Here is a 115343-nt window from a genome sequence, read left to right on the forward strand (position 1 = left end):
GTTCGGTTTTGCTTCTCCCGTGGCTACTTTGGAAACGGTTTTGTTTGCAGATAGTCCAAATGAAATAGGTAATCCTGTTTCTCTTATAATTTTCGCCCTGAGCTCTGTAGAAAATTTGTAGCAGCCAAAAAATTTATCCATTCCAGTGAGGTCTGCATAAAACTCATCTACACTTGCCTTCTCAACGATTGGGAGTGTTTCCATAAGTATCTCTGTGACTTCCTGGGACATCTTTGCATAGGTACTTCCGTTGCCACGTATATAAATCGCATGTGGGCATAGTTGTCTAGCAGTTTTCATATTCATAGCGCTATGCACACCAAACTTGCGTGCCTCATAGCTTGCTGCCGTTACCACACCACGATTTCCAGTCCCTCCCACAATAACAGGTTTATTGTTGAGAGAACTATCTAGCCTACGCTCGCAAGAGACAAAAAAGGCGTCGAGATCGAAATGAATTATCGCTTTATTCAAATTTAGATTTTTTCCAAAATTATGGAAATATTCCAAATTTTAGGATAGCTTTGCACCCTCACTTATCAACAATGTATCTCAATTGCCATTCATATTATTCGCTACGCTATGGAACTTTTTCGGAGGTTACCTTGCTTGATCTTGCGCAAGAAAATGGCTTACAACAACTTGCACTTACAGATATCAATAGCACGAGTGCATGCCTAAATTTTATTAAAGATGCCCAAGAAAGACAGATGCATGCTGTGGTGGGTGTAGATATCAGAAATGGTATTGATCAGCAGTACGTGATATTGGCTAGAAACAATGAAGGTTATCAGGAGATTAATGAATTTTTGACGGAGCATCTTCATCAAAAGAAGCATTTTTCTGAGACCGCTCCAGCATTTAAAAACTGCTATACCATTTATCCTTTTGAAAAAGCGATGGGATTGAAGTTTGACCGCTTTCGCGAAAGCGAATATATAGGCATTGCCATAAGAGACCTCAATAAACTACCATTTTCACCACTTGCAGGATTACGTGATAAAATGGTGATTCTAAAGACAGTTTCTTTTAGAAATAAAGCAGATTATAATGCGCACAGACTCTTGCGAACTATTGATTTAAATACGCTTCTAAGTAAACTTCCTGTTCAAGAACAAGGAGACCCTGAAGACAAGATGATAGCTCCAGAAGTATTGCGAATCAAGTATCAAGACTATCCAGAATTACTATTCAATACGGATAAGCTTTTGAAATCTTGCAAAGTCAATTTCTATTTTGATGATCATCGTGTAAATCAAAATCAAATCATTTACGGAGAGAGCAAAGAGGATGATGCGCGGATGCTAGAGGAGCTTTGCTATTCCAAGATTAAGATGCGCTATAAGAATCCTTCTCTTGAGGTTTATGAACGTGTAGAGAAAGAACTTACAGCCATAAAGCAAATGGACTTTGTTTCCTATTTTCTTATTAATCATGATATACTTGAATATGCTAGATCACAAAACTATCCACACATAGGTCGTGGTAGTGGCGCAAATAGTGTGGTTGCCTATATCATTGGGATTACTAACGTTGACCCTATAGAACTGGATTTATATTTTGAACGTTTTATCAATGTCTTTAGAAGCAGTCCGCCAGATTTTGATATTGATTTTTCGTCCTTTGAACGTGATGATGTAACTGCTTATATCTTCCGTAGATTTAAAAATACTGCGTTGATGGGAACTTATGTTACTTTCCAATATCGAGCTGTCATTCGCGAACTAGGAAAAGTATTTGGTGTCCCTAAATTTGAAATAGATAATCATCTTAAAGGCTATAAAAGAAAGCAAAGCCAAAGCAGCGATTACATTGACCTCATTGATAAATATGCGCATTATATTCATGGGTTTCCTAACTACTTAAGTGTACACTCAGGTGGTATTATCATTACTCAAAAACCAATAGCTTATTACACCAGTACGTTTATGCCGCCTAAAGGTTTTCAGACGGTGCAATTTGATATGAATATCGCTGAGGAGGTTGGCATTTTTAAATTTGACATTCTCGCACAGCGAGGTTTATCTAAGATTAAAGATTGTATTGAGATTATTAAATATAATCAACCCGATGTGACGTTACCAGACATGGAAGATGTTGAACAATTTAAAAATGATCCTGAGATAAATAGACTGCTCAATACCGGTGATTGTATGGGTGTGTTTTATGTAGAATCACCAGCGATGCGCACACTAATGACGAAGCTGCAAACTAACGATTATCTAAATCTCGTAGCTGCAAGTAGTATCATACGCCCTGGAGTTTCAAATGGTGGAATGAAGAATGAATTCATCCTTAGACATCGCATTCCCGAAAAGCGAAAAGAAGCACATCCAGTGATGCTTGAAGTCCTCCATGATACCTATGGGGTAATGGTGTACCAAGAAGATGTTCTCAAAGTGGCCCATAAATTTGCAGGATTATCCCTCGCTGAGTCCGATATTTTGAGACGTGGCATGCGTGGTAAAGTCAAGAGTAAAGGGCAGTTTGAGCAGATTGAAAAAAAGTTTAAAAGCAACTGTCTTGAACGAGGTTATACGAAGCAGCTCACACTAGAAGTTTGGGATCAAATAAAAGCATTTGCGGGTTACGCTTTCGCGAAAGGTCACTCTGCATCTTACGCAGTAGAAAGTTATCAATCCCTATACCTGAAGAAATACTTCCCTCTAGAGTTTATGACGGCAGTGCTAAACAATGGTGGAGGATTTTATAATATTGAAACCTATGTACATGAGATAAAAGTACAAGGAGGAACTGTCGCTGCACCTTGTATTAATAATAGTGAGCACGGAAATAGGATTATAGGTAAGACAGTATATCTAGGAATGGGAATGCTCAAGACGCTCTCTATGCGAGCTGTTCAAACCATCTTGAATAATCGCAACTTCAATGGTCCCTACAAAAGCTTTGATGATTTCTTGGAACGAGTGAATATCGGCTTAGAACAACTTATCATTTTGATTCGCATAGACGCCTTTCGATTTACAGGTGTGGATAAGCATGTGCTACTATGGGAAGCACATTTAAAACTAGAAAATAAATTGCCACAGCATAGTGATCCTGTTTTATTTAGTCCAAAAAAAGTGAACTATGACATTCCAGAAATAACGTCTGAAGCAGTCGTTGATGCTTATGATCAGATAGAGTTATTATCGTTTCCACTCTGTACTTATTTTGAATTATTAAATGCTCCTTTGCCTACAGATTTCAAAGCAGCGGAACTTCATAATCATATAAATAAGCAAGTCGCTATATGTGGAAAGCTAGTCACTGCGAAAGGAACTCCAACAAAGGATAAACGCTTGATGCACTTCGGTACCTTTCTCGATATTGACGGAACTTTTTTTGATACCGTTCATTTCCCCATTATTTCAGAGAAGTATAATATTCAATCTAATGGTGTTTATTATATAAAAGGAAAAGTAGTTGACGACTTAGGCTGTGTTGCCATAATCGTAGATTTCATTGAGCGACTTCATATCATCCCAGATCCTCGTTTTACCGATGTAGGCAGGAATGTGAAGTTGATGTAGATTCAATTCTATAACTACAATAAACTTTAACGTTAGTAATATTTGGCTTAAAATCAGCCGCATCCCTCTAATTATCTATAATGCTAGATTTCTATAATTCTAATTTTCTATAATTATAGTGGTTATGGGAAAATCCGTATTTTCCTATTATTTATTAATAGTATATTTAGATTAAACAAACAAGACCGCAAATTGAAGCAAACCAGCAATCCCGATAGCTATCGGAAGCTACACTAGCTTTATGTAGTAGCCTGTTAGCATACATTTAAAATAAACGATGGGGATTTTCAACAAACTTTTCAGCAAAAATAATTTTGATAATGTCAGAATTGAGAAATTAAAACCAATAGATGAGAAGTATGAAATACAAACTGATACTGTTTGGTTTGAACCAAATAACATTGAACAATGTATAAGAGCCACAAAAAAACTAAACATTGAGCATATACATTTACAAACTTACACTCTTGATTTTTTAAGTGATATCAGGCTAAAAAATGTTAAAGGGATTTACATTCAATTTAAAATAGAAGACTTAACCCCATTAAAAAAACATAAACAATTAACTCATTTAAGAATAAGTGAAGAAAACAAAGAGACTTTCGATTTCTCAAACTTTCCAAATCTTATTTTTCTAAACGGAATTGGACCAAAAAATTATAAGAACTTCAATCAACTTACAAAACTTAAATATGCATATTTACGCAACTATAAAAAAAAGAATTTTGTAGAATTTACAAATTTCTATGATTTAAGAACAATTGAAATTTATTCTGCCTCTGTTGAAAATCTAAATGGCCTATCCTCTCTTCATAAATTAAGAGAACTAAAATTAGAAAAATGTCCAAAATTAAAATCTCTAAATGGAATAGACAAAACAAATTCAGATTTAGAAATAGTACAGATAATGAACTGTAAAAACCTAACAGATTTATCAAAATTAGGTAGCATACAAAATCTAAATCATTTAGTTATAACAAGAGTTTTTGAAATAGAGTCATTTAAATTTCTATCTACATTACCAAACATTGAAAAATTATATGTAAAACCCTCAAGTGTCGGAGTTAAAAATGACGATTACTATCCCTTTGTTAATAAACTAAAAAGTATGGGGAAATTAGACCAATTAAAAAACTGGAAAAAACGAAATGATTATTTGGACAAAAAAATTAAAATTGGAAAAAATCAAAAAGATAAATTATCCGAATTACAATTAATCCTCAAAAATCTATCTATAAAAAATTGGCACGAAAACTATAAAGATGGACTTGAACAGTATACAACAGAAAATTGCCAAAAAGCTGAAGATATAATATCAACACTAATAGGAAAACTAGAAAGTAACGGAAGTCTAACTAAAGCTGAAAAAACTGAACTTATTAAATTAAGTGTATTACAATTTAATGAAATTAATGATAGTTTAGATGGTTGCTTTATTGAAACTGGAGAAAGAGAAGAACTTTGCGAAATCTTTGACAACATTGCGGATGCAATTGGAATTGATACGCAGGAATATGAAGATGGAATTGCGAGTGAATGGAGAGATTGGTAAAAACGTATGCTAACAAAGAACTGAGTTAAAAAACAAGCCAACTTCAGCTACGCTTAGCACAAACTTTAAAGCTAATCTTAATCTATAATTTTCTTTATAAAATCTTCCATACTTTATACTGGTAAAGGTTTGTTTTTAAGAGCTTGTTTACCTCTGTTAAAAGTGCTAGTTTTTCTCTTCATTTATACTTCTTACGCTTTCGCGAAAGCGTACTTCTTCAAATCAACTTTGAAACCCCTACGCGCGGCGCACAACTCTAAAATTCATTGTATATTTAGATCAAACAAACAAGACCGGAAACTAAAGGAAACCAACAATCCGGATAGCTATCGGGAGCCGCACTCGCTTTATGCAGTGGCCTGTTGCCAGTTATTTAAGAAATGACCGAAATTTTTAAGAAATACTTAGTAATAGAATGGTGGATTCCAATATTATTTTTTGGAGTATCTATATTTCTCTTCTTGAGTGATATGATTTTATCGAATACGGATTTTGGATTTTACATTCTGATGTTGTCGGGATTAATACTATTTATTTCCACTATTTGGCAATTGTTTAAAGGGAAAAAATTAGTAGCCCTTTTACAATTCTCTATTTTGATAATACCGATATTATTTTTCGGCTTTATGCTTGTTGTATTTGCTGGAATGATGAACAAACCTGATAGCAAATTGACTTTAGAAAGTATTGAACCACTCATTAAGGAAAAAACTGATTTGACCATTCCAAAAGACTTTGAGATTTTGGAAAATATAATCGAACATACAGAAGGAGCTTTTGATTCTGATTACTCAATCGGTCTTAAAATTAGATACCAAGAATCTGAAGAAAAAAATATCACGGAACAAATACACAACGGAATAAAATTTAAATCTGAAAATGGAATTTGGAAACGCTATAAAAGTGGATTTGATTACGAGCATAACGAAAACGAATTGAATAGAGCCGAACCGTTTTATTTCAAAGTAGATACTTTATCGAATACAATTGAGCTGAATTTAATGCACTTGTGAGTAAAAACTACTGGCAATCGAGTAGACGGCTCCGCTAGCAACTAGCAGAGTGCGCCTCTCACACCACCATACATACGGGTCTCGTATATGGGGTTAGTAACTTATCTGTTAGATTGCTCTTTTCAATAGTCAACATTATTTCTAAATTTATCGGTTTCACGGATAGACCTAAAGCGAACCTTCTTAAAACAGATATTGTAAGGAATGTGAAGTTGATGGAATTGGAATAATATGAATTACACCTATTTTGAGAGTTCAAAAATGCTTCTCTCTACAAGTGACTTGTGGAAGACATTAATGAAATCGCTGTCGTCTTTAAAATGCGACTTCGTTAATAATTTATGTTCGATGTAAATTGAACAAGTTTCCTCTTGAAATGGCCAAGGGGTAACTTTAATACTTTTATCCTTGAGATATAGAAAGACTTTTCCAATATCTAAAGAATCATTTATCTCAAATTTACGATCTAAATCAGGAAGTTCTTCAGTACAAATCATTAACGATAATCGATCACAAAAGCGTACAACTCCATACATCCTCTCAAAAGTGGTGTCGTCTATTTTATGTAGAGACTTGGCATTTTTAATAGTCTCTTTACATAAAGTTATAATACTCTTTTTATTAATGTCTCCTTTATGAAGAAACATAAGGTGTTCAGCTACTAGTGCCCCAACAATGATAGAACGATTTGAAGCCTTGCGAACCATGCTCTCGATTTTACTGTAAAGTTCTTTTTTTGAAGAAGTAGCTTCTCGAAAATCAATAGGTAGATTCAAATTATTAATTCTTTCCCCTGAATTGAAATCAGTTTCCAAAGTTTCATGATTAGAAATCGCTAAGAGTGTCTCTAGCCAATATTCTGTTCGGAAATTTTCTTTTAGAGCTTGAGCAATTTGAGTAGCTAAAAATGCATGATTTGTTTGAGTTATTATTCTCCATCCTTCGTTTGTATTCTTAACTATCATAGTCTCAATTTTAGTCACTAAAAATACTAGATGATAGATCTAAAATTCATAAAATTAATATCCTTTAACCCTGTCTGTTAAATAGATGCAAATAATCCTTGTGCAAAATCATATATGCTAATACAGTTGTACTTTTAAGATCATCAAATAGAAAATTAATATTATATCAGACGTATGATTGATTTTATCAAGACTAATAAAATGTCACTACTTGGGGGTGTGATTACTTTTTGCTTTTTGGCAGTTGCAATATTTATATTAGGAGATATAAGCGGTTACGAGGCTAAGAAACTTATTGAATCATCACTATCAGGAATTAATATGCTGTGTAATACTATTATACTCGCATCTGCTACCATTTTAGCACTATTACTAACCTTATTGGGTATTAGTACTAGCTCAAAATCTAAACTAAAAGCAGCGCACTACAAGCAGGTTCTTAGTATTGCAAAATTCGATACCATTGTATTTATAAGCTCATTAGTTCTTTTCCAACTATTTAATATCCCTATCACAGAATCTCAAAATTTACCAACTCATTGGTTTAAGTATGTCTATTGGATAACACTCATTTGTTCTTCTTTCATGAGTGGTATGATGGTCACTGTAATTTTATTGCTTTATACAACTGTCACTAACATCATCACCATAGTAGGACTTGGAAAAGATCATTACTTAATTTCTGAGGATGATATTGAAGAAGAGGAAAATGAATAATGTTTTTGAGCGTTTATAAGATTTGGTAATTTGATCGATTTCCTTTGTATCCTTTTGTTTAGAAGTAATTTGACTACTTGAATATCAGGGGCATAAACGTAGATTTCATTGAGCTCCTTTATATTACTACAGATCCTCTTATAGTGATGTGGGAAGAAATGTGAAGTTGATATGAGTAAAATTAAACCAATAAAAAAGCTGAGCAATAAATTATTGCTCAGCCTTAAAATTATAAATAGATAGTGTAATTTATTTATCTCTTAATAAGAACCTTCGTCCCTTGTACTACACCATTTACAGTTGGCTTTAAGAAGTAAAAACCTCTATGTAAGCTCCCTAGTTGTAGCGTAGTGATTGATTGCCCTTCAGAAATTGTTGCATTTTGAGAAAATACACGAACTCCAAAAATATTGTATAATTCGAAAAACACTTCGGTATCTATAGAACTAGTGATTTTCACATTGGCATCTTTAATTACCGGATTAGGAAATACTTTAATCTTAGAAATAACAATTGAAGAGTTATCACAAGACCCTAAAGTTGCACCTTTTCGTAAAAACACCCTTGCAGCATAACGGCTTACACAAAGTGAACGCCCTTTGTAACAGAGCTGAACGCGTTGTATATATGGGTTATTACCGCAAGTAACATCTTCGACAGTAACAGTAATTTCCTTTGCAGTCTCACATCCATTATCATCCATTACAGTAACCGAAACAGTACTCGTTGCTTCAGGACAAAAAGTGATACTATCTGTAGTCTCGCCTGTACTCCATAAAATGGATGTGTCACCATCAGCCACAATTTCAGAAACTGATAAAGTAGTGCAGTCTGACCCGTAACCTTTGTATATAGTCACATCGTCAGATACTGAAAAGGTTATCTGAGCAGGGCTAGATATATTGATGTTCTCAACAAGAAGTTCATCGTCATTACTGTCGGTAATAATAACTGAGTAAGTACCTTCAGTTAAATTCTCTGCAAAATTTTCTGTTTGACCATCACTCCAAACATAGTTATAAGGAGCAACACCTCCAGTTATAGAAACGGTTGCAACGCCATCATTTGCACCAAAACAGGTGATGTCAAATGCTTCAATAGCCGCAACTTCTAAAGGCTCTATAGTATCAAATATAAATCTAGCAGAAACAGGAAAGTGATCTGACGCTGTAAATGCATAATCTTCATCATAAAATTGATATCCTACAGATGCACTGCTCTCAATATAATTATCAAAAAGTTCATTTGTAATTGCAATGTGGTCAATCATATTTTCTCTAGATACAAAAGATCTAAATCCAGCATCACTTAATACACTAGTTACCACATTGTAGTTCTCTGGATCCTGTACATAAGCGATAAAAGATGATTCTGTTGTAGGTACTTCATCTGCAACTGTCTCATCTACATCATCATTGTAATCTCCCAAAAGAATAACTTTTCTATCTGAAAATTGTACATCTAAAGAATCCTTAAGTACTTCTACATCATAACGACGCATATCATACCTATTTTGAGATTGAGTACTACCATTTGCACGAGCATGTAGTGCTATTAAATCTATTTGTTCTGTGGTACCATTGATAGTAACATCTGCAGTCATTAAGAACGGTAAACGTCCACTTGCATAGAAACGATCTGTAGTACTAGGGTAATCTACTAAAGCACTATCATCACCTCCATTATATAATGGGTGTATAGTAGCTAATAGTGCTTGTGTTTTTACAGGATTCACCGTAGCAGTTTTGTAAATAAAACCAAGCTTTTGAAAAGGTGGTGTTCCCGTAGGATTAGAAACAGCATCAGAAAGAATATAATCGTAGCCTTCTAGTCCATCCACAAGCTCTGCAAAAAGAACATCATCTGCTATTTCTTCTACAGCAATAACATCTGCATCTAATCTTCTTAATACTGTACGTACGCTATCTCTCTGTATTTCGTCAGACATAGGTCTTCCTGCTGGCGGAGCATTATTTTCATCTCCAAACCACTCAATATTCCACGCGACTACATCAAAGCTATCATCTCTTGAAACATCAGAAGTTTCATCTGGACTTTCAAAAGGAGTAGCGCAAGGTATATCACTTGCTAGTCTAGGTAATAATTGGAAATTATCACCAAAGCGACCTACGACCCCTACAATATCACAACTACTAGGTTGTGTTAATGTAATTAGTGAAGATGCATTCCCATCTATACGCAACTGACCAGTTCCACTGCTATCTGTAAGTTCAAAATTAGAATTTCCAAAAAGTAAATCTCCTTCATTAGGAAAGCTTGCATCAATAACACGCACCAACTGACCTTCATAATCAGATAATTGTGATAAAGTGATAGTAATAGGCTCTATAACACTTGTGGATGGAGCGTTTATCTCTACAATATTAACAGGGCTTATCTGAGCAAGGTCATTAAACGAACTTCTCGTACCTGTAACTGTGATAGAATCACCGATAGCAAATACATTTTCACCATGAACAAGATTATCAAATATAGCAATCCCACCAGTTTCATCTTGAATAAATGCCGGACCATTAAACTGATCACTTACTGTTAAGATTCCAGTAGTTGTTACGGTATCTCCTTCCGCGGTTGCTCTCACCTGTGCGATTGTAAGTATTTCACCTGCTGTAACAACAGCGTCATTTGCCCCTCCTGGCGTAGGAGTTTGAGCAATATAGTTTGCTGTATTTCTAGCACCTCCTTGTCCATTTGGAATTCTCTGTAATGACTCTGAGTCTTTACTTCCATTTGAATTTTCATTTAGTTGTTCTTGTCCAGAATTTAATAACACAATTAGTTCTTGATCTGTATCATCATCTGTTCCATAAACAATTGCATCAACGAGTCCATCAAGGGTTACTACTAATCCATTTGGAAAATCTACAGCGGTTCCCTGATATAAACCTATAGCGTCTGCTCCATTTTGAAATGAATTGCCCGGAATTACTAAATCTACATTTAGAACATCTGCATTTCCTAATACAAAGTATCCTTCTTCATTTGTAGTAAACCCTTCTAAGTCAAATGTATTATAAACAGCATCTCCATTTCCATTATAAGCGACAACAACAAATCCAGATAGAGAAGTGTTACCCTGTCCACCATCAAAGATTTCAAGAAACTCTTGAGAATCTGATCCCGCAGTGTCTGCATCAAGTTCATTAATGACTAAAGTAATTGGTTCAGTAGCATTACTATTTGTGGCTCCAGGAGTAGGTAATGCATTCACGTACGTTGCAGTTTCGCGTAGACCACCTGATCCATTTGTAAATCGTTGTAGAGAGAATGTATCCTTATTACTTAACTCATCTTCATTAAGTTGTTGCTGACCTTCTTTTAGAAGTATGAGCAAACCATCATCATCGGCATCATTAGTATCGTAAACAACGGCATCTTGCAGGTTGTCAAGATCTACTAGACTTCCACTTGCAAAATCATTGGTAGCATCTTTATAAAGAGCAATAGCGTCTGCTCCGTTTTGAATCCCATTACTAGCAAAAACAATGCTCGCAGAAGCTATTGATTCATTTCCTAATACAAAAAAACCATTGGCATCTGTAGTGAATCCATCTAATGAATAAGATGCATAACTAGTATCACTAGAACCGTTGTAAAATACTAACGTATATCCATCAAGAAGCGTATTACCCGTTCCTCCGTCATATAATTCAACAAACTCCATGGTGTCTGTACCAGTATTGTCTGCATCAATTTCATTGATAAGTAATACTGCATCGTTTGTTGGTTCTGAAGTAACTATACTATTTTCAGAATTTGGAGAATTAATAGCTTCACCAGCAGATGCTATTGCACTAGGAAAACTTGGAAGTCCAGCGCCATTAAAATTATTTCTAATCCAGTCTGTTGTGCTACCCGTATTAGTTCCGCTAGGAATTCTTGATGCACCACCTACTGTGAAAGTACCTCCATCAAAATCATTAGCTAGTACCACATTTGCATATGAAAAATCTCCATCTCCTCCATCGCTTATAGCCACACCATCAATAATTTCATCCCAAGAAATAACATCGATTAATCCATCTACATCCAAATCAATGCTATCCCCTACACTACCTGTAAAGTTTGTAACAAGTAATATCGTTTGAGAACCATTTTGAAAAACATTGATTTGAAAAGGTGTGGTAAAAAGTCCATCTGCAGTTGTTGTTCCTAATGGGAATACAGAAGTAATATTACCAGCTGCATCTACATCACCTTCAATGATTAAAATTGAATACGTAGATAAGTCTTCATTAGCACCTGCAAGCACCTCTATAAACTCGTCTGTATCAGATCCCGTATGATTAAATACAAATTCATTGATCACAGGCGTGATTATCAAAGTCCCAAAAACTTGATTGATATTTACCGCTCCAAAGGTATTTCCTTGTGTAATCTCCCAAGTGAAATCTTCCGCTTCTGTACCATTACCAGATAGAGAAAGTGAACTTTCGGTTGAAGTATCTGCTCCTTCTACTACACCTACATCAATACTAGTAAGTCCATCTGCAGGGCCGCCTACAGCAGTAAGCTCTCCTTCATAAGATAAAAACTGAATAACGTCACCAGCTGCATCTACAAGAGCAATACCGTCTGGAGCACCATTCTGAATTCCTGTAATTAAAAAATTTACAGTTCCAAAGCCATTTTGTTGATTGGCTATTACACCTGAAAGATCTATAGTTCTATAAGGTTCGTTATTTGAGCCATTGTATAACACTAATGACCATCCTGCTAAATCCGTTCCCTCGGGACCAGCTAATTCAATTCCTTCATTAACATCGCCCCCAGCGTTGTCATAGTGGAATTCATTAATAAAGACACTTTGAGCATTTACATTGACACTACAAAGTGCCAGCATAAAACACAAAAGTGCGTTGAGTAATTTTGTTTTCATAGAGTGAGTTTTAAGTTATGATTTCAACAAATTTACAACCATACTCAACACCCCATGTTTCTATATTGTTAAGGCTTAAAGGAAAGAGGCATTACTATGTTTATATTTTTATATAAATAGTAATAGGGTGAGCATTGTGATTTTATTTTAAGCAAAAAAGCATCAATACTGGAGATATAATAAGTGATTTAAAACCCCAATAATCTCCTTTACAATTATGAAATTTAAACTTTAACATTAAAATCATGTTGCTCATTAATCAACGGAAACCCCTCTATTTATCTATAATTCTAGATTTATAGAATTCTAAATTTCTATAATTATAGCTTTTATGGGAAAACCCGTAATTTGCTACAATGTATAAATAGTATATTGAAGTACGTAAAATCTTAATCAGCTATATAACTGACCTAATAAATTATAAAATCTCTCAAATTATGAGTAAACCAATTACACCTAAAGATAATTCAGCTAATCACAATAATGCTAATAAAGGAACAAATGGACAAAATAAACAACATTCACAAGTTCATGGAAATAGAGGTAAACAACTAAACCCAAATCAAAAATCAAAGAAATAGTTTGATGAAAGAGAGAATTAATAGAATTCTTCACGCTCTTAATGAAAACCTTTTTGAACGTGAAGAAATTGTAAAACTCACATTGCTTACTACAATTGCTGGCGAAAGCATCTTTTTATTAGGACAACCAGGCGTTGCCAAAAGTTTGATTGCAAGACGAATAAAAGAAGTATTCAAAGATGGAAATTCATTTGAGTATTTAATGAACAGATTTAGTACACCTGATGAAATTTTTGGCCCAATTGCAATATCTAAACTCAAAAAAGAAGATAAATACGAGAGAATTACTGAGAAATATCTGCCAACGGCAGATATTGTATTTCTTGATGAAATATGGAAAGCGGGACCTTCAATACAAAACTCATTGTTAACAGTTATAAATGAAAAGGTTTACCGAAATGGACAACAAGAAATTCAAATACCTCTTAAAGGTTTAATTTCGGCTTCAAACGAATTACCCGCAACAGGAGAAGGTTTAGAAGCACTTTGGGATAGATTCATTATTCGGTACCTAGTAGAAAACATATCTGACCCAAATAAATTTAACATATTCTTATCGACCGAAAATATTGGCTTTGATGCAACTATTGATGAAATAGATAAAATAACAACTGCTGAATTTGATGAATGGAAAACGAGTATTGGTAAGGTTAAAATATCTGACGAAGCCCTTAATGTAATTAACGTAATTAGAAATTACATTATAAAATATAATGAAAAAGAAGATACTAAGAAAGCTATATATGTATCAGATAGACGCTGGAAAAAAATAATAAAAGTTCTGAAGACAAGTGCTTTTCTCAATGATAGAGAGAGTATAGATTTAATGGATTGCTTTCTGATTGCTCACACCATTTGGGATGAAGTAGAACAAATAGATATTGTGAAAGGCTTTGTTACAGACGCTATAAAACTCCACGGTTACTCTTTAAAATACAGTCTTTCAATGTTTTCTAACGAAATTGAAGACCTAAACTTGGATATTGAAAATCAAATAAGTGCAAAGAGGGAGATAATATACTATGAACCAAAAGTAAAAAACATTGATAATAAAGAATATTTTGAAGTAATAGATTTTAGTCCTTATTCATATTTATTGAAAACTGACTATGTGAAACTTTCTAAATCACAATACCAAACATATCAGTTGTTGTCAAGAAACTTATATGACAGAAGAAAATATGAAATAAAACTAATCAATCCCACAACCATAAGAATAAGAAGTCTTGATAGTTGGGACAGTAACTACTCAAAAGGTATAGATTATGAATTAACCAAAAATCGTAAATCTAAAACAGAAATTGTAACACAAAAACCTCATAACGCAATAATTACAGCATGGGACAAAAAAGTCTCAATTATTTCAAAGGAAATAGATAAAATAATTAAGACCATTGAAGCTTTTAAAAATAAAGATTTGGCTTCACTGAGAAATAATATTTTCATTAATCAAAAGTTAGCGGCGTTAGCAGAATATAATCTAAACCAAACTATAGACAGCTTTGCATTAGAAAAAATAAAAGTTGAAAATCTTAAAAAGGAATATGATGCACTCTAATAACGAAATATTTACTCGTTTTATAAAATTTGGAACCATTTCAACAGAGAAAGAGCGCACAAAAATTACTGAAATTATTCAAGATTGGATTTATGTTCCTGTGGAGATGTCAAATATTAGCAAGATATATTTGGAAGTTATTAATTCATTTATAACAGATGATAAAATCTCATCTATTTTAAAAAGTCAACCGCACTTAAAAAATGAATTTATTAAAGAATTGTTTCAGCTTTTAGAAAGAATTGAAACTAATATTGTCAGTGAGCATAGTTTTAAAAAAGAAGAGAAGCTCCTCGAACAATTTGACAAGCTTCCAATTGGTCAATTCGATGATGAATTAAATTTAATTAAGGATAGTAGCATTCTCGGTAAGTCTCAAATTAACAATTACAAAAGTGCTCTAAATTTTGTGATCAATGAGAAGAAGAATACAAAGGTTAAAGAATTTTATAAACTCCATGGAAATATAGCTAAACAATGGGATTCATTGATAAAAAAACAATACAACACTGCAATTGGTCAACAACTCTTAAAAGCGAACACAGCCCCTGCTGAACATCAACTTAAAAAAAACTTCGATAGTCTAAAAATTGAAGATTTCAAAACTGAATGGGCAAATTGGAATACTTATAAAGATTTTTTAAAAAAGAAATACAAAAAGCGAGATTTTGACATAAACAAATATCAAAGAGAGTTTGAAAGTATAATAGAGAAAGAGGTGCAATTAGATCCAGAAGTCTTGAAATCTGTAAAAAGTACCTTGACTAATCAATGGAAAGATAAACTATCATTTGAGAAACTTCAGCAAAAAATTAGAATTATCGATGACGCAAGAATCGAATGCTTAAAAGAATTATATATTAAAATTGATTCCTTAAAAGAACTTTTAATAGTACTAACACCATTTATCTATGAAACAACGGATTTAGGTAGACTTTGGAACATGTCTACTGGAAACTGGCAAAGAGTAGATTTTAATTTACTTGAAGAATATGCTCAGAAACTAAAGGAAAACAAGGATTTACAAGAAATTGCTAAGTTATTAGGGAAATTTCGAAAAGCAGAGGCTCAATTAGAGGAAGAAGAGTTTGAAGAGATTGAAGTTATTTCAAGACTGAAAATAAATAATTTTGGAAAATCTGAACTTATAGGAATAACCGAAAGCGACGATCTCAATAATCTGTTACCAGTTGAACTAGCTCTTTTTAGTGACATAGAAACTGAAAGTATTTTTTACAAAAGATTTGCAGAAAAAAGATTACAAACCTTTAGGTATGTTACTGAAGAAAGAGATTACAATCAAAAATCTGTAAATAAAAAACGAGCTAAAGAAATTGAAAAAGATAAAGGACCATTTATTATAGCGGTTGACACCAGTGGCTCAATGAATGGCACACCTGAATTTCTAGCGAAAATAATGGCCTTCGCAATAACGAAGATTGCTGTTAGGGAAAAACGAAAAGCTTTTCTTATTTCATTTTCAACAAATGTCGAAACATTTGAGCTTACAAATATTAAAGATTCCTTAGTCAAGCTCATTGACTTTTTACAGATGTCTTTTCACGGTGGAACTGATGCATCTGAGGCAGTCCTAGAAGCAATAAACCAAATGAAAACTGCAGATTATGAGAAATCAGATTTACTTATAATTACAGATGGAATTTTCGGAAACCTTGATGATGACGCATTAGACTCAATTGAAAGTTTAAAAAAGAATGGTAATAAATTTAACTCGCTAGTAATTGGCAATAGCTATAATAAAAAAGCATTAGGTTTTTGTGATAACGTGTGGCAATACGACCCACGACACGATGAACTAAAAGATTTAATCGTAACAATAAAAACTATAAATGCATAATGGCAATCACTAAAGGAGCCCAAATAAGGTATTCTATTCTAGACAGGTGCTTTAGCAATCCAGCAATAAATTACACCAAAATAAAGCTTTTGGATACAATCAATTCCAAACTTATAGAATTAGGCTACGATGGTATTGCTTTAAGGCAAATGCAGTATGACATTGCATTTATGGAATCTAGTGAAGGCTTTGGTATTGAGTTAGCTCAAGGCCTTAATGATGGAAGAAAAAGAATATTTCGCTATGCAGACCCAAAGTTTTCTCTAGCTGATCATCCTCTCAACCAGTCAGATCAAGAGCAGCTTAAAACAACACTATCTATACTTTCTAGATATAGATATCGAGAAGAATTCGAATGGTTAGATGAACTTCTTCCTCGTATAGAAGCAGCTTTTGAATTTGCACATAATGATTACAGCTCACTTATAAGTTATCAATCCAATAGAGACTATGTAGGACAGTCTTGGGTAGGGAAAATTTACAATTATCTTATTCAAAAGAAAGTACTTGAAATCACCTATAGGTCATTTAATCAAGAGCAGTCGGAAAATCGTATCATACACCCCTACCACTTAAAGCAATTTAATAATCGATGGTTTCTATTTGGACATCAAATTTCTGAGAATGGATATTCCGGGTTGACCACTTTAGCCTTGGATCGTATTCTTGACATTCTACCAAATGACAACAAATTTATTGAGACACATATCGAGTGGGGAGATTATTTTGATGAAATGATAGGAGTATCTAAAAGTGATGAAAAACCTGTATTGATCACCTTACGCTTTCGCGAAAGCAGAATAAAATATATTGATACAAAGCCTATACACGGTGCTACCCAAAAGAATGTTACTACAGACCCGTCTGGGCTTACCCGAACTATTGAAGTAATTCCAAATCGGGAATTGTATCAAAAACTACTGTCATTTGGCGAAGATGTCACAGTGGTTTCTCCAGAATCTGTTAAACAGAAGATGATAGAAAAAATCCAACAGATGAAAGAAAATTATTAGTATGCAAAACCACTGCATACTTCAATTCGAAGTTTGTATTGTATTTAAAAAGTAGCTCTATGAAAGATCAAACGACGATAAACTGCCCCGATTGTGGAAATTCTATTGATGTAAATGATATTTTAAAACATCAGTTAGAGGAAGGAATAAAAAAAGAGTATCAAGAGAAATTAAATCAGAACCAAATTGAATTAAAAAAACAGAAAGAAAAGCTCGATGCGGATCAACAAGAATTTCTGGCGAAAAAAGAAAAAGAGAATGAACTTTTCCTTGATCGGCTAGCTGATGAGAAAAAGAAAGTTGCCATAGAAATAGAAGAAAAACTTACTAAAAGGTTGAACTCTGAAAATGAGAATAGACTCAAGTCTATGGAAAAAGAACTTGCTCAAAAATCTGAACAAGTCAAAGAACTTCATCGAAAAGAAGCGGAGATATCCAAACTCAAACGAGAAAAAGATGAGGCTGTAGAAGCGGCTAAAGTAGAGCAACAAAAGGAACTTGACAACTTACTGAGGGAAGAGCGACAAAAAATCTCCAAAAAAGTCGAAGATGAAAATGAGCTCAAATTTAAAGAGCTCCATAAACAACTAGAGGACCAAAAGAAGCTTACTGAAGAAATGAAACGCAAGCAAGAACAAGGCTCTATGCAACTTCAGGGGGAGGTTCAAGAACTTGCTATTGAAGACTGGCTTGAATCCAATTTCCCTCTAGACACTATTGATGAAATAAAAAAGGGAGCTAATGGTGCAGATTGTCTTCAGATCGTAAACACACGCGAGCAGACTGGTTGTGGGACAATCTATTACGAAAGTAAAAGAGCGAAAAATTTCTCTCGTACCTGGGTGGAAAAATTTAAAGATGATCTAAGACAGAAGAATGCAAATATTGGTGTCATAGTTACTCAAGTTCTACCAAATGGTATGGATCGTATGGGGATGATAGATAAGAACATTTGGGTGTGTACATATCCCGAATTTAAGGGATTAAGTGCTGCATTAAGGCAGACAATAATTAACGTAAGCAATGCGGTAATTACACAAGCGAACAAAGGCGATAAAATGTCTATGCTTTATGATTATCTCACAAGTCCTGAGTTTAGAATGCAGATAGAAGCTATTAAAGATGCATTTGTAGATATGCAAACAGATCTCAATAAGGAAAAAGTCTCTACTCAAACACGTTGGAAAAGAAGACAGAAGCAAATAGATAAGGTAATTCTGAATACCACAGGAATGTATGGAAGCATTAGAGGGATTGCCGGGAATGCGGTACCTCTTATAGCAGATTTAGAAGAAGACCTAGACGTCCAAGAAGATGAAGGTAATTAAAATCGATCATATGGTACTACCTACAAATAATCTTCAATGTATTACTATATTTGATAAAGTACTTCTTTTAGCTCAAGAATTCTCCCATTTAGCAAAATTTTACATTACAAAAAATACAAAAAGTGAATAAACCAGAGTCAAAATATAATGCCAATTTTACTGCAGGTGGATTATTGCATAATGAGTTTAATGCCTTAAAGGATATAATACTTTTAGACGATTTTGATAACGCAATTTCTAAAGAAATAGAAGAAAATAATTTGATGAGCATTGATACCCGAGCTTCCAGAAAAAGAATATCTCAAGAGGTTGTTAGGAGAAGAGAGGTTGCTCCGAAAAATTTTTGGACTTTTTTCTATCAATTAAATGAGCGTGAGCAAAAGCTAGGGCTTTTTTATATTGCTTTAAAAACGTATCAAATTTTATTTGATATTCATCTTGATGTAGCAGTGAAAAAGTTTAAAACTACTAGGACTTTAACTACTTATGATGTTACAATGCGATTAGATGAAATTGCATCTAAAGATGATTATGTAGGAAGTTGGTCTCAATCTACACTAGAAAAAATAAATACGAGATATCGAAGAGCATTACAAGAGACAGAACTTTATGAAAATGAACAACTAATGCGAAGTCCAATTGAAAACAATGAATTTTGGGAGTATTTCAATACTAGTGGTGAAAACTGGTTTTTAACAGCTTGTTTTATAGGTTTATAAGTATGACAATACCAGAATTATATACAAAACTCAGTGATAAAGATTTTCAGGATCACGAAACAGGAACTTTATTCTTTCCTGCATACATGTATATGTATGATGCCACTAAGGAGTATGAAATAGAAAACGAGATTTTAGATATAAAAAATAGATTGCATCGTCCTAATAGTTATTTAGATGTAATGGTGTTAGATATATTTGAAGAATTTATAGATTGGTTAAAGGAAACAAAATTTGGTAAAGTAAGTAAATATGATTTTTACTTAACTCACGAGTTGCAAAAACAAGAAGCTGTTAGAAAATCATTGGATAAAGATGCTTATGATGATCGATTTCTGAAGTTTCTTGATGATAAAATCCAAAACCATTTAGCTAATTCAAAACCTTATGAAGTATCATATGTCTTGTGCAAAGGATTTGGGAATGCTTATCCTTATATACGTGCTAGTCGTTTTATGAGCAATTTTGAAAAATACGTTCGAGGATTTAAAATTATTCTATTTTATCCTGGAAAAGCAAAAGAATACTACAGTCTATTTGGATTACTAAGAGATGAAAATTTATACCGAGCAATTAAACTGATCAACTAGAAAGATGAAATTAAAAGAAATATACGAAAGAGATATCTTTCGAGAGATTAACCCTGCTGTAACGGTAAGTGATAAAAAGGAAAAAACGGTTGACGCCGAAATCAAAGAGTATGTCTTCACAGATGAACTTATTGAGAAGCTATTTCAAATCCTGAATACAGTATTAAATAAGAAGTTAGGTAAAACGGGTATTTGGATTAATGGATATTATGGATCTGGTAAATCTCACTATATCAAATATGTTCATTACTTGTTAGACCCTCAAACCTCAGACCTTGCTTTTGAATACTTAGAAAAAGCGGTGAAGTCTTATGATGCTACAAGGGCGGGGAGTAATGATGATATTACTCAAAATAACATAAGGTTATTAAAAAACCGTGTGGACGGTTCCTCTTGTGACAATATTCTTTTTAATGTAGAAGATGAAACTGATGATAACGATCAAGAACGACTGACACGTATTTTCCTTAATATGTTTAATAAGTTTAGAGGCTTCAATGCAAATGACATTCCTCTAGCGCTGTTATTAGAAAAGCCGTTGGCTCAGCAAGGAAAACTAGAAGAATTTAAAAAAGAGATAGAAAAAGAGACTGGATTTAATTGGGATATAGATGCAGCAGATGTAGCATCATTTCAATTACAAGATGTTTTAGACATTGCTAAAAAACTGTACCCTTCTTTTGATATTGTTTCTTTACACGCAAAGCTTTCAAATCCAGAAAGCTATAAAATAGGTATCAACGCTACGTTAATCCCTGAACTAAAAGGTTTCCTCAAGGATAAAGATAAAAATTACCGACTTCTCTTTTTGGTAGACGAAGTTTCACAATACATCGGGACTAATAAAGAAGTTTTGTTAAACTTTCAGAATATTATTGAGCGAGTAAGTGATGATCTTAATAATCAAGTCTGGATCGCTTGTACAGCACAGCAAACACTTGATGATGTAGGTTCTGGGGTAGATGGGATGAGTGATTTGCAAGATGAATTTGGTAAAATTCTAGGTCGTTTTGACACACGTATATCTCTACAAAGTAATGACGCTTCTTACATCACACAGCGCAGGGTTCTTGATAAGAACAGTGCAGGTATGGAATATCTTGGTAAACTGTACCAAGAGAATAAAGACTACATCGAGAATCAGTTTAAGATTAATCACGACTTATTTAAAGGGTACCGTGATGAAGAAGAGTTTGTGATAGGATATCCATTCATTCCTTATCAGTTCAAACTTATTGCGCACGTTTTTGAAGCGTTTCAACAACTAAAGTTTGTAATTAAGGAGGTTAAAGATAATGAGCGTTCTGTATTAGGAATTACACATTTCACAGCTAAAAAACACGCCGAAGATGAAGTTGGTGGTTTTTTACCATTTGATGCCTTTTTTAACAAACAGTTCCGTACTAACTTAACAAATAGAGGTGCTAAGGCTATAGAGAATGCATTCCAGTTATCTTATGTGAAAGAAAGCGAATTTGCACAACGTGTTGTTAAGGTGCTTTTTATGATTTCCAATCTTTTAGAAAATCAACGACAAACATTTCCTTCTAATCTTGAGAATTTAGGTGTTCTCTTGATGAATACAATGGATGCGAATAAAATGCAAATTCAAAAAGACACTTTAAATGTGTTAGAAAAATTGCAAGCAGAAAGTATTATACGACAAGAAAAAGGAAGTTATTTCTTTTTTAATGAGGATGAAATGGATGTCCAAAACCTTATTAAAGGTCAGGTCGTAGGTATGGATGATCGTCTCAAATATTTTGATGAGATCTTTAGACCTATAATTCAGATCAATCAAAAATTTGCTTTCGGACAGAATGACTTTAAGATGGGATATGCCATCGAAGGAAAGGAATTTTTACGCAATGGAGATTTTGATTTAACAGTGCTATTAAATGATACCACACCGCTTCAGCAAAAAGCATTAGATATTGATAAAAAGCAGCTCGTGATTTGTCTTAACGAGTGGTATACCGATGATAAAACCTTTAAGACAGAATTTGATTGGTATTGTAAAACAAACAAATACTTTATCAATCAAGGAGGATCTTCTACAGGTGAACGATCCCAAACTAACAGTAATTTCCAGTCTAGAAATAATCTCCTACGAGATAAGCTGTCAAATAAGCTACGAGATAAAACTATTGAAGCAAGATACTTATCACTCAACCAAGTGATCGAGTCAGATCAAGTCAATGGTGCTACACCTAAAGATCGTATGAAAAATATGATCGAAAAGCATCTTGATGGTATTTACAAAAATCACAAGCTCAGTCAGGAGTATGCTAGAAATCAAGCCGATTTAAAACGTTCTGCAGCAGATAATCAGATACCTGTAGATTTACTAACTCCTGCAGAGCAGCTTGTAAATGATTTTATCTCAGCAAATAATAATCAAATTACAGTACACGATCTCATTGCTAAGTTTGAAAAAGAACCATTTGGTTGGAGATTTGAAGCAGTGTTAGATGTACTAGTGCAACTGGTTAAAAAGAAAAAGCGTGAGTTTGTCTACAAAGGACAACCACGTTATCCTGTTATTGATTTTATCAATAAAGCAGTTTCTACAGCAGAGCGTATGTCTTGTGAGGTAGTAAGCGGTGAAGAGATTGATCAATCCATTTTAGATAGTGTAATCAAGTCATACAAGGAGATCTTTAATGAAACATTGCCGGCTACTACAGATAAAAATGTATTGTATGAAAACCTTCTTGATGCATTTGAGAAGAAACTAAAATGGCATAACGACCTAGAAGATATTTATTATGGTAAATACCCATTTGGTAACTGTTTTAAGACTGGTGCGCAACAAGTGACAACTTGGTCTCAAACGAGAAATATTAAAAAGTTGTTCTCAGATATTATAGAGGAACAGCCACAGGCCAAAATACTTTTTGACCAGACCAAGGGAATGGAAGATTTCCTGCGCAGAGCATTTAAAGAGTATCAAGAAATTGCAGCATTCGCTAGAGAAGAAAACGATAACGTTAAAATGCTTGCAGAAGATGATCTTGAGAAAGTAAAAAAGATTAATACATTTCTAAAGGAAGAAGATCCTAGAAATGATTTCCGTCATATACGTAAAGCTTACGATGAAGTTAAAAAGGCGCTTAATGTTAAACTCAAAGAATTAAAATCTGATACAATAGCCTTGTATGAGCAAGTTTTTGATGAATTAGATAAAGAAGCTAAGAAAAAAGAGGTAGAGCCAACTGAATATGCAGACCGAGGAGCTATACTTAAGAGATTAAAAAGTATTGATTCGCTATCTGCTTTAAAAAACAAGTTTCTTGAGGTACAAAACTTCAAGTCTCAAGAGCTCAAGAAGATAATTGCTGCTGTTCCGTCTACAGGTGGAGTGGTAAGGGAAGCTAAGACGTATTATATGAATGGCAAAGCGAGTACTATTGATACCGAAGAAGAGCTAGACGATTACCTCAAGCAAGTTCGTAAAGAGATGCTTGCCCTGTTAAACGATAATAAAACCATCATTCTTAAATAAATGAATACAAAGACATTTGCACAGCAGGCACGTACATTATTAATGGATGGTGTATCTAGAAAACTGATCTATTGGGGTTTTAGTCCTAAGGGAGAAATACTAGAACAACCAGACGCTGTTTCTGGTGGTTATACCTTTAGAGGTGATGCTTTTGATGATGATAACGTTCCAGAACTCTGGCAGTCGCTTAAAAAAGCGGTACAGAAAAAAGGAATTGAAGTTGTTGTAGAAGAGGCAGCCTATACGTGGTTTAATCGATTAATGGCGATACGTATTCTTGCCAAAAATGGGTACGATTTACCACAACTGGATTTTGCAGATGGTCTTAACAATACACCTATACTCTTACAAAAAGCGAGACAAGGACAATATGATTTTCTCAATGCAGCAGAGAAAACAAGACTACAACGTATTATAGGCGATTATAATAAAGAAAATGATGCTTTTGCATTATTGCTGGTAGGCTATTGCCACTCACACAATACACTTAATAAAGTCTTTGGAAAACTAGACGATTACACAGAGCTACTCTTGCCAGATAATATGTTGCAAGATCAAGGTTTTTTAAGTTTATTAAACACCACAGATGCTATAAGCGATGATGAGTATAAAGAAGTAGAACTCATAGGCTGGCTCTACCAGTTTTACATCTCAGAACGTAAAAAAGAAGTTTTCACTTCCTTTAATAATAATAAAAAAGCCGAAGCTAAAGACATACCAGCTGCTACCCAGATTTTTACACCTAACTGGATTGTAAAATATATGGTAGAGAATACCGCAGGTAAGATTTGGCTAGACCATAAACCAGATAGCCCTATTAAAGACCAAATGAAATATTTGGTTATTAATGAAAATAATGACGGTCACGCTGAGCCTGTCGAAGCGCGTGCGGCAAAATCATTGATCGCAGACGTTGAAGAGTTAACACTTATAGACCCAGCCTGTGGCTCTGGTCACATTCTCGTAGAAGGCTTTGACTTGCTCTATAAAATGTACCAAGAGGAATACTACACACCAGAAGAAGCAATACAGACCATTTTCTCAAAAAATCTCTACGGACTAGATATAGACGATCGTGCAGCACAATTGTCCACTTTTGCGGTCTTATTAAAAGCAGCACAGGTATATCCAGACGTATGGAGTAAAGACTGGCAATTGAACATCTATCCAATGCCAGAAGCAAATGCTTTTAGCACGCAAGAAATTACATACTTTCTTGGCGAAGATGGAAAAGACTATATAGAAGAAGTAGAGAAAGCATTACAATTAATGCAACAAGCTAAAAACTTAGGTTCTGTAATGCAATTAAACCTGAGCGAGGAATCTATAGAGTTCATTATAGAACGATATGAGTACTTGCAAACTCAAGAGCATTTAACTTTTGAGCTACAAACCATAAAACCTAAGCTAGAGCAATACATCCCTATATTGATAACGCTTTCGCGAAAGTTTACTGCCGTAGTGGCAAATCCTCCATATTTATATCAAACAAATATGAACTCAGGTCTTAAAAAATATTTGAGTAAATATTACCCTATTTCAAAAGCAGATCTTTTTGCTGTATTTATGGAAAGTACGCTTTCAATGACTTTACAACTGGGCTTTATGGGAATGATAAATCAACACTCTTGGATGTTTTTATCATCTTATGAAAAACTAAGAGAAATGATTATTGGAAATTATAGTATTCAAAGTATGCTGCACCTAGGTCCAAGATCTTTTGAAGAATTAAGTGGCGAGGTAGTACAATCAACAGCTTTCATCCTTAAAAACAGTAATAAAATAGATAAAGGGACATATTATAGATTAGTTGATTATCGAAATGTTCACGAGAAAGAAAAAAATTTTATAATCCAAAATAATAAGTTTTCTGGTATTCCTCAAACTTATTTCAATCAAATCCCTGGAAGGCCAATAGCCTATTGGGCTAATAAAACATATCAAAGAATTTTTTCTGTATCTAAAAATCTTGAAGAGATTTCGAATCCTAGGCAAGGGATGAAAACTCTAAATAATAAAAAATTTATACACTTTTGGTCAGAAGTTAGTTTTAAAAAATTGAACCTAACCGCTAGATCATTATCTGACACAAATAATAGTATTTTCAAATGGTACCCTATAAATCACGGTGGAGCCTATCGTAAATGGTATGGAAATAATCTAGAGGTAGTTAATTGGCAAAACGATGGAAAGGAGATTAAAACGTTGGCTAAAAGAAAATATAATTCAGTAACTCGTACTGTTACAAATCTAGCTTCGTATTTACAACACGGTATTTCTTGGGGTACGATTGCCTCTGGTTCAGCTTCTTTTAGAACATTCCCTAAAGGCTTTTTTTTCTCCAATTCTGGACAGTCCTTAATTCAGACGAACATTAATGATCAAAATTACCTTGTGGCACTTTTGAATTCTCGAGTTTCAAAATCCATTTTAGACATTCTTACGCCAGGTATGGGGTTTGAATCTGGATATTTAAAAAAAATACCAGTAATCAATGTAAAAGATTTTAGTTTTAAGCGAGTGGAAGAAGTTATTTCAATTGCTAAAAAAGATTGGGATTCACGAGAAATCTCCTGGGATTTTGAGCAAAGTCCATTATTAAATAATTGCAACTCTTTTGCGAAAGCGTATCAAAAATGGGATGAAGAGGTAACCCAAGACTTCTTTGAATTACAAAGTAATGAAGAAGAACTCAACCGCATTTTTATAGACATTTATGGCTTACAAGATGAGCTCACTCCAGAAGTTGCATTAAAAAACATTACCATTTTACAAGATGAGCTTTCTGGTAAAGACCTAGAAGCACTAGAACCACAGTTTAGAGAACAAGGTGCTACAGCTGTTGAGCTGCCTATTAATAAAGCAGTAGTGATGCAGCAATTTATAAGTTATGCCATCGGTATATTTATGGGGCGTTACCGTCTAGACAAGCCAGGTTTAAATATTGCGCATCCTAATCCTACACAAGAAGAGTTGGCTTCCTATTCTTATAATAACGGCCACGTAATTATAGATGAAGATGCCATTGTACCATTAATGGGAACGAGAGCCAATTTTAAAGATGATGCCTTGTATCAAATACAAGAGTTGTTAGATACCATCTGGGGCAAAGAAACGAGAACAGAAAACTTGAACTTCTTACAAGACGGTCTCAATAAAGATCTAGAAAAATACTTGCTTAAAGACTTCTGGAAAGACCATTGCAAGGTTTATAAAAAGAAGCCTATTTACTGGTTATTCAGTTCAAAAAAAGGAGCTTTTCAAGTACTCGTATATATGCACCGTATGAATGCCTTTACCGTAGAGAAAATAAGAGCTAATTATTTACTTGAACACTTAAAGCATCTCAATACCAGTATTGCTGCCTTAGAAAAAGAAGAAGCAAACCTTACCACGCAACAAGGCCGTAGGCTAGATCAACTACGTAAGGACCTACGCGAGTGTGAAGAATATGATATGCTATTAAAAGATGCTGCAGATAATCAAATCGTTTTTGATCTAGATAATGGTGTGACGGAGAATTACAAATTGTTTGATGGTGTAGTTGAAAAGATAAAATAGATGTTAAAAGAAAGAATACAAGACTATTTTAAGAACAATCCTAGGTTGAGGGTACTCTTTTTCTTTGATAAAGATCAAGAATACCTAGAAGAGGTAGATGCGTTAGATCTGCAAGATATTCATATAGAAAAATATAAAAATACGCCTTTTAGCACTAAAGTAAAATTACTCACAGAGCTACATACAGAAAAGGTATTCTTGTATCTAACACTTGCCTCGCCAGCTACGCAAGATGCCTATCACAACTTTCCCTTAATGGGATTATTACTGGCAAATAAAGAATTGCAACTGGATAATGTAGGAGAATTTATGGAGCGTTTTGCACTAAAACGCCATCAGAAAAATCTAGTAGCTCGTTATATATCAGAGCTTAAATATAGTGGTGTGCAATCGGTTTGCGAGCCTATATTAAACACCTCCAATTTTAATGAGACGGCACTACAGCGAGCGCTAGTTTCTGCTTTTCTTAAATTTAAAAAAATTGAATCTTGGTCTATACTTTCAGCTCGTTTATTGGTGGTAGCCAATAAAGAAGATACCAATGAAGCGGTGCGTTTTGTTAAAAAAGTATCTTCATTAAATTTTGAAGACACGGTGCTTCATAAAATAAATGAATGCACTGGCTATGCTATCCAAGAGTTATCTGTTGCTCAATTACAAAAGACCGCTCAAAGTGTACTTTATAATAATATTACACAAAATATTAGTAAGGTAGAAAAAGATCCTTATCGTAATCTTAAAGTAGAAGATCCTACAAAAATCACTCAGCTCAACCAGCTTCTGTATGAAGTAGAGCGTAATCCTAACTTATCACAAGACTTTGTTACTACCTTATCCAAAGCAGAAATACACATCAAGGGTGCAACCTTATTGCAGGTGTATGGTGTGGATGCAGACTTTGCTTTTTACACAACTGCGATGGTCTGGGATATAGTAGACAGATTACAATCTACCTTGAGGGAGCATCCTGAGTACGCTTTCGCGAAAGCGGAACACATACAAATAATGCAACCTGAAATGGCTATGCCCTTACAGCATATGCTTAAATGGCTGATATATACGGGAAGAATGTTTCAAGCGATAGATAGCATACAAAGTTATGTGCTTAATAAACCAGAACAATATGTAGAGCAATACACAAAAAGCTGGTCTACCATAGATAGATTATACCGTCTGGCTCAAAATGCTTTTAAGCAATTAGATACGACTGCAGTTCCTGAGACTATTGACACAGATAATCTCTATCAAGATCTAAATGTAACTTACGAGAAACATACCGATACACTTAACAGAGAGTGGCTGCAGTGTTTACATCAGTTCAAGTTTGACTATAAGGCATTACCAGTGCCTAAACAATATGATTTTTATAATAAGGAGATCGCACCACAAGATCAAAAAGTTGTAGTCATTATCTCTGATGCCTTACGCTATGAAGTAGGTGAACAATTATTATCTGAGTTGCATTCTGATACTAAAAACACTGCAGAGTTAAGACATATGCTTGCCTCCATACCTTCTAAGACTAATGTAGGTATGGCACAGTTGTTACCTAGAAAAACTATTGCTTTTAATAATGGATCTATTGAAATTAATGGTATCAATAATTCTGGTATTCCTAATAGAGAAAAGGTTATACAAAGCACTCAAGAAGATGCACTTGCGCTTAGTTATAGCGATTTAGAAGATCTTGATCAAGAAGAAAGAAGAGCAATTTTTAAAAAACGGCTGGTTTACATTTATCACGATATTATTGATAATACTGGAGACACAATGAGTTCAGAGAGAAGGACTTTTGAAGCTGCCAAAGAAGCAATTTTAGAATTAAAGTTGTTCATAAAGAAACTTCATAGTTCTTACAATGTTGCAAAGGTCTTCATAACAGCAGATCACGGCTTTCTTTATAATGACCGCAAGATTCAAGAAAAAGAAAAGGAACGTTTGCCAAAGCGAGATATGGTACAATCCCATAATCGCTACTACTTAACAGAAGATAATATGGAGCCAGAATTAGGTTATTCTATTCCTTTAAGCGCTACGACAGTTTTTGAAGAGAACTTATTTGTGACCATCCCAGCTTCTGTAAATCGTTATAGAAAACAAGGCGTAGGTCATCAATTTGTTCACGGTGGTGGTAGTCTACAAGAATTAGTAGTACCACTTATAGAAAGTTCTAGAAAACGTGAGAAAGTTACTAAGAGAGTAAACCCTATACTTGTGTATAAAGGCAAATTAAAAATTGTCTCTAATATTTTACGTTTGAATCTCTTACAAGAAAATGAAGTTTCTCGCTACGAAAAGCAGCGTAGTGTAACTATAGGTTTATATAAAGACGGCACGCTAGTAAGTAATCTAGAAGAACTAGATCTAAATGCCACAGGAATGTCTCCTAGTGAGCGTATGACACGTATAGAACTCACATTATCTAGTGAGGGAGCTGATGCTACCTTATTTAAACTTAAGGTTTTTGATAAAGAAGATACACTCAACCCAATTATAGAAGAGCAAGTACAAAATAACACCATCATAACACCAGATTTCTAATGGAACTAAAAGATAAAATAATACAACATTTTGAAGGTAAGGTGGTGCGTAAAGATCTTACAGCACTGGTAAAAGGAAACAATCCTGTACCTGCGTATGTACTTGAATATTTACTTGGGCAATACTGTGCAATAGATGATGAAGAGATCATCAATACAGGTATTGAGAAAGTAAAAAACATAATTAAAGACAATTATGTGCACCGTTCTGACTCTGAGATTATCAAAGCAACTATCAGGGATACTGGTAATCATAAGATCATAGATAAGGTCAATGTTTCTTTAAATGATCGTGCAAACATCTACGAAGCTGAGTTTGCTAACCTAGGTTTGAAAAAAGTGCCAATTCCAGATTCAATGGTAATGAGTAACCAAAAGCTATTGAGCGGTGGTGGCGTTTGGTGTATTTTAAATATGGGTTACTCTCACGCAGAGGATACGCCTATGCGATGGATTATCGTAGATCTTAAACCTATACAAGTAGCAAATGTTGATGTACAAGAATATATTGACTTGCGAAAGGAGTTTACCACAGATGAATGGCTAGACTTGATGATGCACAGCATCGGTCTTAATCCAGAGTATTTTAATAAAAGAGATAAACTTATACAGTTATCAAGATTAATTCCTCACGTAGAGAACAATTATAATTTTATAGAATTAGGTCCTAAAGGAACTGGTAAATCACACATATTTTCTGAGTTATCTCCTCACGGTGTATTAGTATCTGGTGGTGATGTAAGTAAGGCCCGTCTGTTTGTAAATAACACAGGAAATAAGATTGGATTAGTAGGCTATTGGGATGTGGTAGCCTTAGATGAATTTGAGCAAGAAAAAGGTGGCCGTACTGATGGAGATCTAGTGAAAATTATGCAGAATTATATGGCAAATCAGAGCTTTAACCGTGGTAAGGAGACGTATCAGGCTACAGCATCAATGGCATTTGTCGGTAATACAAAGCACAACGTTCCTTATATGTTGAAGAACTCACACTTGTTTGAATCCATTCCGGACGGTTATATAAAGGGTGCTTTTTTAGATAGAATGCATATGTACGTACCTGGATGGGAAGTTAGTATTCTTAAAAGTTCTGTATTCTCAAATGAATATGGTTTTATAGTAGATTATCTTGCTGAGCTACTGCGAGAACTTCGTAAGAACGATTATTCAGGCATTTTACATCAAAAAATAACCTTAGATGGTTCGTTAACCACGAGAGATAAAACTGCGATCTATAAATCCTTCTCAGGGCTTGCTAAGATTATATATCCAGATCAAAACATTCCAGATGATGAATTATTAGAGTTGTTAGACTTTGCGGTAGAGGGAAGGAAACGAGTAAAAGATCAATTGTATATCATTGATGAAACATTTAGAAACGAACCAGTAACCTTTAAATATGTAGTAAAATCAAGTCGTGAGGAATATGAGCCAGAAACATTAGAAAATTTAAACTATAATGCAGCTATTGAAGTTAAACAAGAAGAAGCAGATGAAAGTGTTGAAATTAATTATAGAAAACCAGTTGTCTTAAAAACTGGACAAACCATTCTAAAAGATAATCAAACTGGCATATCGTATAAAAAGCTATTTGGAGATCATTTGGTTGGAGCAACAAATATTACCATCCAAGATCCATACATTCGATTACCATATCAGTTTAAAAACCTTTTAGAGTTTTGTTCTATGTTGGGATCTTTAAAAGATCCAGAGCAATTGATAAATCTAGAAGTCATTTCATGGAACAATGAAGAGTTTATAGAAGATTCAAAGAACTATTTTCAGGAATTGTCTGAAAATTTGCAAGAGCTAGGTATACATTTAACCTATCGACTAGAACAGCATCACGACAGATACATAGCAGCAGACAATGGATGGAAGATTACTTTAGGTCGTGGCCTAGACATATTTGAAAAAAGAGAAGGTCGATTCAATATCGCCGATCTGGATCAAACAAAACGCAAGTGCAAATCTTGTGAAATCACATACTTAAAATTGTAATAATGAAAGACCTTTTGATTTTAGGTAATACTATCGAAAACATAAAATGTGAAAGTTTTAAAGATTCTGAAACTGGAAGAATTAGAGTGCGACCATTAAAAGGTCAAGGTTTACCAACAAAAATAGTAATCGAATGTAGCTCATCAGAAAGAAAAGCTCATCCAATCGGCACTAATTTTAAAACTATTAATGTCAAAGTTTGTAAAAAAGCCGATGGCAGATTTTATTTGAGAGCTAAAAATCAATGGATTGAAAAGATTTAAAGTAAATCTCTTATGACCAACTATAATGAACAACTTAAAAGCTACTGGAAATCTAAGGAACTGGTATTTATAGCAACATTTAAAAGAATTAATAAGATAGCCGGTTTTTTTAATCATTTTACGAATCCTGTTAGTAAAATGAAACTTTATTACCCGGAATTTGATGATATAGAAGTTTTAGATAAACGAGTTTCATTTTATTACGGTAACAACTCAACTTTATCGGATGGAGCGTATTATAAAGTAGAGCTAGAGCATACGAATAACCCTAAAGGAAAGAACAACCCGTACGCCTTAGAGATAAAATCTGTTTCAGAATTAAATCAAAATAAAATTGAAAAGCTTCTTTCAAAAGAGAATAAGCAAGCTTCCTTTGATGAAAAATATTTTGGACTATATCATAAAACATCAGAATCTTTTGCCTGCTTTAATAATGTAATGTTTGCTGAATCTGGTGAGATTTTGATGTTTCAAGGAGAATCACAAAAAGTATATGTATCACCTAATCTTGATTTAAAAGAAGGTAGTTACTATCAATTTGCTTTTATAGAAAACGAAGATAAACTACCAAGTGCTATACCCAAAACAATTGAAATATTAGATAAGAACCCTTACCAAAAATACATTCAGTTACGTTTTGAAAGATTGGACAACCCTGAAGCAAATAAGATGATTGCTAATCTTATGCGTGAAATTGGTAAAGGGATGTATTCATCAAAGCAACGGATGATTTTTGAATTGCTTCAAAATGCGGATGATGCACCAGGAAAAGAGAAGGTGGAATTTCACATTGATATAAATGGGGATTATTTTTTTGTAATGCACGATGGAGCACCTTTTAATAAGGATGATGTTGAAGCAATTACCAGTGCAGCTGAAAGCACCAAACGTGGTGATAGTAAAAAAACAGGTTATAAAGGAATTGGTTTTAAGTCTGTGTTTACGGATAGCACAGAAGTGTGGTTAAAATCTGGTGGCTATCAATTTGCTTTTATTCGTAACAGTCCTTTATATCAAGAATTTGATAGTTTTTATTTTAGTACTGAAGAGTACAAAGAATACCCTAAGCTTTTGCTTAAAAAAAAGGAAATGTATAAAAACCAAAGAATAAAATTCAATGGTTCAAAGGACATACCTTGGCAAGTAATACCAATTTGGCATAACAGTTTACCGAGTGAATTTACGGATAGTAACTTCAACAACTTTAACAATCCAGTTCAGTTCGCATTAAAACTTGGCGAAAGCAATATAGAGGAATATAAAACCGCCATTGATAATATTACAAAACGCCCACAATTTCTACTCTTCTTAAGAAACACCTCAAAATTCAGGTCTCCCAAAAATGGAGTTACGGTTCTTAGGAATGATGCTAATCACGCTATTGAAATTATTAAATCTAAAAGAGCTGAACCAAATCAAGTTTTTCACTACACCAAGCAGATTTTTGAAAATATAGAAGTTTCAGATGAAGCCTTTCAACAATTAAGCATTGGTTTGAAAAAACAAACAAAAGTCAATGATTATAATGAAATATTATATTACTTCACTGATTTAGAAGGTAGAGAAATTGAATCAATACCCCCTAAATTGGCCTCGGCAACGGAAACTGAAATCTCTTTTGGCATCTCTTTGATTGACAATAAAATCTCTCCCGAAATTGAATACATAAAAGGTTTTCCTAAATACTCAAGTTTGTTCACTTATTTACCAATGGAAGATACGAGGTTTCAGCTACCCTTCTTAGTTAATGCCGATTTCGTACCCTCTTCTGATAGGCAGCGTATTCAAGGAGACAACCTATGGAATAAATATATAATGATTAAGGTGGCTGAGAAGCATATAGAAACCTTGGCATATTTTGCTCAAAAGTTTATCAATCACAATGAAATCAATAAGACATATTTATCCTTACTCTTAAAACATACATTGTCCGAAGATGATACAGCTCAACAAATTATAGATAGCTACAACACAACTTATCTTGATTCAATCAAAAATACTGAGGTAGTTGTTAATGATGATAATCAAACACAATTGTTGTCAAGCACCATCCTTGATGATTCAGGGTTGATAGAATTATTTGGTCAAGAATTTTTCTATGAAATAATCAAAACAGATAAAAGACTACCCCATTCTAAACTTGAATACAAATACTTAAAAGAATACGAATATCTAAATGTCGAAGTTGTCGATTTGGAAATATTGGCTGCTCAATTTACCCCTGATATTTGCGAAAGTTTAGGCAGCATAATAGCCCAAAACTCTTTGTATAAAAATCCAGAATTATTGATATGGTTAAATAAATTGGTGAAATTTATTCCAGATGATTTTGGAAAAATACCTTTTATTGTACATAACAACGCACTGTTTTCTTTGGAGCGTTTACTTGATGAATCTGATGCTTGGTTAATAAATGAGCATACTTCAGAATATAGCTTGCTTATTGAGGAGTTAGGATATAATACTATCCAACTATACCTTGACCAGTATACAAACATTAAAGTATACCTGCATAGTCTCAATGGATATATAAACGATAAAACACTTGCTTACGAGAGAATAGCTTCAAATGCCAATATTTATATATTGCCGGTTACATCAAAACTAAAGCTACTTGACTTCTTTCAGAACAGTGCGTTTATGGTTGGCATTGGTGTAGATAAATACTTTGGAAAGTTAAAATTATTTATAGATGAGAGGGACAATCCCCGTCCTATAAGGCAACTATTAAGTCGTGATGAGGATTTAGGGGTAGAAAGTATTAATAAATTTAGAATAAAGGAGACAGAGTTTAACAGTCTCACAGTTGATATACAAAAACAGCTAATAGCCAAAGATGAAATATTCACATTCTTTATTCTGGATGAAGATTTGTTTGAAGAATGGTCGCAAGAGTTTGACACAGAAACCATCAATAATTACGTAAGTGATTTAAAGACTATATACAGTTGGATTGATAATCCTGACGACATTTCTAGTGCTCAATGGGCTTCAATTTCGTGGCTATATAGAGATGATGAGGTTAGATTTGAAACGTCTGATAAGGTGTATTGGTCAAAAGCTTTTAAGAATTTACAAGCTGATAAATATGAAATAATAAAGACGGTCTTTCAAACGGCTGAGCTAAAGATACTTCCTGTTCAAGAATGTGGGGCTTTAATAAAAGCATTCCAGATAAAAACTGATGACAGTTCAGATATTGATTGGTCAGAGGTTGAAGAACTTGAAATGCTAGTAGCAAATACACTATTAGATTGGATGGAAGATGATGGTGGATTTGGAGACTTCTTTAAAAACTATACAATTGTTGAAAATAGCAAGGGCAATTATAAGATTCAAGAAATTGAAGCTATACATATTTTTGACGGTTCAGATAAAGACTTAAAAACATATATTCAATCGAATACAGAGCTTTGTCAAATATTTAAGGAACTAGATAAGAACTTATGTAGTGATAATCGCTCAAAACTTGGTTTACTTCAAGGCGATAGATTAATAAAGACACTCATTGAATCTGGTGAATACAATCAAAATTTAGCATTACACCTTCCGTCTAATGTTTCATCTGAATTGTTGCATAGTTTTATTGCTAATTTAAATGAGTTTAAACTATTAACATCTTCCGATTATGGAGGAGACACCCCAGAACATTTCATTATTAGTCGTTTACTAAAAAATGTAGAGGGTATTAATGAAATAGCCCCTGAGCTTCAAAACACAATTGATATACTAAGGGGTAAAACCTCTATCGATGGCAATCCATTATCTAATTATACGATAAGTGACCGTGTTTCATTTGATACAAAAGACGATAGAAAAGTATTAAAGCTTTCCGATATCTTGACGGAATTTCAAGGGGAGTCTGATGTGCTGGACAATGTAAAGGAATCGTTTACTTCTATAACTCAGAAAGCAAAATTACGAGAGTTAATCTTTAAGACAATCCCTTTATCTCCAGCTGAAATTCACGCCAAAATAGAATCAGAAAATAGTGTTTATTATACCGTTTATCAGGTGGTATTTCAACTTTTGGATAGGAAGTTCGGTGGTAATCGTAACTGGTCTAAACAACGATTTGATGAATATCTTATAAAACAAGCAGATGAAACAAAACTCCACAATTCCTATGGTAAGTTTTTAGATGCACTATTAGAGTTACCATTTTCTGAATTATCAGATTTCTCATTTCAGGATTTAAATCTAAATAATTGTGTTGACAAAAATTTTGCAATAGAATCTGAGCGTATTCCTAACTGGCTTGAAGGGTGGGTAAATATAGATGCAGTTAAAAGATTAGCATTTATATCTCAACTTGGATATAACGGGACAGATAGTGCTATTGTAAACCTTAGAAAATCATTGAAGTCCAGCGATAGTGGAATTGTTGAAGTGCATAGTTTTTATTCAGAATCCAAAAGCAACCTACAAATAATTTGGAATACAATAAATTGGCTATCCAAGTATAAATCAGAATTAATCACAAGAAATAAGGAGATTATTAAAACAGTAAATGATTTAATATCCCCAAAAATAAAAAACTGGAATAATATAATAGTCCCTGTTATTACGGGAATTAATGAGCAAGGCATTAGGTTATATGAATTGATTGAAACGCCTGTTACAAAGAATATTTATTTTCTATCAGAAAACCAAGAATACGATGATGTTATTTTTGAAAAAGTGAAGTCAACACAAAAAGATGCGGTTTTTGTGGATGGTATTTGCGGTAAAATGGTTAAACATTTTCCAGTAGAAAACATTACGTTAACCGAGTCTATAGATGAACATGAGCTTCAAGAAAAATCTACACTTTGGGAAGAACCATTTTATAGGAAATGGGAACATAGTAATGATTACCATATTTACATTTATGATGGTGACGAAATACCATATACAAGAATCTTCAACAATATAACCATCAATACATTTACACGAGGGTATAACATAGAGGATAATCGTAAATATTACGTCACTAAATTCCGGAAAAATGATATTGTTGAGAGCTTACCACCTTCATTCCCTGAGGATAAAAGACTTCACCTTATAAATTGGGAAAGAAAAACATTAAATAATCCTGAGCTCCTTAGTGAAGAACTCGAAAATCCTTTTAAAAATATTACACCCGATGATGAATACTTTATACGGGGCATCATAAAAGGGGATTTTGAACTAAACGAACAGCTTGATGCTAATACAACAGCAAAAATTAAAACATTAATGGCTATCAAAGGCCAGTATGACGCGACTCAAATATCAGATAAAGGTCGTTCCCTTAAAGCAGGTACTGATGAAATAATTGTCCGATCTGCACAAAATGGTTTAATGTATCTAAATATTTATCATTGGATTCGATTAAGTGAATCAAAAGTTAGTTTATCGATATACACTAAAAACCAAATCGAAATATTTAAAACACAAAAAGATTTAATTAATTATACCAAACCACAAAATAAGTTTGGTATAGTGAGGATGCCAAATGAATATGATATAAAGGATTATAACTCTCTTGATAATATAACAGATAAAGGAAAATGGCATTACGTTTTCATAGTTAATGAGAATACTAAAGCAGCACAGAGCTATAAAGAAGTAATGAACCTTGACGACTATAATTTTTAGATATGAAGCGACTCACCAAAGAACAACAGATAAAATTTTACGAAGAAGAAATCAAGAAAATTCTTTATGATTACAAAGCTTATCTTGATTCAAAGTGCATTGACTTAATTAATAAGAATGAATTACATGTTGGCTCTTTTGAATATATTGATGAAGTAAGAAATCAAGTAGTATTCTCGTTTCCTAAAGAGAAACTACCCAAAACAAAAATCCCTCTTACAGCAACTAGGCCGAAATCAACCGATGTTCTAGCCTCAAATTTTTATGATTTCAATTACAGCCTGTATCGCAAAAATTATGTTGCGACTTTCAGTGAGTGCTATGGTGTTTATTATCACGAACAGGAAGGTAAATTTAATATAGGGTTCAATAATTGCGACTTGGAGTTTTTAAACTCACTGTCCAAAGGCGATAAAATTGTGTTTGGCATATCTGAACCACCCTTAAAATACTATTTCAATCTTATACAGATTACCAAGAATGATGTTAAGTCGGAAATGGTAGGAGAAATACTAAACGGTACATTTCATTTAAACGATTTCAAACCGGTTCATATTGACGACTCCTTAGACTTAATTGCCAAATACAAATCTGATTTAAAGAATAACAATACATTAATAATACAAGGCCCCCCGGGTACTGGTAAAACCTTTTTCATTTCAAGGCTACTGGAAGTCTTAAACAAAGAAAATAAATCGATTCTTGTAGGGACTTTAGCCAATCGGTCATTGATCGAATTGGCAAAGAAGTATTTTAAATTAGCTACAGCCAATAAGATGGTTGTTTATAAATCCAATCTTACGCTGGAAGAATCAAAAGAAGTTAAGTCATTAAAGCCAATGCCAAAAGATTTCCTGCCTGCGGCTGGAAGTATTCTGCTTACGTCATTCTATAAAATGTCTAGCATTGCGGTTGAAAATATTAGTAGCCCTGTCTATGATTATATCATCATAGAAGAAGCAAGTCAGTGCTTTTTGGGAACTATTGCAGCGGCAAAACTACTTGGAAAAAAAGTAATTTTAGTAGGCGATCCAATTCAGTTACACCCAGTAGTAAATCAAGATAATCCGGAAAACATTTCACCCAATATTGACTTGATGCTGGAATCTTTTACTTACTACGCATCCACTATAAATTGCCCAAAGTATAGGTTTACAACAACCTACCGTTTTTCTGAAAATTCCTGTTATCAAACAAATACATTTTACGAAAACAGTCTTAAATCAAAGTCAGAAATTCAACAAGGGAATGAGATATTTTCCCGAATACCAAATATTTACAATAACAAAGGCGGTTGTTCATTATTCTATTATGATTCAACAAATTTGAAAAGTATTTATGATTTGTTGTTAGGTCAAATAAATGTCTTACTTCAAATAAACCCTAAGTTTGAAATAGCGATATTATCATCCACCAAAAAAGGCGTTAAGTTACTGAGAGATAATTTGCTTCATAAATTGAAAGATAAGCAAGACCAGATACTTATTAATACCGTTGACAGCGTACAAGGATTGACAATAGATTTCTGCTTTTATTTTGGTTATTCTGATGGGAGTCCTGCATTTTCATTCAAGCTAAACCGTTTTAATGTGGCAACAAGCAGAGCACGGTTCTGTACATTAATCCTATTAGATGAAGTTTACAAAGTGGTTAAGCCTTACAAAGGCTTCGTTGCAGAGTTTATTTCCAAGTGCGATCTTAATCACGTCATTGAAATACCCGTTTTAGATGAAAGTATTAACGAGTCAAATCAACCAAAATCGACTGGCTTAAAAATAATTGATAAAATAGACCTGTCAAAGTTTGAAAAGCCAAAAAAAGAAATTAAAAAAGATAAAGAAAACCTTTACATAATTGATACTAACGTATTTGTAGATAACCCTGATATAATTAGTAAAATTGACAAGAAATATGATGTCGTTCTATCGGCAAAAGTAATTGATGAACTAGATAATTTAAAGTCTAAATTAAACAATGAAGGTAAGATTAATGTTCAAAAAGCTTTAAAATCACTTAACAATAATATGGAATTGAGAAATATAAGGATGGAAATGTCTGACTCAACGTTATTACCTAATGATTTTAATAAGCGATCACCAGATAATCTTATTTTATCTGTAGCATTAAAGTTTAAGTCTGCAAATCCAATTATATTGACATCAGATAATGGTTTACAATTAAAAGCAAAGGGTATGAAAATAACTACAATTACACTCAAGGAATTTCTTAATCAATTAAAAAGAAAATAACTTATAATTAGATCAGTATGTTTTGTGAAATACCTAAGGCATCCAGTTAAATGAAGAAACAAATCACAGAAGCCATAAAAAACTTCGATATCGATAAACTCGAGACACTTCTTGATGACAATAAATCCTATCAAGATGTGTCAAAGGCGCTATTTATAAAAACCCTTAATAAGAAGTTTAAGTCAGCTAAGAAAGATGGTTGTAACTCCTTTGATGACATCTTTTTCGGAATATGTACTTCTTGTAACAAAGGTTGTGAAGCGATGACTTTTCTTTCTAATTCTGGACACTACTTAGATCTTTTTATTGAAAGTAAAGATGGTGAGACAGCTGATGATATATACGTATGTAATAAACTCACAAATTTTATAGACTTAGAAAAGAGTGTCGATTTAGGCTTTAGCTTCGGTGTTGATGAGAAATATGATTTTAAGCCAGATGCAGAGTTCTTGATCCTGAAAGAACAATACGAACTGTTGTTAACAGAAGTCAGCAAACTTGATGGGATTATTAAACTGGATGATCTTAACGACTGGTACTTTAATAACTTTGAGTATTTAAGCAAAACAATTAATAGTCTTGATCCATTTGAATGTCTTGCCTATGATGTTTATAATAAAGCGGCCAACTTGACTTCTCAAATAGAGCGTGTATTTAAACTGTCGAAAGCCGCAACTCAAGCATCTGAGTCTCTCATAGATTATCAATTCTGTATTTCTGAAAAACAAAAAGTAATTTGGTTTTTTCAGAACCAAAAGTACCATTATGGGGCTATATATGATAAACTTTCAGATGACTGGAGAACAAATTCTACCATTAACTATGAGCTAGACCCAATCAGCTTTATTCTGGACATAAGTGGTTATGAGTATGTGTTGGATTATTTTATCATACTAGATAATCTTTATGATGAGTTGATGGAAAAATATAAACCTTTACCAGAGCACTTTGGAGCTTCAGAAAGTGGAAGTATTGAGTACTCGTTAGAGAACTATTTGAGATTGCATAATAAGCATTTAGATGTAGTGAAGGAATACGGAAGAAAAGGGTATTAAGTCAATTTGTAATTATTAACTGTTCTATTTCTAAGGATGCCTGCAAAAAAGCTATAGCTTATTTGAAATTATAACTATCCAGATTATATTTCTAAAGCTTTTCAGATAATCAAACAACGATTTATGGATCTCTTCAATCTGTTTTGTGTGAATCTTAGTTTAAATACAATTACCACTATAATGTTGAAAAACCTATTCTCTTAATCTCATTATCCTTACTAAGCCTCTCCCCTTCACACAACTCCACAAGTGTAGATAATATATCAATACTAGGCTTTAGCACCCTAGCCATTTTAAACTTGCGTACAACATTATCAATTTCCCCACCACTTAGGTCATAATTTGCAGCAAGTAGATTTACTGTATTCTTAGGGAGTTCTTTAAGTTTAGCTTTCCAGATACCAGCTCTTGCTTTTACATCTGGTCGTTCAAAGTTTACTTTAAATAGAAACCTACGCTCGAATGCACTATCCAAGCTCCCTTCAAGGTTTGTAGTAGCAAATAGAATACCTTCAAAATCTTCTAGGCAGTCTAAAAAGATATTTTGAATAGCATTATCAGCTTTATCTGTGCTTTCTTGCGCTTTTGCATTTCGCTTACCTAGTATAGCATCTGCTTCGTTTAAGAGTAAGATGGGCGTTCTTTTTTCTTGCTTACAAAGTTTTACATAATCTTTAAAAAGTCCTTTTACGAGCTTCTGGCTCTCTCCATACCATTTAGATTTAAGTGTGCTCAGGTCTACTTTCCACATGGTTCTTCCAGTGGCTTTGGCTATCTGATAAACACCTTCTGTTTTTCCTGTCCCTGGCGCTCCATAGAATAGTGTACAGACTCCTGTTTGAAAACCTTCGGATTTTAAAGCTTGAGTGATTTGCAAATATTTAAGTGGTTTAAGAGAAGCAGTGATGTTTTCTAATTGCGCTTTCGCGAAAGCGTTATAAAACATTTTCTTTTTATGAATGGCCGTTGGCGCAATAAGATCGAATGTTGTCTCCTTGAATCTTAACCTAACAGGTATACCATAGGGTGCTAACTCTTCCCTAGCCTTTTGAGTTAGGCTTACAGTCGTAGATGATAGAAAATTACTATCATTAAGCTCAATATAATCATATCTAAGAAGTTCATTACTTCCATCCTCTATTGTGGCCTCATAGCGTATACGCTGGGCTCTATCATCAAAAAGTCCTTTACTAGATTGAGAAATTGCACAGCTCGTATCACCTTCAATATTTTGAGCGATTATATATATATACACTAGCAAGTTAGTGTCAGAAACTTTCAGTTTTTTAAAATATTGAATTATGGGTTCGTCAATATTCCTAGTCATTTTTATACTTAGTTCTACTCTTAAGTGAGATGAGGAAATTTCATCATCATCGCTAGCATTTATATGAAGTTTAATATTGTCTATAAATGAAAGTGCATTAAACGCTTGATCTGGCTCTTTCTTAAAGGGTTTATTTTCCAATAAGGATGAACGCAATGCTTTTGAAATTGTGAAGTTTGAACCTATTTCATCTAGTCGTGAAAACGCATTACGTTTAGCCTTCAGAAAACCTCTTTTGTGCAAAGCAATAATCTCATCCTTATATATATAAAACTCCATTGGGTTACACTTGAGATGCTTTGCGAGATCTGCTTGGTCGGGATTTCTACCAGTACTATTAAGCTCAAAAACTATCACAAGTATAATAGATTGTATACGTGTTATGTTATAGTACTTTTCTACACGAATCATGCACGCTTCCTCACTGGTTAATATAGTATTGCTTAGTTCGCTTCCTTTAATTTTTTTTGATATCTCAATAATATCTTGAAGGATTTTATTTGCCATTTGCTTTTAAGTTTTAGACAAAACTCTAGTTATGGTACGCCATTACATGTCGTAGGGCAATAAAACTTAATTACGACACCATTTGGCGAGGTACTATTCTACCATTGTATCACAAAAAAACATGAAATGAGGAATCCCGTATGTAACCCAAGTACAAATACTTTATTTTTAGACCGACATCTTTTGACGAGGTCACCAATTACATTTGATATTCTTATGGCAAAATATTCATTACTCAAACGATTATCATGCATAATGCATATTGTAAAGACCTATGAAGGGATTACGAAAAATGAAATTCTCGACAGATTATCTCTAGACTATGACTTAGAGATAGGCGATCGCACATTTGAGAGGGATATTAAAAACTTGCGAGATGATTTTGGTCTTACCATAGCTTATAGCCATGTCAAACGAGGATACATTCTTGAGGAAGATGCAACCTACATAAGCAAATTTGTAAAATTTGCAGAGTTCTCATCTCTGGCAGAAATATATGATCAAGGTTTAAATGATTATTCCACATTTCAAAAAATTGTTATTCCAAATGACAGTTCGCACCTAACAGGCATTCACAACATGAGTAGGATAATACGAGGCATTACGCTTTCGCGAAAGCTATCCTTTATTAAAGAAAACTATTATCACGAAGAGAGAAAAGAATATATAGTAAGCCCTCTGCAATTAAAAGAATATCAAAACCGCTGGTATCTAATTGCCGTTCCAGAAGGTTATGGAGAACTGCGCAACTTTGGGATTGATAGGATATCAAATTTACAGTTACTAGACACACCTGCAGAAAAGCTAAAAGACTATGCAACTCAAATCACACAATACGATGACATTGTAGGTTTAAATTATAATGGGGCTGACAGAATAGAACGTGTCATTCTTAAAGTAAGTAAAAAGCAGATAAAATACCTACGTAGTCTACCACTGCATAGAAGCCAAGTTTGCATAGATGGCACAAGCAGCGATTGGGGAAAAGTGACTTATGACCTAAAACCAAATCACGAGTTTAAAATTGAACTTCTCAAGATGATGAAAGAAATTGAGGTATTAGAACCTAAGTGGTTTCGGGAGGAGATTGCTGGGGATATTGAGGAGATGATGAGGAATTATAAATAAATTTAAAACTAATGCCATGCCTGATGAAAAAATACACAATTTACTCTCCCATATAGGAGGTATAACAAAGAGTTATGATCGTCTCAACAAACTAACTGGAGAGCGCTTAAATCTCTTTTCTTTATTACGGAAAGAATCTGATGAAGTTAGATTGCACTCTAGATTTATTGCAGAGTTATTAGACCCTCAAGGAAAACACGATCAGGGAAGCCTATTTCTAGATTTATTCCTTGAAGCTTTTGAGATAGAAGATATCAATTCGTCAACATCTAAGTTACACGTGGAATTTTATATCGGTGTCATTTCGAAAGACCGTAAAAGAGGAGGAAATATAGATATTCTAATAGATGATGGAGTAAACTGTGTTAAAATTGAAAACAAAATCTATGCAGGAGAACAACATAATCAACTGCTACGGTATCACAATTACAAACCAGGACACTTAATATTTCTAACACTTTATGGTAATGCAAGTACGAATCATAAAGAATTAATCGAAATCGATGTACACTACGAACAGAGATCATATCGAAACGATATTTTAAACTGGCTCAGTCGTTGTGTGGAAAAAGTAGCCTTGATTCCTAACCTCAGAGAGTCTATTGTTCAGTACCAAAACCTAATTAAAAAATTGACCAAACAAAATATTAATTACCAAATGAATTCAGATATAACAAAGAAGATCACAGACAATCAAGAAAATTTTGAAGCATACCTAAGTATACGCAGACTGGAAAATGACAATAGTATTTATAAGCAAATAATTAAGAAAACAATAATTCCATTTTTTGAAGAATTTGCAGGTCGTAATAATTTAACCCCCCACCTGCTTGAGAAAAGTCTTTTAAAAGAACGCGCACAACATTCAGGTTTCTTTTTTGATAATGAATTTTTACGATCAATAGGACTCAAATTAGGTGTTCAATTTGGCAAATCTAATAATCGTGATATGTACTATGGTTTATCTTTTTATAACCCTTCGATACAAGATTCAGAGTTTTTTAGATTGGTTTTTGACGAATCAAAAAAAATACTTCCAAAAACAAGAAGAACAGATTGGTGGCTTACTTCTAACTATTGGGATGAGTTTTTAGATTGGTCAGATATTGATACCCTTTACAATATAGCCTATGGAAGCTTCAAAATTGAGTTTGAAGAAAATATGTGCAACTTGTTAAGACTAGTGGAATCACTTTACGAAAAAACAAATAGTGCCAACTAAACATTAAATAAGAAAATACTATGCTAAGTGCGCTTACTAGAGGAAAATTTAAGATAGATAGTAACTTAAAAGAAGATTCATTAACAGCTTCAGTTTTAGAGTATCTTCTACTCTTGCCAGATACTATGGTATGGGATTTAATAAGAAAAGCTAATCCTCATAACTATGACTTGAAACCATATATTGGTAAGTTAATACGTTATCAATTTTGGCCAAAATGGGATACCACTGACATTCCTGATGTTGATAATAAAAAATTTATTGAACCAGATGTAATTATTGAATTTGAATACGCAGATGTTATCATCGAAGCTAAGCGTTATGATATGAATCAACAAAATCAACTTCAATGGGAAAATCAAATAATAGCATACAACAAAAATTATGTTGATGATTCTCAATCTAAAAAAGAACTTATCTACATAGCATTAGGGGGAGTAAAAGATTTAAAAACAACACAAATTAAAATAAGTACTGGTGAAACAGTAAAAATTCAAAAACTACAATGGAAGCAAATTATGCTTACAATATATAAGTATATAGAAGCCATCGATTATAGTAAACATATTATTCCAGAATCTGTATCGTATTTAAGAATCCTAACTACTATAATTTCAGCCCTTGAATTGCACGGATATTATTTAAATAATCATTTATGGATTGAGGATATATCAGTAACAAAAGAAAATATTACAAAATCAACACAAAATATTCTATTATGGAAACCAACAAAGATTTAGAAAATACATTAAAAAATGTTCGCACTGCTTACAGGCTTTTGTTCGAGTATCAAAAGCGAATTATTGATTTAGTTGATTATAGTTTTAAACACTTTGGTAGAACGTTCACAGAAAGTTACCCTAGATTTAGTACAGAACAAAATACAAAGGCAGATAAAGATTTGTATGGAAATTGGGATACTAAAAACCTCTATATGCACGATTTTAGATCAACCACCTACAAGTCCGATGAAAATGAATATAATCTAGCAATTTTAGTTGTTTCTGATACTGGTTATTTTATAAACCACAAAGATAGTCTAACATTAAATAAACCTAAATCTCTTGTTGAAAGTGATAAGAAAAATTTTCAAGATTTTCAGGCTGTTGATCAATCGGAAACGAAATTAATCTTTATAGCAGGTAAAAACTTATGGACCTTTGAAGGTCCTTTCAGTCACTCTTTTACTAATCCTGAACTAGTATTAAATAAAGAAGGCGAAAATAACAAGGGAGATGACAAAATGATTTATAAATCCTATAATTTATCTGCATTTGGAAATGAAGATATGACAAAACGCCAACTGTCAGATTTTGAAAAATATTGTGAGGATAAGGGAGTTCTTGTACAACACCCAATTACTAAAAAAAACAATATCAATGACTAAACCCCGCTACCTCACAAAATCCCGTTTTAAAGTAGCCCTAGATTGCCCCACAAAACTCTTTTACACTCGTAAAAAAGAGTACGAAGACACAAGCGAAACCGATAGTTTTCTAGAAGGGCTGGCTCAAGGTGGATTTCAAGTTGAAGAACTTGCGCGTATGTATCATCCAGAGGGAATCGCCATTCTAGGTTATGATTGGAACTACGACAAACTTGCGCAAGAGACTGCTTTGTTATTAGAACAAGAGAATGTGACCATATTTGAAGCGGCGTTTTTAGTCGATGGATTATTTATAAGGGTTGACATTCTTGAGAAAAAAGGAAATACAATTAAACTCATAGAGGTCAAAGCAAAATCTATAGACAGCACCTCACACCAATCATTTATCGGGGGAAAAGGTGTTTTGGGCTCGTGGGGTGCTTATTTATATGATGTCGCTTTTCAACAGTTTGTGATACAGCTATTATATCCTAACTGGAAGATTGATGCGTTTCTTAATCTTGTCGATAAGAGTAAACAAGCAACAGTAGATGGTTTGCACAGTCATTTTCAAATAACCCCTAATGTAGAGCAGCGCACAGGAGTTACAGTCACCGATGGTCTTACACGAATTGATATTGGTGAGTCTGTTCTCGCCACGATTCCTGTTTCGGCAGAGGTAGCTCATATTTTCGAGAACAATCCGCTCCAAGAAGGGGTTTCCTTTGAAGAATTAGTTTTTATGTATCGTGATGCATATAGAGATGATATACAACTACACACTCCTATTGGTGGACATTGTGGAGGTTGCGAGTTTAGACTTAACAATCCGCCCGAGGGAAAGAAAAGTGGTTATCACGAGTGCTGGATGGACCAACTTCCGTTACTTCGTCCAGACTTAAATATTACCAAACCTGAGCAATTAAATATTCCTATGGTTGCAGACGTGTGGAACTTTCGAGGAAAGAAAAGTGTCTTGGAGGACAATCGTTTTTTTATGAACGAACTCACAGAAGATGATCTCAATATCCAAGCAACTGCTTATGGGATGCATTCTTCTGAGCGTCGCTGGATACAAATAGAAAAAACAGTACATCAAGACCCTACTATTGCAGTAGATGTTGATAATTTGAGAAGTACACTATCACAATGGAAATTTCCATTGAATTTTATAGATTTTGAAACGTCTGCTGTCGCGATTCCATTTTTTAAGGGGATGCGACCTTATGAGCAAGTAGCTTTTCAGTTTAGTCACCATATCGTTTATGAAGACGGCCGCGTGGAGCACGCCTCGGAATATATCAATCTAGAGCCTGGTGATTTCCCAAATTTCAAGTTTATCCGGGCATTACAAAGATCACTCTCGGCAAATGATGGAAGCATTTTTAGGTATCACAATCACGAGAATACAATCGTAAATAATATTTATAATCAACTTAAAGATTCGCAAGAGCAAGATAAACTCGAGTTAATGCACTTTATACAAGCTATAAGTCACAACACAGGCTCCTCGGTAGACAGATGGTGCGGAGACCGCGATATGATTGACCTATATCAAGTAGTTTTAAAGAATTACTACCATCCGCAAATGGGCAAGTCTAATTCTATCAAAGCAGTCTTGCCTGCTGTTTTAGAAAGTAGCGCTTTTTTAAAATCAAAGTACGGACTACCAATCGGCGAGATTAATCTGACGAGCTCGAATTTTCACGAAAGTGATATCCTTTTACAACTAGATGAGAATGGACTACCCATCAATCCTTATAAATTGTTACCTGCTGTTTTTGACGGAATTTCTAATGAAGATTTAGAGCGTGCAATTGCAAATTCTGATGAACACACCTTAAAAATAAGTGATGGTGGTGCTGCGCTTTTTGCTTACGCGAAAATGCAACACACCGCAATTTCTGATCTTGAAAGAACACAAACCAAAGAAGCTTTACTGCGCTATTGCGAGCTTGATACCCTAGCAATGGTGATGATTTATGAGCATTTTAAAGAGTTGTGTAAAGTATAGTATCAATAATTTAATATTTAACTAATTATGGAAAAAGTAAATTTCATTCAAGAATTTAAATTCATTACAAAAGAGCTATCATTGAAGAAAGTGCTTAAAAAACAATAAAAATTACATTTAAAAATGATCAAAGTTTTACTCATAGATGATGAGCCTCATGCACACGGATTATTAAAAACAATTATTGAAAAATATTATTCTTCAGCTCTAGAAATAGCAGGTATTGCCGAGTCTGTTGAGGAAGCTAAAAATATAATTTACAATGGTAAAATTGATTTAGTATTTCTTGACATACAGATGCCGCAAGAAAACGGATTTGAATTATTTACTCACTTCCCTACTCCTACTTTTGATGTGATATTCACAACAGCCTATGACTCATATGCTATACAAGCATTTAAGTATAGTGCCATTGATTATTTACTCAAACCTATCGACAAGGAAATTTTTGAGCAAACGCTACAGCGATATTTATCTAATAACACAGTAAAAAGAATTCAAAAAGATCAAATATCAATGCTCAACGAATACATGAAGCATGTAGATGAGGGAAAAAAGAGAATACGCTTTAATACGGCTAGTAGTATAGAGTTACCATTAGTAAGCTCTATACTTTATTTTAAAGCTGCAGGAAACTATTGTGAAGTGTACTTTCGAGACGGTTCTAAGATTGTTGTTTCTCAATCTTTAAAATCTATAGAAGAAAGGCTTCCATTATCACATTTCTTCCGCACGCATAAAAGTTATATCATTGCCATAGATACAGTTGTGAGGTATGATAAGATTGACAAATATGCAGTACTAATGGATGGATCACAAATAGATATATCTCATAGACGTGAAAATCAATTTATAAAAACGGTCCTTGAAAATAACTAACCTACCCATCTTTTTCATTGCTCTATTTGGATTTCTGTGTGCAGCACAAACCTCTCCTTTTACACAATACAATACTTCATCTATATTGCCTAACAACACGGTGCGAGCCCTATATGTAGCACATGATGGGGCACTCTGGATAGGAACAGATAATGGCTTAGTTCGTAAATATAATACTACAATTAATTCATACTTTAAAGAAGATGGTTTACCCCTGAATAATATTTGGGCTATTACAGAGGATGCAAATAATGAGCTCTGGGTAGGAACTTACGGCGAAGGAATAGCCCACTATGATGGTGAAAAGTTTACAAAAATCTCAAGCAAACAAGGGCTTATTCATAATGAAATAACACATCTCTTTAATTTCCAGAATAATCTATACATAGGTACAAGCAACGGAGTTTCGATAGTATCAACTGCTAGTAAAAAGGTTATAGCGTCTACAAAAGCTACAACAGATGAAGTTATCCGGATTTCAGGCTTCTTTGAATTTAACAAAGAAGTATATGTAACCACTTATTCTAGTGGGATTTTTAAACTTTCCCGAAAGGGGAATCATGTTGATCTCCAAAAAATTTCAGATCATTCATTTATATATGCCGCTCACCAAAGAAACGACTCCTTATATCTGAGTAACAAAAAGTATATTTCTGTATTTGCAATTAACGATGTTATAAATAAGAAAATAATTGCCCCGAGAATTATAGAAAACCAATCTATTGTTTGGGATTATGTAGAGACAGATAAAGAAACATTATACGGCGGAGCCTGGGGAATCTTTGAAGATGATGGCGGTCTAATAAGATTTAATAAAAGTCTCACAAACAGTTCAAAAATTTCTGAATTACCTAGTAGTGCAGTACTATCCTTGAGCTATGACAATCTGCTAAAAAATCTTTATGTAGGAACTAAAGATGCAGGCCTTTTTGAATTTTCAACTAGCTCGCCTATTGAGAAAATTCCATCCTCTCAAGAAAAAATGGTCGATATCTCTTATTTTAAAAATCAATCGATTCAATTATTTACAAGTGGCTTACAAATAAATGGAAAATTTATAAACTCATCTTTTTTTAAAGAAAAACAGATTAATTACGTCCGTAATAATCAAAACAAGCTACCTAAATACGAAGATTTCTTTTACGAGTTGGAATACGATACCCCAGCTGAAAAAATTGTTTTTTATAATATAAAAACCTCTGAGGATGCCCTATGGATAAACACTAGTATTGGCCTTTACAAATTCTCTCCTTACGGTGCGTTTGAATCTTACCTTCCATTACACACACTCGTATTCGATTTCGGACCAAGTGATGAACTTATCGAAACCAATCCATACCACGGCTTACGCGTTTATAACAATGATGAAAAATTAGACTATACGTATTATCCATCAACATTATTATCGACACCTACTGATGTTGTAAGTACTTTAAAAGGCAAAAATAAAACTTATTTACTCTCAGTTTTCAAAGGATTATTTACCTATGATGGAACATTTAAATCACTTCTAGCAACCGATGTTTGGAAAGAAAAGAAATTGCGTCATATAACAGAATTAGAAAATAATATAGCTGTCAGTAATGAAGCTGGAGATGTTTTTATAATAGATGACACAAAAAACACTTTTAATGTTATTAGAACCATCCATCAGAAAGAAATTAGAGGTAATACGATTTTCTTTTTAAATCACTATAAAGGATGGCTTATTGTAGCAACCGAAAAAGGAATAACATTTAGTAGTGGGAAAAGGCAATTGTTTATAAACGAAGAGCAAGGAATTAAAAATCCAGTTTATGCATCAACAATTTATAATGACCAATTATTACTTGCCTCTGAATTTGGGAAATACACTATTGATTTAAATAAGCTTTTAAATACCCCAAATAAAATTGATGGAATTTTTATAACTAGCCTTAATATTAATGACTCTATAGTATCAAACATATCTCCTAGGTTACAACTAGAATATACAGAAAACAATCTATCTATTGCAATGGAGACTAATGCACATCCATTTCCCCAAAAGCTCACTTATTATTATCGAATAAACGAAAACTCAAGTTGGCAAAAATCAAACAATCAAAAGATTGATCTTCGTTTCTTAAAGCCTGGCGCGTATAACATCAATGTTCGAGTAAATGATGCTTATACAGGGCAATTATTTGAAGGACAACTATTATCATTTACAATTGCGCTACCATTCTATTTAAAATGGTGGTTTCTACTCCTCACGGGATTATTCCTTATGGCGTTAGTATACTTATATTTTAATAGAATACGTAAAAGGCAACTTATTCAATATGCCTTAGAAATTGCGACGACTAAACATATAGAAGAGCTTAAAACGGAGGCTTTACTAGCTCAAATGAATCCTCATTTTATTTTTAATGCGCTTAATTCCATACAACATTTAGTAATGACTAATGAGAATGAACGAGCTTCTGTATATCTCAATAAGTTTTCGAAATTAGTTCGAGCAAACCTAAACAACGCACAACGTCCTTTTACAAGTTTGAGAGAAGAGCTAGACTACCTAAAGGTATATTGTGAAATCGAAAATGAAAGGCATGCTAATAGAATAGCTATTGTCTTTAATATAGACTCGCAGATTAATCCATCAGAAGTTGAAATACCAACGTTAATTTTACAACCTTTTTTAGAAAATGCATTTGTACATGCTTTTCCATCTTCTATTTTGAGCCCTATGCTTGAGTTAACTGTTACTGTATTTAATGCTCATCTTATTAGCTATGAGATTAAAGACAATGGTATAGGTGCCCTATCTAAGTTAAAAAGAAGTACCACTACCTCAAAAGGAATTTCTTTAATAAAGGAACGATTACACTTTTTAAACTATGACGTAGAAACTTCCCTAAACGTCGATTATAGCGAAAACGGCTCGACTATAACACTTCTTTTATGATAATACGTTAATCCTTGTTGTGATTACGATAGTACATTGCTTAGATTTTGAGAGTTGAATGTTGGTAGATTGCGAATTAATCAACTCAAATCATATTTATGAATAAACATTTTTTAATGTCAAAAATGAAATCGTCAGGAACTGCCTATTTGTGTTTCTTCCTTTTCGGTTGTCAATATGCCTACTTAGGTAAATGGGGGCTGCAATTTTTATATTGGTTTACCCTAGGAGGAGTCGGTATATGGGCATTTATAGATTTATTTCATATTCCAACCAAAATCAGTAATCATAATATGATACTATCGAGTCAAATTGAAAGTATTGAAAGAAGAGAGACGGAAGAATCTCATTCAAGAAATATTGCAATGATGGCTGCTGCTACTGGGAATAGAAACGCAATCAACTAATAAATAAATTAAGTCCTAAAGAAAATACATTATGAAGAAATTTATAGTATTAATTGTATCGTTGATAACATTTGGTAGCTGTAATTCAATTGATGATAAGGTAGCAGAATATAGAGCCATTAAAGAAAATATAGACGAAATTATGCAAGAAGTCTCTGATGGTACAAAAGATCAAGAATTAGGAATAAGAGAGATGACCGAGTTGCAGCTTGAACTATTAGAATTTGATCAGGAAGTTACTGACCTCTACACTAGGGAGGAAAAAATTAAGAGAGAAATTGATGTAAAGCGAAAAGAAGATAAAAGGGCTGCAAAACAAGCTGCGAAACAATTTCGAATAGATTCCCTAAGGCAGGAAAAAGAAAAAAAGTTAATGGAAGCTGAGCTCGCTAAACAAGAAAAAGCTTATGAAAAGCAATTAGAGGAGCAAAACAGAAAAGAGGTAGCTGCTATGATTGCAGCTGAAGAAGAAGCTGAAAGAAATTTATATATCAGTGAGCTAAATGCAAAAGGGTTATTTCTAGTAGAGTTTGATAATAGAACATATGAAATAAATGAAGAAGAATGGTTAAACTGGAAAGACTCTGAGAATTATTCGTTTAAAAAACAAGCTGATGAACTAAGAATGATGGTAAACTCAATGGGAAGTGCAAAAGCCAATGGCTTAGCTCAATCAATGTATAGAACATTATCAAAAGGTATTGGAAGAGAAGGAATTACTATGAAAGCTCTCCAAGGTATTCAAACTTACGATTTCTTGACAACTGGAAAAATAAACTTTGAGTGATATTAAACGTTGAAAGAGATTAAGAATAAAATATTGTACAGTTATTATGGGAAAATCTAATAATGTAGAGATTACTAAGGATTTCGATTTTATGAAAGTGGTGAATTTTGTATCACCATCATTTGAAACAGTTGAGAAGGATGTAGCTGAATTAAGAAAAGGAAAACCCAATAAATCAAAGAAACAGCTCTCAACGATTTATGCTAACCGAAATAGAAATAAATATACATCTGTAGGAATAGTTAGTGCATTACCGAGTACAATACCTGGACTCGGAACTGGTATCCAAATCGCAATAGAAGCTGGGACAATTTCTGGTGACCTACTTTTAATGTTAAGATGGATGGCTTCAACTTGCTATGGAGTAGCAATAATTAATGAGAAGGATATAAAATCAGATTTTAACCAAGAATTTGTGAGGATTCTCGGGTTATGGTGCGGAGTCATAGAAGCATCTAAATTGGCAACGGAAAAGATTGCAACGAAAGTAGCTGTTACAACTTTCAATAGAAATGTAAGCGGTAAAACGCTTGCAAAAATTAATCAACGAATCGGAACAACAATTTTTACAAAATATGGAGCAAAAAGAGGGGGGATAGCTCTAGGAAGATTAATACCATTTGGAGTTGGTGCAGCTATTGGTGGATCATTTAATTACTTTACAATGACTAAGTTCAAAGGTTCAGCTATAAAATATTTTGAATCTGATGAGTCTGTAGAATTTACACTAAAAGACATAACAGAATAATTTTTTAAATATTTAATGAATAGTAATGAGCAACCTAAACACAACCTGTCCAAAATGCGGCTCGGAAGATGCCTACCATAATGGAGTAGAATACGAATGCCCAAAATGCGATCACGAATGGTCTAATTCCTAATCTCTTTACTGCTTTGAAGATTTAGGGGATTTCAAATGCTCAACGCTAGTCGTTGGGCATTTTTTTTGCTTGCAGAAAGCACTTTATTAATATCTCACAACAAATTCTAAAAAACCGTCTTTTTAGAAACTCATCTTACTTTGAGTGAAAACTTTCACCTCAAATACTAATAAAGCATTTCCAATAGTATTCTAATTTTATGATTACCAGCAGTTTCACATAAATATTATTTAGTTAAATTTGAAGTAGATTGTATATCTAATGTTAGAAATAGCTAGGTGTGGTAGCTATTCAGGTAGTTGAAATTTATTAAAACATAAAACTCCTTTGTTTATAGGGTTTAGCGCGATAGGGTTTGAATCCAGTCGAGGTCACGAAAAGCTTTGCAAAAAGCACCATAACTGCGCTAATCCTAGGATTAGCGCAGTTTTTTATTTTATATGGTTTCGTTTAATATCATTTAACTGCAAAATGTATGGTAGCAATTGCTACCACAAAGCATTTTCGACCTATACAACCACCTTTAATCACTGATATACAGTATTTTAAATAATTAATTGTAAATTGATCGCTCAATCATATGTGCTTAAAAAAACACGTGATATTCATTACTAGATTATAGGTTTCTTAACAAATAAACATCGATAACTCGATTATTATTTCTTAAAGTCAACTCTATAATTAGATTTGAATACATTTGCTATTGCAAACCCTTAACATATTATCATAATGAGCAATACGAACTTCGTAATGAGCAATGCCGATAAGAACATCTTAAAAATGATGTCTAAAGGCATGACCCACTTAGAGATTTCTAAGACACTAACTGCTAACAATGAATCACCTTCTAGTACCTCTCACATTGAGAAACTAATTATGAAGCTTAAAAAAAGCTATAAAGCTAAAACATCGTTTCAGTTAGGTATACTTCTTTATAAAGACGGAATTTTGAAATAGATTACGTTATTTGAACAAGTAAAAGACGGGAGCTTTGGATATTGAACCTAAGCATTTACTACTTCCCTACTTTAAAAGATTTGCACCCATACAGTTTCCTAAAAAAACTATATGGGTGACTTATCTCTTTCACTTAGTTTATGTCTATATCTTTAAATAAAGAGATCATATAAAATTTAAAAAATATCTAACCACAATTCTCAAACTAAGATTGAGTTACCACCCAATAACCATCTGAAATTATATGGTTTACAAAAGATGACATCTACTTACTCTGCTCAATGTGTGTGTGTGTGTGTGTGTGTGTGTGTGTGTTATTTTAACAGTGTTTCTAGTTCGATAAACTTAACGTTGACGTCCATCTCTTCCTCAATTGCTAAGACACCATTAAATTCTGGATTAAATTCGAAGGTTTTAAAGTAATATCGTTGGTCCTTATAAATACCGTAATCTTCAAAAATTTCTAGTCCCTCTAATTCCTTCAACGAGCAATCTACTGTTTTAAGCAAAGCTTCCTTCCTAACCCAATACCAGTAGAATCTATCTATTGGGCTATTGTCCTGCATAATAACTTTCCACTCTAAATCCGTGAAGAGGTATTTAAATAATTTCAAATCTATATCCTTCCTCTTCTCAATATCGATGCCCACCTGAAAAACGGTACCAAAAATTAAAACTACGTACCCATTACTATGTGATATTGAAAAATTGACATTAGTAAAACTTGGTTTTCCCTTATCAGAATACTTGATATCTTCTATTGAAAAACTTGAATATTCACTTTCTAAAATTGCTCTTTTCAATAGTAATCTTCCCGTTATAAAGCTTAAGAAACTTTCCTTATTGAGATACCTTAATGCCCTATTTACTGTGGACTCAGGTAACTTTTTTAATAATTCCTCATCAGTGAATTGCTGACTGTTATTAGAAAAATTAACGATCCAAATTTCTCCCATTTTATTATTGTTGAAAAACATTTATGATAAAATCTCAATTAGTCTCGTTTATAATTCCTTTTTTTGTGGTACCAACTAATACTTTTTTGGTACCACTTGGTCAAATTTAGGAAAACAATATGATTACCAGGGAACATATCATAGAGATTACAACTCAACTGTATTTAAAAAATGGAGTAAAATCTGTTACCATGGCAGATATCAGTAAGGAGTTGAGTACCTCTAAGCGTACTATCTATAATCACTTTATAGACAAAACTGATTTAATGCAAGCTTGTGTAGAGCAATATCTTGCAGGAATTAGAACTAAAAATGACGATATCATTAATACCTCTAGCTCTGCTATTGAAGCAATGGGTATGATTCAGCAACAGATTTTAAAAAGAGCAAATTACAGCAACGCAAACTTTTATAAAGAGGTACTTAAATATTACCCTAGTATATTAAAAGACTCCTATAAAAAGAATGCAGAGTTTGCTTTTCGAGAGTTACTCTATTTATCTAAATGGGGTGTAAAAGATGGGTTATTCAGGAAAGACTTGGACCCAGAAGTTACGATGGCTACAGTTCAAACTCTTTTGAAATTATGTAATAACAACAAAGTTTTTCCATCAGAACATTTTTCTAAAGCTAGACTTACCGAAGGTATTATGGTTGCTTACTTGAGAGGATTATGTACTGACAAAGGTCTTTTAGAAGTTGAAAAACAAAAGCATCTTTACTTAACTATAGAATAAGAAAATATGGACACTATTAATAGTTCACTCAAAAAAACGCCTGTAGCAATTATTGGCTTATCTGCTATGTTTGCAGATGCAATAAATGTAGAGCAGTTTTGGAATAATATTATCAGTCAGAAAGATAGTATAGTAGATGTTCCTGCATCGCGTTGGAAAATAGAAGATTATTACGATGCAGATCCTATGGTTGCAGATAAAACATACTGCAAGAAAGGTGGTTTTATTCCAGATGTAGACTTTAATCCAATGGAATTTGGATTGCCTCCTAATATTTTGGAAGTAACAGATGCCTCTCAATTACTAGCTTTAATAGCTGCTAGAGATGCATTTGAGGATGCCGGTTATGGTAGAGAATCTGATAAGTTTACAGCGTTATTAAAAGAAAAAACAGGAGTGATTCTCGGTGTAGGTGGTGGACAAAAATTGATTACCCCACTTACTTCTAGATTACAAGCTCCTATTTGGGAAGCTGCTTTGAGAAGTAGTGGAATAAGCGATACAGACATTCCTCACATTGTAGATAAAATGAAGAAAGCATATATAGGATGGAATGAAAATTCTTTTCCAGGTATGTTGGGTAACGTTATTTCTGGCCGTATTACAAATCGTTTTGATCTAGGAGGTATTAACTCTGTAGTAGATGCTGCTTGTGCCGCATCACTTTCGGCTGTAAAAATGGCTGTTTCTGAGTTAATAGAAGGAAGATGTGATATGATGTTAACAGGAGGAGTTGATACAGACAATTCTCCTTTTATGTACATGTCGTTCTCTAAAACGCCAGCATTCTCTCGTAAGGGAAGTATTCGTCCATTTGATACCGATTCTGACGGTATGTTGATAGGCGAAGGTGTAGGAATGCTTGTCTTAAAAAGATTAGAAGATGCAGAGCGTGATGGAGATAGAATTTATGGTTTACTTACTGGTGTAGGTTCTTCTAGTGACGGTCGCTATAAATCAGTTTACGCTCCCCGTCCACAAGGACAAGCGCTAGCTATGCAACGCGCTTATGATGAAGCAGGATATGATGCCTCTACCGTAAGACTAATAGAAGGTCATGGTACTGCTACTGGAGCTGGTGATGCTGCAGAATTTGAATCTATGTCAATGGTTTTTGGTAAAAATAATGCGACAAAAAATAATATTGGGATAGGTTCTGTAAAATCACAAGTAGGACATACCAAAGCTGCTGCAGGTGCAGCCGGAATGATTAAAACAGCCTTAGCGCTATATCATAAAGTTTTACCTGGCACTATAAATGTTACAAAGCCGCATGACAAATTTGGAATAGAAAACTCTCCTTTTTACGTAAATTCAGAAACAAGACCTTGGTTTAAAAATGGGATTCCTCGTAGAGCGGGATTGTCTGCTTTTGGCTTCGGTGGTGTTAATGTCCATTTTGCAATGGAGGAATATGAAAAGAAAAATTCTTTTACAGATAGAATACATCAATCTTTTCATAGTATCTACATTAAAGGAGCGAATACAGAAGACTTATTAACGCTTCTTAAAAATGCTCATACTTCCTTAAATAGCAAAGAGGGAAACACTGCATTTTACAATTTAAAAGAAATTTCAAAGGAAGGCACAGCAGAACAAAGTGAAGCTCGTTTAGGTTTTGTAGCCGAGTCTCTAATTGATTGTATATCAAAACTAGAAATTGCAATCAAACAATTAGAAAGCAATAAGAATGCTTGGTCTCATCCTAGAGGCGTGTTCTTTAGACCTAATGGAATTTCAAGCACTACAAAAGTTGCCTCATTATTCTCAGGTCAAGGTTCGCAGTATGCAAATATGGCAAAAGAAGCTACTAGTAGTTTTGAAAGAATACAACAAACAATTGCAGATTTTGATGCCAAAAAGGGATATGATCTAGCAAATAAAATATATCCAAAACCTGTATTTACAGAGGAGGATAAAGCTATTTTAGAAAAGAACATTACTAATACTGAGTTTGCACAACCTGCAATCGGGGCTATTAGTTTAGGGTACTATAATGTGTTCAAAGACGCTGGTTTTGTAAGTGATATGGTAGCTGGTCATAGTTTTGGTGAACTCACAGCTCTTTGTGCATCTGGTGTTATAAGTCAAGATGACTACATGACACTTGCTATCGCACGTGGAAATGCTATGGCAGGTAAAAATACAAGTGGTGACGCTGGTACAATGCTAGCAGTAAAAGCATCGGCTTCAGAAATCGAACCTTTGATTACCGCTATAACAGATGTTTCTATTGCCAATATCAACTCTTCGAGTCAAATAGTATTAGGAGGAACCACAGAAGGTATTGCTAAAGCTAAGACACTATTAGATAGTAAAAATCACCGCTCTATCTTATTACCTGTCTCTGCAGCCTTCCACACAGATTGTGTAGGACATGCTCAAAAACCTTTTGAAAAAAGTATAGAGACTATAGAATTTACTAGCCCTACCATTCCGGTATACTCAAACTCTACTGGAAATTCTTATCCAACTGAGCCAAGTGAGATTAAGAGAATATTAGGGCAGCATATTTTAAATTCAGTTGACTTTAAAAGCGAAGTCGAAAATATGTATGCTGCAGGAGCGAGGGTTTTTGTTGAGTTTGGGCCTAAGTCTATTCTTACAAACCTGGTAAAAGATATACTGGCAGATAAAGAGCATTTTGTAGTTACAACAAATGCAAAAGCAACAAAAAACAGTGATTTACAAATAAGAGAAGCAGCAATACAACTACAAGTACTAGGGTGTAAATTAAATGCAATTGATCGTAATGCACGTCAAGAAAAGAAGCCTGTAATTCAGCCTAAAGTAGCCGTTAAAATTGCAGGAAACAACTATGTGAGTCCAGCAACGCAAAAAGCCTATAAAGATGTGTTGAACAACGGGTTTAAAGTAAGTGGCGCAACAGATATTATTAAAACTGAAGAAGAGATTAAGGAAATAGAAGTTATCTCAGAAGTGATAAATGCAGTTCCTACATACACAAGTGAAGAAGATCCTACAGACCAAGAAACAGAAGAAGATATGATGGTAGATGTTATTAAAAGTGCCATAGAAGGCATCAAAGAGAATCAATCTAAAACATTAGATATGTTCCAAACTATTTTGATGGAACAAAATAAACAAACCGCACAATTACTAAACTTATTATCTGGAAACCTTGCCCCAGATGAAAATATTCTAGAAGCTCCTACAGCTCCACTATCTATTGACACTCCAGCTCCTGAGGCTCCTGTCACAAAACCAATTGTGACTCCTACAGCTGTACAACCTACCGTAGTAAACACTGCAGCACCCCCTGCTTCTGCACCTGCAGTAGACACTGCCGCTCCTGCCACTGGTAACTCAGAAATGCTAGACCTTATGCTAAGCGTTGTAGCAGATAAAACAGGATATCCTGCAGAAATGTTAGAACTAAGCATGGATATGGAAGCAGATCTAGGAATCGATTCTATTAAACGTGTGGAGATTTTTGGAGCAATTACTGAGCAATCTGATAAATTGTCTGACATCAACCCTAATGACTTAACTGAGCTTAGAACATTACAAGAAATTGTAGATTATATCTCTGCAAAAGCAGGAATAAGCACAACAGCAGCTCCAGTTTCTTCAACTATAAAGGAAGTAGTCGCAGCTCCTGTTGCTGTTCCAGTAGCACGAGCGACACCAGCTGCTGGAAATTCAGAAATGCTAGACCTTATGTTAAGCGTTGTAGCTGACAAAACGGGATATCCTGCAGAAATGCTAGAACTAAGCATGGATATGGAAGCAGATCTAGGGATCGATTCTATTAAACGTGTGGAGATTTTTGGTGCGATTACCGAGCAATCAGATAAACTTTCAGACATCAACCCTAATGACTTAACAGAGCTTAGAACACTGCAAGAGATTGTAGATTATATCTCTGCAAAAGCAGGAATAAGCACAACCGCAACTCCAGTTGCCCAAACGGAAAAAGAGGTTGTTACCGCTCCTGTTGCTGCTCCTGCAGCACAAACGACAACAACAACTTCTAGCAACTCAGAAATGCTAGACCTTATGTTAAACGTTGTAGCAGATAAAACGGGATATCCTGCAGAAATGCTAGAACTAAGCATGGATATGGAAGCAGATCTTGGGATCGATTCTATTAAACGTGTGGAGATTTTTGGAGCGATTACCGAGCAATCAGATAAACTATCAGACATCAACCCTAACGACTTAACAGAGCTTAGAACATTACAAGAAATTGTAGATTATATCTCTGCAAAAGCAGGAATAAGCACAACGGCTGCAACAGTTGAAACAGCAGTCACAGCTTCTCCAGAAGTAGTTGGCACCGATTTATTCTCTACTCCTATTGTTGAGACAGCAGCTTCTACCGAAGGTAATTCAGAAATGCTAGACCTTATGCTAAGCGTAGTAGCAGATAAGACGGGATACCCAGCAGAGATGCTAGAACTAAGTATGGACATGGAAGCAGATCTTGGTATCGATTCTATAAAACGTGTAGAAATATTTGGAGCAATCACAGAGCAATCTGACAAGCTATCAGACATCAACCCTAACGACTTAACAGAGCTTAGAACATTGCAAGAAATTGTTGACTACATCTCTGTAAAAGCAGGTATTTCAAGTAAAAAAAAAAGTCTGAGCCTAGCTTAACTACAGAACAAAAAAACAAAGTAGGTAAGGACAATAAAATTCAACAAGAATTCTCCTTACCTACTAATTTTCATGGTGTACCAAGAAAATCAATTGGCTTAAAGTTTATTCCTAGAGTTGATGTTTTAGTGCAAGATATTCCTGCTTTAAAACCTGTTGTCATAACAGATGAAGGAGGTCCTCTTACACTTGCTTTAAAAACTAAATTAGAAAGTGAAGGACATCAGGTTATTGTACTTCAGTTTGACGCAATTAATAAGAATGCATCCATTAAAGATGGAATTTTGATTGCCCAAATAAACGATCAAAATATTAAGAACGCTGTAGATACCATCTTAGCCAATAATGAAATTGGGGCTTTTATGTATTTACACCCACATTTCACCTTTTCTGGTCATAATTTTACACAGCATTTTGCTATAGAACGCACCTTATTAAAAGCCACATTCTTATTGGCTAAATATTTACAAGCTCCATTAAATGCAACGAGCAAAACACAGCGTACAGCCTTTATGACGGTTTCTCGTTTAGATGGGAAATTTGGTATGGACCAGCGTTCAGATATTTCTATCATCGCAGGCGGATTGTCAGGATTAACTAAGTGTATGAACTTAGAATGGTCTCCTGTTTTTTGTAGAACCATTGATGCACAGCCCGAATTGTCCCCAGAAGAAATTGCCGATAATTTATTTTTAGAATTACACGATGCAGATGTGCGTTATGTTGATGTAGCCATTAATGAAAAAGGCAGAATGACTTACGAGGTCACTCCTAATGAAGTTGCCGCTACAGATGATTATTTACAAACGGTTACAGATAAAGATGTTTTCTTAGTTGCTGGAGGTGGTAGAGGCGTTACGGCAACTTGTATCAAGGAAATGAACGCAGCTTTTAAGTCTAAATTCATCTTACTAGGTAGATCTTCTTTAGATTTTGAATTACCAACATATGCTTTAAAAGAAAATAACCCTGCCAAGCTGAAGAACGCTATTATGCAGGATTTGAAAGCTAGCGGAGAGAAAGTTTCGATTAGAGGGTTAAATAGTCTATTCAATAAATATGTTGCCAAAAAAGAAATAGAAGAAACTATTGCTACGATCAAAGCAGCTGGTGGAGATGCCATATATGTAGCTGGTGATGTGACAAACTTAACCATCAAACCAGAGTTGCTAAAGATAGAAAAGCAGTGGGGTAAAATCACAGGCATCATACACGGTGCCGGCCGACTGGCAGATAAACTCATTCAAGATAAAACAGAAGAAATTTTTGATAATGTCACTTCCGTGAAATTGGACGGTTTATTAAACCTTCTAAAAATGGTAAATATAAATGAGTTGAAACACCTCATTATGTTCTCGTCTGTTGCTGGTTTCTACGGAAACGTAGGACAATCTGATTATGCAATGGCAAACGAAATATTGAGCACTGCTGCACATTTATTTAGTACAAACCACCCTAACACTAAAGTTACCGCAATAAACTGGGGAGCTTGGGAAGGCGGGATGGTGAGTCCTGAACTACAAAAAATGTTTGAAGAGGCTGGTGTTTCTCTAGTAAATCACCCTGGAGGAGCTGCTCGTTTTGTTCAAGAATTAAATGGTGCATATCATAACCAACCTCAAGTGATCATCGGTGGTACATTGCCAGCTGGTATTTCAGATATTTCTGGAGATCTAAAAACGCATACGATTCGACGGGATTTGAGCCTCAAAGAAAATACGTTTTTACAACATCACGTAATTCAGGGAAGTCCTGTATTACCTATGGTAAATGCTACGGCTTGGATGGCAGATTCTTGTGTGAAATTATTTCCAGATTATAAACTGGCAAGCATAGAAGATGTAAAACTCTTCAAAGGAATTGTTTTTGACGGGACTGAAAAGGAGATGTATTTCACGAAAGTGAAAGAACAATTAAAAACAGCAGACACCATAATCTGTGAAGTAAGCTTGTACAGTAAAGGAGCAAAACTACCACTCAATCATTATAGAGCTACAGTTACGCTTTCGCGAAAGCGTACTGAAAAACCAACATTCAAAACACCAAAACTAGTTGAGAATAAAATAGACGGAGCTACTTTTTATAAAGATGGTTCGTTATTCCACGGTGCATTTTATCAAGGCATAGAGGAGGTTATTGCGATGGATGAATCGCAGGTATTATTAAAGTGTAAAGCTCCTGCGGTTTCTTATGAAGATCAAGGTCAGTTCCCTAGTACAAGTTTGAATGCCTTCTTTTTAGATATTCAATACCAAGGAATGGTGGTGTGGGTACAAAAATATCATAATGGCGCTAATAGCTTGCCATTACAGACTTTAAAAGGGAAGGTTTACGGAGAAATTCAAGCTAACAAAAGTTACTACGTACACATAAAAATCCAAGAAAATACGGAGACGAAAATGGTTGCAGATTGCACCGTTTATGACGATAACGAAGATGTTATTTTTTTTACAGAAGGTGCCGGATTAACTGTTTCAAGAGAATTAGTTTGGTAAAATTTATTTCTCATGTATTGCAATAATCGTCTCAAGTAGCTACAAAAAATGAAAGAAAAAATAGCAATTATCGGTATGTCATCCCTTTTTCCAGGGTCTAAAACACTTCAAGAGTTTTGGAACAACCTTATGGATAAAAAGGACTTAACTGGTATGGCAACAAAAAACGATTTTGGCGCAGACCCTGAACTCTTTTATAATAAAAACAAAGGTGTTATAGATAGCTGTTACTCCTTACGAGGAGGGTACATACGTGATTTTAAATTTAATAGTAAAGACTTTGGCTCTAAAGATTTAAGTGATTTAGACCAAATGTATCAATGGGGTTTACAGGTAACCAAAGATGCTTTACAGCACGGAGGGTATTGGAAAAATACCGAAGCCTTAGATCGTTGCGGCGTTATTTTTGGGAATTTATCGTTCCCTACAAAATCGTCACATAAAATTCTTGCGCCTGTCTATACACAAACACTTGAAAAAGGAATTAAAACCTTGTTGAAAGTCGATGATTTTGAAATGCCAGCAACGGAATTTCAGATTCCAGAAAACAATCCTATAGAAGGAGATGTTTCAGAATTAGTGAAGAATACCATTGGTTTGAAAGGAACCAATTTTGACCTAGATGCCGCTTGTGCTTCTTCCTTATATGCCATAAAGATGGCGTGTGATGAGCTGCTAACTGGCAAATCAGATATGATGCTGGCAGGAGCTGTTTGCTCGTCTGATCAGTTGTTTATCCATATGGGTTTTTCAATTTTTCACGCTTATGCGGCACACGATAAAAAATACTCGCCGCTAGATAAAGATTCTGCTGGACTCGTATCTTCTGAAGGTGCTGGAATGATTCTTTTAAAACGTTTATCTGATGCAGAAAGCGATGGAGATAACATCATAGGTGTTATTTCTGGAATTGGATTATCAAACGATGGTGCAGGTAAATTCTTATTAAGCCCTAATCCCAAAGGACAAACATTAGCCTACGAAAGAGCCTATAATGGCACGATTAAAAAAGAGGATACTTCTTATATAGAATGTCACGCAACGGGAACTCCGCTGGGTGATGTTACAGAAATCAATTCGCTTGAAACCTTTTTTAGTAACAATCCAGAGAAAGTACGTTTAGGTTCTGTTAAGTCAAATATGGGACATATGCTTACGGCTGCGGGAATGCCTAGCTTGATGAAAGTTTTACTTTCTATGGAGCATGATATGATTCCTCCAGGGATTAATATGGAAACGGCGATCCAGTCTGAAAATGGTTGGTTTTCACGTGAGCAAATCATAGAAGAACCACTAGAATGGAAAGCAAAAGATAAACAAGCTGCTGTAAATTCATTTGGTTTTGGAGGTACAAACGCCCATCTGGTTGTAGAAAGCTATCAAAAAAAGGAAATTAAAAAGCATCAGGATATCTCTTTAAAAGAAATGGCCATTACCAGTATGGAAGTTCATTTTGGAGATTGTGATAATCTGGAAACGTTTTATCAATCCATTTTTAATGGGAAACAGCACTTCTCTGTAATGCCATCTACGAGATGGAAGGGTTTTGAGAAAAATGAAGAGCTGCTTACTACTTTTGGCCTGGATACTAAAAATCCTATTAAAGGAAACTTTATAGAGGACTTTGATATGGATTTAATGCGCTATAAAATCCAACCTAATGAGATCAGCACGATGGAGCCGCAACAAGCGCTTATTTTAAAAGTTGCAGATCAAGCCATTCAAAAATCTAATTTACAAAAAGGAGAAAATGTAGCTGTACTTATTGCTATGAATCCTGAGCTTGCGATACACCATTATCTAGCGCGTTGGGACAGTCAGTGGCAATTAGACAAGGCATTGAACAGTGCAGGTATTACACTAGAAGAAACACAGAAAGAAACATTACTTGCCGAGTGTCGCAATATATTATACCAGATAGGCAACGTACAAACGCCTAGTCAGCACACCAGCTTTGTAGGTAATATTATGTCGAGCCGTATCTCTGCTTTATGGGATTTTAATGGGCCATCTTTCACCATTACAAACGGTGATAACGGAACAACAAGAGCTCTCGAAGTAGCGCAGAATATGCTCTCTCTAGGCGAAGTAGATGCTGTGGTTGTAGGAGCTGTAGATTTTTCGGCTGGTATGGAAGCAGTCTTGTTACATAATCTAGTAGATACAGTAAATCAAAATAAACAACCTAGCTTATCTTTTAATGCAGATGATTACGGATGGTTAATAGGAGAAGGAGCCTCTGCTATCGTATTAAAAGCAAGTAACTGCATTGATGAGAAGGATACGGTATTTGCAAAAATTGAAGCTATAGGAGATATCGCAACCACTGAGAATATCGCCTTACAAGAACTTGTAGCCTCTGGATTTGACCAAGAAAATCAATTGGAACAAACACAGCTACTAGCCAATAATCCTACCAGTAAAATTGCCTTAGGATCTGTAAAAACAAACATTGGCCATACGTTTGCAGCGGCTGGACTCGCTTCTATTGTAAAAACAGCCTTGTGTGTATATCATCAATTTATTCCGGGAATTCCAAATTGGCAATCGGCAAAGAATGATGCTTTTAAAAACAGTAATTACTACTTCCCTAGCCTATCACGACCTTGGGTTAATGAAACTGAACAGCCCAGACAAGCGCTAGTTAATTTGAGTCAACATTCTCGTGTAAAATTATCAGAATTTACACAACCTAAACCTCACAACATTGACAATTTCTTGGAAAAACATTTATTTGTTTTAAAAGGAAATTCGCCAGCAGAACTTAAGGAACAGTTACAACAACTTAACGAAGACATACTTACTAATGACTTAGCTTTTGTTGCACAAGCTTGTTTTGATAAAGCTGCAACCACAAAAGCAACCTACAGTATTGTTCTTATTGCGTCAACCACAAAAACGATAGCGCAAGACATCGTTTTTATTGATAAAAAACTCGAGCAGTCCTTTGCAGAAAATACAGATATAAAATTACCTAGCGGTTCTTTCTTTAGCCCAAATCCGAGTGGTACAAAAGGCGATTTGGCATTTGTATATCCAGGTTCCGCAACTACTTATGAAGGCTTGGGGCAAGATTTATTTCAGTTTTTTCCTAATCTGTTAAGTGATTTTGAAAATCGTATCCCCAACTTGAAAGACTTCTTTGGCTTGGACTATTTATTCCCAAAAAAGCAAGACAGCGCTACGCCTTCTCCCAATATTCAAGGAGACGCTATCTCTATGATGTCTGCAGGGGTATTGTACTCGACCTTATACACGCATATATTGACCACTTATTTTGGTGTACAACCTAAAGCTGCGATGGGTTATTCTATGGGAGAATGTAGCTCCATGTGGTATTCCTTTGGTATTTGGAATCCAGGTGAGGGAACAAAAGTTTTCCGCAACTCCCCAATTTTTAAAAACAAGTTTTCTGGTAATCTAGAACTCTTAGCCGAAGAATGGAATATCAGCTCAGAAGAAGCAAAAGCAAGATGGCAGAGTTGGATTTTACTGGAAACTAAAGAAAAAGTAGCAGCACAAATCTCAGCTTTTGATAAAGTGTCCATCACTTTTGTAAACTCCGAAAAAGAATTAATCGTTTCTGGTGATAAAAGCCAATGTGAAGCACTGATTGCTGTGCTTAATTGTCCGTCGGTATTGGTGCCTTTTCAAAATATTATCCATAATGAGTTCTGTAAAAAAGAGTACGATGGATTGATTGAAATGCATAATTTCCCATTAGAGAATAAGCCAGAAATTGATTTTTACTCTAGCTTAACAGGAGAGAAAATCCCTATGGATTCACTCAAAATCGCAGAGAATTCAACGAAAGTGTGCTATAAAACCGTTGATTTTCCCGCTTTCGCGAAAAAAATGTCTAGCAACGGATTTAGCACATTTGTAGAACTTGGTCCCAATAGTACGTGTACTGGCTGGATAAAAGATACATTAGATCAAAATAATCACGCCGCTTGTGCGATTGATAAAAAAGGCACAAGTTCTATACAATCACTATACGAGTGTCTAGCACAATTAATCTCAAACGGAATCGACATTGATTTGAGCTTGCTATATCCTAATAATAATCAAGAACCCATTAAAAAACGCTTCACTAAAAAAGTAACAACAGGTGGTACGCCTGTATATGATGTGTTATTATCTGAGGAGATGAAGCAACAGTTTGCCACAATCAAACGAAAAGAAAAATCAGCCTCTCTAGAAACAACTAAAGATGCAAGTATACGCTTTCGCGAAAGCGTAAAACCAACCACCACACATAGAGTAGAAAAAATAGCTAGTATGATAGATACAGAACAGCCAAAAACTGCGACTAAAATCGGAGAAAATGGTTTAAAATTACAAGATTACAACGACCCAAATCATCTAAAAGATAAAAACATCATTTTTACCAAAGAGGATCTTATTGAATTTTCTGAAGGAAAAATTGGTAATGTTTTTGGAGCAGAATACAATGTAATTGACCAGTATAAACGTAGAGTAATGTTACCTATGGATCCTTACTTATTAGTAAGCAGAGTCACAGGTCTTGATGCCAAGCTAGGAGAGTATAAGCCGTCTACCATGCAAACCGAGTATGATATTCCATATAATTCTGGATATGCGACAGATACACAAATTCCTTGGGCAGTCTCTGTAGAGTCTGGACAATGTGATTTGATGTTGATTTCTTATCTAGGAATTGATCTTGAAAATAAGGGAGAGTATGTGTATCGCCTTCTAGATTGTACGCTTACTTTTCTAGACGATTTACCTTTTGAAGGACAAACATTACGTTATGACATTTCTATCAATTCATTTGTAAGAAATGGTGGAAACTTATTGTTTTTCTTTAGCTACGAGTGTTTTGTAGAAGATCGTATGGTCTTAAAAATGACGAACGGTGTTGCTGGTTTCTTTACTGATGAGGAATTGAGTAAAGGAAACGGAGTGGTATACACAGAAAGTGAAAAGAAAGCACTGGCAGGTGTAAAAAAGAAAAAATTCATTCCTTTTTTGACCACCAAGAAAACTTCTTTTGACATAGAAGATTTAAGACATCTCATCAATGGAGATGCTCATAAATGTTTTGATGATATTTGTTATTTCCCTAATGGCAGAAATGAATCTATACGTCTAGCTCCAGAAAAAATGTTGATGCTAGACCGCATTACCAAAGCAGATGTGCACGGAGGAGCTTATGGATTAGGAGAAATTATAGCAGAAAAAGACCTGAGTCCAGACGATTGGTATTTTCCTTGCCACTTTAGAGATGACCAAGTGCTAGCAGGTTCTTTGCAAGCAGAAGGCGGCGGTAACTTATTGCGCTTCTTTATGATGATGCTAGGACTACAACGTCTTAAAAAAGATGCTCGTTTCCAGCCTATTTATGGAGTGCAGCAAAAAGTACGATGTAGAAAAGAGGTAACGCCTAATGATAAAAAACTAGTGTACCGCTTAGTCATAAAAGATATCGGGTTATTACCTGATCCTTATGTAATAGGTGATTTGGAGATTATTGTAGACGATGTGATTACCGTACATTTTGAAAATCTAGGATTGCAGTTAAGAGAAAAAGACAATCCAAAATACTTAGAGGAACCTAAAAAAATAACCGAGAATGTACTTTTAAACGAGAACGATATTGAAACATTTGCTTTAGGTAGACTTGCAGATTGCTTTGGTCCTGAATATGCCGTTTATGACAACAGGTCATTATCGCGCCAACCTAATACCGACTTGCAAGTTGTAAGTCGTGTGATTAAAATAGACGGTGAGCGTTTTGATTTTTCAAAACCAACAAATATTTGGACAGAATACGATGTGCCTCAAGATGCCTGGTATTACAAGCAGAATGCATCGATGACGATGCCGTATGCGGTATTGATGGAAATTGCACTACAACCTTGTGGATTACTAGGTGCATATCTAGGAAGTACGCTACAGTTTCCAGACAAGGATTTATATTTTAGAAATCTAGATGGTGATGGAGAAATGTTTGACTTGCCAGCTGGCACAGATTTTAGAGGAAAAGTAATCGCAAATAAATCGACGCTAACATCTTCTACCTCATTGGGAGGTTTCGTGATCCAGAAATACCTATTTGAAGTATCTGTAGACGGACACGTGTTTTATAAAGGATTTTCTTCATTTGGATTCTTCCCTAAAGAAGCCTTAGCGCAACAAGTAGGTCTCGATAAAGGAGAAGATGTTGCTCCTTGGTATGTGCAAAACAACTTGATCACCAAAGATTACTTCCAAATCAAGCTTGATTCTCTATATGCAAAAATGAAGTTGTATAAAGAAAATGATAAAACAAATACCTTCCGCTTGGCCGAAAATCAACTAGATCTATTAGATAGTGGTTTAGTAGTTAAAAATGGAGGAGAGTTTGGCAAAGGATATATCCATTGTTCTAAAGCAATACATACCTACGACTGGTTCTTTACCTGTCATTTTTATTCTGATCCCGTGATGCCAGGATCTTTAGGCGTAGAAGCAATCTCACAAGCGATGCAATTATTTGCGTTACAACAAGATTTAGGTAAGGATTTTAAAAATCCGCGTTTTGTGCAAGTAGAGAACAACAAAACCGAATGGAAATACCGTGGTCAAATTAAAATTAATGTAGAGAATATGCATCTAGAAGTGCATTTTAAAACCATCGAAAAACGAGATGATACACTGGTATTAATTGCAAATGCCTATCTCTGGAATGAAGGTACAAGAATTTACCAGTTGACAGATTTGGCACTAGGGATTCAAGAGGGATAGGTAAGCGAACATCTCCTCCCAGCCTCCTCTTCAAAGAGGAGGAGCTAAAAAAATATAGAATTGATTTTTTGTTTTCCCCGGCCCTAGAGGGAGCAAAAATTAAGATGATGAATAAGCCACCCTTTAGGGCTGGGGAAGGCTTATTCGAAATCTAGTAGTTTGAGTACGCCTTCGCGAAAGCGTAAAAAATTAGAATATTGAACCGATTTTCGTTTCCCCTGCCCTGAAGGGAGCAAAAATCAAAGATGAAGAATAAGACAGCCTTTAGGGCTGGGGAAAGCTTATTCGAAATCTAGTAGTTTGAGTACGCTTTCGCGAAAGCGTAAAAAATTAGAATATTGAACCGATTTTTATTTTCCCCGGCCCTAAAGGGAGCAAAAATCAAAGGTGAAGAATAAGCCACCCTTTAGGGTTGGAGAAGGCTTATTAGATGATTAATTTATAAAATAACACAGCTCTGTAAGATTTTCAAATAAGTGCTGAAATAAAAAATAAGAAATGATTGACTTAAAATGGATAGGATCTCCAAGAGAGATTTCATTTGACATCCAAGGAATGTCTGAAAAATTAAAAAATACTGCCACTCCTTGTTACATTGTTGAGGATTTATCTGGTCGTACAGGTGTAACAAATACGGGAACTATTCAGTCTGAAGGGAAAGGATTATTTTTAAAAGCCATCGTACCCGCATTTACTGCTGCCGATTTTGGAGACACTTCTTTTAAAGAAGATTACCAGTTAAAATACGCTTATAAAGGAGGCGCTATGGCAAACGGTATTGCCTCTACAGATATGATAATCGCTTTAGGAAAGAACGAGATGATAGGTTCTTTTGGTGCTGCTGGGATGATTCCTGCTCGTGTTAAAGAAGCCATTGCAACTATACAGACAGCTTTACCTACACAAGCTTATGCGTGTAACCTTATACACAGTCCTATTGAAAAGGCACTAGAGGAGGGCGCTGTAAATTTATATATAGAACATGGTGTAAAGGTGGTAGAAGCTTCGGCTTATATGAACTTATCTGAGCAAATTGTAAAATATAGAGCGGTAGGTTTGAGTCTTGACGCTCAAGGCGAAATTGTGATTGGCAATAAAGTAATAGGTAAGGTTTCTAGAAAAGAAGTCGCACAACGTTTTATGTCTCCTGCTCCGCTTCAATTTTTAGACAAATTATTGGCTGCCGGAAGTATAACGCAAGAACAATATGAGCTTGCTCAGAAAGTACCTATGGCAGATGATATTACGGTAGAAGCAGACTCTGGTGGGCATACAGATAATCGTCCTCTGGTCGTGTTGTTTCCTATCATTTTACAATTGCGAGATGAAATACAGGCAACCTACAACTACAAAAAGCAAATTAGAGTGGGCGCCGCCGGAGGAATAGGGACTCCAGCCTCTGCCCTAGCTGCTTTTTCTATGGGAGCTGCTTATGTAGTAACTGGATCCATTAATCAGGCCTGTGTAGAGTCTGGAACTTCTGATGTTGTGAAGGAATTACTTTCTAAAGTTGCCTCTACAGATGTTACGATGGCACCAGCCTCAGATATGTTTGAACTTGGTGTAGAATTACAAGTGTTGAAACGTGGAACGCTCTTCGGTGCTAGAGCAAAGAAGTTATATGAAGTCTATACACGTTATGACGGGATTGATGATATTCCTGAAGAAGAACAATTAAAACTAGAGACAAAAACTTTTAAAATGTCACTAGAACAAGTTTGGGATGGTTGTGTAACCTTCTTTGAAGAAAGAGATCCAGAACAAATAGAAAAAGCACAAGGAAATCCAAAACGTAAGATGGCCTTAATTTTCCGTTGGTATCTAGGCTTGTCTTCCAACTGGGCAAATGCAGGAACTCCAGATAGAGTGATGGATTATCAAATATGGTGCGGCCCAGCGATGGGAGCCTTTAATGAGTGGACTAAAGACTCTTACTTAAGCGAAGCCAAAAATAGAAAAGTAGCAGATGTTGCTACTCATTTACTAGAAGGTGCAGCTTATCTACATAGAATCAATACCATTAGAGATCAAGGGGTAGATTTACCTCTTGAATTATTGCAGTTACCAATTAATCATAGCTAATTATTTATAGCTTAGAAAGCTAATAGAATCTCCAAAACTTATATTATTGTTTTGGAGATTTAGTTTTTCTCATTAGCAATTTTGATAAGTTTCACTATGTTACTTTAATAGTTTTAACAGCCTTACTCTAAGGGTAATATTTATATTTGCCAAAAATTCCGCTTGCAGCGCTTAAGCACTATCATATTACTCATCTGCCTTCACATGCAACCATTGGTTAATATTTCCATATGGGGAGATTATTTACTTAATCAAGAGTATATAAAGGAGTTTTTATGCATCAACAAAGAAAAACCTAAGCTTAGTTGTAATGGTAAGTGTTATTTGATGCTCCAACTAGAGGATCAAAAATCTGAGCAAGAAAAGGAGTTTCCTCAATTTGTTCTCAGAAAATATGAATTTGTTTTTTTTAGCTTTCGCGAAAGCGTAAATCATCAAATTGAAATATCTGATAAACAAGATAACTTTTCTTCGCATAAGGACTTTTACCGTATGCAAAAATCTTGGGATATTTTTCATCCTCCACGTGTGTAATTAATTATATAAAAATTGACGTGGTCTTATTTTATGAGACCCTAGACTTTTTATGCCTATTTGTATAGGCCAACAATTAATTACAATCTAATGAATAAAGTATTTTTGGCAGCCCTTGGGCTTTGCCTCAGTGCGCAGCTGTGTCTTGCGCAAAGAATAACAGGTACCATCACAAATGAAAGCGGTATTGAGCTACAAGACGTAAATATTATAGCTCTTACTACTAATCTTGGTACTACTACGGATAGTAGCGGAAATTTTTCCCTAAACCTTAAATCAGGAACTCACAAATTATATATTACATACTTAGGATACGTCTCTAAAACGATACCGATAAACACTCAAAATGATGCACTAAATCTCACTATAAAACTTATAGAAGATCAATCAAAACTAGACGAGGTCATTGTATCTGCTAGCCGTGAACGCCAACTTAGATCTGAAGTTCCTGCAGCAATTGGTATACTTAGCAGAGCCTCTATAGATGAAACTAAGGCAGTAGGAATAGATCAATTAGTAAATCAAATTCCTGGTGTTTACATGTCTACATCAAGAGCAGCTAGTAATGAGCAACACTTTATGGCTGTAAGAAGTCCTATATCTACTAGGGCGCTTTTTTTATATCTTGAAGATGGATTACAACTGCGTCCTACATCGGTTTTTAATCACAATGCTTTACTAGAGTTAAATGATCTAACTTATGATAGAGTTGAAGTTTTGAAAGGACCTGCCTCTAGTATATACGGTAGCGAGGCTATAGGTGCAAGTTTCAACTTTATAACAAAATCTCCTACTCCTGAACTTTCTGGGACTCTGGGTTATCAAGTAAATGATATAGGCTTGAGTCGTTATGAAGTGGAGCTGTCTAACTACACAAATGACAAGTTTGGTTTTTATCTAGGAGCGCACTACGTGACACGTAATAATGGCCCTATTGAGCATAGTAATTATGAAAAATTTGCTGTTACTTTCAAAACTGTTTATGACTTTTCAAATAGGTTAAAATGGACAAATGTATTGAGCTTAGTAGATTATAGATCAGATATGACAGGATCACTTTCTGAGGCAGATTATACAGGAGGCAACTTTGAGAGTGATCAAACATTTACTGAAAGAGATGCGCTTGCTTTTAGATATAGAAGTACACTTGCTGCACAATGGAATGAAAATAATAACACCACCTTTAATCTAGTGTTTAGAGATAACAAGATGGATCAAAACCCTTCTTATAGAATAAGACAGTTTAGAAATATGGGGCAATTAAATGGTGCTGGCTCTGGTGAGGTTAATACGAATACTTTCAATAGTTACATGGCTCTGGCACAACATAAAATTAATTTTGGTTTTAACAACTCGTCATTAATTGTAGGCGGAACTTTAGACTACTCACCACAAGATTACCAAGCCTTGAGCACATCTGTAAGTGTAAATCAAGATACAGGTCAAAACACTGATTTTACAATCAATGAAAATGACTTTATCTTAAACTATAATGCAGATATTTTAAACTATGCTGGTTTCTTTCAGTTTGAAACCAACATTCTAGAGAGGCTCAAAGCAACAGCCGCACTTCGATATGATAGATTTCAATATAATTATGATAATAACATAGTAGATGCCGAAATATCTACTTCAAAAGACACATATGATAACTGGGCTCCCAAAATAGGCTTAAATTATAATTTTGAAAACAATAACGGATTGTATCTCAATTACTCAAGAGGTTTTACTCCTCCACAGGTTTCTACATTATATCGCAATCGCAATGAGTTAAGAGATATTAAACCTAGTACTTATGATAATTATGAGATAGGAGGATATGTAAAAATTAATAGTGAGTGGAAATTGGATGGTGCAGTCTATTTACTAGAAGGTAAAAACACGCTTATTACTTTGAGAGATGATCAAGATATTTTCTTTAATACTAATGCTGGTAAAACAAGCTCATATGGTATTGAGTATGGGATTACATATACGCCGTCAGAAAAAATATCTTTTACGCATAGTGGGAGTTATGCAAAACATAAATATGTACGCTTTTTTGACAATGACATCGATTACTCAGATACCGATAGAGAAACAGCTCCTAATTTACTTGGATCAACAAGAGCTACTTATAAACCCTTTGCAAACTTTGCCATAACATTAGAGCATGAACTTGTGGGTAGTTATAATACAAGTTTTGAGAATCAAGTATTAGGTGATAATGACCAGTTAAGTACATCTACTTATGATGGGCATAATATTTTTAATGCTTTGATATCCTACAGGTACAAAAATTTTGAGGTATGGACTCAAGCACTCAACATTTTTGATGATTTATATGCGGCTAGAGCCTCCTTCAACCAGTTTAGCGGTGAGAACAGTTATACTATTGGAAACCCTAGAGCCTTTCACATAGGTGGTCGATTACATTTTTAATAATCTATAAACTGTATCTGTCACTTTACACAAGTGGCAGATACATCAATATATATGAAAAATAAAAAAATAAATCAGTGGTTATGGAAATGGCACGTCATTGCAGGACTTATAGCCACTCCTTTTATAATACTCCTAGCCATTACTGGAGGTATTTACTTATTTAAGGATAAGTATGAAAAGCCACATAAGGAGCGTATTACTGTAGTTACTCCTAGTAATTATCGCTATAGTTACGAAGAGCAACGCAAAACGGCAGATGCTATTTTAGGTAAACCACATAACGCTATGATAGTAACATCTAGTGACTCTCTAGCAACGGAATTTGTTTCTGGTAGATTTGGTCATAAAAAAAGTGTTTTTATAAACCCTTATACCAATACACAAACTGGAATGATTGCTGCTAGTGATGGATTGATGTACAAGGTGCGCAAACTACACGGAGAGTTACTTATAGGAACTCCAGGCACACTTGCAATTGAGCTTATTGCAAGCTGGATGGTTGTTCTACTCATTACGGGTATTTTTATATGGTGGCCTACTCGGGGATTTAAATTACAAGGTTTTTTCATCCCAAGATGGAAGCAAGGAAAACAAGTATTATTGAGAGATATACATGCTATTGTAGCCTTTTGGATCTCAGGACTTTTACTACTAGTATTGGCAGGTGCTTTTCCTTGGACAAATATTGTGGGGAAAAACTTCAAAACCATTCAAGAAATTACAGATACAGGATTTCCTACCTCTTGGCATGGTATAGGTGTGGGTAAACCTTCTAGTGATAAAACAATAGCACTTGATCTTATGGTAGAAAAAGCTGCTACGCTTCCACTGGAGGGTACTATAACCCTTGATTTCCCTAAAGGTCCTGCAGGTGTTTACAGTGTGGGTAATACTTATTATCAAGAGTTAGAAAAACAGCAGAAATTTCATTTTAATCAATATACAGGTGAAGAGCTCCTAGCGCAGCAATGGAGTGATGTGGGTATTTTAATGCGCGGCCGTATGTGGGTTATGGCTTTTCATCAAGGTCAATTTGGACCATGGAATTGGTATTTAATGCTCGGTGTAGCGCTTTTTCTAATCGCTTCAAGTATCGCAGCTATACTATCCTATTTTTCAAAAAAACCTAAAAACAAATGGATTTTGCCTAAAACACCTAAAAATTTCAACCCTTCTAGATTTGTCATAGGACTTATAATTCTTTTAGGGATATTATTTCCTTTATTTGGACTTTCAGTCCTATTAATACTGATTTTACAAAAAATCAAAGTAATTAGAAATTAAAATAAATATATCTTCACAAGATATACTAGTAATCAAAAGGCTCTTTAAACATATGGTTTATAGAGCCTTTTATATATACTTTGCTATAGTTTTTTCATATTACAAACTTGCTTGTAAAGCTATTGAGCAAATGTTTTATCATAAATATATTATCACCTTTTATCATGTACATTTATAGGTGTGCCTTTTAACTCTAGTACACATAAAAGAAGAAAGAAGTCATAAAGAAAATAATTATAGATTAAATTTTTATAGTTTGTTACCATATAACATTGTCTTATTCATTAATAAGACTACTATTTTTTTAGTACGCTTTCGCGAAAGCGTGACTACCACAAGTAGTACTGTTTCACATAATAACTTAGAACTATTCTTATAAATCTTCATGATGCAAAAAATCCTCACTGTCTCATGACAATGAGGATTTATTATATAATCTATACGTAACCTTAGTATTGCTTCATCTAATAGAAGTAACAATAACAACAACGTACATCCTAGATTTACTAAGCGGTTTACGTACAGAATTAATTCATTAATCAATATATACTTCTAGAAATTGAGCATCTTTTGCAAAGAAAAAAGCTTCTTTAGTATTTGCTGGAAGTAAAACGGTCTCACCTTTAAATACAATTTCTGTCTTATTATTTACGGTTACAGAGGCACAACCCTCTACACACATAAGTATTACAAAAGAATCTAGATTTGCATAAGACTTTTCATAGGCTTTGTTAACTCTCAATACATTGGTTGTAAAGTAATCACAAGCAACAACATTTGACGAGGTATTACTATTTGCTTTACATTCTTTCTTACACTCCTCATAAAATTCTCTTGTTGCAGCCACAGACTGGTCAAGGTGTAAATCTCTTTTTTGACCTTCTTTATCTTCGCGATCCCAGTCATATACTCTATATGTGATATCTGAGGTTTGCTGTATCTCTGCTGCGAGTACTCCTGCTCCTATAGCATGAATCTTTCCTGCTGGGATAAAATATGCATCACCTCTTGTTACTTTTTCTTTATTAAATACATCATATACGTTATCTCCTGTTACATCACGTAAGATTTCTGTATTTGCATTTTTATCTTTAAGGCCTAATATGATCTCTGCTTCTTCTTCGTGATCCATGATGTACCACATTTCGGTTTTACCGTATGAGTTATGATCCCTTTGTGCCATCTCATCATCTGGGTGTACTTGTACAGAGAGATTAGTTTTTGCATCTAGAAACTTTATAAGCAAAGGAAACTCATTTCCAAATCGTTCATAATTTGCAGCTCCTACAAACTCGCTTGTGTGGTTTTCTAAAAGAGAAACTAGTGATTCTCCTTCGTATAATCCATTTGCTACCTGTGATATATTTCCTTCTACTCCAGATATTTCCCAGCTCTCACCGGTCGTGTCGCTAGTACATTTCTTGTTAAGTACTGATTGTAGTTTAGATCCTCCCCAGATTTTTTCTTGAAGGATAGGCTCAAATTTTATAGGATAGATGTTCATAATAGTAGATTTGATGTGGATAAATGATGTTTTATAGGGACTAGGAAACAGTAATTATTATGCTGCTATAGAAAATTCTTGAGACATAGTATCTAATGCAAATTCTGTAGGGATTGCGCTGGCTGCTGTGTTGCTTTGAAAAGCATAGTTCATCCAGATTTGTGTAAGATTCATTGGGATTTGTAAAGCATCTTTCATTCCTAACTTAGAATCATCTACATGTACCCATCTCATAAGTGGTTGCTCAAAGATGTTGTTCATTGTGTTTTCTTTTCCTAGGTAGCTCTTAAGACGTAAGAAGATCTCAACATCAAATAACCATCTGCTAGTAAAAGCATTGTCATATACTACAGGCACGATACTTCTTGTAAATACTTTTGCTCCACACTGCGTGTCTCTTATAGGTAATCCTAAGATTAATAAGATAAACTGCTTCACAAATTTTGAAAACATGTTTCTCATAAAGTTACGTTCTATCGTACCGCTTCCTAAAGCGTTTCTAGAACCGAATACTACGAGCTTTCCCTCAGTCTTCAGAGTTTTAACGAGGTCCTTAAAATCTCTGAAGTCTGTTGAGAGGTCTGCATCCATAAATCCTATCGTAGAGATAGTAGACTTGCTATATAAGAATCTAGCTCCTGCTCTTACAGCTGTTGCTTTTCCTGAGTTCTTTTTTACATCTACAATGCTTATTGCATTAGGCGCTTGTTCTTTCATACTATAAAGAACCTCTAGCGTTTTATCTTTACTTCCGTCGTTTACAAAGCATAAATGATAATCGCTGTTTTCTTTAATGAATGACACAAATGCGTTTGTGTTAAGTCTCTTTTCTTCGTTGTAGCAAGGGATGATTATTCCAGTTTTCATAATGTGTGTTTTTGTGTGTTGTTATTGTTTTACAGTACAAACATACCTCGCTTTTCTCGTTGACAGCCAGTGTTTTCGATGGCTAGCGGCTTACTATAGACGGTTACCACTCGTCGAAGGTTAAACCATTTATCGAAAGAACTATCTTTGATTCAGAATATTAAAAAGGGTATCTTTTCACTCCCAAACAATGCAGTCAAAAACAAACAAATACTTAGTAAGCGCCGTGCTCCTTGGAATGATTTTCCACGGGACGGCTATGTTCTTTACTGTAGAGCGCACATATGATGCGCTTATACACTTGTTTTTTGCAAATCATTATGCAACGAGCTGGTTTGAGCCGTGGAGTTATAGTTGGTATACCGGCTTTACCGTTATGGGCTATCCGCCACTGGTACATCAAACCATTGGTGCCCTGTCTTATATAGGCGGACTCAAATTTGGGATGTTTACGGTTGCACTTACAGGCGTTGTGCTATTTATTACTGGTGTCTATCGCTTTACCAAAGTCTTAATACCTAATAAAAAGGTTGCAGGATATGCTGCTTTAATGGCCGTTTTTAGTTCGTCCTTTGTAGAAACGCTTCACATTTTTGGGCAACTACCTAGTATTATAGGTATCTCCGTATTAATGCACTGTCTTCCCGAAATCTATCTATGGGTAAAGACAGCACGCAAACGACACCTATTTAAAGCCCTTGCATTACTTTCGGTTACTGTTACTTCACATCACGTTACACCTATATTTGGGATGGTCTTTTTTATATTTCCCTTATTAGGTATGGTGGTAATGGATGCTGCGAGAGAAAAGGTGAATAGTACAAAGGAGGTTACTGTTATCGCTTTCGCGAAAGCGGTATGGACCCACTTAAGGCGTATCGTTATATTTGGAGCTTGCTCGCTCGTACTTATCGTAGGTTGCATTTTTCCATATTGGGTAAACACAAAAAATAATCCCATCACACAGGTACCTATTCCGCATGGATCTAGAGATAATTTTCTTGAAGTGCTCTCCTCTGGTTTAGTATTCTTTGTGATTCCTTGGGGACTTTTGATGTTCTTACTTCCTTATTTTTTCTATAGGTACTACAGTAAGAGACTACTTTTTTTTGGGATATCATTTACCTTGTTATTGATTTTAGGAACCGGTGGAACTACTCCCGTGCCTCTAGCAATGCTGGGAGAAAATGCTTTTAATATATTAACCTTAGATCGCTTTACATTATGGGCATCTATCATGGCGTTGCCCGTTTTTGGAGAGTTCTGTTATCGCTTTGTAGAAGGTGATTACAAAGCCTACTTACAAGAAAAGTGGGGAACATTAGTACATAGAGCGTCTGGAGCATTCTTATCATTCCTCTTCATCTTTATTGCCATATTCACGATAACCTTAGGAAAGTTTAGACCGAGCCAGCCAGATGCTATAAAAATGACGCCTATTGTAAACTTCTTAAATGAAGATGAGCATTATAAATGGAGATATTTACCTCTAGGTTTTGGAGACCAAATGGCATGGCTATCTGCGCAAACTAAGGCTACTACGGTAGATGGTGATTACCACTCTGCAAGAAGATTACCAGAGCTTACCACAAGAGCGGTGGAGCGTCTCGAAAACTCAAAATATAGAGGTATAGAGGGTATAGGATCGCTACAACAGTTTCTTACAGTACCAGAAAAATACCATTTGAAGTATGTCTTTTCAAACGATAAGTTTTATGACCCTCTACTCTATTTTGCTGGTTGGCATAGATTGAGCCTACTAGAAAATGGTATCATGGTATGGGAAAAAGCAGGTATCGCTCCTTTGCCAAGTGTTTTGCCTAGAGAAGATGCTCCGCTAGTTTTAAAGCTCATGTGGGGAATTATACCATTTACCACAGTGATCATTGCTTTTTTACTTCATTTGGGTTCGCTGTGGACACGCTCCTTTAAGAGAAAAAAAGAGCTGCCATTATACTTTGCCTTTGCTCCAGTTTACAAGCGTGCACCGTCGCTATTGTATCGGGCATCTGTGGTGTGGACCATCATCTTACTGATTGTGATTGCCTTTGGCGGATATTTATTTTATGTAAAAAACACCACCCAACTTTCGGCTAACAATGTGGTTACGGCATATTATGATGCGGTAGATTTTAAAGAATTTGAGCGAGCACATTCTTATCTAGATCCAGATAGTGACAAGAAACTATCTCAATTTATGTTAGAAATTTCTGTCTCAGATGGTTTATTAAGTTCTTATGCAAAGTTGGATAGTCTATACATAGACATTATCCCTAAAACAGATACCACTGCTTTAGGAATTGTAGATGCTACGTGGATTACACCACTTAAAGAAATTGAAACTCACGACGAGTTACAACTACTTAAAAAGAGAAGTAAATGGTATATCGTTCCTAAAACTGTAGATCCAGATATACCGCCAGAGCAGCTTCTCATACAGAGTGGAACTAGATTTTATAACCACGGAAAACGGGCTGTAACATCAGAGCAAACTTTTCATGAGGATGTACTCAAGCAACCAGTTGTAGAGGTGCTCTCTGCAAGACTGGTGCAACTAGATACAACCTATGCTATCGTAGGAGAAATTCAAAATGTAGATAATATCCCTGCAGATATTTCTGTGACGGGAGCAATCTACAATGAGAATAATGAAGAATTAGCCAGATTTAATGCTAAGGATGTAGTTAAACATAAATTGTTACCTAAAGAGACTACACTTTACCGTATCAATTTTGAAGGTATTGCGTGGGCTTCTGCCACAGAAGAAAAACCGGCTACCTATGAACCAGATGCTTTTACAGACGTTGATCTTACAGACATCCCTGTAAATTTTGAAGTACAAGTAAGCGCAAATGTTGCTACCACAGATTTATATCAAGCAGTAGATCTTTCTAAGGTGCAGCAAGAAGAAAATACACTTAATGGTTTCCTCTTCAATACAAGTATAGAAGAAGCGACCATACCACAACTGCTCATAGGCTACTATAACAAAGAAAAAGAATTGCTATGGGTAGAAAGTAGGTATATAGATGAGAGTGTGCGCCAGCAACGTAAAAGACCATTTTCTGAGCTATTATACTCAGATATCTTACCTACAGAAGTAGCCTCTGGATTAAAAACAGCTTCTGTAAACGGACTACCTAACCAGAGTATATCTGATAAGGTGGTGCCACAAAGAAACGCATCTGGAAGTGAGCAATCATTTATACCTATCAAAAATATGCCGTATGCATATATTACAATTACCACTAACAACTATGTGGGTAATCCAAAATGATAAAACGTAGCACATACATATCGTCCTTTGCTATCGTTGCACTATCGCTGCTCACAGTGTTCTGTTCTTGTGCAGATAAAGCTGCAGTAAAAACAGTGCAACATACTGCCATAACTTTAGAGGATATAGGTAATCAAACAGTTACAGATAAGGGATTGTATATACCAATTATAACAGGCAGTGCACTAGATGAGCAAACTGTTTATCTAATTCTATCAAGTACCTACGCCACCATCGTTATTGAACCCGAAATACTAGATAATACAGAACAGTTTTACATCCCGCCTAGTTTTACTAAACGAAGCGGTGTCGTGAATTATAGCCTTTATAGTACTGAGAACATCACTCAAGAAGGTCAGTTCACCTTATTACCAGACACAAACCATTTAGGCACTATTGAGACATATCTTGGTCCGCGTAGTATTGTTGCAAATGTGCGCGACTACACCATGCTGGTGAGTATCCCGACAGACACACTAGATAACACGCTACCGGACAATACTCAGGTAGCACTTAAGTCACAATTTAAGTCAGCGGTTACTACTACTACGCATCCTATATCTTCTGGTTTTGTGTGGAAACGCATTTCTTCTCCGCTACGCACAGGGAGAGTGAGCACAGGGAGTACGCTTGAAAATATCTCGTCAAAAGAACTCGTAGCAGATGTGTTTCCAGATGTAGCTGAAAATTTTCAGATAGAAGCAAATAATAATCATAACTATGCAGATGGCAACGAGATCATCAGCTTTCAGAGTACGCAAATACGCGATGAGCATGGCAATGTGATGACAGATGGAACGCTCGTTACTTTTTATATGACAGATGCTACAGATGCCCACTGGCAGAATAAAGCGAGTACGGTTAATGGGTACGCTTTCGCGAAAGCGTTACACCCACAATCACCCACCACATGGAATGTAAGAGCAGCCGTGACGGGTATTGCACAAAGCAACTCCATAACACAGCAATTTGAATCCATCATTACCTCCATCCCTACTCCAACAATAACAGAAAGAAACTTGACCATAGGACCGCTTACAAGCTACTTAGGACAATTGGTACAAAACGGAATTGACGTATCTGTCACCATAGGAAATGAAACCCGCAACGGACAAACGAAAAATGGTGAGGCTACCTTTTATCTAAAAGAAGAAGATTATCCTACTGGAACATATGACATTGTAGTTCGTTGTTTAGGACTAGAAAGTAACACCCAAATATCAATAGATTGAAAAGTAACAAAACCTTATATCGCATTTTGATTTTGGCTGGATTTATTCTCATAAATTCAGGTGTGCTCTATGGCATCAGTCAGGTGATTGCTTTTTTAAACACGGGTGCAGATAGAAGTAAAATGCTACATCTGGATGAAACAAAAGACCGTCATTATGTGCCAGAAGTTACTTGGGAATCTATTGAAAACCCTGGACGACCTATGGAAGAAGCAAATCTAGCGAGTATAGAAGAAGACTATCTAGATGCTTGGTATGTAAAAAACAGGGCTTTTTACACAGGAGAAGATGCAGGGATTTTTGACCATTATACAGAACGCGCTCGAGGAAAAGTACTTGACTTACTAACACTTAATAATGAAACAAACACCTACATAGAAAGTACTACACTTACTCATCACCTCTCTGTAGAATTTTATAGTGCAGATGGTACTCTAGTAGTGCTCACAGATCGCAATGTGACTGGTGTAGAGCGTGTTTTTAAAAATGAACAATTTCTCGTACAACGAGCTTTTAATAATGACTATAAAATTATACTGCTGCTAGAAGATGGCTTCTGGAGGGTACGTCATTTTGAAAAAGTAGCCTCACATCCTGCCGAAATTAAAAATGAAATTATCCCTCTAGATCTTGCTATGCTGGAAGGCATCAATTATTACCCACAAGGAAGTCCTTGGGACACCTTTGGCCCTACATTTAGTAAGGACACACTCGCTACAGATTTTAAAATTATTAATGATCTTAAACTTAATTCCATAAGAGTTTTTGTTGGTTTTCAAGATTTTGGAAAAGCAAGTGTTCCTAAAGAAAAGCTTGAGAAACTCACCTCACTTCTAGACGAAGCAGAAAAAGCAAAACTCAAGGTTGTGGTTACACTTTTTGACTTTTATGGAGATTATCGCATCCAAGACTGGACGATAACAAATGCACACCTTCATAGTATTGTATCACATGTAAAAGACCATCCTGCATTGCTAGGTTGGGATATTAAAAATGAACCTAATCTCGATTTTGAAAGTCGTGGGGAGCGCGAAGTATTATCGTGGCTGAGTCAAACGATAGATTATCTCAAGACTATAGATAATACACATGCAGTAACTATAGGCTGGTCTTCACCAGAGGCTGCGCTACATCTTGAAAAGCAAGTAGATATTGTCTCTTATCATTATTATAAAGATCTTGAGGATCTTGCAGCAGCTCACAAAGTACTCACAGATGCAACTAGCAAACCTGTGGTTCTGCAAGAATTTGGTCTTGCAGCTTATCACGGATTATGGAATCCTCTAGGACCTGATGAGAAAGATCAAGCCGCATATTTTAAGGAGTTTTATATAACCCAGAAAAGAGATAGCTTACACTATCTCTCTTGGACACTTTACGACTTTAGGGACATACCGACTGAAGTGGCTGGTAGATTACCGTGGCGAAAGAACAAACAGGCTTTTTTTGGAATTGTGAATACACTTGGGGTGAAAGACGATGCCTATTTGATTATTAAGAACCGGTAATTATGCTACCTTCAATATTACTTCGTTATTATTAGTACTTCTTCCTGCAAAAACATCTAGGTACATCTGAGCGATACGGCTCATAGGTAATGCTGTTGCTGCTTTGTAATTAGCTTTTGCTATTTCTGTTCTATATGCTTCATTCATTACTAGGTTTTCTATACCAGATGCAAGACTGTGCATACTTTCTGGATTAAAGAACTCACCTCTATACCCTTCTTCTTTTACTAAGATGCTTAAATCTCCCAGATCTGGCATTACTACTGCTTTACCATAGCTTCCTGCTTGGTGCAACACTCCAGAACTTCCAGTAGTAGATGTGTATGGAAAAACTACCATCGCACTCTCTGAAAATATTACTGGTACATCTTCTTCTTCTACATAACCTGTAAAAGTAAGGTTAGGAACGTGCTTATATATCTCTTGTACTTCGGCTAGGTATCCCGGTGTGTTAGGGCTATCTGTTCCCGCAATTACGATTTCAAGATCGCGTCCTGTGTTTTCTCTTACCTTTTGTACAGCTTCTATAAGTATTTCTACTTTTTTATAAGTTCCAAATTTTCCAAAAGTCATTATCTTAAGAGGACCCGGAGCAGCTTGGTAAGACGGTTCTAATGGAATTTCAAAAGTACCATGAGGGATGAGTACGCAATTTTTTGCGTTATATTTTTCTTCTAGGATAGTTACATACTTGCTTATGGTAAGTGCTACAGTATCTGCTTTAAGAACTACACGAGTAAGCATCTCTCCAATAAAGTTATACGCTTTAATTTTAAGTTTATTAGATGTAAATCCTGCGCTATCAAGATCTACAGTTTCCATAATATTATGAAGTAATACCGTTGTTTTTACTCCCATTAACTTAGAAACCCAAGGAGAAAACAGGCCTAAAGCGGCCGCTACTTTTTTATCTCCAAACTTCATAAACTGTAGGTTATAAAGTACTGCATCTGGCTTTGTAGCTCTTACTGCCTTTGCAATAGATAGTACATTAGATAAGCTGTTAAATTTCCAGCACTGCTTTACTGTGATTGCACATCCATCTTCTTCAAAAGTGATATCTGCTTGTTCTGGAGTTACATCTGTAAGAAGTACAAGTTCTGTTACTTCTTGGTTTTGACGAAAGTGCTTAACTAAATGATATGCATATTCGTTTAAAGTTACTTTGCTCGGTGGATAGGCCGTTACGATTGCTAATTTCATGATATATAGATTTGATGTTGATGTTGATGTAGTAGTATTCTTTTTGTTATGCTGCTGCCTGGTAATAGTTGGCTTCATTATTAAGCTGTGCGTATAATTCTTTTACTGCTGGCTCTGGATAGCTAAAAAACTTAAGTGATTTTTCTTCAGAGATTTCAGCTCGTAAGTTTTCTAAAACTCTTACTAGCTTCTTAGTTCCCTTTTTCACCTCACATAGGTTGATGATTACATTATCTTGTATCGTAAGTAATGCTTTGAAGTAACCTTTTACTTCTTGAATGTGTGTGCTAGATACTTTTCCTTTGATACAAGTTACTCCGTAAATGTTGTTGATTTCTAAAGCCATGATATTTATTTTTAAGTAGTTATGTTTTTTTGATAGTACAAATATGCGGCTTTGCTTTCGCGAAAGCGGACGAAAAACGTTTACTCGACCATTAGTGTAGACGAATGGTATTTGACCTTCGATAAACGATTTTTGAAAATGGGCGGATTATCACGTATTTGCACCAACAGCCTATATTACAGCACTTAAGAATGCTATCAAAAGTGTTCTTTTATCAATGTAGAATACATTAGAAGGACGACGCTGGACGGCTATTTTCAGTTTTATAAAGTATTGGTAAAACAAAACCCTCCTATCAAAGCAATAGCTTATACGAGTGCGACTCCAAGCAAAGGTATTTTCTTGGTAGATTCCTAAATGGATTAGGCCTTTCCGTTTCGGTTCTGGTTTCTTCCAGTGATGCAATATGCAGGAAAGCCTACACAATAAATACAACTTTACAAGATAACTTTACTTACGCTTTCGCGAAAGCGTACTTCTTCAAATCAACTTTGAAACCACTACGCGCGGCGCACAACTCCAAAATTCATTGTATATTTAGATCAAACAAGCAAGACCATAAATTAAAGCAAATCAGGAATTCCGATAGCTATTGGAAGCGACACTCGCTTTATGTTGTGGACTATTAGCAACTATAAAACCCAAATTATGTCATATTACATTATAAAGTCAATAAAAAAATCTGAAAAATATATAATATCTAATTCTCAAGTTCTAGGAAATTACGACATAGACACAAATCTTATTGCCGAAGAAGATATATCAAAAACGCAAGAAATTTATGGGGGACTAAACTCAATATTTACAATTAGAGATGATAAATTTCGAGGAGATTATGGGTTTTATAATCTATCCGAGTTTGATTTTGTTGAACGAGCAGCATCTCATTCTACTGGAGATTTTATGAAATTAATTAATGAAAAAAATATTCAATTAGCATTTTGCCCTAAAAAAGTACTGACAACAATAGAAAAATTGATGGGAGTAATTGACAATGTTGAAAATGAATATATCAAAGAATATAACGAAAAAGAAAGCTTGAAAAATTTAATAAAATTGACGAAGGAATCAGTCGATAATGATGAAGTCCTATGGTGTTATTATGAATAATTTACAGATGCTCATAGAGTATGCGGCACTGCTAGCAACTAGCAACCTAACAGCATACTAATGGAACAAGGCGTAACCACTGCCCTTAGGGGACTCGCACTCTCTAATTAAATAAACTACTATTAATAAATAGTCTAAAGATGCCCATACTGGGCACACAAAAAACCCTCTTATCAAAGCAATAGCTTATATAAGAGGGCAAACTACAATCTGGGGGTATATTTTACTTTACTTGCATTTTCCAGAAGTAAAGTAGTTGTGCGATAAGTAAACCACCCATCGCTGCAACTTGGGCTAACACAACTTCAAACAAGGAATCGTGGAATAATATGATTAATACTATTTGTAACACTCCAAAAATGGCCGCAATTACAATAGGCTTATAATGATCAAGGGATAAATAGTAGTAGGCAAAAATATTAGATAGAGCAAAAAAAGAAGTAGCAAGAGCGTACCAGCCAAGTAAGGGAGCAATTGCCATATATTGATCTCCAAAGAGGACCTGTACAGCAAATGATGGGAATAAAAACGTGAATATTACAATCGCACTTGCAAGGGCTGTGATGTATCCTACATACTTCATAAGTACTGGAACAGAGTTTTTACCCTCTTTACGCATGGTTACTACGGTAGGTAGTAATAACATCACAAACATCCAGGTCACAAAATATACAACACGGCCTATAAGAGCTAGTGAGGCATATAATCCTGCATCATAAGATGGAAAAAAGTGCTTTACTAATAATATGTCACTGTTATTACAAATGATTTGGGTAAGCTCGTAACATGCTGTAAGTACAAAAAACTGAGTTACTGCCTTACTTTCTTTTGAGGTAAGCGCTGTCTCTATCGCTTTTTTTGAAGTGAGCTTCTTAAAAGGAAACACTCCAGCGATAAAAGAAATTGCTATTGCTGTAGATACTGCTACAGAGGATTCTATATTAAAAAACAGTAAGAAAGCAAAAGTAAGAGCGAGTCTACATACCATCTCTAGCTGATACGTGACAGAGAGTTCAATAAAAGATTTGCGTCCTTGCAGATTGCCACGATTTACACTCATAACAAAATAAAGTGGGACTGCTATTCCAAAAATGGTAAACATTATAGGTGATGCCGTTTGAAAAAGTGACTGTAATGATGTTGCAAAAACTACAATCAACGCTCCGAGTATAATTCCAAAAGTCGTCGCCTGTTTATAAGCTCTTTTTACAAATGCTTCTTGTTTTGAAGCGTCAAACTCTGTAGTAAACTTTGCAACTGCGAGTTGGAAAGTCATCGCTACAAAAGATAATACTAGAAGTAATGTTATCAATATAGCAGCATCTGCAAAAGCTCCAGGTCCTAGTACTCTACCTAAGCCTAAGTTATAGAGGTAATTTCCTCCATTTACTACAAAGGCACTGAGCATAAATATTTGCTCTGGTGAAAGTGCTTTTTTGATTTTTTGTTGGATTGCGATCATGATTAATAAGTCATTAGTTGGATAACTGGCTTATCAACCTTTCTATGCACTACATTTAATGTAGCTCCTGTTGACATAGTTCTTGCGTTGTGCACTATTCTTAATGTGCTTTTGTTGTTTATTACTGTAAGTCCCATAATAGTTTGTTGTTTGATTCTGGTACAAAGATGCAAGCAATTAAGAGGCTTTCGGTTGAAATTTCGATGAGCACATTTTTACTATAGACGAGTGGTAGGATTTCTTCTTTAAAGTAGCTTTTGTGGTTGAATCGCTTTCGCGAAAGGTTTACTTGTTACTATATAAGGAGTGGTTCTTAGATTGTTAGAGTTTACTTCATACTCATACGTGAAGCATCTTCTCCCAATCTTTATAGACTTCTGATTCGGGTGTAAAACATCTCCTCCCAGCCTTTCCCTTTTTCTTACTCAGATGTGAAACCTCTCCTCCTAGTTTTTGTGGACTTCGCACTCACACGCAAAAAACATCTCCTCCCAGCCTCCTCTTCGAAGAGGAGGAGCAAAAAATGAAAGCCCCTCTTAGAAGAGGGGTTTGGGGAGATGTCGGCAGCAAACTTCTCACTCACACGCAAAACATCTCCTCCCAGCCTCTGTGCATTCCTCTCGGTCGTTCCTTCCTCGTCGGATGCAAGAAAGAGGAGGAGCAAATAGTGAAGCCCCTCTTCGAAGAGGGGTTTGGGGAGATGTTCGCAACAGTAAGAATTTATCAAACCTTATAATAAATGGTAGGCACATTTGAGAAGATGTTAGCTGCCTAATATATTAAAAAACCTATTTTATTGATTTACATATATTTACAATAAAAATTAATGCAAAGATTGATTCCATACCGTAGAGACTTAAAAGAGCGAGCTAGGGAACTGAGAAAGAATATGACGCTAGCTGAATTAACTTTGTGGGATAAAATTAGAAGAAAAGCAACCGGTGCAGAATTTCATAGACAAGTGCCTCTATTGGATTACATCGTTGATTTCTATTGTCATGAAATAGGTCTTGCCATTGAATTGGATGGTGTCATACACGATAATCAAGTTATGCAAGACGGACTGCGTCAAGGTCGTCTGGAAGAAAAAGGTGTGCATTTCTTAAGATTTACAAATGAGGAAGTATTTAAAAATATAGATGCCGTTCTTATTGCAATAGAAGACAGCGTGCAGGAATGTTTGTAATTGACTTAGTTGATGCTTTTCTTACTCGCACGCAAAACATCTCCTCTCAGCCTTTCTCTATTTTTTACTCAGACGCAAAAAACATCTCCTCCTAGCCTCTGTGCATTCCTCTCGGTCGTTCCTTCCTCGTCGGATGCAAGAAAGAGGAGGAGCAAATAGTGAAGCCCCTCTTCGAAGAGGGGTTTGGGGAGATGTTGGCAGCAAACTTCTCACTCAAACGCAAAACATCTCCTCCCAGCCTCTGTGCATTCCTCTCGGTCGTTCCTTCCTCGTCGGATGCAAGAAAGAGGAGGAGCAAAAAAGTGAAGCCCCTCTTGGAAAAGGGGTTTGGGGAGATGTCGGCAACAGTAAGAATTTATCAAGCCTTAGAATGAATGGAAGGCACATTTGGGGAGATGTCGACAACAAGTACTTCAAGAATGAAAGGAAGAAACAACTTAATAGATATTGTCATCATAACTACCCAAGACTCATCACTACCTTATTTATACCGTCCAATCTAAAAAACATCATAAAAGCCTAAAAATTAGATGGTTCTTGACTTAATATTGAATATTTTTATTACCTATAAACTCAAAACTACCCTTTACCAGATCTTAACCTCCACCAGTCGACGATAAGTGTCGATGAGTTGCAATTATCTTCAGATTGAAATCTTGATATATGACCATAACTTGCAACTGTAAAACAAATGTAATGAGAATAGCAACATTAATTATCGTCTTCCTTTTAAGTGCAACAGCATACGCTCAAGATATGTCTGCAGGTTTCACTTTATTAGAAACTGGAAAATATGAGGAGGCAAAAGCTTTTTTTGGAGAAGTACTTAATGACTACCCAGATAATAAGACTGCAAGACTTTGTTACGGTCGTGCTTTAGGACTAAGCGGCGATAGCGCAGAAGCTAGATCATTATTTACAACGCTAAAAGCAGATTACCCAACAGATTTTGAAGTGGGTTTAAACTATGCAGAATCTCTTTTATGGGATAGCGATTTTGGCGCAGCAAAGGACTTTTATGAAACCCTCGTTGCCAAAGACAGCACGAGCTTCTCTGCCCTACTCGGCTATGCAAACACGCTTTCTAACCTTAAAGAATATGACGCGGCAATCGCTTATGTAAACAAGGCACTTACCGTACAACCTGGCAATGCCAATGCTGCAGTGTCAAAAAAGTTTATGCGTTTAGGTAAGGCAAACCAACTCACAACTGCCTTTCAATATGATGCTGCAATACAGTTGCTTAAAAATGCTCTTGAGGATATGCCTAACGATGAGCAAATCATAAGCGCACTTGCAAATACGTATATCGCAAAGAAGGATTATGAGAATGCAAACACGATGTACAGCAAGCTGTCAGACACCTTAACTTCTCAGGTAGGAAAGTCATTAGTTGCTCACTTACAGAAGGACGACAAGCTTGCTTTATCACTAGCTCAGGAGAGTATCGCTTTCGCGAAAGCGGACACTACAAAAATCATTACCGCAAACGAGCGCTACATCCAGGCACTCATATGGAACGGAAAATACGCCACGGCAAGAACTGCCATTGCCGATCTAAAAACGACATTCCCTACAAACCAGCGCGTTGCAGCACTCAAAGCTACGCTAGGGATGTACACTGGGACTTTCAAGAAAAGTATTGAGGTATATAACGATATTCTTGAGAAGGATAGCGCGTCTTTTGATGGAAATCTAGGGATTGCAAATGCGTACCGTGCGCAGGGGAATCTGGATGAGGCTTACGCTTTCGCGAAAAATACCTTAACCTTCTACCCTAATCAGAAAGATGCTACTGGGTTAATGAAAACTATAGAAAGTAGCCTTGCTCCCGTGATCGAAACACGAGCTGCCTATACTTCTGATAATGGCGATAACCAAGCTTATTCTGCTGGAATGACAGCTACCCTACCATTTACAAGTAGATTTAAAACGGTGTTCTCATATAACTATAGAACTACTGAAAATATGACTACAAATACAATGGCATATAATACAGATGCATCTATAGGTGCTCATTATAGAGTGATTAATAATACGTGGTTAGAAGGTACCCTAGGGTTTGTAAAAGCAAATGCAAGTGAAAATGAATACACCGATGTAAATGGATCTGTTTTTGTAAAATCGAGACCATTGCCACTGCAATATTTAGAGATAGGATACAGCAGAACGTTACAAGATTTTAACGCAGCGCTACTAGACGAGAAGATATTTATGAATAACTACTCCCTTAACTACAATATGGGAACAAACATTAATTTAGGTTGGTATTCTGGTCTTATGCATACGCAGCAAACGGATGGCAACTCTCGTAACTTACTATTCACTTCTTTATACTACAACTTTACAAAAAACCCAACGCTTAAAGGTGGTATCAATTACCAGTATGTAGGTTTTAAAGATCAAGTACCTACGCTTTACTTTAGCCCATCAAAATACCAAGCAGTTGAGTTGTTTTTAGATCTTACTGGCCAGGCAGGGAAGTGGAGCTATGCAGCAAACGCTGCTGGAGGTTTACAAGTAGTAGAAGATGATGAGGCTACTACCCTATTTCGCTTAGAAGCAAGACTTCAATATGCAATATCTAACCGTTTTCAAGTAGGTGCTTATGGTAAGTACAGTAACATCGCCTCTGCAACCGCAGCAGGATTTGAGTTTATGGAAGTAGGCTTAAAACTGAGATGGCAAGTGCTTAAAGGTGGCGTTGTGAAGATGTAATCTTGAAGACTATCCACTACTAGTGTAAATATTTAAAAACGCCTTTTGGGGCGTTTTTTGTTGTTATAATACTCATTCATATTACAAGCATAATGTTTGTTTTGAGAAACATAGAACTACAATATTCATTGTATATTTAGTGTAAACAAACTAGACCGCAAAGTAAAGCAACGAAGCAATTCCGATAATTATCGGGAGTCGTCCTTGCTTTATGGGATGGTCTACTGGCAACAATATGAAAAAAACATCTGTAATTCTAATTTTGACCATTTTCAGTTTAAACTTATTGACTGCTCAACAGACAATTTCGGAAATTGAAAAGTTAGCTTCAATTGGAAAAATTTACGGGTTTCTAAAATATTATCATCCCGAGGTTGGAAAAGGAATTTACAACTGGGACGATGAATTTATCAAATATCTTCCAAAAGTTTTAAAAGCAGCTGATAAGAACGACCTATCAGCAATTTACATAGACTGGATTAACAACTTGGGTAACATAGACGTTTGTAAAAAATGTAGCTCTGAAAAAAATTACTTCGATAAAAACTTTGACTTATCCTGGTTACAAAACGAAAATCTTTTTAATGATAAGCTTTCGTCAAAATTAAAATTCATTGAAAATAACAGAATTCAGAAGGAAAACTTTTATGTAGAAATACAACCTGTCGGCAACATAAAAGTTACTAACGAACCACAATACAAAAATTTTGAATTTCCTAACGAAGAATATAGATTATTGGGTTTGTTTAAATATTGGAATATAATAGAATATTTTTATCCATATAAATACATGACCGACCAAAATTGGGATTCTGTTTTAAGACAAATGATACCGAAAATTAAAAACGCTAAAAATCAAAGTGACTACCAAAATAAGATTAAAGAACTTGTCGCAAAACTAGATGATACACACGCTTGGATAAGTTTCTCTGACGAAAGACCTATGTACCTTCCTGCAAAGATTTCCCATATTGAAAATAAAGCGGTTGTTTCAGGTTTTTATAACGATTCCATTGCTAATCTCAACAACTTGCAAATAGGAGACATTATTTTGAAGATTAATGATTTAGATGTTAGAACAGAAAAAGACAAAAACCTAAAGTATGTCGCAGGTTCCAATAAAAACATTAAAACTAAAAACACTTACACTAAAATTTTCAGCGGTTCAGAAAAGGAAATAAACCTAACCATAGACAGACAAGGGGAAGTTAAAAAAATCAAAGTAAACAGATACGATTTTAATGATTTTAACTATTGGGATAATTCTAAAGCAATTAAATCAAAATTGGTCACTGACGAAGTTGGCTATATAAATATGGCAAGCGTTAAAGGCAGAGATATTGAAGATATTTTTAAATCATTTGACACTAAAAAATCTATAATAATAGATTTAAGAAATTATCCCGCCTTTATTTATTATAGATTTTCTAGATATTTAAATACAGAAAAAAAGGATTTTAGTAAAATTTATAGTCCGAACATTAATTACCCTTCAAGATTTAGCTACACAGATAATCTACGAACAAACAGTAGTAAAAAGGCTTTTAAGGGAAGAATTATATTGTTAGTAAATGAAGAGTCTTTGAGTAGGTCTGAATTTACGGCTATGGCTTTTCAAACAGCTGACAATATAATTACAGTTGGAAACCAAACTGCAGGAGCTGATGGAGATGTTGTTGTGTTTGAATATTTAGGAGGTTACAGAACGGCAATTTCAGGAAATGGGATTCTTTATCCTGACGGTTCGGAAACACAACGAAATGGAATAAGAATAGATGTAGAAGTTAAATCGACAATTAACGGATTAATTAATGGTCGTGATGAAGTTTTGGAGAAAGCAATCGAATTAGCCTCTGAATGAAAAACTGTTGCCAACAAAATAACTGAGTTAAAAGTTGACCTCCGCTTCCCTCAATAAATACCTCTAAAGTAATCTTTATTTTCATCATAAGCTCTTCCTACATTTATTATGGCAAAAGCTTGTTTTAGGAGCTTATTTGCGATTGAGATAAGAGCTTTTTACTTCTCGTATTCTCGTTATTCTTTCTAGAAATCGCACTAATCACTATCAACGTTAGAAAGAGCTCCTCGCAATACGTAACTTCAAAATTGATTAGATTTTTAGATCAAACTAACAAGACCGTAAATTAAATGAATTCAGCATCCCTGGTGGCTATTGCGAGCCGCCCTCGCTTTATGCAGTGCCTGTTGTTTCGAATTAAAACTCATTCCACAGAAAACTTAATTCGAACGAAATTTATTGAAATATATTTAATAAATTTGTATCCAAGTAGATACAGTATTTATGTTCTTTATTGAAAAAACATCTGAATTTGACAAGTGGCTGAGAAAGCTAAAAGATTTTAAGGCTAAGGCTAAAATTATATTCAGAGTTCAAAAATTAGAAACTAATGAACATTTTGGTGACTGTAAACCAGTTGGCGATGGAATTCGAGAAATGCGGATTAATTTTTCGAAGGGTTATCGTGTTTATTTCAAAGAAAAAGATGGAAAAGTAATAGTGCTTTTAATTGGCGGAGATAAATCTACTCAACAAAATGACATTGCGAAGGCGAAAAGTATTTGGAAAAAATTAAATAAATAAAAAATGGGAACTTCAAAATTTGAAATAGCTGACTATTTGGAAAGCAAAGAAATGATTGCGGAATATCTAAATACGGTTTTAGAAGAAGGAGACAATGCAGATATAATAAATGCAATTGGGCACATAGCAAAAGCAATCGGAATGACAAAAATTGCGGAAGAAACTGGTTTGAGCAGACCGAGTTTGTATAAAGCACTATCTGATGGAGCTAAGCCTCAATTTGCGACAATTATGAAAGTATTAAAAGCAATCGGAGGACAAATTCAAGTGAACCCGATGTCAGTATGAAAAAATAATGACCACAACAGAGAACTGAGTTAAACCAAGTCTCCTTCAAATTCGCTCAATACAAGCTATTAAGCTACTGTTGATCTTTCATTCGCGGTATCGTGTCTTCCTGATTTTATGACAGAAAAACCTCATTCATTATTAATAATAACTATTATTTTAAGTATTAAATCTTTTTAGTTCATTGTCAATCCAGTTTTCATACCAATCGATAAATATTATTCTGTCTCGATTTTCATTGTAAGGGTTAGGATAAATTCCTTGTTCGTTACATCTATCATCAACCCATAAATTACCATATTCTTTTTCATTGACTACCAAGTTCATGGAAACTCCGCAACCCAAATTTGAAACTCTCAAAATACCATTCACCCATTTATTTTGATAATACTCTTCATCTTTTTGCTCCAAATATTCATCTTCGTTTTCCTCAGTCACTTCTCCAAAATCTAGATTCCAATGTTCTGTATGAGGAAAAGGTTTGGATAAGTCATTTAAGTCACTCTTGTGTTTATAATCAAGATCAGAAAAAAGTCCGTTTTCAATAGGTTCCAATCCATAATACGGTCCAGCTCCACCATTTCCAATTTCCAGCAAAAATCCTCTATAATCAATAGGTAATTTTATTTTGTTGCGCTTCTCAAAATCGATTACCTCATTTTCTGATTTTGTTTTATTAAACAAGTACTTATGTTGTTTAGAACCAAACACCTCAAAATTCTTGTCAAACAGTTTTAATTGATTAAATTTTACCTTTATGCGATTTATTTGATCTTTTATTGAGAAATTCTATTCAATTACTGACAACTTGTAGGTTCAAAGACTTAAATCTAAGTTTTTTTTATTGTTAGACTACAGAGAAATACTCTCAGTCATAGCATAGCTCAGAAGTTCTTTTAAAGACATGAGGCTTGTAATATTCATTGTATATTTAGATTATAGAAACTAGACAGCAAATTAAAGCAAACTAGCAATCCCAATAGTTATTAAGAGCCGTAATTGCTTTGTGTAGCGGTTCTTGGGTAAAAATTATTATAAAGATATGTTGAGAATATTAAGCGAAAATAAAATACGTGGAATAACTAATATCTTAAATGGACTTGAAAACCAAATTATTGGATATGGGCAAGGTCTATTTTTATTAGAAGATGGAAATTTCACTGAGATAGACGAAAATATAATATGGTATGCTATTAAATATAAGGACTTTTTACTTTATCAATTCGAAAATGGAGCGAATATAAATTACTTCAATCTAAAAAATAAATCTAAAGGCTTAATAGAAGCGCAGAATACATTTTTATTTAAAAATATTTTATTTGATAATCAATTATTAATTAGTGCTAGACCTAAGAATCTTATTCTAAGAGAAAACTTAGAATTACAGGTATCTGAAATCATTGGAAGGATTCCTAAAATTATTTATAAACAATACAGCTTAAAAGTTTCCTCTTTTATTGAGTTAATTGATAATTCAAATAATAGTTCTGTATGGAAAACAGAATTTAGTGATTTACTAAAAAATATAAATGCTAAAACATACGGTCCAACACAATTAATAGGTAATAATTTTTTTTTCTTCTTATACGATAGTAGTAGAAAATCTTTAGATAAAAGTACTTATTGCTTAAATATTGATAATGGAGAATTAATTTGGAAAAACAATAAATTCGGTGGTTGGCTCTGTAATTTTAATTCTAAATTATATACAATTGTAGATAATGTACTTCAAGTCCTAGATTCAAATAATTTTAAATTAGAAACTATAAATCTTATTAATTGTTTGTCTCAACTTGATGTAAAATTTGATGGATGGAAGAAAACATTTTTTGTAAGTAATACTAAATTTATAGTTGAAAAGGGGTATTTATACTTCACAGAAGAAAGAGGGGATAGATTTGGAATTATTAATCTTAAAGAAAAAAAACTAATCTCATTTGCTAAATTAGAAATTGAGAATAATGAAGAGACATTTATAGGAAAAATAATGATTGATAATAAAAGAATGTACATCACAGATTCAAATAACACTCTTCACGTATTTAAAAAACCAGAGGTTACATTTTCTAACAAACAACTCTATTAAAACACAAGCCTAGCTCAACTCCCCTCAGTAAGCACTTCTAAGCTAATCTTAACCTATAATTTTCGCCATTTGATCTTACTGCTTCGTTGAAGGTAATGGCTTATTTTGAGAGCTTACTTATCACTGCGATGAAATCTTTTTATTTCTCTTACTTGAGGTATGCTTTCGCGAAAGCGTACTAAGTAATGTAGTATTATCGCGCAGAAATACATTTTACCCCACCCCACAAAAAAAGCCACCACCGTCCCCGGTGATGGCTAAACATCAATCAAATCAAATCAAAAAACTACTTATCTTTTTATGACAAACTTGCCACTGTGTTGTTGTGAGGCACTATCTATTATTTTATAAGTGTAGATACCTGTTTGTAAATTTGGAGCATTATAAGCTGCTGTTAAGCCTCCGTTATTCGTTGTTATTTCTTGTGCATCTACTATGCGCCCTAGCATATCTACTACTGTGATTTGTACTGTTGCACTTGCTTGTGGTAAACGTATTGTAGTCTGCGATATAAATGGGTTAGGGTAATTTATTAATGCATCTGCTACCACTATATTTTCGTCTGTTGAAAGTACTTCTGAGTTTGCAAATTGTATATCATTAAGCTCCATTTCTTTTGTAACCATCGTTCCATCTTGAGATACCATGGTAAATACTACTGTTACTAGATCATTAAGTAATAGCGGTACTCCCGATGTACTTGTAAAATTCTCAAATGAGATGTCAAAATCTTGATTGCTTTCTGTAAGTACTATCGTTGCTTTATACTGGTCTTCCCAGATTTCTATGCTTTCCTTTACAAAGGTAATTTCTAAGTTTCCTGTTCCCTTTGCTGTCATCTGTAGTGCATTAAATATACTTACGTCTACTGCTTGAAATCGTGCTGTAAGTGCTCTATATGCCGCAACATAACTATTTGTAGTTGCTGTGAGCGACAGGTTACGTTCTATAGCATAAGTATCATCTGCATATGTTTGTTCGTTTTCTGAAATTTCATAGATTACTACATCTGTCCCTTCTTGAGATGCATCTACTCCCCATGGTCCGTCAGATAAGAATAAATCATCTGGAGTATTAATCCCGTCGCCTATTCTAAAGCCTATGTCAAATAAGTATCCAGTATCTATGGTTACTTGTGTGATGTAATTTTCGCCAAGTGAGATGCTAGAGGTTGTTGTTACAATCTCGCTTGTTTCTGTTGCTCTTATTCCTGCGTCAAAGATTACACTTTCGGTTGCGTTTGTATTGATAATTTCTAGTTGTAAAGCTCCGTTGTTATAGTTTCCTTTTTTTACAAAAACCGTAGGTGGTGCTGAGGTACTATATGCTGTTACTGGCTTTTGTACTTCTAGAAGATTCAAAACTTGTTGTCCTAGCTTGTGTAAATCATCAATCGAGTTTGCCCATATTTGGAAGTTGTAAAATGTCACATCATCTTCATAACTATCCAGATTCCAGTGGCTTTCTACAGCAAACTCAGTCTCGTTGTTTACCATTTTCGCCGAAAGGCTTAAAACAAATTCTACACTACCATCTATATTTTTAATAAGTGACTTAATAAATTGTTGATCATTAATTGCTATCGTAGATACAGATATAAGCTCTGCTCCTAGTAAACGATCACAGATATATTTCGTGTGCTCATACACGCCATTTTCTGTCTTAAGTGCAAGAATAGATGCGGTTGAGAGTTCGCCTTTTATGTAATCTACAGCATAAACATCTGTTGCATTTGTGATACCTACTAGATCTGTAGGTGTAGACTCTACTACATAATCCTCATCAATCTCCTCTAGTGGGATAAGATCTGCAAGCGTAAATGCTTGCGCAGTTCTTACGGCGTAAGTGTCTTTCTTATCTACTAGCGGTGCAAGGTCTTTATTAAACTCATAACTCTCCTTTGCACGATTAAAATTACGTTTTGCGATGGCGTTAGAGAGTCTATTATTACTTTCTAATCCTCCTTTATTTCCTGTAGATGCTTCTGGGTCTATAGTTGCACACATCCCGTATCCTGAGCATGATGGATCTTCACAATCTATGAGCCCGTCACCGTCATCATCAATGCCGTTATCACAAATTTCTTGTAACACCGGTGCTGTAGGGCAACGTGCGCCATCATTACTTGCACTAGATGGTCCAAAGGCAAAAAGATTTGAATCTATAACTCCTATCCCATCAAGGTCTTGAACACTTTGTATTACATAAATAGTCCCTGTTTGATTTGCAGATACGTAGAAACGTCCTGATGCATCAAAATAAACGGCTCCATAGGTGTAGTTAAGTCCTGATAAGATAGGTACAATACCTAAAGGTTGCACTTGTCCATTTTCTGGGTTAATTCTATATAATATGTTCGTTCCTTTCTCTACAGCATACAACTGATTATCTACTGCATTAAATGCCCAGTCGTGTATATTTAAACTTTGTGATAATGAAGCCGTAGAAGTAAGCTCTGTGTATGTTTCTGACGCTGGATCAAGGTCTACAGTGTAGTATGTACTCCCGCCAGATTTAAAATAATATTGTCCTGTAGCGCTTATGTCACCTACATATTTATTGCCAGAAGGTAATGCATCTATAGTGATAGTAGTAGTCTCAAAGTTCTTACCTATTTTGACAATGGATTTTGATGGGCTTGATAAATATCCCCAGATGTACCCATCTGCTGGATTGTATGCCGCTGCGTTTATCTTTCCTGCTGTGATATCTTTTGCTGCTAAAAAAGAATTTCCAGAAGCAAGGTCAATAGCGTACACATCATTGTATTGAAATAAGTATGCACTATAATCACAATTAAAAGGGACATCTTGTGAGCTAGCTGTAAATGAATACAGCAGGCAACTTAGTGCGATTAATTGTCTTGTAAGAGAGTAGAAATTTGCTTTCATATTGCTTCTATTGATGTGATTATAGAAACAAAATTAGGCAGTTTATACCCTGATTTTCAATTTATTCGACCGTACTGGTCTATGTATCGTTGAGTGGTAATTTACTGTAGACGAATGGAATTTATTGTTTTACAGCAAGTTAAGTCGCTTCATAAGTTCAGGTCTGTTAGAACGACTTATTGGGATTACATCTCTAGCTATCAAAACGCTATTATCTTCAATATCAACTATTTTCTTAATGTTAATAATGTAAGAGCGATGTATTTTTAAGAAAAGACTATCTGGTAGTTTTTCCTCTATTTTCTTAAGTGTAGAATGTACAGTATAATTTTTTCCTTCAGTTTTAATAAGTACGTAGTCACCTTTTGCTTCTACGAGAAATATTTTTTCAAACTCAATCTTTATAAGACGTCTATCTATGTTTACATACATCTCCTTTTCTGAGGTCTCTTCTTGCTTTGATTCTTGAGGAGCCACAATATTTTGTACTACTGGAGATTTAAAGCTTTCAACTTTTTGCATCGCCTTAAGAAATCTAGGTAGGGTTATAGGTTTTACTAGATAATCTACAATACAATCATACTCAAAAGCTTCTATCGCAAAGTCACGATCTGAGGTAGTAAGTACAATTTTAGGCGGATTTTTAAGCGAGTCTATAAAGTCAAAACCTGTAAAATCTGGCATGTGTATATCTAAGAATATGAGGTCAATCTCGTTCTTATTTAAAAATTTGATTGCCTGCATCGCGTTAGGAAACTCATCAATTACATTGAGTTCGTCTACCTGGCTACATAAGTGCGATACGATAGTACGTGCCGCAGTTTCATCATCTACAATAATACAGTTCAACATATAGATATTTTGTGATTTAATATGCAATTTACAGATTATAAATCTTTTATAAAATGGATTACAGCGGTTAGAATGCTTTCAAATTCTTCTTTTAAGGTTGATTTTCCTTCTTTAAGCTCATCTTCATAAGCAATGGCGAGTTCGTACCCTTTTTCTAATCCTACGATACCTAGTTTGTGTTTAATCTTATGTACATTTTCGGCCGCTTTCGCGAAAGCGGAATCCTTCATATTACCTTCATACTCGGCAATTTCTTGAGGTAATTCTGCTTGTACAACGCCTATAAGTTTTTTTTCAAAACCTGCGTCTCCACCTGAAAGTTCTTTGATATAATTGAGATTGGGCTGTTCCATATCATGTAGTTTGAGGTAACGTAAAATAAAATGTAGTTCCCACACCTTCTGTGCTATCTAACCATATTTTACCATCATAGAAGTGTACGATTTTCTTAACAATAGATAATCCAATTCCCGTACTTTCAGAATCATTCTCTAGCTTTTGAAACACTTGAAAAATCTTGTGGAAGTATGCTGGATTAATTCCTTTACCATTATCCTTGATTTCAAACTGGAAATTATCATCAAGGTTTCTTGCTATTACTTCTATAAGTCCTTTAGGCTTATCTATACTGCTTACAGCATTACCTATCAAATTTTGAAATAACTGCTGGATTTTAAAACGGTCTGCAAGAATAGTAGGTAGCTTATGTATTTTAATAGTAATATGCTCTGGTAGATGCATGAGATCTACGGTTTCTTTTACCAGAACATTAAGGTCTATCTGTCGTTCTGTGCGTACTTCCTTGTCAATAGAAGAGTAATTTAAAATACCTGTAATAAGGGCATCCATTTTTTCTAAATGGGTTACTATAAGACCAATTTGAGTTTTTCCCTCCTCGCCTATGGCGTCTCCATAATCTTCTTTGAGCCAACTTACTAATGCTTCAATACTGCGCAATGGTGATTTGAGATCATGAGATACAATGTGTGCATAATCATTGAGCTCTTGGTTTTGCAATGCTAGTTCTTTTACTAGTAATTCTTGATCTCTATTTACTAGGATAAGTTGCTCTGCTTGCTGGCTTATATATTCGGCTAGGTTTGCGTCGCCTATATCAATACCTTCATCATCATCTTCACCAAAGGGTTGTACTGCATTTATAACAGACTGCAAGCGTATCAATAATCCTTGCTGTCTTTGTGACTCTTCTCTAAGTTGTTTATTTGCTTCAAATAGCTCATCTGAGCTTAGTTTCATGGCTAGTTGTGTCAACTTAAACTGATTGTCAAAATTATCATATGATCCTCCCACGGCATCAAAAAAGACCTGCATATCCTCACGATCTTTAAGATCGTCAGGAAGATATTTACGTATTTGTCTTTTTAAGAGTGGGTTCATCTATTCGCTTATTAAAGTGATAGTCATCGTTTGATTATGCAATTTGCAACTACGTTCTCCGTAAAATGGTGCAATCTCTCCATAAGAGTACATACCACTTATCACTACATCATCCCCTATCACACTCATCACTTCCTCGACCTCTTCTTCAATGCGTTGATCTAGTACTAATTTACGTCCTATACAGCTTATAAGCAATGCTAATTGTGGCGGATTATTCCTTCCCTCCATAGCCCTCAATGCTGCGGTTTCTGATGCCGAAGCGATACTATCCATATTTGTCATCATAAGTTGTACCTTAGATTGCTCTGGCACATCTCCTGCTAGAATCATCGCGTTTTTATCTTCATCTATATTTAAAATCGTACGTACAAATGACTGGTCATTTTCTGCACTTTTTACATTGAGCGGATAAATAAGCGCAGATCCTGGTAAATCTTGTGCTTTATCACCTAGGTAGGTTTTGTATAAATCTAATGCTGGTTTACCATCTATCTCGTATAAGATATTACCATCAGATTTTGTGATCAACCTTTCTGGTCCAAAAGGTGTCCACCCACCATAAATAGAAAATGACGCTTCAAAGGTTTCTCCATAAAAACCTATGACTACAATCTCGCCTTCCTTTGGTGCTTCATTATAAGAGGCAAGTGTTTTTTCAAAACGTGCATCATCTCCACAAAGTCCGCCAGTAATTAAAACATTAGGCAATGCTCCTTGCATTCCCTTGGTGAGGGCAGATCCATTTACAAAACTCCCCTCAGATAATACAAATACATGCTTAAGGCCTTCTACAGTTAACTTCTTTATTATTGTAGATCCCGCTTTTTCACTATCGTCTCCTACTTCATGAATATTAAATGTTTGAATCTCAAAGGAAGACTTTTCAAACTCTATTGCGGTTATTGTAATATGTTCATCATTTACTGCACCAGCTACAATCTCACCACTAGAAGATCCAAAAACTAAATGCCCCGAAGGAAATAAGTCTCTTACTTCCTCAAAAACACCTTCCTTTTCTAGAAGGAAACGATTTCCTAGAATAAGCACCAGCGGATTACTAAGTGTTATGGATTCACTTAAATAGTGCCATGAACCAGACGAGTCGCGTTGTAGTTGTACTGTTCTCATTATATTATTTTTGTAATGTAAAAAAGAAAGTAGTTCCCTCTCCTACGTTGCTCTCTAACCATATACTTCCTTTATAAAGGTCTACTATTTTCTTAACAATAGAAAGTCCTATACCCGTCGAGTCTTTATGGTTATTGAGTGACTGAAAAATTTTAAATATTTTATCATGGTATTCCTTAGGAATCCCGATTCCATTATCCTTAACCGTAAAGGTATAATGTGTTTTGTTTTCTGTGTATCCTACTTCTATGTGACCTTCTTCTTTATCACAATAACGTATAGCATTACTCATCAAATTCTGAAATAACTGTTGTAACTTGACTTTATCTCCATTTACCGTAGGTAAATCTGGATGAATATACAATGTTATATGTTCTGGACAGTGAAGTAAAGTTTCTATATCTGCTAGTACTTCTTGTAAATTTACTTTTTCTCGAGGGGCATTTTCAGATCCTACACTGGAGTATTCAAGAACATCAGATATAAGCTGTTCCATCTTTTCTAAAGTGGTGTCTATCATCGCAAGATGACTCATTGTTTCCTCTGTAAGCACACCTTCATTATCATCCTTAATCCAATTTACAAGTGCATTTATACTCCTAAGCGGACTTTTAAGATCATGAGAAACTACATGTGCATACTCCTGCAGCTCATCATTACTTTTTTCAAGCTTCTTTAAAAGATTTTCCTTTTGTATCTCTAAACTTTTGAGCTCTGTTATATCGAGGTGTATTCCTATAGAGCCTATGACTTTGCCATTTAAATTATAGTTTGGAGCACCACTTATTAACCAGTGTTTAAATTCACCACTCTTAGTTATAGCCTGCACTTCGTATGAATTTGACGCTCCGCTCAACCTATCATTATTCTCTTGAGTAAGCCTTTCTTGAGATGCTGGTGTAAGTAGTATTTCCTTTGCATTTTTCCCAAGTATTTCCTCTTCCGTATATCCAGATAATAGTTCAAAACTATTATTAACCATCAAAATTTCATTATCAAGATTTACCTCAGTAAGACCCAAGTTCATATTTGCAATAATGTCACTATATTTTTGACGTTCTGCTTCTATGCTTTCGCGAAACTTTCTTCTCAAGGTAACATCTCTATACGTCCAAAGGTGACCTTTATAAATACCTTCTTCATAAATAGGAATAAAATCTCTCTCCAAGATACGACCATCAACTAATTTAAGCTCATCAGATAGCGCTTGTTCTTTTTTTCGTGTAAGCGTATTAATTCTTGATACAAATTCTTCTGGATCCTTAAAAAGATGTTTGCTTTCTGTTGCTGCATTCTCACAGTTTACTCCGATGAGTTGTTCTGGAGTAGCAGTAATATTAAAAAAATCGCAAAAGCGATTATTTGTGATTACAATATTTCTGTGCTCATCTTCTAAAAGTATACCACTTTCTAGGTTTAAGATAAGCGCAGATAATCTATTTTCTGAATCTACGAGACGTTGCTCTGCAGCTTTTTCTTCAGTAATATCTCTTACAATACCTTGCGCTGCTATAGGTTGTCCATCTGCATTAAATACAATACTTGCATTAATATGAACCAACTTAATAGCTCCTGAAGCAATAATAATTTTTATTTGAAAATCTGTTATTGCTCCTTTAGAGGTTAGGATTTCAAAACCCTCGACAACTTTATCATTTTCGTCTGGGTGGACAATATCCCAAAGATTGAAGTTATCTTCTAGGCTATACCCTAGAAGTTTTATGGCAGCATCATTCATCTTGATAACATTGCCAGATAACTCCATAACCACGTAAGCATCCACAATGTTTTCAAACACTCCTTCAAGTTCAGAAGTGCGTTCTTTTACAATATCTTCCAGTTTTGAGTTTGAAACTCTCAACTCCTCAGATTTGTGATATAATTCTAATGACTTTTCCTCAAGAATACGCTCGGCTTCTTTTCTAGCGGCCTTTTCACGCGCTAGTGCTCTTTCATACATCTTGATTTTGGGGTCACTCATATGTTGCTATGCTGAATTTTACTTCGGTTCCGTTTTCTTTTAATTTTTCAACTAAGATAGTAGCTTTTGTATTAAAAAACTCAAAAGTTTTATTCATTAGTCCTCGACCAAAGGCATGCATGGCTCTGCTTGACTTATAGATCATTACGAGACTTTCCGGAGTCTTCTCTTCTATGGTAAAAGTAGGCAACTCTGCATCTGGATAAATCTTTCTAACCTCTACATGTATGTGGTTTTCTATAGATGAAAGCATCTCTATTGGATCTGTATATTGCTTTAAAAAAGATGGATAACTTTTTTCTACTACCGTAAAAAAATGCTCTCCATAAACCAGTAATAAATCATCAATTACAAGTCCCGTTTCCTTACTTAAATTAGTAAGTAGGCTCACCATCTCTGTAAAGCTATAGGTTCCTACTGCTGTATAAACACCATTAGAAGGTAACTCAGATTCATTAAGAATGGTGTCAACCATTTCTAAACCAAATTTTGTTTCAACAAGATCTAAAAACTCTGTAAATACAATTCCTTTCATTATGCTTTGATTAATTCATTCATACTCCAGTACTCTAAAGCCGATTTTATTTTTTCAACGTAGTGATCGTATTTTAAAGGTTTAATAATATAACCTGCCACTCCTGTATCATAACAGGCTAGTATATCCTTGCGGTTGCTTGACGTCGTGAGCATTACTGTGGGTAAAAATCGTAAAATTTCGTCTTTTTTCAAAATCTTCAAGAACTCTATTCCGTTGATTTTTGGCATATTGAGATCTAAAAATATTACATCTGGCAATACCGTGTGATCTTTAAGTATCTCAAGTGCTTCCTCACCATTTTTTGCTTCTATGAGCTCATGGTTCATTTCTAGCTTTGCTATGGCTCTCTTGAGTTTCATTACCTCAATGGCATCGTCCTCTATGAGCAGTATTCGTAATTTTTTTGTCCCCAAAGTATTGATCTTTATGTTTCCAAAGTTGGTCAATTAAAGTCAATATTCTTCAATAATTAAGTCTAACGAGTCCTTTACTGTAGACGGACGACGTTTAAGTGTCGACGAGTGGTAATTTACATGTATAATTTATTATTTATTAATGAACTACTATCTCCGTCCATATATAGTGTTTTCTCAAAAGCTGATATTCATCATATTCTCTGTTTTTACCATATAGTAATTTTGAAAAAACTCAAAATCAATGTGTACCCTTATATCAAAGTACAATGTGGCAGGACCACGATATACAAGTTACCCTACTGTTCCTTATTGGGATCAAGATAACTTTTCACTCACCCAGTGGAAGAATACCTTACAAGAAAGCTTTCGCGAAAGCAATACTTCACAAGGAATAAGTCTCTACATACATCTACCTTATTGTGAGAGTATGTGTACTTTTTGTGGATGTAACAAGCGTATTACAAAGAATCATGATGTTGAGATTCCTTATATACAATCTGTACTTAAGGAACTTGCGATGTACGTAACTTTACTAGGAGATAAGCCGGTAATTAAACAACTACACTTAGGTGGAGGAACTCCTACATTTTTCTCACCAGCACATCTAGAACGTCTTATGGACGGGATTTTTGCGCTTACTAAAAAGGCTAGCGCTTTTGAACTCAGCTTTGAAGGGCATCCTAATAATACCACAAAAGAACACCTTGAAGCACTGTACAATAAAGGATTTACCAGAGTATGTTATGGAGTTCAAGATTACAATACAACGGTACAAAGAGCAATAAATCGTGTGCAACCTTATGCACACGTGCAAAACGCTACAGAAAACGCTCGTGCAACAGGTTATGAATCTGTAGGGCACGATATAATATATGGGCTACCGTTTCAAACCCAAGATGATGTTATAAATACCATAAATAAAACCATCTCTCTTGAGCCAGATCGTATCGCTTTTTATAGCTATGCTCACGTGCCATGGATAAAAGGTAACGGACAACGCGGATTTAAGGATGGAGATTTACCTAGTGCAGACCAAAAGAGAATGCAATATGAAATAGGAAAAAAAATGCTCATTAAAGCAGGATACGTTGAGATAGGTATGGATCACTTTGCGCTTAAAACAGATGCTTTATTTGAAGCCCAGCAAGCGGGAACTATACATCGTAATTTTATGGGATATAACGCTAGTAAGACACAAGTTATGATAGGCTTAGGAGTATCTGCCATAAGTGATAGCTGGTATAGTTTTGCTCAGAATGTAAAAAATATAGAAGAGTATCAACAACTTATAGAAGATGGGATTTTACCTATTTTTAGAGGTCATATCCTCACTGAAGAAGACCTTATCATCAGACAACATATTCTTAATTTGATGTGTTCTTTTGAGACTTCCTGGGACGATCATCAAGGGAACTTTGCTGAGCTTCCAGATGTACTGATAAAATTAAAGGAATTAGAAAGCGACGGACTTCTAAAAATACATGCAAGAAAATTAATTGTTACAGAAAAGGGACGTCCATTTGTGAGAAATATATGCCTTCCGTTTGACATGCGATTACAACGTAATAAACCGGAAACTCAGCTCTTTTCTATGACGGTTTAAAAATACCTCAACATATACTAAAAAAGGGAAGCATTACTGCTTCCCTTTTTTTATGCTCTTGACGATTAGTAGACCTCAGCAAGTTCATGATTATCTATGCGAACTAATACGATCTTTCTGGTAGGTAAAAAGCCATTGTAAGGATATAAATAGGTCGAGACCTTTAAAGACTAAACTGTTTAATAAAGTACTTGTATACTCTCTTATGATTTGTAATCCTTTACTTTTCATCAGTTTTAGATTTTTTTGAGTCTCCCTTTATCATGTTGAGTACGATAAGTACAAGGGTGATACATACTAGCGCAAATACTCCTATGAGTAGTGCTCCCATTCCCCAGTCTACGAGAAGTATTAAAAAATGTTCCATAATTATAAATGTTTGGTTGTTATTAATGACAAGAATGTTGTGCAGCGACCTTTTCTACACTTACCATCTTTGATGGTGATACGTACGGTATACCAAGGCCAAGACCGCGTACTATAAATAAGACTCCTACAATGACTACAAAAACAGGAATCATCTTAACGATGCGCTGCTTTGCTTTTCCTTTTAAAAAATTACCTAAATAAATAGCAGTGGTCATTAATGGAATGGTACCTAATCCAAAAACTGCCATATACAATCCTCCTTCCCAAGCACCACCAGAAGCAAGTGCTCCAAAAATTGCCATATATACAAGTCCGCAAGGCAACAGCCCGTTGAGGTATCCTATAGTAAAAAACGTACCTGGATCTTTTTTCTTAAGAGCGGTTCCCATGGAGCTCTTTACTTTACCAACTGCCTTATATAATGGCCGTGAGAAGTTGTATTTATTAAAAATTTTAGTGGGTATGAGAATAACTACAATCATAAGTACACCTATGATTATAGATAGTTGCTGCTGGATGCCAAAGAGATTAAAACTTTTACCTACAATCCCAAATACTAAGCCTAGAACACTGTAGGTGAGTATACGACCCGCGTGATAACTCATCAATTGGAAAGCTCTTTTTACAGGATTTTTACGATCTACAGGTAACATAAATGCAATGGGGCCACACATTCCCACACAGTGGAAACTGCCCAAAAGACCAAATATAAGTGCAGACCACAACATTAGTAAACGATTGACTTTTTATACATGTATTCCTCTTCACCGTCTGTCCACGCTATGATAATGTTCCATCGACCGTCTATCAGCTGATTGTCAGGTATGAGCAAATTAGATCCTGAAATAGCCATAGGCACTTCAAAATCAAGTTGCTGATTAGACGGTCTGTATAGAAACACTGTTCCTTTATTTGTACTTTCTGAAATAGACGATGGGAAGGTGAGTAACCATCCCTCTGGCGTGCGTTTTCCGCTAATCTTTCCTACGAGATTACGCGCATTAGTCTCTGCATCTATTTCGGTTTGATATGCCATTTCCTTAGCATAATACTCTTCTGTCACAAGATCATGGCTATAATTATCGTCTGTACTCATGGTGATTACCATGTACAGGATAAAGCCCATAAAACAAGCCATCGCCACTACAATTCCCTTTCCCCAGTTCCATTTCATAACTCTTGTCTTTTAGTGATTTCTTGATTATTCTTCAGCGCTTCGATCATCAACTTTGCACTGCATGCTTCGTTAGTTCCTGGCTGTCCTTTTTTACAACCATCACAACATTTTTTATGCTCTGTACTCATCGTTTATTTGTTTTGCTTTCGCGAAAGCGTACTCTTACTTATAACTTCTAGGTCCCAGAAATGCCGTTGTTGTCGTCTCAATAAGTTGATCGCCGCTGTACACTTCTATTTCCAAACGTTCTTTATCACTTTTAATACCGCTTGCATTGATTTCAATAAATAGCGTTCCCTCTGCTAGTCCCTGCGCATCTACACGGAAACTATTACCCGAAACTACTTCTATAGTCCCATTATGAGAGCGTAGTTCAAAATGTACATCTTCTATCTCATCTACCGTTTTATTAACCAGCTTAAAGGTGTAGACATTACTAATCATGTTATTGTCTTTGTGCTCATAAAGTTGGCCTGGTAATCTGAGAATGCGAGCTTCTACATCATTACGTAAAAACAACATACCAATGAGTACCGCAGTAAGTATACCTAGTACGGCAACATACCCCTTAAGGCGAGGCGTAAACTTAAATGGTGCCTTCTTTTCAATATTATCTTCACTGGCGTAACGTATAAGACCTTTAGGGAGATCTACTGCTTCCATCATATGGTCGCAAGCATCTATACAAGCGGTGCAGTTTACACATTCTAGCTGTGTACCGTTACGTATATCTATACCGGTAGGACATACATGCACACAGGCAAAGCAATCTATACAATCTCCTTTTCCGGTAGATGGTCTGTCTTCATTTTTCTTAAACTTCGCTCTTCCTTCTTCCTTCTCTCCACGTTTATGATCATAAGCAACGATAATAGATTTATTATCTAGCAACACTCCTTGTAACCTTCCGTAAGGGCAGGCTATGATGCACACCTGCTCTCTAAACCATGCAAATATGAAATAGAAAACTCCAGTAAATATGAGTAGTGATATTAGCGTACTAACGTGCTTAGATGGTCCGTCTGTGATGTACCTAATAAGCTGATCGCTACCTATGAGATACGCAAGAAATACATTTGCAATTAGAAATGAGATAATAAAAAAGATAGTCCATTTTAAAACTCTCTTTTTAATTTTCTCCTTATTCCACGGCATTTTCTTAAGACGTATTTGTTTACCACGATCACCGTCTATCCAGTACTCAATACGACGAAACACCATCTCCATAAAAATAGTTTGCGGACAAATCCAACCACAAAATATTCTACCAAATGCTACCGTAAATAGGATGACAAATACCACCCCAATAATCATCATAATTACAAAGAGATGAAAATCTTGAGGCCAGAATGGATACCCAAAAATATTAAATCTACGCTCCAGCACATTAAACATGAACAGCTGGTTCCCTCCTACTTTTATAAATGGTGAGCTAAGTAAAATAGCAAGCAATACATAGCTTACGTACTTGCGGTACTCATACCATTTCCCACTCGGCTTCTTAGGAAATACCCATGCGCGCTTCCCTTCCTTATCAAGGGTCCCCATGGTATCTCTAAAGTTATCTTTTCCTTGCTCTGCCATTATATATTACTTAGATAAGATTAACAGAAAAATACTGTCTGTATCACCTATAATCTCATGGGCTACCTCTAATGGTATTTCAAAAGTCTCATAGGTGTCTATAGATTTTGAGAAAGTCGCTGTTCTAAAAGTGACCGCTCCTTGTATAATCAAGATTTGCGCTTTGCTAGGTGCTGTATGTTTTTCTAGTACAACATCCTTTTTAAGTCCTATTGCTATAATTTTAGTCTTATCATTTTCATAATAAGGCTTCATTATTGGAGCAGTACTTGAACTTAATGCAATCGCTATATCTTGAATCATCCTTCTATTATTTAGTTACTCGTTAATTGCACTGCTGTGCTATCTGTAACAACATCCTTTACTGGTGCTGCTGGTGCATCTGGATTTACCCATAACTCACCTTCTGCTTCCTTAGGCTCTGCAGGCATGGTGCCTTGTAAGCTTAACACGAAGCTAGCTACCTGTGCCATCTCTGCTGCTTTAAGTTCGGACTTCCAAGAAATCATACCCTTACCATCACGACCACCTTCTGAGATAGTTTTAAAGACATTTTTAATTCCTCCACCTAGAATCCAGTGTTGGTCTGTGAGGTTAGGTCCTATACCTCCACCACCGTCTGCTTTGTGACAAGCAATACAGTTATTTGTAAAAATGGCTTTACCGGCATTAATATCACTAGCATCTGTGAGTAGTGTTACCGTGTTTACATCTACGAGATCTTTAGCTGTTTTTTTCCATTCTTCTATTTCTGCCTTTGCTTCTGCTACAGCAACTTCATATTCTTCGGCCTGGTTATAATCGTCTAGTAGTTCAAAACGTACTAGATAAATTACCGCAAAGACTATAGATGCGTAGAACATATATACCCACCATGGCGGCAAGTTGTTATCAAGTTCTTGTATACCGTCATAGTTATGATCCAGTATAATCTCATGCTCTTGAGCTATCTCTTTACTTCCTAGAGATGCTTTATACTTCTCTTTAATCCACTTAAACTGATTTGCTTCTGCAAGTGCTTGCTCCTCATCAAACTTTGCTTGTGCTTGTGGCTTAAGCGTATTGTAAAGGACATTGCGCAGCGCAGCCATGCTCACTTCTCCTGCTGTATAAAAAAGCATGATTACGCCTAGTATAGCCCAGACCCATGGTTGCTCTAGAAATACAGAAGTCTCCCCTGTAGTCCCTACGTAATCTATGAGGAAATATCCTAATAGTGAAAAGCCTAGTATTCTCAAAAATGATGCTGTCGTTCTCATTCTTCTATAGTATTTACGTTGAGTGTATCATCATTAAGCGGGATGTTACTTACCTCTGTGATGTGTGCTTTTTTGGCTGTAAATACCCAAAAGAATAGTGCAGCAAAAAAGATGAAAAATATGAGTAATGACACTATAGGATAGATCTCCACTCCATCTATATTTTCTAAGTTTCCTTTTATAAATTTAAACATGGTGCTAGTCGTTTAAGATGGTTGATGTTCCATCTGCGTTTTTAACTTTAATATCTGTTCCTAGTCGTTGTATGTAAGCTATAAGAGCTACCACCTCACGGTTGCGCATCTCTACAAAGTCTTCACCGTTTTCTTCGGCATACTTTTTATCTGCCTCATAAGTTTTTGCAAAGTCTGGATCTGAGTAGAGGTTTTTCTCTATTGCTATTCCTTGCGCCGTCATAGACTCTTGCGCATTTGCAATATCTTCTGGAGTGTACGGGACACCTAAGGTTACCATCGCTTCCATCTTTGTCTCTGTAAGATCTTTATCTAGCTCTCTACGCAATAACCATTTATAAGATGGCATAATAGAACCAGACGAAGTACTCTGCGGATCATAGAAGTGATTCAAGTGCCAGTTATCACTGTACTTTCCTCCTACACGCATAAGGTCTGGACCCGTACGCTTACTTCCCCATAAAAATGGGTGATCATAAACATATTCTCCTGCTTTTGAGTATTCTCCATAGCGCTCTACCTCGCTTCTAAATGGTCGTACCATTTGAGAGTGACACCCTACACATCCTTCTCGTATATAAATATCTCTACCCTGCAGTTCTAGTGGTGAATATGGCTTCACACTGGATATCACTGGGATATAATCATCTACAATAAGTGATGGTATAATTTGCACCATACCTCCAATAAGAATAGCGATAGTTGCAAAAATGGTAAGCTTTACCGGGCGTCTTTCTAACCATGTATGGTAACCTTCTTTTGAGGTACGTTTCTTAGTTACTTTAGGTAAAGGAGCAGCCTCTGCAAGTTCATCTGTAACGTTGCTCCCTGCACGAGCAGTCATAATCATATTATAAACACCTATAAGGGCTCCTACTATAAACATACTACCACCTATAGCACGCATCCAGTACATAGGGATAATCTCACTTACTGTTTCTAAGAAATTACCGTAGGTAAGCGTTCCATCTGGATTAAATTGTTTCCACATAAAGGCTTGTACAAAACCTGCAACATACATAGGTAATGCATAGAGTATAATCCCTAACGTTCCTATCCAGAAGTGGAAGTTAGCTAGTTTAGTAGACCATAATTTTGTCTTGAATAATTTTGGAACCATCCAGTATACCATACCAAATGTGAAGA

General features: G+C 35.1%; 80 protein-coding genes (2 of these 80 running past the window's edge). 50 read left to right on the forward strand and 30 right to left on the reverse strand.

The window, feature by feature from the left end; genetic code table 11:
* Nucleotides 1-474, reverse strand: the 5' portion of a protein-coding gene (gene dinB, locus DCS32_RS15400) for a DNA polymerase IV (protein WP_108879094.1). Its footprint begins 747 nt before the window's first position; only the first 474 of its 1221 coding nucleotides appear in the window; the start codon lies at nucleotides 472-474; its stop codon lies beyond the left edge, outside the window.
* 71 nt (nucleotides 475-545) lie between these two features.
* Between dinB and DCS32_RS15405 the strand changes: the two genes are divergently transcribed.
* The 3 genes from DCS32_RS15405 (at nucleotide 546) to DCS32_RS15415 (ending at nucleotide 6098) form a co-directional block, all read left to right on the forward strand.
* Nucleotides 546-3533: a DNA polymerase III subunit alpha gene (locus tag DCS32_RS15405; protein ID WP_108879095.1), complete on the forward strand. Its 2988-nt coding sequence runs from the start codon at nucleotides 546-548 to the stop codon at nucleotides 3531-3533.
* Between the two features lie 277 nt (nucleotides 3534-3810).
* On the forward strand, nucleotides 3811-5085 hold the full coding sequence (locus DCS32_RS15410) for a DUF5713 family protein (protein ID WP_108879096.1): 1275 nt from the start codon (nucleotides 3811-3813) through the stop codon (nucleotides 5083-5085).
* A gap of 380 nt (nucleotides 5086-5465) precedes the next feature.
* Entirely contained in the window at nucleotides 5466-6098 is a 633-nt protein-coding gene (locus tag DCS32_RS15415; protein WP_108879097.1) for a hypothetical protein, read from the forward strand.
* Between the two features lie 242 nt (nucleotides 6099-6340).
* On the opposite strand, the gene DCS32_RS15420 is transcribed toward DCS32_RS15415, so the two are convergent.
* Nucleotides 6341-7063 carry a DUF3891 family protein gene (locus tag DCS32_RS15420; protein ID WP_108879098.1) on the reverse strand — a complete coding sequence of 241 codons (723 nt, stop codon included), beginning with the start codon at nucleotides 7061-7063 and terminating at the stop codon, nucleotides 6341-6343.
* Nucleotides 7064-7264: 201 nt separating this feature from the next.
* Here DCS32_RS15420 and DCS32_RS15425 point away from each other — a divergent pair, with 201 nt between their 5' ends.
* Nucleotides 7265-7780 (forward strand): hypothetical protein, encoded by a 516-nt coding sequence (locus tag DCS32_RS15425; protein ID WP_410492544.1) that lies wholly within the window; start codon nucleotides 7265-7267, stop codon nucleotides 7778-7780.
* Between the two features lie 253 nt (nucleotides 7781-8033).
* On the opposite strand, the gene DCS32_RS15430 is transcribed toward DCS32_RS15425, so the two are convergent.
* Nucleotides 8034-12680, reverse strand: a complete 4647-nt coding sequence (locus tag DCS32_RS15430) for a DUF5689 domain-containing protein (protein WP_108879100.1) — start codon at nucleotides 12678-12680, stop codon at nucleotides 8034-8036.
* 437 nt (nucleotides 12681-13117) lie between these two features.
* Between DCS32_RS15430 and DCS32_RS16155 the strand changes: the two genes are divergently transcribed.
* The 15 genes from DCS32_RS16155 to DCS32_RS15500 all read left to right on the forward strand — a co-directional run bounded on the left by DCS32_RS16155 (nucleotide 13118) and on the right by DCS32_RS15500 (nucleotide 41120).
* Nucleotides 13118-13261 carry a hypothetical protein gene (locus DCS32_RS16155; protein WP_204161786.1) on the forward strand — a complete coding sequence of 48 codons (144 nt, stop codon included), beginning with the start codon at nucleotides 13118-13120 and terminating at the stop codon, nucleotides 13259-13261.
* Nucleotides 13262-13265: 4 nt separating this feature from the next.
* Nucleotides 13266-14819, forward strand: coding sequence for an AAA family ATPase (locus DCS32_RS15435; RefSeq protein ID WP_108879101.1), 1554 nt, complete (start codon nucleotides 13266-13268; stop codon nucleotides 14817-14819).
* Complete coding sequence (locus tag DCS32_RS15440) at nucleotides 14785-16677, forward strand: VWA domain-containing protein (RefSeq protein WP_108879102.1); 1893 nt, start codon at nucleotides 14785-14787, stop codon at nucleotides 16675-16677. The genes DCS32_RS15435 and DCS32_RS15440 overlap by 35 nt, the downstream gene beginning before the upstream one ends.
* An 89-nt stretch (nucleotides 16678-16766) precedes the next feature.
* Entirely contained in the window at nucleotides 16767-17690 is a 924-nt protein-coding gene (locus tag DCS32_RS15445) for a helix-turn-helix transcriptional regulator (RefSeq protein ID WP_162533674.1), read from the forward strand.
* Between the two features lie 59 nt (nucleotides 17691-17749).
* Nucleotides 17750-19018 carry a DUF2130 domain-containing protein gene (locus tag DCS32_RS15450; protein ID WP_108879104.1) on the forward strand — a complete coding sequence of 423 codons (1269 nt, stop codon included), beginning with the start codon at nucleotides 17750-17752 and terminating at the stop codon, nucleotides 19016-19018.
* Nucleotides 19019-19140: 122 nt separating this feature from the next.
* Entirely contained in the window at nucleotides 19141-19737 is a 597-nt protein-coding gene (locus DCS32_RS15455) for a BrxA family protein (RefSeq protein WP_162533675.1), read from the forward strand.
* A gap of 2 nt (nucleotides 19738-19739) precedes the next feature.
* A complete protein-coding gene (locus tag DCS32_RS15460; protein ID WP_108879106.1) occupies nucleotides 19740-20327 on the forward strand; it encodes a BREX protein BrxB domain-containing protein in 588 nt (195 codons plus the stop codon).
* Nucleotides 20328-20331: 4 nt separating this feature from the next.
* Nucleotides 20332-23832: a BREX system P-loop protein BrxC gene (gene brxC, locus DCS32_RS15465; protein ID WP_108879107.1), complete on the forward strand. Its 3501-nt coding sequence runs from the start codon at nucleotides 20332-20334 to the stop codon at nucleotides 23830-23832.
* Nucleotides 23833-27393 carry a BREX-1 system adenine-specific DNA-methyltransferase PglX gene (gene pglX, locus DCS32_RS15470; RefSeq protein ID WP_108879108.1) on the forward strand — a complete coding sequence of 1187 codons (3561 nt, stop codon included), beginning with the start codon at nucleotides 23833-23835 and terminating at the stop codon, nucleotides 27391-27393.
* Nucleotides 27394-29934 (forward strand): BREX-1 system phosphatase PglZ type A, encoded by a 2541-nt coding sequence (gene pglZ, locus DCS32_RS15475; protein WP_108879109.1) that lies wholly within the window; start codon nucleotides 27394-27396, stop codon nucleotides 29932-29934.
* On the forward strand, nucleotides 29934-31934 hold the full coding sequence (gene brxL / locus DCS32_RS15480; protein ID WP_108879110.1) for a BREX system Lon protease-like protein BrxL: 2001 nt from the start codon (nucleotides 29934-29936) through the stop codon (nucleotides 31932-31934). Before pglZ ends, brxL begins: the two co-directional genes overlap by 1 nt.
* Nucleotides 31935-31936: 2 nt before the next feature.
* The gene (locus DCS32_RS15485) at nucleotides 31937-32197 is read left to right on the forward strand and encodes a hypothetical protein (protein WP_108879111.1); all 261 of its coding nucleotides are present in this window, start codon (nucleotides 31937-31939) and stop codon (nucleotides 32195-32197) included.
* 12 nt (nucleotides 32198-32209) lie between these two features.
* Nucleotides 32210-37816 (forward strand): ATP-binding protein, encoded by a 5607-nt coding sequence (locus tag DCS32_RS15490; RefSeq protein ID WP_204161787.1) that lies wholly within the window; start codon nucleotides 32210-32212, stop codon nucleotides 37814-37816.
* A gap of 2 nt (nucleotides 37817-37818) precedes the next feature.
* Nucleotides 37819-40065, forward strand: a complete 2247-nt coding sequence (locus DCS32_RS15495) for a PIN domain-containing protein (RefSeq protein WP_108879112.1) — start codon at nucleotides 37819-37821, stop codon at nucleotides 40063-40065.
* 50 nt (nucleotides 40066-40115) lie between these two features.
* Nucleotides 40116-41120 (forward strand): hypothetical protein, encoded by a 1005-nt coding sequence (locus DCS32_RS15500; protein WP_108879113.1) that lies wholly within the window; start codon nucleotides 40116-40118, stop codon nucleotides 41118-41120.
* Nucleotides 41121-41295: 175 nt separating this feature from the next.
* On the opposite strand, the gene DCS32_RS15505 is transcribed toward DCS32_RS15500, so the two are convergent.
* Complete coding sequence (locus DCS32_RS15505) at nucleotides 41296-42954, reverse strand: ATP-binding protein (protein WP_108879114.1); 1659 nt, start codon at nucleotides 42952-42954, stop codon at nucleotides 41296-41298.
* Between the two features lie 216 nt (nucleotides 42955-43170).
* Between DCS32_RS15505 and DCS32_RS15510 the strand changes: the two genes are divergently transcribed.
* From DCS32_RS15510 to DCS32_RS16370, 11 genes are all read left to right on the forward strand, one after another.
* Nucleotides 43171-44082 (forward strand): helix-turn-helix transcriptional regulator, encoded by a 912-nt coding sequence (locus tag DCS32_RS15510; RefSeq protein WP_162533676.1) that lies wholly within the window; start codon nucleotides 43171-43173, stop codon nucleotides 44080-44082.
* Between the two features lie 16 nt (nucleotides 44083-44098).
* Nucleotides 44099-45304 (forward strand): PD-(D/E)XK nuclease family protein, encoded by a 1206-nt coding sequence (locus DCS32_RS15515; RefSeq protein WP_108879116.1) that lies wholly within the window; start codon nucleotides 44099-44101, stop codon nucleotides 45302-45304.
* 20 nt (nucleotides 45305-45324) lie between these two features.
* Nucleotides 45325-46044, forward strand: coding sequence for a hypothetical protein (locus DCS32_RS15520; protein WP_108879117.1), 720 nt, complete (start codon nucleotides 45325-45327; stop codon nucleotides 46042-46044).
* On the forward strand, nucleotides 46023-46691 hold the full coding sequence (locus tag DCS32_RS15525) for a hypothetical protein (protein ID WP_108879118.1): 669 nt from the start codon (nucleotides 46023-46025) through the stop codon (nucleotides 46689-46691). Before DCS32_RS15520 ends, DCS32_RS15525 begins: the two co-directional genes overlap by 22 nt.
* A complete protein-coding gene (locus DCS32_RS15530) occupies nucleotides 46684-48684 on the forward strand; it encodes a DUF2779 domain-containing protein (protein ID WP_108879119.1) in 2001 nt (666 codons plus the stop codon). Before DCS32_RS15525 ends, DCS32_RS15530 begins: the two co-directional genes overlap by 8 nt.
* A 123-nt stretch (nucleotides 48685-48807) precedes the next feature.
* Nucleotides 48808-49563: a LytR/AlgR family response regulator transcription factor gene (locus DCS32_RS15535; protein ID WP_108879120.1), complete on the forward strand. Its 756-nt coding sequence runs from the start codon at nucleotides 48808-48810 to the stop codon at nucleotides 49561-49563.
* Nucleotides 49550-52489 (forward strand): histidine kinase, encoded by a 2940-nt coding sequence (locus DCS32_RS15540; protein WP_108879121.1) that lies wholly within the window; start codon nucleotides 49550-49552, stop codon nucleotides 52487-52489. The genes DCS32_RS15535 and DCS32_RS15540 overlap by 14 nt, the downstream gene beginning before the upstream one ends.
* Nucleotides 52490-52587: 98 nt before the next feature.
* Complete coding sequence (locus DCS32_RS15545) at nucleotides 52588-52896, forward strand: TM2 domain-containing protein (RefSeq protein ID WP_108879122.1); 309 nt, start codon at nucleotides 52588-52590, stop codon at nucleotides 52894-52896.
* 31 nt (nucleotides 52897-52927) lie between these two features.
* Complete coding sequence (locus DCS32_RS15550; RefSeq protein ID WP_108879123.1) at nucleotides 52928-53683, forward strand: hypothetical protein; 756 nt, start codon at nucleotides 52928-52930, stop codon at nucleotides 53681-53683.
* A 46-nt stretch (nucleotides 53684-53729) separates the two neighbouring features.
* Entirely contained in the window at nucleotides 53730-54431 is a 702-nt protein-coding gene (locus DCS32_RS15555) for a hypothetical protein (protein ID WP_108879124.1), read from the forward strand.
* A gap of 25 nt (nucleotides 54432-54456) precedes the next feature.
* A complete protein-coding gene (locus tag DCS32_RS16370; RefSeq protein WP_108879125.1) occupies nucleotides 54457-54564 on the forward strand; it encodes a hypothetical protein in 108 nt (35 codons plus the stop codon).
* 1271 nt (nucleotides 54565-55835) lie between these two features.
* Here the strand turns inward: DCS32_RS16370 and DCS32_RS15570 are convergent.
* Nucleotides 55836-56477 carry a 4'-phosphopantetheinyl transferase family protein gene (locus DCS32_RS15570; protein ID WP_108879315.1) on the reverse strand — a complete coding sequence of 214 codons (642 nt, stop codon included), beginning with the start codon at nucleotides 56475-56477 and terminating at the stop codon, nucleotides 55836-55838.
* A gap of 119 nt (nucleotides 56478-56596) precedes the next feature.
* On the opposite strand from DCS32_RS15570, the gene DCS32_RS15575 reads away from it, so the two are divergent.
* The 8 genes from DCS32_RS15575 (at nucleotide 56597) to DCS32_RS15610 (ending at nucleotide 77412) form a co-directional block, all read left to right on the forward strand.
* Entirely contained in the window at nucleotides 56597-57214 is a 618-nt protein-coding gene (locus tag DCS32_RS15575; protein WP_108879127.1) for a TetR/AcrR family transcriptional regulator, read from the forward strand.
* 6 nt (nucleotides 57215-57220) lie between these two features.
* Nucleotides 57221-61840: a type I polyketide synthase gene (locus tag DCS32_RS15580; protein WP_108879128.1), complete on the forward strand. Its 4620-nt coding sequence runs from the start codon at nucleotides 57221-57223 to the stop codon at nucleotides 61838-61840.
* Between the two features lie 128 nt (nucleotides 61841-61968).
* Nucleotides 61969-64335: an SDR family NAD(P)-dependent oxidoreductase gene (locus DCS32_RS15585; protein WP_108879129.1), complete on the forward strand. Its 2367-nt coding sequence runs from the start codon at nucleotides 61969-61971 to the stop codon at nucleotides 64333-64335.
* A gap of 48 nt (nucleotides 64336-64383) precedes the next feature.
* On the forward strand, nucleotides 64384-71088 hold the full coding sequence (locus DCS32_RS15590; protein ID WP_108879130.1) for a PfaB family protein: 6705 nt from the start codon (nucleotides 64384-64386) through the stop codon (nucleotides 71086-71088).
* A 498-nt stretch (nucleotides 71089-71586) separates the two neighbouring features.
* Nucleotides 71587-73170 carry a PfaD family polyunsaturated fatty acid/polyketide biosynthesis protein gene (locus DCS32_RS15595; protein ID WP_108879131.1) on the forward strand — a complete coding sequence of 528 codons (1584 nt, stop codon included), beginning with the start codon at nucleotides 71587-71589 and terminating at the stop codon, nucleotides 73168-73170.
* A 204-nt stretch (nucleotides 73171-73374) separates the two neighbouring features.
* Complete coding sequence (locus DCS32_RS15600) at nucleotides 73375-73704, forward strand: hypothetical protein (RefSeq protein WP_108879132.1); 330 nt, start codon at nucleotides 73375-73377, stop codon at nucleotides 73702-73704.
* A gap of 90 nt (nucleotides 73705-73794) precedes the next feature.
* Nucleotides 73795-76125: a TonB-dependent receptor gene (locus DCS32_RS15605; protein ID WP_108879133.1), complete on the forward strand. Its 2331-nt coding sequence runs from the start codon at nucleotides 73795-73797 to the stop codon at nucleotides 76123-76125.
* 54 nt (nucleotides 76126-76179) lie between these two features.
* On the forward strand, nucleotides 76180-77412 hold the full coding sequence (locus tag DCS32_RS15610) for a PepSY-associated TM helix domain-containing protein (RefSeq protein WP_108879134.1): 1233 nt from the start codon (nucleotides 76180-76182) through the stop codon (nucleotides 77410-77412).
* Between the two features lie 535 nt (nucleotides 77413-77947).
* Here the strand turns inward: DCS32_RS15610 and DCS32_RS15615 are convergent.
* On the reverse strand, nucleotides 77948-78916 hold the full coding sequence (locus tag DCS32_RS15615) for a type I phosphomannose isomerase catalytic subunit (RefSeq protein WP_108879135.1): 969 nt from the start codon (nucleotides 78914-78916) through the stop codon (nucleotides 77948-77950).
* A gap of 57 nt (nucleotides 78917-78973) precedes the next feature.
* A complete protein-coding gene (locus DCS32_RS15620; protein WP_108879136.1) occupies nucleotides 78974-79783 on the reverse strand; it encodes a dolichyl-phosphate beta-glucosyltransferase in 810 nt (269 codons plus the stop codon).
* A gap of 190 nt (nucleotides 79784-79973) precedes the next feature.
* Between DCS32_RS15620 and DCS32_RS15625 the strand changes: the two genes are divergently transcribed.
* Genes DCS32_RS15625 through DCS32_RS15635 form a run of 3 tightly spaced genes read left to right on the forward strand, consistent with a single transcriptional unit; the run spans nucleotide 79974 to nucleotide 85800 of the window.
* A complete protein-coding gene (locus tag DCS32_RS15625) occupies nucleotides 79974-83060 on the forward strand; it encodes a hypothetical protein (RefSeq protein ID WP_108879137.1) in 3087 nt (1028 codons plus the stop codon).
* A complete protein-coding gene (locus tag DCS32_RS15630) occupies nucleotides 83057-84292 on the forward strand; it encodes a hypothetical protein (protein ID WP_108879138.1) in 1236 nt (411 codons plus the stop codon). The genes DCS32_RS15625 and DCS32_RS15630 overlap by 4 nt, the downstream gene beginning before the upstream one ends.
* Nucleotides 84289-85800: a glycoside hydrolase family 2 TIM barrel-domain containing protein gene (locus tag DCS32_RS15635; RefSeq protein WP_108879139.1), complete on the forward strand. Its 1512-nt coding sequence runs from the start codon at nucleotides 84289-84291 to the stop codon at nucleotides 85798-85800. The genes DCS32_RS15630 and DCS32_RS15635 overlap by 4 nt, the downstream gene beginning before the upstream one ends.
* Here the strand turns inward: DCS32_RS15635 and DCS32_RS15640 are convergent, their stop codons facing one another.
* On the reverse strand, nucleotides 85801-87003 hold the full coding sequence (locus DCS32_RS15640) for a glycosyltransferase (RefSeq protein WP_108879140.1): 1203 nt from the start codon (nucleotides 87001-87003) through the stop codon (nucleotides 85801-85803).
* Nucleotides 87004-87049: 46 nt separating this feature from the next.
* A complete protein-coding gene (locus tag DCS32_RS15645) occupies nucleotides 87050-87349 on the reverse strand; it encodes a hypothetical protein (RefSeq protein ID WP_108879141.1) in 300 nt (99 codons plus the stop codon).
* 648 nt (nucleotides 87350-87997) lie between these two features.
* Here DCS32_RS15645 and DCS32_RS15650 point away from each other — a divergent pair.
* A complete protein-coding gene (locus DCS32_RS15650) occupies nucleotides 87998-88459 on the forward strand; it encodes a hypothetical protein (RefSeq protein ID WP_108879142.1) in 462 nt (153 codons plus the stop codon).
* Between the two features lie 223 nt (nucleotides 88460-88682).
* On the opposite strand, the gene DCS32_RS15655 is transcribed toward DCS32_RS15650, so the two are convergent.
* The 3 genes from DCS32_RS15655 to DCS32_RS16105 form a co-directional block, all read right to left on the reverse strand.
* Nucleotides 88683-89921, reverse strand: a complete 1239-nt coding sequence (locus tag DCS32_RS15655) for an oligosaccharide flippase family protein (protein ID WP_108879143.1) — start codon at nucleotides 89919-89921, stop codon at nucleotides 88683-88685.
* Between the two features lie 2 nt (nucleotides 89922-89923).
* Nucleotides 89924-90058, reverse strand: coding sequence for a hypothetical protein (locus tag DCS32_RS16310; protein WP_262497446.1), 135 nt, complete (start codon nucleotides 90056-90058; stop codon nucleotides 89924-89926).
* Between the two features lie 284 nt (nucleotides 90059-90342).
* Nucleotides 90343-90648, reverse strand: coding sequence for a hypothetical protein (locus tag DCS32_RS16105; protein WP_162533677.1), 306 nt, complete (start codon nucleotides 90646-90648; stop codon nucleotides 90343-90345).
* Nucleotides 90649-90747: 99 nt separating this feature from the next.
* On the opposite strand from DCS32_RS16105, the gene DCS32_RS15665 reads away from it, so the two are divergent.
* The 6 genes from DCS32_RS15665 to DCS32_RS15690 all read left to right on the forward strand — a co-directional run bounded on the left by DCS32_RS15665 (nucleotide 90748) and on the right by DCS32_RS15690 (nucleotide 96718).
* Complete coding sequence (locus tag DCS32_RS15665) at nucleotides 90748-91107, forward strand: endonuclease domain-containing protein (RefSeq protein ID WP_108879145.1); 360 nt, start codon at nucleotides 90748-90750, stop codon at nucleotides 91105-91107.
* A 133-nt stretch (nucleotides 91108-91240) separates the two neighbouring features.
* Nucleotides 91241-91630, forward strand: a complete 390-nt coding sequence (locus DCS32_RS15670; protein ID WP_162533678.1) for a hypothetical protein — start codon at nucleotides 91241-91243, stop codon at nucleotides 91628-91630.
* A 173-nt stretch (nucleotides 91631-91803) separates the two neighbouring features.
* On the forward strand, nucleotides 91804-93825 hold the full coding sequence (locus DCS32_RS15675; RefSeq protein ID WP_108879147.1) for a tetratricopeptide repeat protein: 2022 nt from the start codon (nucleotides 91804-91806) through the stop codon (nucleotides 93823-93825).
* A 235-nt stretch (nucleotides 93826-94060) separates the two neighbouring features.
* Nucleotides 94061-95686 (forward strand): S41 family peptidase, encoded by a 1626-nt coding sequence (locus DCS32_RS15680; RefSeq protein WP_162533679.1) that lies wholly within the window; start codon nucleotides 94061-94063, stop codon nucleotides 95684-95686.
* Between the two features lie 444 nt (nucleotides 95687-96130).
* Complete coding sequence (locus DCS32_RS15685; protein ID WP_108879149.1) at nucleotides 96131-96430, forward strand: type II toxin-antitoxin system RelE/ParE family toxin; 300 nt, start codon at nucleotides 96131-96133, stop codon at nucleotides 96428-96430.
* Between the two features lie 3 nt (nucleotides 96431-96433).
* A complete protein-coding gene (locus DCS32_RS15690; RefSeq protein WP_108879150.1) occupies nucleotides 96434-96718 on the forward strand; it encodes an addiction module antidote protein in 285 nt (94 codons plus the stop codon).
* A 159-nt stretch (nucleotides 96719-96877) separates the two neighbouring features.
* Here the strand turns inward: DCS32_RS15690 and DCS32_RS15695 are convergent, their stop codons facing one another.
* A complete protein-coding gene (locus tag DCS32_RS15695; RefSeq protein WP_239057532.1) occupies nucleotides 96878-97402 on the reverse strand; it encodes an SMI1/KNR4 family protein in 525 nt (174 codons plus the stop codon).
* Between the two features lie 358 nt (nucleotides 97403-97760).
* On the opposite strand from DCS32_RS15695, the gene DCS32_RS15700 reads away from it, so the two are divergent.
* Complete coding sequence (locus DCS32_RS15700) at nucleotides 97761-98804, forward strand: hypothetical protein (protein WP_108879152.1); 1044 nt, start codon at nucleotides 97761-97763, stop codon at nucleotides 98802-98804.
* 290 nt (nucleotides 98805-99094) lie between these two features.
* Here DCS32_RS15700 and DCS32_RS15705 read toward each other — a convergent pair whose 3' ends face one another.
* The 8 genes from DCS32_RS15705 to DCS32_RS15740 all read right to left on the reverse strand — a co-directional run bounded on the left by DCS32_RS15705 (nucleotide 99095) and on the right by DCS32_RS15740 (nucleotide 108008).
* Nucleotides 99095-101695: a DUF6923 family protein gene (locus DCS32_RS15705; RefSeq protein ID WP_108879153.1), complete on the reverse strand. Its 2601-nt coding sequence runs from the start codon at nucleotides 101693-101695 to the stop codon at nucleotides 99095-99097.
* A gap of 129 nt (nucleotides 101696-101824) precedes the next feature.
* Nucleotides 101825-102544, reverse strand: a complete 720-nt coding sequence (locus DCS32_RS15710; RefSeq protein WP_108879316.1) for a LytR/AlgR family response regulator transcription factor — start codon at nucleotides 102542-102544, stop codon at nucleotides 101825-101827.
* A 38-nt stretch (nucleotides 102545-102582) separates the two neighbouring features.
* A complete protein-coding gene (locus DCS32_RS15715) occupies nucleotides 102583-102900 on the reverse strand; it encodes an Hpt domain-containing protein (RefSeq protein WP_108879154.1) in 318 nt (105 codons plus the stop codon).
* A 1-nt stretch (nucleotide 102901) separates the two neighbouring features.
* Nucleotides 102902-103945, reverse strand: a complete 1044-nt coding sequence (locus tag DCS32_RS15720) for a sensor histidine kinase (RefSeq protein WP_108879155.1) — start codon at nucleotides 103943-103945, stop codon at nucleotides 102902-102904.
* Nucleotides 103946-105076 (reverse strand): FIST signal transduction protein, encoded by a 1131-nt coding sequence (locus tag DCS32_RS15725; RefSeq protein WP_108879156.1) that lies wholly within the window; start codon nucleotides 105074-105076, stop codon nucleotides 103946-103948.
* Between the two features lie 4 nt (nucleotides 105077-105080).
* Nucleotides 105081-107057 (reverse strand): PAS domain S-box protein, encoded by a 1977-nt coding sequence (locus tag DCS32_RS15730; RefSeq protein WP_204161788.1) that lies wholly within the window; start codon nucleotides 107055-107057, stop codon nucleotides 105081-105083.
* On the reverse strand, nucleotides 107050-107592 hold the full coding sequence (locus tag DCS32_RS15735) for a heme NO-binding domain-containing protein (protein WP_108879157.1): 543 nt from the start codon (nucleotides 107590-107592) through the stop codon (nucleotides 107050-107052). The genes DCS32_RS15730 and DCS32_RS15735 overlap by 8 nt, the downstream gene beginning before the upstream one ends.
* Nucleotides 107592-108008: a response regulator gene (locus tag DCS32_RS15740; RefSeq protein WP_108879318.1), complete on the reverse strand. Its 417-nt coding sequence runs from the start codon at nucleotides 108006-108008 to the stop codon at nucleotides 107592-107594. The genes DCS32_RS15735 and DCS32_RS15740 overlap by 1 nt, the downstream gene beginning before the upstream one ends.
* Before the next feature lie 244 nt (nucleotides 108009-108252).
* Between DCS32_RS15740 and hemN the strand changes: the two genes are divergently transcribed.
* Nucleotides 108253-109614, forward strand: coding sequence for an oxygen-independent coproporphyrinogen III oxidase (hemN, locus tag DCS32_RS15745; protein ID WP_108879158.1), 1362 nt, complete (start codon nucleotides 108253-108255; stop codon nucleotides 109612-109614).
* A gap of 220 nt (nucleotides 109615-109834) precedes the next feature.
* Here the strand turns inward: hemN and DCS32_RS16160 are convergent, their stop codons facing one another.
* The 9 genes in view from DCS32_RS16160 to ccoN are tightly spaced (at most 34 nt apart) and all read right to left on the reverse strand, a layout consistent with a single transcriptional unit that may run on beyond the window.
* Complete coding sequence (locus DCS32_RS16160) at nucleotides 109835-109981, reverse strand: hypothetical protein (protein WP_204161789.1); 147 nt, start codon at nucleotides 109979-109981, stop codon at nucleotides 109835-109837.
* 22 nt (nucleotides 109982-110003) lie between these two features.
* Complete coding sequence (locus DCS32_RS15750; RefSeq protein ID WP_108879159.1) at nucleotides 110004-110711, reverse strand: sulfite exporter TauE/SafE family protein; 708 nt, start codon at nucleotides 110709-110711, stop codon at nucleotides 110004-110006.
* A complete protein-coding gene (locus tag DCS32_RS15755; RefSeq protein WP_108879160.1) occupies nucleotides 110711-111157 on the reverse strand; it encodes a FixH family protein in 447 nt (148 codons plus the stop codon). Before DCS32_RS15755 ends, DCS32_RS15750 begins: the two co-directional genes overlap by 1 nt.
* The gene (locus tag DCS32_RS16315; protein ID WP_262497447.1) at nucleotides 111154-111288 is read right to left on the reverse strand and encodes a hypothetical protein; all 135 of its coding nucleotides are present in this window, start codon (nucleotides 111286-111288) and stop codon (nucleotides 111154-111156) included. The genes DCS32_RS15755 and DCS32_RS16315 overlap by 4 nt, the downstream gene beginning before the upstream one ends.
* A 34-nt stretch (nucleotides 111289-111322) precedes the next feature.
* On the reverse strand, nucleotides 111323-112744 hold the full coding sequence (ccoG, locus tag DCS32_RS15760; RefSeq protein WP_108879161.1) for a cytochrome c oxidase accessory protein CcoG: 1422 nt from the start codon (nucleotides 112742-112744) through the stop codon (nucleotides 111323-111325).
* Between the two features lie 6 nt (nucleotides 112745-112750).
* On the reverse strand, nucleotides 112751-113047 hold the full coding sequence (locus DCS32_RS15765; RefSeq protein WP_108879162.1) for a hypothetical protein: 297 nt from the start codon (nucleotides 113045-113047) through the stop codon (nucleotides 112751-112753).
* An 11-nt stretch (nucleotides 113048-113058) separates the two neighbouring features.
* The gene (locus DCS32_RS15770) at nucleotides 113059-114003 is read right to left on the reverse strand and encodes a cbb3-type cytochrome c oxidase N-terminal domain-containing protein (protein WP_108879163.1); all 945 of its coding nucleotides are present in this window, start codon (nucleotides 114001-114003) and stop codon (nucleotides 113059-113061) included.
* Nucleotides 114000-114197 carry a CcoQ/FixQ family Cbb3-type cytochrome c oxidase assembly chaperone gene (locus DCS32_RS15775; protein WP_013751852.1) on the reverse strand — a complete coding sequence of 66 codons (198 nt, stop codon included), beginning with the start codon at nucleotides 114195-114197 and terminating at the stop codon, nucleotides 114000-114002. Before DCS32_RS15775 ends, DCS32_RS15770 begins: the two co-directional genes overlap by 4 nt.
* Nucleotides 114198-114201: 4 nt before the next feature.
* Nucleotides 114202-115343 carry the 3' portion of a cytochrome-c oxidase, cbb3-type subunit I gene (gene ccoN, locus DCS32_RS15780; RefSeq protein WP_108879164.1) on the reverse strand. Its footprint extends 1063 nt past the window's final position, so only the last 1142 of its 2205 coding nucleotides appear in the window; the start codon falls outside the window, past its right edge; it ends in the stop codon at nucleotides 114202-114204.

Origin of the sequence: Dokdonia sp. Dokd-P16, from assembly GCF_003095655.1 — a bacterium.
Lineage (GTDB): Bacteria > Bacteroidota > Bacteroidia > Flavobacteriales > Flavobacteriaceae > Dokdonia.

What these genes read in the sequence shown, in the direction of transcription:
- brxC (WP_108879107.1), top strand. Translation starts at nt 20,332, where the DNA reads ATGAAATTAAAAGAAATATACGAAAGAGATATCTTTCGAGAGATTAAC.
- DCS32_RS16310 (WP_262497446.1), bottom strand. Translation starts at nt 90,058, where the DNA reads ATGGGACTTACAGTAATAAACAACAAAAGCACATTAAGAATAGTGCAC.
- DCS32_RS15715 (WP_108879154.1), bottom strand. Translation starts at nt 102,900, where the DNA reads ATGGAACAGCCCAATCTCAATTATATCAAAGAACTTTCAGGTGGAGAC.
- DCS32_RS15555 (WP_108879124.1), top strand. Translation starts at nt 53,730, where the DNA reads ATGGGAAAATCTAATAATGTAGAGATTACTAAGGATTTCGATTTTATG.
- DCS32_RS15670 (WP_162533678.1), top strand. Translation starts at nt 91,241, where the DNA reads ATGCAAGAAAGAGGAGGAGCAAATAGTGAAGCCCCTCTTCGAAGAGGG.
- DCS32_RS16160 (WP_204161789.1), bottom strand. Translation starts at nt 109,981, where the DNA reads ATGGAACATTTTTTAATACTTCTCGTAGACTGGGGAATGGGAGCACTA.
- DCS32_RS15515 (WP_108879116.1), top strand. Translation starts at nt 44,099, where the DNA reads ATGCCTGATGAAAAAATACACAATTTACTCTCCCATATAGGAGGTATA.
- DCS32_RS15705 (WP_108879153.1), bottom strand. Translation starts at nt 101,695, where the DNA reads ATGAAAGCAAATTTCTACTCTCTTACAAGACAATTAATCGCACTAAGT.
- DCS32_RS15655 (WP_108879143.1), bottom strand. Translation starts at nt 89,921, where the DNA reads ATGATCGCAATCCAACAAAAAATCAAAAAAGCACTTTCACCAGAGCAA.
- DCS32_RS15485 (WP_108879111.1), top strand. Translation starts at nt 31,937, where the DNA reads ATGAAAGACCTTTTGATTTTAGGTAATACTATCGAAAACATAAAATGT.
- DCS32_RS15700 (WP_108879152.1), top strand. Translation starts at nt 97,761, where the DNA reads ATGTTGAGAATATTAAGCGAAAATAAAATACGTGGAATAACTAATATC.
- DCS32_RS15665 (WP_108879145.1), top strand. Translation starts at nt 90,748, where the DNA reads ATGCAAAGATTGATTCCATACCGTAGAGACTTAAAAGAGCGAGCTAGG.
- DCS32_RS15495 (WP_108879112.1), top strand. Translation starts at nt 37,819, where the DNA reads ATGAAGCGACTCACCAAAGAACAACAGATAAAATTTTACGAAGAAGAA.
- DCS32_RS15615 (WP_108879135.1), bottom strand. Translation starts at nt 78,916, where the DNA reads ATGAACATCTATCCTATAAAATTTGAGCCTATCCTTCAAGAAAAAATC.
- DCS32_RS15550 (WP_108879123.1), top strand. Translation starts at nt 52,928, where the DNA reads ATGAAGAAATTTATAGTATTAATTGTATCGTTGATAACATTTGGTAGC.
- DCS32_RS16370 (WP_108879125.1), top strand. Translation starts at nt 54,457, where the DNA reads ATGAGCAACCTAAACACAACCTGTCCAAAATGCGGCTCGGAAGATGCC.
- DCS32_RS15460 (WP_108879106.1), top strand. Translation starts at nt 19,740, where the DNA reads ATGACAATACCAGAATTATATACAAAACTCAGTGATAAAGATTTTCAG.
- hemN (WP_108879158.1), top strand. Translation starts at nt 108,253, where the DNA reads ATGTGTACCCTTATATCAAAGTACAATGTGGCAGGACCACGATATACA.
- DCS32_RS15680 (WP_162533679.1), top strand. Translation starts at nt 94,061, where the DNA reads ATGAAAAAAACATCTGTAATTCTAATTTTGACCATTTTCAGTTTAAAC.
- DCS32_RS15505 (WP_108879114.1), bottom strand. Translation starts at nt 42,954, where the DNA reads ATGGCAAATAAAATCCTTCAAGATATTATTGAGATATCAAAAAAAATT.
- DCS32_RS15650 (WP_108879142.1), top strand. Translation starts at nt 87,998, where the DNA reads ATGTCATATTACATTATAAAGTCAATAAAAAAATCTGAAAAATATATA.
- pglX (WP_108879108.1), top strand. Translation starts at nt 23,833, where the DNA reads ATGAATACAAAGACATTTGCACAGCAGGCACGTACATTATTAATGGAT.
- DCS32_RS15575 (WP_108879127.1), top strand. Translation starts at nt 56,597, where the DNA reads ATGATTACCAGGGAACATATCATAGAGATTACAACTCAACTGTATTTA.
- DCS32_RS15430 (WP_108879100.1), bottom strand. Translation starts at nt 12,680, where the DNA reads ATGAAAACAAAATTACTCAACGCACTTTTGTGTTTTATGCTGGCACTT.
- DCS32_RS15570 (WP_108879315.1), bottom strand. Translation starts at nt 56,477, where the DNA reads ATGGGAGAAATTTGGATCGTTAATTTTTCTAATAACAGTCAGCAATTC.
- DCS32_RS15425 (WP_410492544.1), top strand. Translation starts at nt 7,265, where the DNA reads ATGTCACTACTTGGGGGTGTGATTACTTTTTGCTTTTTGGCAGTTGCA.
- DCS32_RS15580 (WP_108879128.1), top strand. Translation starts at nt 57,221, where the DNA reads ATGGACACTATTAATAGTTCACTCAAAAAAACGCCTGTAGCAATTATT.
- DCS32_RS15500 (WP_108879113.1), top strand. Translation starts at nt 40,116, where the DNA reads ATGAAGAAACAAATCACAGAAGCCATAAAAAACTTCGATATCGATAAA.
- DCS32_RS16155 (WP_204161786.1), top strand. Translation starts at nt 13,118, where the DNA reads ATGAGTAAACCAATTACACCTAAAGATAATTCAGCTAATCACAATAAT.
- DCS32_RS15520 (WP_108879117.1), top strand. Translation starts at nt 45,325, where the DNA reads ATGCTAAGTGCGCTTACTAGAGGAAAATTTAAGATAGATAGTAACTTA.
- DCS32_RS15545 (WP_108879122.1), top strand. Translation starts at nt 52,588, where the DNA reads ATGAATAAACATTTTTTAATGTCAAAAATGAAATCGTCAGGAACTGCC.
- DCS32_RS15765 (WP_108879162.1), bottom strand. Translation starts at nt 113,047, where the DNA reads ATGATTCAAGATATAGCGATTGCATTAAGTTCAAGTACTGCTCCAATA.
- ccoG (WP_108879161.1), bottom strand. Translation starts at nt 112,744, where the DNA reads ATGGCAGAGCAAGGAAAAGATAACTTTAGAGATACCATGGGGACCCTT.
- DCS32_RS15590 (WP_108879130.1), top strand. Translation starts at nt 64,384, where the DNA reads ATGAAAGAAAAAATAGCAATTATCGGTATGTCATCCCTTTTTCCAGGG.
- DCS32_RS15685 (WP_108879149.1), top strand. Translation starts at nt 96,131, where the DNA reads ATGTTCTTTATTGAAAAAACATCTGAATTTGACAAGTGGCTGAGAAAG.
- DCS32_RS15410 (WP_108879096.1), top strand. Translation starts at nt 3,811, where the DNA reads ATGGGGATTTTCAACAAACTTTTCAGCAAAAATAATTTTGATAATGTC.
- DCS32_RS15525 (WP_108879118.1), top strand. Translation starts at nt 46,023, where the DNA reads ATGGAAACCAACAAAGATTTAGAAAATACATTAAAAAATGTTCGCACT.
- DCS32_RS15750 (WP_108879159.1), bottom strand. Translation starts at nt 110,711, where the DNA reads ATGTTGTGGTCTGCACTTATATTTGGTCTTTTGGGCAGTTTCCACTGT.
- brxL (WP_108879110.1), top strand. Translation starts at nt 29,934, where the DNA reads ATGGAACTAAAAGATAAAATAATACAACATTTTGAAGGTAAGGTGGTG.
- DCS32_RS15435 (WP_108879101.1), top strand. Translation starts at nt 13,266, where the DNA reads ATGAAAGAGAGAATTAATAGAATTCTTCACGCTCTTAATGAAAACCTT.
- DCS32_RS15415 (WP_108879097.1), top strand. Translation starts at nt 5,466, where the DNA reads ATGACCGAAATTTTTAAGAAATACTTAGTAATAGAATGGTGGATTCCA.
- DCS32_RS15490 (WP_204161787.1), top strand. Translation starts at nt 32,210, where the DNA reads ATGACCAACTATAATGAACAACTTAAAAGCTACTGGAAATCTAAGGAA.
- DCS32_RS15405 (WP_108879095.1), top strand. Translation starts at nt 546, where the DNA reads ATGTATCTCAATTGCCATTCATATTATTCGCTACGCTATGGAACTTTT.
- DCS32_RS15450 (WP_108879104.1), top strand. Translation starts at nt 17,750, where the DNA reads ATGAAAGATCAAACGACGATAAACTGCCCCGATTGTGGAAATTCTATT.
- DCS32_RS15675 (WP_108879147.1), top strand. Translation starts at nt 91,804, where the DNA reads ATGAGAATAGCAACATTAATTATCGTCTTCCTTTTAAGTGCAACAGCA.
- DCS32_RS15605 (WP_108879133.1), top strand. Translation starts at nt 73,795, where the DNA reads ATGAATAAAGTATTTTTGGCAGCCCTTGGGCTTTGCCTCAGTGCGCAG.
- DCS32_RS15420 (WP_108879098.1), bottom strand. Translation starts at nt 7,063, where the DNA reads ATGATAGTTAAGAATACAAACGAAGGATGGAGAATAATAACTCAAACA.
- DCS32_RS15535 (WP_108879120.1), top strand. Translation starts at nt 48,808, where the DNA reads ATGATCAAAGTTTTACTCATAGATGATGAGCCTCATGCACACGGATTA.
- DCS32_RS15620 (WP_108879136.1), bottom strand. Translation starts at nt 79,783, where the DNA reads ATGAAAACTGGAATAATCATCCCTTGCTACAACGAAGAAAAGAGACTT.
- DCS32_RS15645 (WP_108879141.1), bottom strand. Translation starts at nt 87,349, where the DNA reads ATGGCTTTAGAAATCAACAACATTTACGGAGTAACTTGTATCAAAGGA.
- DCS32_RS15720 (WP_108879155.1), bottom strand. Translation starts at nt 103,945, where the DNA reads ATGAACCCACTCTTAAAAAGACAAATACGTAAATATCTTCCTGACGAT.
- DCS32_RS15630 (WP_108879138.1), top strand. Translation starts at nt 83,057, where the DNA reads ATGATAAAACGTAGCACATACATATCGTCCTTTGCTATCGTTGCACTA.
- DCS32_RS15595 (WP_108879131.1), top strand. Translation starts at nt 71,587, where the DNA reads ATGATTGACTTAAAATGGATAGGATCTCCAAGAGAGATTTCATTTGAC.
- DCS32_RS15730 (WP_204161788.1), bottom strand. Translation starts at nt 107,057, where the DNA reads ATGAGTGACCCCAAAATCAAGATGTATGAAAGAGCACTAGCGCGTGAA.
- DCS32_RS15755 (WP_108879160.1), bottom strand. Translation starts at nt 111,157, where the DNA reads ATGAAATGGAACTGGGGAAAGGGAATTGTAGTGGCGATGGCTTGTTTT.
- DCS32_RS15735 (WP_108879157.1), bottom strand. Translation starts at nt 107,592, where the DNA reads ATGAAAGGAATTGTATTTACAGAGTTTTTAGATCTTGTTGAAACAAAA.
- DCS32_RS15725 (WP_108879156.1), bottom strand. Translation starts at nt 105,076, where the DNA reads ATGAGAACAGTACAACTACAACGCGACTCGTCTGGTTCATGGCACTAT.
- DCS32_RS15640 (WP_108879140.1), bottom strand. Translation starts at nt 87,003, where the DNA reads ATGAAATTAGCAATCGTAACGGCCTATCCACCGAGCAAAGTAACTTTA.
- DCS32_RS15530 (WP_108879119.1), top strand. Translation starts at nt 46,684, where the DNA reads ATGACTAAACCCCGCTACCTCACAAAATCCCGTTTTAAAGTAGCCCTA.
- DCS32_RS15610 (WP_108879134.1), top strand. Translation starts at nt 76,180, where the DNA reads ATGAAAAATAAAAAAATAAATCAGTGGTTATGGAAATGGCACGTCATT.
- DCS32_RS15690 (WP_108879150.1), top strand. Translation starts at nt 96,434, where the DNA reads ATGGGAACTTCAAAATTTGAAATAGCTGACTATTTGGAAAGCAAAGAA.
- DCS32_RS15600 (WP_108879132.1), top strand. Translation starts at nt 73,375, where the DNA reads ATGCAACCATTGGTTAATATTTCCATATGGGGAGATTATTTACTTAAT.
- DCS32_RS16315 (WP_262497447.1), bottom strand. Translation starts at nt 111,288, where the DNA reads ATGAGTACAGAGCATAAAAAATGTTGTGATGGTTGTAAAAAAGGACAG.
- pglZ (WP_108879109.1), top strand. Translation starts at nt 27,394, where the DNA reads ATGTTAAAAGAAAGAATACAAGACTATTTTAAGAACAATCCTAGGTTG.
- DCS32_RS15625 (WP_108879137.1), top strand. Translation starts at nt 79,974, where the DNA reads ATGCAGTCAAAAACAAACAAATACTTAGTAAGCGCCGTGCTCCTTGGA.
- DCS32_RS15510 (WP_162533676.1), top strand. Translation starts at nt 43,171, where the DNA reads ATGGCAAAATATTCATTACTCAAACGATTATCATGCATAATGCATATT.
- DCS32_RS15775 (WP_013751852.1), bottom strand. Translation starts at nt 114,197, where the DNA reads ATGTTTAAATTTATAAAAGGAAACTTAGAAAATATAGATGGAGTGGAG.
- DCS32_RS15770 (WP_108879163.1), bottom strand. Translation starts at nt 114,003, where the DNA reads ATGAGAACGACAGCATCATTTTTGAGAATACTAGGCTTTTCACTATTA.